The organism is Streptomyces niveiscabiei (assembly GCF_033794345.1).
Classification (GTDB): Bacteria; Actinomycetota; Actinomycetes; order Streptomycetales; family Streptomycetaceae; genus Streptomyces; species Streptomyces niveiscabiei.
Map to the genome: position 1 here is coordinate 167,004 of NZ_JARAYJ010000002.1, position 115,343 is coordinate 282,346.

At 73.2% G+C, this 115,343-nt stretch carries 89 protein-coding genes and 4 pseudogenes (2 of these 93 cut by a window edge); 48 read left to right on the forward strand and 45 right to left on the reverse strand.

What is annotated here, in order from left to right; all coding sequences use genetic code 11:
* Nucleotides 1–809, forward strand: partial view of a phosphatidylinositol-specific phospholipase C/glycerophosphodiester phosphodiesterase family protein gene (locus PV682_RS03015; RefSeq protein WP_319723673.1) — the 3' portion only. The gene continues 58 nt to the left of window position 1, outside the view; 809 of the gene's 867 nt are visible here — the last part of the coding sequence; the start codon falls outside the window, past its left edge; the stop codon is at nt 807–809.
* Between the two features lie 101 nt (nt 810–910).
* A complete protein-coding gene (locus PV682_RS03020) occupies nt 911–1,105 on the forward strand; it encodes a hypothetical protein (RefSeq protein WP_055718429.1) in 195 nt (64 codons plus the stop codon).
* Nucleotides 1,106–1,177: 72 nt separating this feature from the next.
* On the opposite strand, the gene PV682_RS03025 is transcribed toward PV682_RS03020, so the two are convergent.
* The 7 genes from PV682_RS03025 to PV682_RS03055 form a co-directional block, all read right to left on the reverse strand.
* On the reverse strand, nt 1,178–2,356 hold the full coding sequence (locus PV682_RS03025; RefSeq protein ID WP_319723676.1) for a phosphodiester glycosidase family protein: 1,179 nt from the start codon (nt 2,354–2,356) through the stop codon (nt 1,178–1,180).
* 114 nt (nt 2,357–2,470) lie between these two features.
* Entirely contained in the window at nt 2,471–3,448 is a 978-nt protein-coding gene (locus PV682_RS03030) for a bifunctional class I SAM-dependent methyltransferase/NUDIX hydrolase (protein ID WP_319723678.1), read from the reverse strand.
* On the reverse strand, nt 3,445–3,894 hold the full coding sequence (locus PV682_RS03035; protein WP_319723681.1) for a carboxymuconolactone decarboxylase family protein: 450 nt from the start codon (nt 3,892–3,894) through the stop codon (nt 3,445–3,447). The genes PV682_RS03030 and PV682_RS03035 overlap by 4 nt, the downstream gene beginning before the upstream one ends.
* 217 nt (nt 3,895–4,111) lie before the next feature.
* Entirely contained in the window at nt 4,112–5,686 is a 1,575-nt protein-coding gene (locus PV682_RS03040; RefSeq protein ID WP_319723683.1) for a class I adenylate-forming enzyme family protein, read from the reverse strand.
* Nucleotides 5,686–6,558 (reverse strand): arylamine N-acetyltransferase family protein, encoded by an 873-nt coding sequence (locus PV682_RS03045; protein ID WP_319723685.1) that lies wholly within the window; start codon nt 6,556–6,558, stop codon nt 5,686–5,688. The genes PV682_RS03040 and PV682_RS03045 overlap by 1 nt, the downstream gene beginning before the upstream one ends.
* A gap of 56 nt (nt 6,559–6,614) precedes the next feature.
* Nucleotides 6,615–7,649 (reverse strand): IS701 family transposase, encoded by a 1,035-nt coding sequence (locus PV682_RS03050; protein WP_319723687.1) that lies wholly within the window; start codon nt 7,647–7,649, stop codon nt 6,615–6,617.
* A 94-nt stretch (nt 7,650–7,743) separates the two neighbouring features.
* On the reverse strand, nt 7,744–8,967 hold the full coding sequence (locus tag PV682_RS03055) for an MFS transporter (RefSeq protein ID WP_319723689.1): 1,224 nt from the start codon (nt 8,965–8,967) through the stop codon (nt 7,744–7,746).
* Nucleotides 8,968–9,162: 195 nt separating this feature from the next.
* Here PV682_RS03055 and PV682_RS03060 point away from each other — a divergent pair, with 195 nt between their 5' ends.
* The 6 genes from PV682_RS03060 (at nt 9,163) to PV682_RS03085 (ending at nt 15,999) form a co-directional block, all read left to right on the forward strand.
* Nucleotides 9,163–9,816 (forward strand): TetR/AcrR family transcriptional regulator, encoded by a 654-nt coding sequence (locus PV682_RS03060; RefSeq protein WP_319723691.1) that lies wholly within the window; start codon nt 9,163–9,165, stop codon nt 9,814–9,816.
* 225 nt (nt 9,817–10,041) lie between these two features.
* Entirely contained in the window at nt 10,042–11,025 is a 984-nt protein-coding gene (locus tag PV682_RS03065; RefSeq protein ID WP_319723693.1) for a 3-oxoacyl-ACP synthase III family protein, read from the forward strand.
* Nucleotides 11,026–11,033: 8 nt separating this feature from the next.
* Entirely contained in the window at nt 11,034–11,816 is a 783-nt protein-coding gene (locus tag PV682_RS03070; protein ID WP_319723695.1) for an arylamine N-acetyltransferase family protein, read from the forward strand.
* A gap of 17 nt (nt 11,817–11,833) precedes the next feature.
* Complete coding sequence (locus PV682_RS03075) at nt 11,834–13,393, forward strand: FAD-dependent monooxygenase (RefSeq protein WP_319723697.1); 1,560 nt, start codon at nt 11,834–11,836, stop codon at nt 13,391–13,393.
* 64 nt (nt 13,394–13,457) lie between these two features.
* A complete protein-coding gene (locus PV682_RS03080) occupies nt 13,458–14,381 on the forward strand; it encodes an LLM class flavin-dependent oxidoreductase (RefSeq protein ID WP_319723698.1) in 924 nt (307 codons plus the stop codon).
* Between the two features lie 70 nt (nt 14,382–14,451).
* On the forward strand, nt 14,452–15,999 hold the full coding sequence (locus PV682_RS03085; protein ID WP_319723700.1) for a carboxylesterase family protein: 1,548 nt from the start codon (nt 14,452–14,454) through the stop codon (nt 15,997–15,999).
* A gap of 61 nt (nt 16,000–16,060) precedes the next feature.
* Here the strand turns inward: PV682_RS03085 and PV682_RS03090 are convergent, their stop codons facing one another.
* Both PV682_RS03090 and PV682_RS03095 read right to left on the reverse strand, forming a co-directional pair.
* Entirely contained in the window at nt 16,061–17,545 is a 1,485-nt protein-coding gene (locus tag PV682_RS03090) for a class-II fumarase/aspartase family protein (protein ID WP_407705585.1), read from the reverse strand.
* Nucleotides 17,524–19,494, reverse strand: a complete 1,971-nt coding sequence (locus PV682_RS03095; protein WP_319723703.1) for an FAD/NAD(P)-binding protein — start codon at nt 19,492–19,494, stop codon at nt 17,524–17,526. The genes PV682_RS03090 and PV682_RS03095 overlap by 22 nt, the downstream gene beginning before the upstream one ends.
* Nucleotides 19,495–19,706: 212 nt before the next feature.
* Here PV682_RS03095 and PV682_RS03100 point away from each other — a divergent pair, with 212 nt between their 5' ends.
* Genes PV682_RS03100 through PV682_RS03110 form a run of 3 tightly spaced genes read left to right on the forward strand, consistent with a single transcriptional unit; the run spans nt 19,707 to nt 22,460 of the window.
* Entirely contained in the window at nt 19,707–20,669 is a 963-nt protein-coding gene (locus tag PV682_RS03100; protein WP_319723705.1) for an NADPH:quinone reductase, read from the forward strand.
* An 18-nt stretch (nt 20,670–20,687) separates the two neighbouring features.
* Nucleotides 20,688–21,878 (forward strand): FAD-dependent oxidoreductase, encoded by a 1,191-nt coding sequence (locus PV682_RS03105; RefSeq protein ID WP_319723707.1) that lies wholly within the window; start codon nt 20,688–20,690, stop codon nt 21,876–21,878.
* 36 nt (nt 21,879–21,914) lie between these two features.
* Nucleotides 21,915–22,460 (forward strand): SRPBCC family protein, encoded by a 546-nt coding sequence (locus PV682_RS03110; protein ID WP_319723709.1) that lies wholly within the window; start codon nt 21,915–21,917, stop codon nt 22,458–22,460.
* 82 nt (nt 22,461–22,542) lie between these two features.
* On the opposite strand, the gene PV682_RS03115 is transcribed toward PV682_RS03110, so the two are convergent.
* The 6 genes and pseudogenes from PV682_RS03115 to xylB all read right to left on the reverse strand — a co-directional run bounded on the left by PV682_RS03115 (nt 22,543) and on the right by xylB (nt 30,741).
* Nucleotides 22,543–23,553, reverse strand: a complete 1,011-nt coding sequence (locus PV682_RS03115) for a Gfo/Idh/MocA family protein (protein WP_319723711.1) — start codon at nt 23,551–23,553, stop codon at nt 22,543–22,545.
* A 173-nt stretch (nt 23,554–23,726) separates the two neighbouring features.
* Nucleotides 23,727–25,250 carry an acetaldehyde dehydrogenase ExaC gene (gene exaC / locus PV682_RS03120; protein WP_319723714.1) on the reverse strand — a complete coding sequence of 508 codons (1,524 nt, stop codon included), beginning with the start codon at nt 25,248–25,250 and terminating at the stop codon, nt 23,727–23,729.
* A gap of 178 nt (nt 25,251–25,428) precedes the next feature.
* On the reverse strand, nt 25,429–26,694 hold the full coding sequence (locus tag PV682_RS03125) for a GAF domain-containing protein (protein WP_319723716.1): 1,266 nt from the start codon (nt 26,692–26,694) through the stop codon (nt 25,429–25,431).
* Between the two features lie 365 nt (nt 26,695–27,059).
* Nucleotides 27,060–27,661, reverse strand: a pseudogene (locus PV682_RS03130) (N-acetylmuramoyl-L-alanine amidase).
* A gap of 254 nt (nt 27,662–27,915) precedes the next feature.
* Nucleotides 27,916–29,127: an ROK family transcriptional regulator gene (locus PV682_RS03135; RefSeq protein WP_319723718.1), complete on the reverse strand. Its 1,212-nt coding sequence runs from the start codon at nt 29,125–29,127 to the stop codon at nt 27,916–27,918.
* Between the two features lie 180 nt (nt 29,128–29,307).
* Complete coding sequence (xylB, locus tag PV682_RS03140) at nt 29,308–30,741, reverse strand: xylulokinase (RefSeq protein ID WP_319723720.1); 1,434 nt, start codon at nt 30,739–30,741, stop codon at nt 29,308–29,310.
* 115 nt (nt 30,742–30,856) lie between these two features.
* On the opposite strand from xylB, the gene xylA reads away from it, so the two are divergent.
* Both xylA and PV682_RS03150 read left to right on the forward strand, forming a co-directional pair.
* Nucleotides 30,857–32,023 carry a xylose isomerase gene (gene xylA / locus PV682_RS03145; protein WP_319723721.1) on the forward strand — a complete coding sequence of 389 codons (1,167 nt, stop codon included), beginning with the start codon at nt 30,857–30,859 and terminating at the stop codon, nt 32,021–32,023.
* A 293-nt stretch (nt 32,024–32,316) separates the two neighbouring features.
* Complete coding sequence (locus PV682_RS03150) at nt 32,317–32,685, forward strand: hypothetical protein (protein ID WP_319723723.1); 369 nt, start codon at nt 32,317–32,319, stop codon at nt 32,683–32,685.
* Nucleotide 32,686: 1 nt separating this feature from the next.
* On the opposite strand, the gene PV682_RS03155 is transcribed toward PV682_RS03150, so the two are convergent.
* Entirely contained in the window at nt 32,687–33,913 is a 1,227-nt protein-coding gene (locus PV682_RS03155) for an SWF or SNF family helicase (RefSeq protein WP_319723724.1), read from the reverse strand.
* The gene (locus PV682_RS03160) at nt 33,900–36,833 is read right to left on the reverse strand and encodes a DEAD/DEAH box helicase (protein ID WP_319723726.1); all 2,934 of its coding nucleotides are present in this window, start codon (nt 36,831–36,833) and stop codon (nt 33,900–33,902) included. The genes PV682_RS03155 and PV682_RS03160 overlap by 14 nt, the downstream gene beginning before the upstream one ends.
* Before the next feature lie 205 nt (nt 36,834–37,038).
* On the opposite strand from PV682_RS03160, the gene PV682_RS03165 reads away from it, so the two are divergent.
* Nucleotides 37,039–37,221 carry a hypothetical protein gene (locus PV682_RS03165; RefSeq protein ID WP_055724660.1) on the forward strand — a complete coding sequence of 61 codons (183 nt, stop codon included), beginning with the start codon at nt 37,039–37,041 and terminating at the stop codon, nt 37,219–37,221.
* 41 nt (nt 37,222–37,262) lie between these two features.
* Here PV682_RS03165 and PV682_RS03170 read toward each other — a convergent pair whose 3' ends face one another.
* The 3 genes from PV682_RS03170 to PV682_RS03180 form a co-directional block, all read right to left on the reverse strand.
* Entirely contained in the window at nt 37,263–38,072 is an 810-nt protein-coding gene (locus PV682_RS03170) for a hypothetical protein (protein WP_319723728.1), read from the reverse strand.
* A gap of 132 nt (nt 38,073–38,204) precedes the next feature.
* A complete protein-coding gene (locus PV682_RS03175) occupies nt 38,205–38,483 on the reverse strand; it encodes a hypothetical protein (protein WP_407705586.1) in 279 nt (92 codons plus the stop codon).
* Between the two features lie 101 nt (nt 38,484–38,584).
* On the reverse strand, nt 38,585–39,184 hold the full coding sequence (locus PV682_RS03180) for a class I SAM-dependent methyltransferase (RefSeq protein WP_319723730.1): 600 nt from the start codon (nt 39,182–39,184) through the stop codon (nt 38,585–38,587).
* A gap of 152 nt (nt 39,185–39,336) precedes the next feature.
* Between PV682_RS03180 and PV682_RS03185 the strand changes: the two genes are divergently transcribed.
* The 5 genes from PV682_RS03185 (at nt 39,337) to PV682_RS03205 (ending at nt 44,304) form a co-directional block, all read left to right on the forward strand.
* Nucleotides 39,337–40,116: an MHYT domain-containing protein gene (locus PV682_RS03185; RefSeq protein ID WP_319723732.1), complete on the forward strand. Its 780-nt coding sequence runs from the start codon at nt 39,337–39,339 to the stop codon at nt 40,114–40,116.
* A gap of 42 nt (nt 40,117–40,158) precedes the next feature.
* Nucleotides 40,159–42,681 carry a sensor histidine kinase gene (locus PV682_RS03190; RefSeq protein ID WP_319723734.1) on the forward strand — a complete coding sequence of 841 codons (2,523 nt, stop codon included), beginning with the start codon at nt 40,159–40,161 and terminating at the stop codon, nt 42,679–42,681.
* A complete protein-coding gene (locus PV682_RS03195) occupies nt 42,678–43,115 on the forward strand; it encodes a roadblock/LC7 domain-containing protein (RefSeq protein ID WP_055718007.1) in 438 nt (145 codons plus the stop codon). The genes PV682_RS03190 and PV682_RS03195 overlap by 4 nt, the downstream gene beginning before the upstream one ends.
* A gap of 7 nt (nt 43,116–43,122) precedes the next feature.
* Nucleotides 43,123–43,518 (forward strand): DUF742 domain-containing protein, encoded by a 396-nt coding sequence (locus PV682_RS03200; protein WP_319723738.1) that lies wholly within the window; start codon nt 43,123–43,125, stop codon nt 43,516–43,518.
* A gap of 183 nt (nt 43,519–43,701) precedes the next feature.
* Nucleotides 43,702–44,304 (forward strand): GTP-binding protein, encoded by a 603-nt coding sequence (locus PV682_RS03205; RefSeq protein ID WP_055718008.1) that lies wholly within the window; start codon nt 43,702–43,704, stop codon nt 44,302–44,304.
* A 4-nt stretch (nt 44,305–44,308) separates the two neighbouring features.
* Here the strand turns inward: PV682_RS03205 and PV682_RS03210 are convergent, their stop codons facing one another.
* The gene (locus PV682_RS03210; protein WP_055718009.1) at nt 44,309–44,737 is read right to left on the reverse strand and encodes a PPOX class F420-dependent oxidoreductase; all 429 of its coding nucleotides are present in this window, start codon (nt 44,735–44,737) and stop codon (nt 44,309–44,311) included.
* Between the two features lie 104 nt (nt 44,738–44,841).
* Here PV682_RS03210 and PV682_RS03215 point away from each other — a divergent pair, with 104 nt between their 5' ends.
* Both PV682_RS03215 and PV682_RS03220 read left to right on the forward strand, forming a co-directional pair.
* A complete protein-coding gene (locus PV682_RS03215) occupies nt 44,842–45,255 on the forward strand; it encodes a roadblock/LC7 domain-containing protein (RefSeq protein WP_319723741.1) in 414 nt (137 codons plus the stop codon).
* Between the two features lie 128 nt (nt 45,256–45,383).
* Nucleotides 45,384–46,409: a DUF6397 family protein gene (locus PV682_RS03220; RefSeq protein WP_319723743.1), complete on the forward strand. Its 1,026-nt coding sequence runs from the start codon at nt 45,384–45,386 to the stop codon at nt 46,407–46,409.
* 58 nt (nt 46,410–46,467) lie between these two features.
* Here the strand turns inward: PV682_RS03220 and PV682_RS03225 are convergent, their stop codons facing one another.
* Complete coding sequence (locus tag PV682_RS03225) at nt 46,468–47,334, reverse strand: acyl-CoA thioesterase (protein ID WP_109361518.1); 867 nt, start codon at nt 47,332–47,334, stop codon at nt 46,468–46,470.
* A gap of 31 nt (nt 47,335–47,365) precedes the next feature.
* Complete coding sequence (locus PV682_RS03230) at nt 47,366–49,879, reverse strand: DEAD/DEAH box helicase (RefSeq protein WP_319723745.1); 2,514 nt, start codon at nt 49,877–49,879, stop codon at nt 47,366–47,368.
* A gap of 145 nt (nt 49,880–50,024) precedes the next feature.
* Here PV682_RS03230 and PV682_RS03235 point away from each other — a divergent pair, with 145 nt between their 5' ends.
* Complete coding sequence (locus tag PV682_RS03235) at nt 50,025–50,819, forward strand: metal-dependent hydrolase (protein ID WP_319723747.1); 795 nt, start codon at nt 50,025–50,027, stop codon at nt 50,817–50,819.
* 35 nt (nt 50,820–50,854) lie between these two features.
* Here the strand turns inward: PV682_RS03235 and PV682_RS03240 are convergent, their stop codons facing one another.
* The 3 genes from PV682_RS03240 to PV682_RS03250 form a co-directional block, all read right to left on the reverse strand.
* Nucleotides 50,855–51,325: a DUF5709 domain-containing protein gene (locus PV682_RS03240; RefSeq protein WP_319723750.1), complete on the reverse strand. Its 471-nt coding sequence runs from the start codon at nt 51,323–51,325 to the stop codon at nt 50,855–50,857.
* A 357-nt stretch (nt 51,326–51,682) separates the two neighbouring features.
* Entirely contained in the window at nt 51,683–53,464 is a 1,782-nt protein-coding gene (locus PV682_RS03245) for an ABC transporter ATP-binding protein (RefSeq protein WP_319723752.1), read from the reverse strand.
* The gene (locus PV682_RS03250; protein WP_319723754.1) at nt 53,461–55,326 is read right to left on the reverse strand and encodes an ABC transporter ATP-binding protein; all 1,866 of its coding nucleotides are present in this window, start codon (nt 55,324–55,326) and stop codon (nt 53,461–53,463) included. The genes PV682_RS03245 and PV682_RS03250 overlap by 4 nt, the downstream gene beginning before the upstream one ends.
* Before the next feature lie 115 nt (nt 55,327–55,441).
* Between PV682_RS03250 and PV682_RS03255 the strand changes: the two genes are divergently transcribed.
* The 3 genes from PV682_RS03255 to PV682_RS03265 all read left to right on the forward strand — a co-directional run bounded on the left by PV682_RS03255 (nt 55,442) and on the right by PV682_RS03265 (nt 59,446).
* A complete protein-coding gene (locus PV682_RS03255) occupies nt 55,442–56,152 on the forward strand; it encodes a L,D-transpeptidase family protein (RefSeq protein ID WP_319723755.1) in 711 nt (236 codons plus the stop codon).
* A 46-nt stretch (nt 56,153–56,198) separates the two neighbouring features.
* Complete coding sequence (locus PV682_RS03260; protein ID WP_319723757.1) at nt 56,199–57,866, forward strand: peptide-N4-asparagine amidase; 1,668 nt, start codon at nt 56,199–56,201, stop codon at nt 57,864–57,866.
* Between the two features lie 170 nt (nt 57,867–58,036).
* Complete coding sequence (locus tag PV682_RS03265) at nt 58,037–59,446, forward strand: cation:dicarboxylate symporter family transporter (RefSeq protein WP_319723759.1); 1,410 nt, start codon at nt 58,037–58,039, stop codon at nt 59,444–59,446.
* 74 nt (nt 59,447–59,520) lie between these two features.
* Here PV682_RS03265 and PV682_RS03270 read toward each other — a convergent pair whose 3' ends face one another.
* Complete coding sequence (locus tag PV682_RS03270) at nt 59,521–59,967, reverse strand: MarR family winged helix-turn-helix transcriptional regulator (RefSeq protein ID WP_319723761.1); 447 nt, start codon at nt 59,965–59,967, stop codon at nt 59,521–59,523.
* Nucleotides 59,968–60,076: 109 nt separating this feature from the next.
* On the opposite strand from PV682_RS03270, the gene PV682_RS03275 reads away from it, so the two are divergent.
* Together PV682_RS03275 and mltG are read left to right on the forward strand one after the other, a co-directional pair.
* The gene (locus PV682_RS03275; RefSeq protein WP_319723762.1) at nt 60,077–61,915 is read left to right on the forward strand and encodes an ABC transporter ATP-binding protein; all 1,839 of its coding nucleotides are present in this window, start codon (nt 60,077–60,079) and stop codon (nt 61,913–61,915) included.
* Between the two features lie 150 nt (nt 61,916–62,065).
* Nucleotides 62,066–62,911, forward strand: coding sequence for an endolytic transglycosylase MltG (mltG, locus tag PV682_RS03280; RefSeq protein ID WP_319723764.1), 846 nt, complete (start codon nt 62,066–62,068; stop codon nt 62,909–62,911).
* Nucleotides 62,912–63,003: 92 nt separating this feature from the next.
* Here the strand turns inward: mltG and PV682_RS03285 are convergent, their stop codons facing one another.
* The 3 genes from PV682_RS03285 to PV682_RS03295 all read right to left on the reverse strand — a co-directional run bounded on the left by PV682_RS03285 (nt 63,004) and on the right by PV682_RS03295 (nt 65,778).
* Nucleotides 63,004–64,005, reverse strand: coding sequence for an ABC transporter substrate-binding protein (locus PV682_RS03285; RefSeq protein WP_319723767.1), 1,002 nt, complete (start codon nt 64,003–64,005; stop codon nt 63,004–63,006).
* Between the two features lie 199 nt (nt 64,006–64,204).
* Nucleotides 64,205–64,933 carry an ABC transporter ATP-binding protein gene (locus tag PV682_RS03290; protein WP_319723768.1) on the reverse strand — a complete coding sequence of 243 codons (729 nt, stop codon included), beginning with the start codon at nt 64,931–64,933 and terminating at the stop codon, nt 64,205–64,207.
* Nucleotides 64,906–65,778, reverse strand: a complete 873-nt coding sequence (locus PV682_RS03295) for an ABC transporter permease (RefSeq protein WP_319723770.1) — start codon at nt 65,776–65,778, stop codon at nt 64,906–64,908. Before PV682_RS03295 ends, PV682_RS03290 begins: the two co-directional genes overlap by 28 nt.
* A 477-nt stretch (nt 65,779–66,255) precedes the next feature.
* Here PV682_RS03295 and PV682_RS03300 point away from each other — a divergent pair, with 477 nt between their 5' ends.
* Nucleotides 66,256–66,678, forward strand: a complete 423-nt coding sequence (locus PV682_RS03300) for a YjbQ family protein (RefSeq protein WP_319723772.1) — start codon at nt 66,256–66,258, stop codon at nt 66,676–66,678.
* A 372-nt stretch (nt 66,679–67,050) separates the two neighbouring features.
* Here the strand turns inward: PV682_RS03300 and PV682_RS03305 are convergent, their stop codons facing one another.
* The 3 genes from PV682_RS03305 to PV682_RS03315 form a co-directional block, all read right to left on the reverse strand.
* Nucleotides 67,051–67,722, reverse strand: a complete 672-nt coding sequence (locus tag PV682_RS03305) for a response regulator transcription factor (protein ID WP_319723773.1) — start codon at nt 67,720–67,722, stop codon at nt 67,051–67,053.
* Nucleotides 67,723–68,410: 688 nt separating this feature from the next.
* Complete coding sequence (locus PV682_RS03310) at nt 68,411–69,760, reverse strand: sensor histidine kinase (RefSeq protein WP_319723775.1); 1,350 nt, start codon at nt 69,758–69,760, stop codon at nt 68,411–68,413.
* Nucleotides 69,761–69,896: 136 nt separating this feature from the next.
* Nucleotides 69,897–71,990 carry an MMPL family transporter gene (locus PV682_RS03315; RefSeq protein ID WP_319723777.1) on the reverse strand — a complete coding sequence of 698 codons (2,094 nt, stop codon included), beginning with the start codon at nt 71,988–71,990 and terminating at the stop codon, nt 69,897–69,899.
* A 283-nt stretch (nt 71,991–72,273) separates the two neighbouring features.
* On the opposite strand from PV682_RS03315, the gene PV682_RS03320 reads away from it, so the two are divergent.
* On the forward strand, nt 72,274–72,435 hold the full coding sequence (locus tag PV682_RS03320; protein ID WP_319723779.1) for a hypothetical protein: 162 nt from the start codon (nt 72,274–72,276) through the stop codon (nt 72,433–72,435).
* A gap of 59 nt (nt 72,436–72,494) precedes the next feature.
* Here PV682_RS03320 and PV682_RS03325 read toward each other — a convergent pair whose 3' ends face one another.
* Together PV682_RS03325 and PV682_RS03330 are read right to left on the reverse strand one after the other, a co-directional pair.
* Nucleotides 72,495–72,806, reverse strand: coding sequence for a nuclear transport factor 2 family protein (locus tag PV682_RS03325; protein WP_319723781.1), 312 nt, complete (start codon nt 72,804–72,806; stop codon nt 72,495–72,497).
* A gap of 247 nt (nt 72,807–73,053) precedes the next feature.
* On the reverse strand, nt 73,054–76,317 hold the full coding sequence (locus PV682_RS03330; protein WP_319723783.1) for a S8 family serine peptidase: 3,264 nt from the start codon (nt 76,315–76,317) through the stop codon (nt 73,054–73,056).
* Between the two features lie 144 nt (nt 76,318–76,461).
* Between PV682_RS03330 and PV682_RS03335 the strand changes: the two genes are divergently transcribed.
* The 3 genes from PV682_RS03335 (at nt 76,462) to PV682_RS03345 (ending at nt 81,606) form a co-directional block, all read left to right on the forward strand.
* Nucleotides 76,462–78,828, forward strand: coding sequence for an ATP-binding protein (locus tag PV682_RS03335; protein ID WP_319723787.1), 2,367 nt, complete (start codon nt 76,462–76,464; stop codon nt 78,826–78,828).
* A 227-nt stretch (nt 78,829–79,055) separates the two neighbouring features.
* Nucleotides 79,056–80,363 carry a chymotrypsin family serine protease gene (locus tag PV682_RS03340; protein ID WP_319723789.1) on the forward strand — a complete coding sequence of 436 codons (1,308 nt, stop codon included), beginning with the start codon at nt 79,056–79,058 and terminating at the stop codon, nt 80,361–80,363.
* Between the two features lie 124 nt (nt 80,364–80,487).
* Complete coding sequence (locus PV682_RS03345) at nt 80,488–81,606, forward strand: fructose-specific PTS transporter subunit EIIC (RefSeq protein WP_319723791.1); 1,119 nt, start codon at nt 80,488–80,490, stop codon at nt 81,604–81,606.
* 59 nt (nt 81,607–81,665) lie between these two features.
* Here the strand turns inward: PV682_RS03345 and PV682_RS03350 are convergent, their stop codons facing one another.
* Complete coding sequence (locus PV682_RS03350) at nt 81,666–82,391, reverse strand: glycoside hydrolase family 16 protein (RefSeq protein WP_319723793.1); 726 nt, start codon at nt 82,389–82,391, stop codon at nt 81,666–81,668.
* Between the two features lie 209 nt (nt 82,392–82,600).
* Between PV682_RS03350 and PV682_RS03355 the strand changes: the two genes are divergently transcribed.
* Nucleotides 82,601–84,136, forward strand: a complete 1,536-nt coding sequence (locus PV682_RS03355) for a CYTH and CHAD domain-containing protein (RefSeq protein WP_319723795.1) — start codon at nt 82,601–82,603, stop codon at nt 84,134–84,136.
* 62 nt (nt 84,137–84,198) lie between these two features.
* Here PV682_RS03355 and PV682_RS03360 read toward each other — a convergent pair whose 3' ends face one another.
* The gene (locus PV682_RS03360; protein ID WP_319723797.1) at nt 84,199–86,838 is read right to left on the reverse strand and encodes an RICIN domain-containing protein; all 2,640 of its coding nucleotides are present in this window, start codon (nt 86,836–86,838) and stop codon (nt 84,199–84,201) included.
* A 118-nt stretch (nt 86,839–86,956) separates the two neighbouring features.
* Nucleotides 86,957–87,877: pseudogene (locus PV682_RS03365) on the reverse strand (non-reducing end alpha-L-arabinofuranosidase family hydrolase); the annotation flags it as partial.
* Nucleotides 87,878–88,419: 542 nt separating this feature from the next.
* Here PV682_RS03365 and PV682_RS03370 point away from each other — a divergent pair.
* From PV682_RS03370 to PV682_RS03380, 3 genes are all read left to right on the forward strand, one after another.
* Nucleotides 88,420–89,850, forward strand: a complete 1,431-nt coding sequence (locus tag PV682_RS03370; protein WP_319723799.1) for an endo-1,4-beta-xylanase — start codon at nt 88,420–88,422, stop codon at nt 89,848–89,850.
* A 16-nt stretch (nt 89,851–89,866) separates the two neighbouring features.
* On the forward strand, nt 89,867–91,237 hold the full coding sequence (locus PV682_RS03375) for an RICIN domain-containing protein (protein WP_319723802.1): 1,371 nt from the start codon (nt 89,867–89,869) through the stop codon (nt 91,235–91,237).
* 171 nt (nt 91,238–91,408) lie between these two features.
* Nucleotides 91,409–92,941, forward strand: coding sequence for a M4 family metallopeptidase (locus tag PV682_RS03380; protein WP_319723804.1), 1,533 nt, complete (start codon nt 91,409–91,411; stop codon nt 92,939–92,941).
* 40 nt (nt 92,942–92,981) lie between these two features.
* Here PV682_RS03380 and PV682_RS44260 read toward each other — a convergent pair.
* Nucleotides 92,982–93,080, reverse strand: a pseudogene (locus tag PV682_RS44260) (serine protease); the annotation flags it as partial.
* Nucleotides 93,081–93,282: 202 nt separating this feature from the next.
* On the opposite strand from PV682_RS44260, the gene PV682_RS03385 reads away from it, so the two are divergent.
* From PV682_RS03385 to PV682_RS03415, 7 genes and pseudogenes are all read left to right on the forward strand, one after another.
* The gene (locus PV682_RS03385; protein WP_319723806.1) at nt 93,283–93,927 is read left to right on the forward strand and encodes a hypothetical protein; all 645 of its coding nucleotides are present in this window, start codon (nt 93,283–93,285) and stop codon (nt 93,925–93,927) included.
* Between the two features lie 101 nt (nt 93,928–94,028).
* The gene (locus PV682_RS03390; RefSeq protein WP_319723808.1) at nt 94,029–94,898 is read left to right on the forward strand and encodes a glycine betaine ABC transporter substrate-binding protein; all 870 of its coding nucleotides are present in this window, start codon (nt 94,029–94,031) and stop codon (nt 94,896–94,898) included.
* Nucleotides 94,899–94,949: 51 nt separating this feature from the next.
* Nucleotides 94,950–95,312 (forward strand): hypothetical protein, encoded by a 363-nt coding sequence (locus tag PV682_RS03395; RefSeq protein ID WP_319723810.1) that lies wholly within the window; start codon nt 94,950–94,952, stop codon nt 95,310–95,312.
* Between the two features lie 135 nt (nt 95,313–95,447).
* On the forward strand, nt 95,448–99,155 hold the full coding sequence (locus tag PV682_RS03400; RefSeq protein WP_319723811.1) for an nSTAND1 domain-containing NTPase: 3,708 nt from the start codon (nt 95,448–95,450) through the stop codon (nt 99,153–99,155).
* A 95-nt stretch (nt 99,156–99,250) separates the two neighbouring features.
* Entirely contained in the window at nt 99,251–100,486 is a 1,236-nt protein-coding gene (locus PV682_RS03405; protein WP_319723813.1) for a DUF418 domain-containing protein, read from the forward strand.
* Nucleotides 100,487–100,756: 270 nt separating this feature from the next.
* Nucleotides 100,757–103,825 (forward strand): S8 family serine peptidase, encoded by a 3,069-nt coding sequence (locus tag PV682_RS03410; protein WP_319723815.1) that lies wholly within the window; start codon nt 100,757–100,759, stop codon nt 103,823–103,825.
* A 95-nt stretch (nt 103,826–103,920) separates the two neighbouring features.
* Nucleotides 103,921–104,965 (forward strand): annotated as a pseudogene (locus tag PV682_RS03415) (LLM class flavin-dependent oxidoreductase).
* 11 nt (nt 104,966–104,976) lie between these two features.
* Here PV682_RS03415 and PV682_RS03420 read toward each other — a convergent pair.
* Both PV682_RS03420 and PV682_RS03425 read right to left on the reverse strand, forming a co-directional pair.
* On the reverse strand, nt 104,977–106,230 hold the full coding sequence (locus PV682_RS03420; RefSeq protein WP_319723817.1) for an SLC13 family permease: 1,254 nt from the start codon (nt 106,228–106,230) through the stop codon (nt 104,977–104,979).
* Between the two features lie 66 nt (nt 106,231–106,296).
* Nucleotides 106,297–107,391, reverse strand: a complete 1,095-nt coding sequence (locus PV682_RS03425; protein WP_319723818.1) for a PrpF domain-containing protein — start codon at nt 107,389–107,391, stop codon at nt 106,297–106,299.
* A 126-nt stretch (nt 107,392–107,517) separates the two neighbouring features.
* Between PV682_RS03425 and PV682_RS03430 the strand changes: the two genes are divergently transcribed.
* Nucleotides 107,518–108,471, forward strand: a complete 954-nt coding sequence (locus PV682_RS03430; RefSeq protein WP_319723820.1) for a LysR family transcriptional regulator — start codon at nt 107,518–107,520, stop codon at nt 108,469–108,471.
* A gap of 7 nt (nt 108,472–108,478) precedes the next feature.
* Here the strand turns inward: PV682_RS03430 and PV682_RS03435 are convergent, their stop codons facing one another.
* From PV682_RS03435 to PV682_RS03445, 3 genes are all read right to left on the reverse strand, one after another.
* Nucleotides 108,479–109,345 carry a S1 family peptidase gene (locus tag PV682_RS03435; protein ID WP_319723821.1) on the reverse strand — a complete coding sequence of 289 codons (867 nt, stop codon included), beginning with the start codon at nt 109,343–109,345 and terminating at the stop codon, nt 108,479–108,481.
* Nucleotides 109,346–109,483: 138 nt separating this feature from the next.
* Nucleotides 109,484–110,227: an SDR family oxidoreductase gene (locus PV682_RS03440; RefSeq protein ID WP_319723823.1), complete on the reverse strand. Its 744-nt coding sequence runs from the start codon at nt 110,225–110,227 to the stop codon at nt 109,484–109,486.
* Nucleotides 110,228–110,374: 147 nt separating this feature from the next.
* Entirely contained in the window at nt 110,375–110,824 is a 450-nt protein-coding gene (locus tag PV682_RS03445) for a hypothetical protein (RefSeq protein WP_319723825.1), read from the reverse strand.
* 438 nt (nt 110,825–111,262) lie between these two features.
* Between PV682_RS03445 and PV682_RS03450 the strand changes: the two genes are divergently transcribed.
* The 3 genes from PV682_RS03450 to PV682_RS03460 all read left to right on the forward strand — a co-directional run bounded on the left by PV682_RS03450 (nt 111,263) and on the right by PV682_RS03460 (nt 113,466).
* On the forward strand, nt 111,263–111,436 hold the full coding sequence (locus PV682_RS03450) for a hypothetical protein (RefSeq protein WP_319723827.1): 174 nt from the start codon (nt 111,263–111,265) through the stop codon (nt 111,434–111,436).
* A 146-nt stretch (nt 111,437–111,582) separates the two neighbouring features.
* Nucleotides 111,583–112,161, forward strand: a complete 579-nt coding sequence (locus tag PV682_RS03455; protein ID WP_319723829.1) for a TetR/AcrR family transcriptional regulator — start codon at nt 111,583–111,585, stop codon at nt 112,159–112,161.
* A gap of 147 nt (nt 112,162–112,308) precedes the next feature.
* Nucleotides 112,309–113,466, forward strand: coding sequence for a GDSL-type esterase/lipase family protein (locus PV682_RS03460; protein ID WP_319723830.1), 1,158 nt, complete (start codon nt 112,309–112,311; stop codon nt 113,464–113,466).
* Here PV682_RS03460 and PV682_RS03465 read toward each other — a convergent pair.
* Nucleotides 113,456–114,799 carry an amidase gene (locus PV682_RS03465; RefSeq protein WP_319723831.1) on the reverse strand — a complete coding sequence of 448 codons (1,344 nt, stop codon included), beginning with the start codon at nt 114,797–114,799 and terminating at the stop codon, nt 113,456–113,458. The two genes, PV682_RS03460 and PV682_RS03465, sit on opposite strands and share 11 nt — an antisense overlap.
* A 227-nt stretch (nt 114,800–115,026) precedes the next feature.
* Here PV682_RS03465 and PV682_RS03470 point away from each other — a divergent pair, with 227 nt between their 5' ends.
* Nucleotides 115,027–115,343: the 5' portion of a beta-N-acetylhexosaminidase gene (locus tag PV682_RS03470; protein ID WP_319723833.1), read on the forward strand. It continues 1,519 nt past the right edge of the window; only the first 317 of its 1,836 coding nucleotides appear in the window; it begins with the start codon at nt 115,027–115,029; its stop codon lies beyond the right edge, outside the window.

The following is a 115,343-nucleotide window of genomic DNA, read 5'->3' on the forward strand; positions in this document are numbered from 1 at the left end:
CCGTCGCCCTGCCCGGCGTCAGCGCGCTCGCCGCCGAGCGGCACCCCGGCCGCCGGGAGCCGCTGTGGCGCGCGCACGCCCACAACGACTACGAGCACACCCGGCCCCTCTTCGACGCGCTCGACCACCGGTTCGGCAGCGTCGAGGCGGACATCTTCCTCGTCGGCGACCAGTTGCTCATCGGCCACGAGGTGGGCGACCTCGACCCCGCCCGGACGCTCGAATCCCTCTACCTGGAGCCCCTCGCGGCCCGCGTGCGCGCCAACCACGGTTCCGTGTACCGGGGTTGGCGGGGGCCGGTCCAGCTCCTCATCGACATCAAGACCGAGGGGTCCTCGACGTACCTGGAGCTGGACCGCCATCTGCGGCGCTACCCCGGGCTGTTCACCACGTACGCCCACGGCCGGGTCCGCAAGGGCGCCGTCACCGCCGTCGTCTCCGGTGACCGCGCCGCACGCGGGCCCCTGGAGGCGCAGACCTTCCGGCGCGCCTTCTACGACGGCCGCCTCGCCGACCTCGGCAGCGCGGCGCCCGCCTCCCTCATCCCCCTCATCAGCGACAACTGGACCCTCAACTTCACCTGGCTCGGCGTCGGTTCCTTCCCCGAGGCCGAGCGGCAGCGGCTGCGCGGGATCGTCTCCGCCGCGCACGAGCGGGGGCAGAAGGTCCGCTTCTGGGCCACGCCCGATGTCGCCGGGCCCGCGCGGGACGCCCTCTGGGCCGAGCTGCTCGCCGCCGGCGTCGACTACCTCAACACCGACGACCTCGCCGGGCTCGAAGCCTTCCTCGACACCCACCAGGCCGCGTAACCACCCGTTCGAGGGACAGGTCACTCCGCCGGGGCGCCTCTCCGCTACGTCACACTTGCGGCCGAACGCCGCGAAAGCGGACGTAGTGGAGGAGGTTGGCGTTGGCCGTGTCCATTTCCCTGGTCGTGCTGCTGCTGATTCTGGTGGTGGTGTTCGTCCGCAACGGGGGGTTGAAGGTGTCGCACGTGGTCACGTGCCTGCTGCTGGGGTTCTTCCTGGCGGGGACGCGGATCGCGCCGACGATTCACAGTGGACTGACGGCGACGGCGGATCTGGTGGCGGGGATTCGGCCTTGAGTTTCGGGTGCGGGTGGCTTGTGGCTGGTCGCGCCCCGCAGCGGAGCTGCAAACAGATACAGCCCCGCGCCCCTATCGGCGTTCGAAGACACCCACGCCGTTGGGTACTGGACGTTCCGTCCCGCCTGACGGGTGGTTGAGGACCGCTGTTCCGTTCTGCCCGGCTTGCCTCAGAACCAGCGTCGTCGACCCGCCCCCGTCCAGGCTGAAGCCCTCCGTCGCCCCCAACTTCCGCAGTGCCTGCGCCAGTTCCGCCACCGTCAGGCCTGTGCGGTACGCCGCCCCGCCGTCAAGGGCGAAGAGGTGGACGTGCCGGCCGTCCCCGGAGATGCCGATCGCCGTGCGGACGGCGGACGTCCGGTCGTCGAGGCCGGGGAGCGGGCGGCCGGCGGTGAGGACCGGGTAGCCGCCCACCGCGAAGCGGAACGCGGGGTGCTGGACCTCGTAGGGGTAACGCACCGACAGGTACTGGCCCTTGACGAGTGCGCGGAGTTGTCGCGCGCCCTTCTCCCGGCCCAGCAGGACAGTGGTCCCGGGGGAGATGGACCCGGCGCCGGGGGCCGGGGAGCCCGAGACGACCCGGTCGCCGCGCACCGTCACCTCGTACGTGTCGCTCGCGCAGGGCGCGCCCCGGTCCAGGTCCGTGCCGCACGTCGCCCGGGTGCGCGGGGTGTCGCCCCACCGGGAGGTGTACGCGCCGACGGAGTTCTGCGCCAGCGCGTACTGGTTGAGGCCCGAGACGGGCAGGCCCGTGTTCGTCGTCGCCGTGAAGGGGAGCGTGCCGAGGCGGGCGCGGCCCTCGCGGTCGACGCCGACGACGTCACGCGTGGTCGTGGCCGCCGGGGGCGTGGGGCCGAAGCGCTGGCCGTCGGGGACCGCGCCTTTCAGGAACTCCCCGTCCGCCACCGCGGGGCCCACGCTCGCGCCGGTCGCCGGGACGCCCGGGTGCTGGGTCTCGGTGATGTTGAAGAAGTCCCCGTTGACCCCGGCCAGCGCGCCCTGGGCGTCGGCCAGCCGGGAGACCGGCGCCCGGCCCGCCACGACCCCCGGGTACAGCAGGCCCAGCCGGACGTGCGCGTCGGTGAGGTCGACGCTCAGGACGTGCGCGTGCGCCGTCCCCGCCGCGCCCCGGATGTCGTACTGGCGGTACGTCACCCCCTGGGCCACCGCCGCGTCGGCCGGTGGCGCGCCCGCGAACGCCGCGCCCGCCACCGTCGCGCACACCGTCAGGAACGTGGTCAGCCGTCTCATCCGTCGCCCCCTCGCTCGTCCGTTGCCGGAATGCTCGTACGGCGAGGGGGCGCGGACCGGGGAATACGAGGTCAACCCACGAGAACGGGTGAGAGGAGGACAGGTGTGCGAGGGCTATTCGGCGTAGGGCGTGAAGTGGGCCGGGGCGTGGTCGATCGGCAGCCCGGGACGCCAGGCCGTCAGGGACTGCGCGCTGCACACGAACAGCGACGGCGGCAGCCGGTCCAGGGGGTACCAGCGCCAGTCCCCGACCCGCTCGCCGGGCTGGTCGGCGGCCTCACCCCGCCAGGCGCCCACCACGGCCCCGACGGTCATCCGGACCACCCCGTCCACGTCGTCCAGCAGCGTCCCGAGCAGCCGTACGTCGTCCGGGTCCGCCTCGATGCCGGTCTCCTCCCGCAACTCCCGTACCACCGTGGCCGTCAGTGACTCGCCGGGCTCCGCCGTGCCGCCGGGCAGCTCCCAGGTCCCGCGCCGGTGCCGGCCCAGGAGGAGGCCCCGGGGGCCGTACAGGATCGCGCCGACGCCGATCGCCGCGTGCGGGACGGGCGGGAGGTTCGTCCGGGGGCGGGAGCCGGTCCGCAGGGGGCGGTGGGCGCGGACGACGCGGTGCGGGCCGGCCGTCCCCACGTGGTCCACGACCAGGCCGTGATCGCTCAACAGCCGCTCCCACAAGGCCGGTTCGAGGAGCTGGTCCCCGCCCGCGCCGGCCGGTCCGGTGCCGTCCGGGCCGGTGTCGTCCGTGTCGGTGTGCGGCACCGAGAAGGACAGGACCGCGCCGGAGGCGAGCGCGGTCGCCAGCGCGGGCCACAGCCGCGCCGGATCGGCCGACGGCAGCGAGCCCGCCGCGTACACGACGTCGTACGCCGCCGGCTCGCGCCGCAGGTGCTCGACGGGGTCGGCCTCGATCAGCCGCAGCCCCGGCAGGTGCCCGTACCGCGCGCGGGCCTGTTCGATCAGGGACGCCGAGGCGTCGACCGCGTCGACCTCCACGCCGTACGTCTCGACCAGGTGCGCGGCGTCGTCGGCCGTGCCGCAGCCGAGGTCCAGGACGCGGCGGCCGGTGAGGTCGCCGAGCGAGCTCCAGTTCACCGGACGGGGTGCTTGCTCATGATCGACACCCGGTTGAAGGCGTTGATCGTCACGGCCACCCAGATCACCGCCGAGAGCTGCTCGTCGGTGAACACCTCGCGCGCCTCGGCGTACGCGGCCTCCTGGGCGTCCGTGTCGGCGGTCAGGGTCGTCACCTCGGCGAGGGCCAGGGCCGCGCGCTCCTCGGGGGTGAAGAGCGCGGTGTCCCGCCAGGCCGCGAGGACGCCGAGGCGGCGCGGGGTGTCGCCCTCGCGCAGGGCCGCCTTCGTGTGGACGTCCAGGCAGAAGGCGCAGCCGTTGAGCTGGGACACCCTGAGGTTGACCAGCTCGACGAGCGTGCGGGGCAGACCGGCGTCGGCGGCCGTCGCCCGTACGGCCTCCGAGGTCTGGACGAGGGCGTGGTACGCCTTCGGGCTCTGTTTGTCGATGTAGATCCGTCGCGTCACGGGACGATCCAACCACGGGCCGGTCGCGACCACCCCTCCCCGTGGCCTATGATTGATCTTGCGGCCAGCGCCCCAACTCGGGGAAACGGCCGATGCGTTGGTGGTCCAAGGAAAGACGCCCCGCTTCCTGCGGGGAAATGCAGGTGCAAGGCCTGCCCAGCGCTCCGAGACGAAGCCCGTCCCACAACTGTGGGGCGGGCTTCGCGTGTTGAGAGATCTACGCCGGTTCGAGGCGCTCCCGCAGCCGCCGCGCCAGCTCCAGCCGCTGCACCTTCATCGTCGCCGTCCGGGGCAGTTCGGCGAGCGGGATCTGCACGGGCGTGGAGAGCTGCGGGAAGTCCCGCACCGCGCGCCGCCAACGGGCGTGGTCCAGCGGCACGTTGTTCTTCGTGCACACCACCGGCACGGGATCGCCCGCGGGCCCGGCGACGAGCACCAGCTCGATCAGCTCGTCGAGCCGCCCCAGGACCGCGTCCTCGACCTCCAGCGTCGAGTCGACGTTCTCGATGACGTCGACGGCCCGGTCCAGGACGTGCACCCGCCCCCACCGGTCCCGGTAGCCGACGTCGCCGGTACGCCACCAACGCCCGTTGCACTCCTGCCGATAGCGCTCGTCCTCGGCGTAGTACGTGATCGCCCGGCCGTCGCTCATCACCTCGATGAACCCCGGCGTCTTCTTCGACGGCCGCTGCCCGTCACGCGGCACGACCCGCACATGGGTCATGCCCGGCAGCGGGTAGCCGAGGCAACGGCCGTTCGCCGTCAGGGCGTTCTTGCGGGTGTACCAGCGCGCGACGAGCGGGCCGCACTCGCTCTGCCCGTAGAACTGGAAGAAGATCGGGCCTCGGCGCAGGGACGCGGAGAGCAGCTTGTGGATCGTGGGCGGGTGGATCGCGTCGAACGTGCCGCTGTAGTACTTGACGTTGGACAGCGGGCGCAGCGGGTGTTCGACCAACTCCTCCCACTCCACGAAGGTGTTGGGGTGCGTCTCGACGATCCCCGGCTTCGTGCGGGCCAGCAGCGGCGCGACCCGCTCCGGCTCGCTGTCGTCGATGACGACGATCGGCATGCCGTGCTCCAGCATCACCGCCAGCGCCATGTACATGCGCGAGTGCACGAACGACACGTGCACGGCGTACGTCTCCCGGTTGCGGATCAGCGCGACCAGTTGCTCCTGGGGGCGGTAGCGCCCGCGCAGGGACAGGGCCGTGTGCACGACCAGCTTCGGTACGCCGGTCGTGCCGGACGTGTGCGTCATCAGCGCGGGCTGGTCCCCGTCGAGCCGGACCGGCGTACGGCGCGGGGCGCCGGCCAGCGACTCCAGCGAGACGGTGCCGGGGCGGTCGCCGCGCGGGACGATCACCCGGGACGCGGACTCGGCGAGCGGCAGGTCCGCCAGCTCGTCGCTCAGCTTGGCCTCGTCCGTGAGGAGGCCCGGGCGCTCCAGGCGGTCGAGCAGGGCCCGCACCGTCGTGCCGTCCAGCGCCGGGGACAGCAGGACCGGCACCGCGCCGAGCCGGGACGCCGCGCACGCCAGCAGGTAGATGTCGAAGTTGTGCGTCTTGTACAGGGCGAGGTGCTCGCCCGCCCGGACGCCCGCGGCCCACAGCCGCGCGGCCAGGTCGTCGACGAGGTCGGCGAGCGAGGCGAACGTCAGCTCGCGGCCCGCCTCCGGGACCGTGTCGATGTCGTGGTCCAGGGTGACCGGCACGCCCGGGTTGCGGGCCGCGGCCTCCTCCGGGATCAGCCCGAGCCTCAGCGGCTTCTTGCTGGCGGGCAGGTGGAGCGCCATCATCCCTCCTGGGGGCTTGCGAAGGTGGTGGACAGCCGCTGCGTCAGCAGCCGTGCGTCGGGGTCGGTCAGCCGGATCGCGAAGGTCTCGCGCAGGGCGCGGATCACCTCGTCGCCGGTCAACTCGCGTTCTTCGGTGCGGCCGTCGGCGTACCGGGTCGTCAGCCGGCTGTTCATCAGGGTCTGCTGGCTGTGCGCGTCGCCGCGCATCGCGACGAGCCTGCCCGTGAACGTGGAGCGCGGGTGGGTGGCCGTGTAGTGGTTGGAGACGTCGAAGTCGACCGCGTGGTGGTGTTCCAGGCGGAACGCGTACAGGTCGAACCAGCCGTCGGCGTGCAGGGACTGGAGCACCCAGTCCGCTTCGCCCTCGCGGACCAGGCGCCAGGCGAAGCCGCCCTCGGCGTGGGTCGCGCCGTCGGCGAAGGGGAGCGGGGCGAGGAGGCCCTCGGCGCCGAAGCCGACGTCCGCGAGGTGTCGCTCGCCGTCGATGTCCACGAGGAGCGTCGTGTGGGCGCGGTAGCGGATCAGCTTCCTGCCCTGGCGGACCCGGGCCAGGAGGCGGGTCACCGGGACGCCGGTCGCCTCCAGGGCCGCGGCGTACAGGAGGTTGTGCTCGAAGCAGTAGCCGCCCCGGCCGGATGTCACCAGCTTCCGCTGGATGTCCGGGAGTTCGAGGGAGATGCCGCGCTCCAGGGCGACGTCCACGTTCTCGAACGCGATCGTCGCCCGGTGCGCGCGGTGCAGGGACTCCGGTGTCGTGGGGGTGGCCGGGTGGCCGATCCGGCGCAGATAGGCGGCGAGATCCAGCAGGTGCCCGCCCCATTGCGGGTCCCTCGGCGGTGACGGGGTGAGTACGGTGCGGTCCGTGGCCATGCGCCGGATCCTCCGAGGGGGGTCCGGTGCCGGGCAACGCGGCCGAAAGCAGTTCGTCAGGTCCCCGGCGGGGGGAACGCGGCGACCGCGCAGGCCACCGAGGCGAGGGTCAGATGACGGTGCCAGCCCGTCAGCGAGCGGCCCGCGAAGTCCCGCAGTCCCGTCTGCCGGGCCCTGGTCACGGCCGTGCGGGTGACCCGGTCCGTGTGCTTCGTCAGGCGCAGGAGGACCGGGGCGGGGAGGCGCATGTTCGTCACCCAGAAGTTCGCTGGGGGTTTGCGGGGATCCGGCCATTCGCCCAGCAGAAGTGCCGGTCTGCGGGCGGGAGTCGTCACCGGGACCGCCGCGGCGAGGGAGACGGACGGGGCCGGCGCGCCGTCGTGCCATTCCACCGGGCGGCGCAGGGAGGTCACCGCCGCGAGCGTCTCCCGCGCCGTGCGGGTGCCCGCGCCGTAGCCCGGCAGCGCCGGGTCCGCCATCCGTACCGGAGTCGCGGGCCGGGTGCGGGCGATCGTCGGGAGCTCCGCGAGAGGGAGGTGCGTGAGGGCGGTCGGGGTGTCGATGCCTCCCACGTCCAGGACCACGGGGCGCTTCGGGGTGGGGGCGGATCCCGTCGCTTCCAGGACCGCCGCCGTCACCGCGTCCTCGTACGTCTCCTCGGGCACGGTGTCGTCGTCCGGGAGGTACAGGCGCCACGCCACCGGGGTGACCGCCCTCGGGGCCACGAACCAGACGCCGAACGACTGCCGGCACCGGGGGGTGCCGCAGGGGCGTTCACCGTTCCTCGGCAACGGCATCGGCTGGACCACCCAGGCGGACAGGGGGTTCGTCGCCGCGAGCCACTCCACGAGGGCGGTCCGTACGGGGCGCCAGTCCCAGGTGGAACCGGTCACCAGGTGGTGCAGGCGCTGCTCCGCCGCCGAGTCGCCCCCGGTGTGCTGGGCGATGCTGCGGAACGACTTCCTGCCGGGGGTCCTGAGGAGGCCCTGTACGTATTCCTCGGCCCGTCGGCGCTGGTCGCGGCGGGGGAGGGAGGCGAACACGGTGGCGTACATGTCCCGGGCCACGTCTTCGTGAAGGAGCGTGCGCATGGGGTCTCCTGGGGGAGCCTGAGGGGGTGGGGGGAGGTGGGATGCGGGGGTGGGTGCGGGGCGCCTTCGCGCGGCGGCGCCCCGAACGCTCCCTCTACGCCAGCAGCAGCGCCACGATCGCCGGGCCGAAGCCCGCGCCCAGCTGGTAGCACAGGGTGAACAGGCCCAGTGCCGTCGTGCGGAGTCGGTCCGGGGCTCCGGCCACCGCCACCACCGACAGGGTCGCCTGGCCGGACGCCGCCACGAAGACCGCGACGCCGCCCGCCGCCAGCATCGGCAGCGCGGGGACCCCGGCCGCCACCGTGACGGGGGCCGCGACTCCCAGCGTCAGCAGCACCGTCAGGACCGTCCTGCGGTTGAGGCGGCCCGCGGAGGCGGCCATGCCCCACGACAGGATGGAGCCGGTCAGGAGGGCGACCAGGACGCCTACGCCCACCGACGACGTCGTCCAGCCCTCGTTGTCCTCCAGCAGGCGGGGGACCGCGTAGAGGAGGGCGAAGTACGTCGTCGAGAGGGCGCAGACGACCAGGCAGGCGGTGAGGTAGAGCGGGGAACGCAGCAGAGGGGCCGGGACGAAGCCCTCGGGGCGGCGGCGTATCCACGCGGTCAGCGCGGCGATCAGGGCGAGCGCGCAGAGGACCGCCGGGAGGGGGAAGCGGCCGAGGAGGACCAGCGCGGCGATCAGGCCGCCGGTGAGGAGCGCGCCGGTGACGTCGAAGGGGGTGTGGCCCTCGGCCGGGCGCGGCTTCGGGGCGCGCAGATAGACGTACGGCGCCGCGAGCAGGGCGACCGCCGACAGGGAGAGCGCCGCGTGCCACGAGACGTGGTCGCTGAGGAGGGAACCGGAGAGCGGGCCGAGCGCGCCGAGCATGCCGCTGCCCGCCGTGATGACGCCCATGCGGGCGGGCGTACCGGCGAGGGTGATCGCGGTGGTGATGAACCCGCCCCCGCCGAAGGCCTGCGCGGCCCGGCCGACGAGGAGGCCGGGGAGGGAGCCGGAGAGCAGGACGGTCAGCGTCCCGGCGACGATCAGCGCGGAGCTGACGAGGACGGCGGCCCGTACGCCCCGGTGCCGCAGGAGGGCCGCGACCATCGGCGTGCCGATGGCCATCGCGAGCCCGAAGACGGTGGCTGTCCAGGTCGCCGTGGAGACGGATATGCCGACGCCGTCGGCTATGTCGGGCAGCGTCGTCGTCGCCGCGTTGGCGCTGAGCGCGGTCGGGGTGGCCATGAGGCCCAGGGCGAGGGCCGCGACCGGACGCCGTTCGGGTGCCGGCGTGGGGGCCTGCACGGAGGTGCTCGGTGAGGAACGGGTCATGGATCGGTGGCCTCTCTGGGGGGACGTGACACAGCAGCGATGGCCCGCTGGCAGAGGGGGAACCACTGCGGCTAGAGTATGGATTACACCGATGACTGTAAACAATGCGACGATGGATGTAGGTCCAACGGTGTAGACCGGAGCCGCTCCGGTGCCGGGTACGCTGCGGTCCTGCTGACGATCGGAGGGATTGCCATGACGGTGGGGACGGCGACGACGGACACCCGTCGCGGCATGCCGGAGAAGCGGCGGGCGATCATGCGCGCGGCCCGCGCCGTGTTCGGTCGCGAGGGCTACACCCGCGCGGGCGTGGACACCATCGCCCTGGAGGCCGGCGTCTCCAACCGCACCATCTACAACCACTTCACCGACAAGGAACAGCTCTTCCAGACGGTCGCCCTGGAGGGTGCCGAGCAGGTCACCGCCGCCATCGCGGAGATCCTCGAACGCCACCTCCGCAAGATCGTCGACGTCCGCGAGGACCTGATCGCCTTCGGCCTGGAGCGCGTCGCGGCCGTCACGGAGTTCCCCGACCACTTCGCCCTGGTCCGCACGATCGAGGCGGAGGCGTCCCGCATCCCCACCGACGTCCTGGAGGCCTGGCGCGACGTCGGCCCCCTCTCCGCGCACAAGCGCCTCGCCCCCTACCTGCGCCGGATCGGCGAACGCGGGCTGCTCGTCCTCGACGACCCCGAGCGCGCCGCCAACCACTTCAACCTGCTGACCATCACGGACGTCAACCAGCGCACCTTCTACGGCGCCCTGCCGTTGCCCGACACGGAGGTCAACACGATCGTGGTGGACGGCGTGGACACGTTCCTGCGGCTGTACGGGGTCGGAAAAGGCTGACACCCGGTATTCGCCACCGGAGGCGGAAGCACGCGTAATTCACGGCGTTTGGAAAAAGCGCCTAGCCGATTTCTTTCCTGCCATATTCCCAGCTCAGAGGCCACTTCCGGGTGGCCTTTTTGGCGTTCCCGCATTTACGGAACGGTGACTTGACGGACTCTCCCCGACGCCCTTTCCGCCCTCCCGCGACCAGCCGATGCTGACGGGGCAGGAAAGGAGTCACAGATGAACCTCGCCCCTGTGGGAATCCTCGGGACGGGCTCGTACCTGCCGTCCCGCGTGGTGACCAACGAGGACCTGGAAGCCCCGACCGGCGTCACCGACGAGTGGATCGTCCGCAAGACCGGCATCAGGGCCCGCCGCTTCGGCAAGCACGACGAGGCCACCTCGGACCTCGCCGCAGCCGCGGCCCGCGCCGCCCTGGAGGACTCCGGGACCAGAGTCGCCGACCTGACGCTGATCGTCGTCGCGACCTCCACCCCGGACTCCCCGCAGCCCCCCACCGCGGCCCTGGTCGCGCACCTCCTCGGCGCCCCCAGCACGGCCGCCGCCTTCGACCTGAACGCCGTGTGCAGCGGCTTCGTCTACGCGCTCGCCGCCGCCCAGCGGATGCTGGCCGCGACCGGCGGCACCGCGCTGGTGATCGGCGCCGACATGTACAGCCGGATCACCGACCCCGCCGACCGCCGCACCCGCGTCCTGTTCGGCGACGGCGCCGGAGCCGTCGTCCTCGGCGCCGCCGACCGGCGGCGGATCCTCGCGAGCCGGCTGCTCACCTACGCCGAGGGGCGGGAGCTGGTCGGGGTGCCGGCGGGCGGCACCCGGCTCGGGGTGAACGCCGGGACCGTGGACGAGGGACGCCACCACTTCGTGATGAACGGGCGCGGCGTCAAGGAGATCGTGTACGACAAGCTGCCCGGCACCCTCTTCGCGTTCCTCGACGAGGCCGGCGTCACCAAGGAGGACATCGCGCACATCGTCCCCCACCAGGGCAACGGCGTCATGCTCGGCGACCTGGAGCGCGAACTCGCCTTCCCGCTGGCCCGGTTGCACACGACGGTCGGAGAGTACGGCAACACCGGCGCCGCCTCCATCCCCGTCACGCTCGACGCGGCGGCCCGCGCGGGGGAGCTGCGGACCGGGGACAAGGTGCTGCTGACCGCGTTCGGCGGCGGCTTCTCCTTCGGGCACGCGCTGGTCGAGTGGTGAACGTCGAGATGAGGAGGACAGCAGTGGACGCCTACCTGCGGCGCATCGGCGCCGACCGGCCCGAGCGGGCCGACCTGGAGAACCTCGCCCGGCTCCAGGACCGCCACCTGAGGACCGTGCCGTTCGAGACGGTCGACTTCAACCTCGGCATCCCCATCCGGATGGGCGAGGACGTCATCGAGAAGATCGTCGACCGGCGCCGGGGCGGCGGCTGCTACGAGCTGAACACCGCCTTCGCCGTCCTGCTGCGCGGCCTCGGCTACCAGGTCGACCTGCTCCCCGGCCGCACCCTGCACAACGGCAAGCAGGCCCTGCTCGGCGCGCACGGCGGCCACATGATGCTCAGGGTCACGATCGACGGCGAGCCCTGGCTCGTGGACGTCGGCTTCCGCTGGGCCAGCCGCCGCCCCCTGCGCCTGCGTGAACGCGGCCCGCAGAAGGACGAGAACGGCGAGTACCACATCGTGGACGGCGAGTACGGCGACGTCGTCATCGTCCACGACGGCGTGCCCCGCGTCCGCCTGGAGACCCGCCCCCGCGACACCTACGACTTCGAGCCCACCCTGTGGTGGTTCTCCAGCGCGCCCGAGTCGCCCGTCACCGGCGGCTCGGTGTGGGCGTCGATCGTCACCGACGCGGGCCGCGTCTCCCTCCTGGACCGCACGCTCACCCGGACCGAGGGCGGCGAGCAGGTCCGCGAGGTCCTCGACGACGAGGCGTTCCTGGCCGCCTGCCGCCGCTGGTTCGGCATCGAGCTGGACCGCCTGCCCCAACTCCCCCCGATGACCTGATGAGAAAGCGGAGCACCGTGCCTACAGAGAAGACCTTCGACGTCCTGGTCGCGGGTGCCGGACCCTCGGGCCTGCTCCTGGCCTGCGAACTGCTCAGCCGCGGAGTCCGTGTCCGCATCGTGGACGCCGCCCCCGAGCCGATGCACGTCCCCCGGGCCCTGTCCATCTACCCCCGCGCGATGGACATCCTGGCCGACCAGGGCCTGCGCGACGCGGTGTACGACGTGTCCGGCACGATCCGCACGCTCAGCTACTTCTCCGACCGCAACCACCTCGCCTCGTTCCACATACCGGAACAGCACGCGGCCCGCGTCCTGCCCCAGTACGAGACGGAACGCATCCTCACCGAACGCCTGGAGGCCCTCGGCGGCAAGGTCGAGCGCGGGGTGCGCCTGCTGTGCCTGGAGGGCGTCGACTTCAGCGGCCGGATCGAGGGCACGTCCCGCGTCACCGCCGTCCTCGAAGGCCCCGACGGCACCGTCGAGCGGGCCACCGCCTCGTACGTCGCCGGCGCGGACGGCGCGGGCAGCGCGGTGCGCGGACAGCTCGGGATCGGCTTCCAAGGGTCCACGTACGGACTGGAGTTCGCGCTCGTCGACGCCAAGGTCGAGGGGGACCTCGACCCGGAGGAGATCCTCTACTACCAGGACCCGTCCGGCACCCTCGCCGTCGTCCCGCACCCCGGCGGCGTCTACCGGTTCCTGTCCGTCCTGCCGCGGGGGGCGGGCTCGGCCGGCGTCGAGATGATGCAGGAGATCGTCGCCGAGCGCGGGCCGCGCGGCGTACGGATCACCGAGCCCGTCTGGACGACCGTCTTCCGCGTGCACGCCCGCCTCGCCACCGACTTCCAGCTGGGCAGGGTCTTCCTGATCGGGGACGCCGCGCACGTCCACAGCCCGGCCGGCGGACAGGGCATGAACAACGGCCTCCAGGACGCGCACAACCTGGGCTGGAAGCTGGCCGCCGTCCTGCGCGGCACGTCGCCGGTCTCACTTCTCGACACCTACGGCCCGGAGCGGTTCGCGGCGACCCGGCGCAGTGTCCGCGATACGGACCTGCACACCAAGGCGTGGATGGCCAAGGGGCGGGCCCGCGTCCTGATGCGGGACGCCGGGTTCAAGCTCGCCGAGCGTACGGGGGCCGCGTCCCGGCTGTACGCCCCCGTCCTCGCCGGACGCCGCCAGACCTACCCCGTCGCGCGCGACACCCAGCTCCCCTCCGGCGTCTCGCCCTGCCAGGCGCGCGCGAAACTCCCCGGCGGGAGCGGCGTCGGCGGGCTCTTCCCGCGCGAGCAGATCCTCGCGCACGGCATGAAGGGGTGGACGCTCGCGGTCACGGGGACGACCCTCGGCGCCGGGGACTGGCACCGGGAGGTCGGCCATATCGCCGCCCGCTGGCCCCAGTTGAGCGTGGTGACCGTCCCCGCGCGGACCCTCGCCGACGCCACCGGCTGCCGACGGCTCGGCTACCACCTCGTACGGCCCGACGGGCATGTCGCCGCGCACGGGCACGAGGGGGATCTGAACCGGCTGGAGAAGGAACTCGGCGCTGTGCTGGTGCGCGGGAAGAAGGGCTGACGATGACTGTCCGTCTCAAGAGCGGTCTCAAGTACGGTCTCAAGCGCGGGAAGCGGGGCCGGCGATGACCCTTCACGTGGGCGCCCAACTGCCCGTCAACGGCCTCCCCGGCTACCGCGACGACCTCGACCTCGCCGCCGTCGCCCGGCACGCCGAGGACCTCGGCCTCGACTCCGTCTGGGCCGGGGACCGCCTCGCCGCCCCCTACCCGACCCTCGACCCGTCCCTGGTCCTCGCGACGGCCGCCGCCGCGACGACCCGCATCCAGGTCGGGTACGGCGTCATGCTGCTCGCGCTGCGCTCCGCCGCGTGGGCCGCCAAGCAGATCGGCACGCTCCAGCGGCTGTCCGGGGGCCGTACGGTCCTCGGGGTCGGCGTCGGAACCGGCGACCCCGGCGAGTGGGCCGCCGCCGGGGTCGCCCCCCGGGGCCGGGGACGGCGCACCGAACGGCTCCTGGACCTCCTGCCCGGCCTGCTCGCCGGGGAGCGCACCGCCCTGACCGACCTGCCCGGCAGCCCGTCCGTCGCGCTGAACCCGGCGGTGCCCGTGCCGGAGATCTGGATCGGCGGGGGCTCCGAACAGGCGCTGCGGCGGGTCGTCTCGCACGGGCAGGGGTGGCTGGCGGCGATGAAGCCGCCCAAGGAGGTGGCCCGTTGCGCCGGGCGCCTCGGTGAACTCGCCGCGGAACACGGGGTGGCGGCGCCCCGGGTCAGCATGCATCTCCACGTCCGCCTGCTGTCGCACGCCGACCCCGCCGCCTCGTCCCGCGTCGCCGACCGCCTCACCGCCCAGTACGGGATGCCGCGCGCCCTCTCCGGCGACGTCGGGGTCGCCGGGACACCGGCTCAGATCGCGGAGCGGCTGCGGGAGTACGGGGACGCGGGGGCCGAGCGGTTCGTGCTCGTGCCGTTCGGGGAGGACGGGGACGATCCGTTCCGGCAGTACGAACTGTTCGCGCGGGTACGGGAGTTGCTGGCGCGCGACTGAGTCCGTGCGCAGGGCCCCGGTGACGGTGCCGGGGCCCGCTGTCATTCTTCATCGAGGAGTTGTACGAACTGTGACCTCCGGACTCACGACCACCTCCGTCGTCCGCACCCACGGCGGTGACCTGCGCGGCACCCTGGAGATGTACCGGCAGCGTCCGCTGCACGTGTTCCGGGGCATCCCGTACGCCGTCGCCGAACGGTTCGCCTCGCCCCGAACCGCCGTGCCCTGGACGGGAGTCCGCGACGCGACCGCCTTCTCCCCGGCCTTCCTCCAGCCCGGCGTCCCCGACAGCCGCGAGGACGCCCTGTACGCCAACGTCTGGACGCCCGACCCCGGTGCCCGGCTGCCGGTGCTGGTGTACGTCCACGGGGGTGGCTGGCAGGTCGGGTCCGGGAGCGCGCCCACCTTCGACGGGGCCAAGCCCGCCGCGCTCGGGAACATGGTCGTCGTCAACTTCAACTACCGGCTCGGGGCGTTCGGCTGGGGCCTGCACGAGGCGTTCACCGACCCCGGTACGGGGAGGTTCGCGAACTGGGGGTTGCAGGACCAGGCCGCGTTGCTGCGGTGGGTCCGGGACAACGTCGAGGCGTTCGGCGGCGACCCCGGGGACATCACGCTGTGCGGGACCTCCGCCGGGGCCGTCACCGCGCGGCTGCTGACCGACGCCGACGGGACCCGGGGGATCGCGCGGCGGCTCATCGCCATCAGCGCGAGCCGGCCCTGGGCACCCGCGCTGGGGCTCACACCGCAGGACGCGACCGAGGCGTACGAGCGGCTCGCCCGCGAACTCGGGGTGTCGGTACCGGGGTTGCGTACGGTGCCGGCGCGGGCGTTGTTCGCCGCCTGGAACGCGTTGTTCCAAGGGGCGCCCGCCGAGCGCGTGTTGGGGAGCGGGCGGGAGTATCGGGGGCCTGTGCTGGACGCGTTGACCGGGGTGGGCCGCGAACCGGTCGTCCCCGCGATACCGGTGATGTCCGTCCACAACCGCACCGAGGGGTCCTTCTTCACCGACCCGCACAGCGTGTCGTTCCCCCCGGCGCCGCCCGCGCCCACGGACCCGCGTCAACTGCGGGACGCCGTACGGGAGGTGATGCTCAAGTGCACGGACGCCGTGGAGGACGGGCTCGCCGAGGCGTGCGTCGAGGCGTACCGGGAGGCCGCGCTCGACGAGGGGCGGCCCGCCGATCCGCTCTCGCTGTGGACCGAGGTGTGGGGGGACGCGGTTTTCCGGTACCAGATCGTCCGGCTCGCCCAGCGGCACGCGCTGCGGGGGGTTTCGCCGCAGTACGTCATGGAGTTCGCGCATCCGGTGCGGGCGCCGCACTTCGGGACGCCGCACGACGCCACGTCGAAGTTCCTGTTCGGGTCCCACGCGCATCCGCTGTTCGTGGGGCAGTTCGGGGACGGGCCGGTGGAGCGGCGGGTGTCGGACACGTTCGTGGACCTGGTGGCGTCGTTCGTGCGGGGGGAGGCACCTGTCGAGGGGTGGCCCGTGTACGAGCCGGGGGTGCCCAGCGCGTTGGTGCTGGGGGGAGCCGAGGGGGCCCGGGTGGAACATCCCTCGAAGTTGCGGCAGTTGGAGTTCTGGGACGGGGTGGAGTGGCTGCCGGGGGCTTGAGGGACCCGAGAGCCGTGAGGGCCGGGCGATTTCCCGCCCGGCCCTTTTCAGGTTTGGTGCCCTACCTGTTCAGCGCACGGTCCACCAAGGCGGGGGCCGCTCCCAAGTACCCCGTGGGATCACACAGTTCGGTGATCTCCCCGGCGGGGACCCCGGGCACCAGCTCCGCCAGCACCGCGGCCAGCGGCCGGCCGGTGGCGTCCGCCTCGACGGACGCCCGGCTGAGGAGTTCCTTCGCGCGGGCCCGGCCCAGGCGGGGCGTGAGGCGGGCCGCGATCCGCTCCGACACGATCTGACTGCCCGTCAGGTCCAGGTTGGCGCGCATCCGTTCGGGACGCACCTGGAGTCCCGACGTCAGCTCCACGGCCGTGTGCGCGGCGCCGCCCACCAGGCGCAGGCACTCCCGCAGCAACAGCCACTCCGCGTGCCAGGCCCCGGCGGACCGCTCGTCCTCGGTCACCATGCACTGCGTCAACGCCCCGCTGAGCGCGGGCACTTGCAGCGCAGCCGACCGGATCATCGTGCTGAGCACGGGGTTCCTCTTGTGCGGCATCGCCGACGACGCGCCCCGCCCGGACACGGCGGGCTCGGCCACCTCCCCGACCTCCGTGCGGGCCAGCGCCTGCACATCGACCGCGATCCGCCCCAACGCGCCCGCCGCGAAGGCGAGTACGGCGGCGAGGTCGGCGAACGGGGTGCGCAGGGAGTGCCAGGGCAGGACGGGGACGGCGAGACCGGTCTCGGCGGCGAAGGCTTCGACGAGGCGGGTGGTGTAGGCGGCCGGGTCGGCGAGGCGCGGGATGCCGTGGCCTGCGGGCGGGGCCGGGGTGCCATGCCCTGTGGGCCGGGGCGCGGTGCCGTGGCCGCCGGGTCCGGCCGGGGTGCCCGCCCCGTCCACCGCCGCGTACTCCAGATACCCCGCCAGCGTCCCCGCCGCGCCCCCGAGCGACACCGGCAGGCCCTCGTCGGCCACGTGGGCGACGCGGCGCCGGGCGTCGAGGAGCAGCTCCCGCCAGCCGGCCGCCTTCAGGCCGAACGTCGTCGGCACGGCGTGCAGTGCCAGCGTCCGGCCCGCCATCGGCGTGTCCCGGTGGGCCCGCGCCGAACTCCCCAGCGCCTGGGCCGACGTGGCGAGGTCGTCGGCGATCAGCCGCAGCGCCCGCCGGGAGACCAGCATCGCGGCCGTGTCGAAGACGTCCTGACTGGTCGACCCCCGGTGCACGAACTCGGCGGCGCCCGGGTCGACTTCGGCCACGCGTAGGGTGAGCGCCTGGACGAGCCCCACGACAGGGTTCGCGGTCTCCCGGGAGGCCAGCGCCAACTCCCGTACGTCCAGGGTCGCTTCGGCGGCGACGGCGCCGATGACGCGGGCCGCCCCGGCCGGCACCGTACCCAGCCCGGCCTGCGCCCGCACGAGCGCCGCCTCGGCGTCGAGCATCGCCCGCACCCACGCCTCGTCGCCGACGACCGCTTCGACGGGGGTGCCGGCCCGTACGGGGGACAGGAGCCCGGAGTCGACGCCGGTCACACCACCACCCCCGTCCACTCGCTGTCGTCCTGCGCCGGGCGGACCTCCTGGGGGACCCGGGCGAGGGGCGGGAGGGCGAGGGCGGCGCGGGCTATCGCGTCGGAGTCGCCGAGGGTGACCGAGTCGACGCCCGGGCGGATGCCGGCGGCCGTCACCCAGTGGACCGCCTCCGTGGGGACGCCGAAGGCGAAGCGGCGCGGATGGGGGCGGCCCTGGCTGTCGAGCAGGTGGTAGGGGCGTTCGCCGACGGCGAGGCCGCCGGTCTCGTACATCGTCCCGCAGCTGCCGTCGATGCGGTACGGGCCCGCCTGCTCGGTCGCCAACAGGTGCCGCAGCAGCGGGTCTTCGGCGCGGCGGACGTCCGGTTCGGGGAGCCGCGCCTCGATCAGCGCCCGCGCCCGGACCGGCGTTCCCGGCACGACGGTCGAGTGGGCGACGAACGACGGGTTCGCGGTGTCGAAGCGGATCTGCGTGCCGGGGCCGGTGAGGACCAGGAGCCCGGCGTCCAGGAGCGCGATCATCTCCTCGATGCGGGAGGCGGGCGGCCCGATCGACAGGAACGCGTTGAGCGGCGTGTACCAGCCCTCGACGTCGTCGCGGTAGGAGTTCCCGTCGATGCCGCCGTGGTCGACGGCGAGCCGGATCTCGTTGCGCAGGTCGCGCAGCACGTCGAGCGCGGCCTTGAGGGGCCCGTCGACGTTCCCGGCCCGCGCCTCGCGGACGTCCCGCTCCAAGTAGCCCCGCAGCCACGCCCCGAACTCCTCGCGGCTCGCGAACTCCCGCCCCGCGAGCGGGGAGACGATCCGCTCCCAGTCCCAGCGGACGTCCGCCTCGATTCCGTACCGCTCCAGCAGCCCGGTCGCGTCCCCGCCGGGCCCCAGCGCGAGGAACTCCCCGGCGAACGCGTCGGCTCGGCCGCCCCGGGCGGCGAGCAGCGTCGTGTAGTACACGTTCTCGACCTCCCACCGGATCACCGGCCAGAGGTTCTCGCCGAAGTAGGGCCGCTCCTCGTCCGCGCGCAGCCGCTCGACGTACTCGGCGGTCAGCAGCCGGGGGAAGCAACGCCCGTGCGCGCCCTTCTGGTTGGCGCCGCGCGAGTGGTACGGCACACCGCGCCGCGAACTCGCGTACAGCACCGGCTCCTGCCCGCTGGGCCGGTACACGAGCCCGCCCCCGGGGACCCGTTCGAAGACGCCGCCCCGGCCGAGCGTGAGCAGCGCCATGTAGTCGAAGAAGTTCAGCCCGAGCCCGCGCAGCAGCACCGGCTCACCCGGGCGGACCCCGCTGAGGTCGGCGTCGGCCGGGTTGGCGGGCGTCAGGTACGTCAGGTAGTGGATGCGGGCCAGCGCGGCGGTGCGCTCCTGGCGGGGCGTCAGCCGGGCGGGGACGTGGCCCTGCGCGAGGACGACCGCGTCGAGGTCGTTGAGGCGGGTGCCGTCGGCGAGCCGGACGCCCTGCCGGCCGCCGCGCGCGCCGTGCACGTCGGACATCGCGACCGCCTGCGAGCGGTGCACCCGCACCTCGACGTGCTCGGGCGCGCGGGCGAGGATCTGCCGGAAGCAGTCGTTCAGGTAGTGGCCGTAGAAGGCGCGGCTCGGGTACGAGTCCGGCTCCAGGCGGCGCGCCTCCGCGAGGGTCTCCTCGTCGTACAGATGTCCCTCCACGCCGAGCAGCGCGAGCTGGCGCGCCCAGTCGTACAGGGACGGGCCCGGCTCGATCGGGCCGTCGATGCGGACACTGTCGTCGGTGAACACGGTCACCTGCGAGGCGACGGTGTTCATCAGCAGGTGCCGGGACTGCTCCGGGCGCCAGACCCGGCCCGCGCCCGGAGTGTTCGGGTCGACGAGGTGGACGACCAGGGAGGCGTCCGAGGGGGCGAGGCGTTCATTGGCGCACAGCCGCTCCAGCACCGACAGGCCCCTCGGGCCCGCGCCGACGACACAGATCTCTTTACGCCTTCTGCTCATCCGGAATCTCCTCGGTGCGCTTTCGCTCGCTGAATGGTGCAGGGTGCAAGAAATGCGGATCAGGCCGGGAATGTGAATTCACCGGGCAGCTTCGAGGCGCGCTCGGGGCGCGTCAACGGGGAATTCGGCGATAAATCAGGTGCTCACCAGGACCTGACGAATTCGGGAGCGTCCCGTGTCCCTCCCCGGGCCCCGGCGACAGTCTGGACTCCATGCGTGCCGCCTACATCACCGAACTCGGGCCGTCCCACGAGATCCGCCACGGCGAACTGCCCGAGCCGACCCCCGGACCGACCGACGTGCTGGTCGAGGTCGAGTGCACCACCGTCAACCCGGTCGACACCCTCGTGCGCTCCGGCCGCTTCCGCACCCCCGTCCCGCTGCCCCTGATCGTCAGCCGCGACCTCGTCGGTACGGTCGTGCGCGCCGGCTCCGGCTTCGCGGCCGGGGAGCGGGTGTGGACCAACAGCCTCGGCCACGGCGGCCGGCAGGGCGCCGCCGCCGAACGCGCCGTCGTCCCCGCCGACCGCCTCTACCGCCTGCCGCCCGGCGTCGACCCCGAGCGGGCCGTCACCGTGTTCCACCCCGGCGGCACGGCCTACCTGGCGCTGTTCACCCACGCGCGGGTGCGGCCGGGCGAGACGGTGTTCGTGGCGGGCGCGGCCGGGAACGTCGGAAGCGCCGTCGTGACGCTGGCCGTCGAGGCGGGCGCCCGGGTGGTGGCCACCGCCTCCGCCCAGGACGCCGACTACGTACGGGAGTTGGGCGCCGACGTCGTACTCGACTACCGGGAACCGGAGTTGGCGGCCCTCCGGGGCGCGATCGACGTCCACATCGACACCTTCGGCACCAACGACCTTGATGATGCGGTCGAGTTGATCGCACCCCGGGGGCGGATCGTGCTGCTCGCCGGGGTCGCCGCGCGGCCCGTGCTGCCGGTCGGGCCGTTCTACCAGAAGGACGCCTCGATCCTCGGGTTCGTCATCTCGCACGCGACGACCGACCAGCTCGCCGAGGCGGCGGTCACCGTCAACCGGCTCACGGCGTCGGGCCGGCTGCGGTCCCGGCGTACCGAGCGGGTGCCGCTGAGCGCGATGGCCGACGCCCATCTGCGCATGGAGAAGGGCGAGTTGCACGGCAGGCGGCTCGTCGTCCGGCCCGACCTCTCGTCGTGAGTTCTTAGGAGACGTGCAGTGGTACACCTTGTCGTGGTCGGCGGCGGGATCGGCGGTCTCGCCTCCGCGCTGGCCTTCGCCCGGCACGGCCATCGGGTCACCGTCCTGGAACGGCGCGAGGAGTTCACCGAACTCGGCGCCGGCATCCAGCTCGCCCCCAACGCCTACCACGCCCTCGACCGCATCGGCGTCGGCGCCGAGGTCCGGGCCCGGTCCGTGTTCGTCGACGAGCTGCGGCTCTACGACGGCACGACCGACGAACTCATCAACTCCATGCCGCTGACCGGGGGTTACCGGCGCCGGTTCGGCAACCCGTACGCCGTCGTGCACCGGACCGACCTGTACCGGCCGCTGCTCGACGCGTGCCGTGCGCGGTCCGGCGTGGAACTCGTCACCGGGGCTCCGGTGAGCGGGTACGGGCAGTCCCCGGACGGTGCCTGGGCGGTGCTCGGCGACGGTTCCCGCGTCGCCGGGGACGCCGTGATCGGCGCCGACGGCATCCGGTCCGCCGTACGCGGGCAGCTCCTCGGCGACGGGGAGCCGCGCGTGTCCGGGCACACCATCTACCGGTCCGTCATCCCCATGGACGGCGTGCCCGAGGAACTGCGCGCCAACGCCGTGTGCCTGTGGGCCGGGCCGCAGTGGCACTTCGTGCACTACCCCATCAGCGAGGGGCGAGAGCTGAACCTCGCCGCGACCCGCGACGACGGCGCCCTGACGGCCGTCGCCGGGGAAGCCGTCGAACGCGGCGTCGTCCTCGGGGAGTTCCCCGAACTCGGCGAGATCGCCGGGCGGCTGCTGCGGCTCGGGAACGGGTGGCGGCGCTGGGTGCTGTGCGACCGGGACCCCGTCGACACCTGGGTGGACGGCCGCGTCGCGCTCCTCGGCGACGCCGCGCACCCCATGCTCCAGTACGCCGCGCAGGGCGCCTGCCAGACCCTCGAAGACGCCGTGCTGCTCGGCGAGTTGCTCGGCCCGCAGATCTCCGCCGCCGCGCTGCCCGCCCGGCTCGGCGCGTACGCCGCACTGCGCCGCAGCCGCGCCGCCCGCGCCCAGCTGATCGCGCGCGAGATGGGACGGCAGGTCTACCACCCCGCCGGGGTCGCCGCGAAGGCGCGCAACGCCGAACTGTCCGCGCTCAGCGCCGACGAACTCCACGGAAAAGTCGAATGGCTGCACGGGGACCGGGAATTCCAGCGGACCGCGTGAATATCACTCCGTACAGAAACGGATCGGGAGAACGACATGGCAACTGATTACGAACGCCCGGGAGTCACCACATTCCAGGTGCGCGCCGAGATTTTCGTCGCCGCTTCCGCCGACAAGGTGTACGAGGTCGTCAGCGATCTCGGACGCAGCGGGGAGTGGAGCCCGGAGTGCCAGGGCGGCACCTGGATCAAGGGCGAACCCTCCACGGTCGGCGCGGTCTTCGAGGGCAAGAACCTGCGCGGCGCCGAGGCCGTGCCGTGGGCGCCGGTCATCCGGGGCGAGTGGTCGACGCTGTCCGAGGTCGTCGAGGCCGTGCCGGGCTCGGTGTTCCGGTGGATGATCCTCACGAGCGACGGCCGGCCGCAGGAGAGCACCTGGTCCTTCGAGATCTCGCCCGCCGAGGGGGGCGTAGTCCTGGTCCACCACTACCGGCTGGGCCGCCTCACCGAGGGCCTCTCGAAGATCTTCGCGTCCCTCGACGAGGCGGGGCGGGAACGGTTCGTGAAGGAGTGGAACGCGAAGCTGGCGGTGGATGTGGAGCGGACGGTGGCGGGGATCAAGAGGGTGATCGAAGGGGCGTGAGCGGTACCCCCGTACCCAGAAGGCCCGGCGTGCCGCCGGGCCTTCTGGTCGTACCAGCCGCTCGTGTGACGTCCGTACCTCTCTAGAGCCGCACGGGTACGGCCTTGGCCCCCGACTCGAACAGCGCCTCCACGGCCCGCGCCTGCCCCACCGCGTCCGCACGGCCGTACGGAGCGGGCCGGCCCTCCGCTATCGCGCGGGACACGTCGTCGAAGAGGATCCGGGAGACGGCGTACGACTCACCGCAGCGGTACGCCCCCTCCGCGTCCACCGGCAGGTACTCGCTCACCGGGTCGGCGTGCGGCGGCGGGCCCTGGCGCTGGAGTTCGACGCGGGTGATGTCCCGGCAGAACCAGGGGTCCTCCAGGACCAGCCGCCCCGTCGTCCCGACCAGCTCCAGCGCGTCGCCCCGGCACACCTCCTGGCCCACCTCGAACTGCGCCAGCACATCGCCGGGCAGCCGCAGGGTCGCCGCGAAGCTGTGGTCGAGCGCGCCGGGACGCCGTACCTCCTCCGCGTACACCCGCTCCGGCTCGCCCGCGAACATCCGGACGGCGGCCAGCGTGAACGACCCCAGATCGAGCATCCCTCCGCCCCCGCGCTCCGGGAACCGCCGGAAGTAGTCGCCGGGCAGGTTCGCGGTACAAGCCGCGTAGATGTACCGCAGCTCCCCGATCACCCCGTCGTCGACGAGCTTCTTCGCCAGCCGATGCTGCGGATGATGCCGCGAGAACACCCCCTCCACACACACCCGCCCGGCCTCCTCGGCCGCGTCGAACACCCGCTGCGTATCGGCCACCGACAACGCGAGCGGCTTCTCGACGACCACATGCTTCCCGGCCCGCAACGCCCTGACCGCCCACTCGGCGTGCTCGACGGGGTCCAGCGCCACGAACACGGCCTCGACACCGTCGTCCGCCAGCAACTCCTCCCGGCTGCGGTGGGCCCTGGCGATGTCCCACGTCCGCGCGTACTCCCGCGCGTCGTCGGCCGCCACCGCCACGAACTCCGCCGTCCGCGAGAACGCCTTCGCCTTCATGGCCACATCGGCGTACCCCCCGGTCACCAGCAGCCCCCAACGCACCTTCCGCATCCCCACCGTCCCTCCCGGGCCGGGCGGCCCTCACCCTCCACCCTGTGCGGGCGGCGGGCGAGGGCGGAAGCGGGACCTCCACACTCCGTCAGGTAAGGGGCGAGGTACCGGACACCGGCGTCACCGGCGTCATCTGGCAGGTCAGGAGTCCCCGAGCGTCTCGTGCGGGCCCGTCAGAAGTAGCCCAGCTTCTTCGGCGAGTACGACACGAGGAGGTTCTTGGTCTGCTGGTAGTGCTCCAGCATCATCTTGTGCGTCTCCCGGCCGATCCCCGACTGCTTGTAGCCGCCGAACGCCGCGTGCGCGGGGTACGCGTGGTAGCAGTTGGTCCAGACGCGGCCGGCCTGGATCGCGCGGCCCGCGCGGTACGCCGTGTTGACGTCGCGGGTCCAGACGCCCGCGCCGAGGCCGTACGCCGTGTCGTTGGCGATCTTGATGGCGTCGTCGAAGTCGTCGAACCCGGCGACGGAGACGACCGGCCCGAAGATCTCCTCCTGGAAGACGCGCATCCGGTTGTCGCCCTCGAAGATGGTCGGGCGGACGTAGTAGCCGCCCTTCAACTCGCCGTCGTACTCGGCGCGTTCCCCACCCGTGAGGACCTTCGCGCCCTCCTTCTGGCCGATCTCGATGTACGAGAGGATCTTCGCGAGCTGCTCGCTGGACGCCTGCGCGCCGATCATCGTCTCCGTGTCGAGCGGGTGCCCCGGCTTGATCAGCTCGGTGCGGGCGACGGCCGCGGCGAGGAAGTCGGGGTAGTTGCCGCGCTGGATGAGGCCCCGGGAGGGGCACGTGCATACCTCGCCCTGGTTCAGCGCGAACATCGTGAACCCTTCGAGGGCCTTGTCGCGCAGGTCGTCGTCCTTGTCCCAGACGTCGTCGAAGAAGATGTTCGGCGACTTCCCGCCCAGCTCCAGCGTCACCGGCTTCAGGTTCTGTGCCGCGTACTGCATGATCAGCCGCCCGGTCGCGGTCTCCCCGGTGAACGCGACCTTCGCCACGCGCGGGCTCGACGCGAGCGGCTTGCCCGCCTCCAGGCCGAAGCCGTTGACGATGTTCACGACACCCGGCGGCAGCAGGTCCGCTATCAGCGACATCCAGTAGTGGATCGACACGGGCGTCTGCTCGGCCGGCTTGATCACGACCGTGTTGCCCGCCGCCAGCGCCGGCGCGAGCTTCCACGTCGCCATCAGGATCGGGAAGTTCCACGGGATGATCTGCGCGACCACCCCGAGCGGCTCGTGGAAGTGGTACGCCACGGTGTCCTCGTCGACCTCGCTGAGCGAACCCTCCTGCGCGCGCACCGCCCCCGCGAAGTACCGGAAGTGGTCGATGGCGAGGGGGATGTCCGCAGCCAGTGTCTCGCGCACCGGCTTGCCGTTCTCCCAGCTCTCCGCGACCGCCAGCGCCTCCAGGTTCGCCTCCATCCGGTCGGCGATCCGCAGCAGGACGTCCGAACGCTCCGTCGCCGACCGCCGCCCCCACGCGGGCGCCGCCGCGTGCGCCGCGTCCAGCGCCTTCTCCACGTCCTCCGCCGTGCCCCGCGCGACCTCGGTGAACGGCTGCCCGTTCACCGGACTCGGGTTCTCGAAGTACTGCCCCCGCACCGGCGGCACGTACTCCCCGCCGATGAAGTGGTCGTAACGCCCCTGGTAGGAGACGAGCGCCCCCTCCGACCCGGGCGCGGCGTAACGAGTCATCCCATGCCTCCTTCACCGGCGCTGCCCGCCGTTGGACAGCTCCGACGGACGCTACGCACCCGGACGTTGCACCCACGTTGCACGACCGCCCGCAGCGGGCCGGTCTGTAGGAGGCCGGCCCGTACGAGGCCGGCGCCACCCGGCGACCTCCGTGCGACGCCGGTGTCGCGCGCCGCCCTCATGCCCCCCACCCTCCCCCCGCCGCCAACTCCGCCTCCAGCGCCGCCAGTCGCGCCCGCACGGGTGCTGTCGGCCGCACCGCCGCCAGCGCCCGCCACACCTCCAGGTCGTCCTCGCCCCACGGCGCGTGCGCCCAGTCGGACAGCAGGTCGGGGTCCTGGCAGGCGATCAGCGCCGCCCGCAACTCGTCCGCGAGCTGCCGCCTGAGCCGCGTCACCGCGGGCGCCCGCGACCCCGGCAGCAGCGGACCGCCGTACGCCGAGAGCGCTCCCGTCACCGCCCCGGCGGCGATCCTGCGCTCCACGACCGCCACGTCCGACTCCACCGGTACGGTCAGCCGGTACGGCCGCGACGCGAGCAACTCCGGGCCCAGCACCCCGCGCAGGCGGGCCAGTTCGGCGCGCAGCGTCACCGGCGGCACCGACTCGTCCTCGTACAGCGCGCACAGCAGCTCGTCCCCGGTCAGCCCCTCCGGGTGGCGGGCCAGCAGCACCACGATCTCGCTGTGCCGCCGGCTCAGCCGCACCGGCCTGCCGCCCACCGTCAGCCGCGCCTCGTCCCGCCCCAGCGCGGCCAGCTCGGGCGCCTCGACGGCGGGCCGCTCCCGCGCGAGCAGCGCCAACTGCCCCTCCGCCGCCCGCGCCACCGCCTGCACGAACCCCAGGCTGTGCGGATGCGCCAGCGCGTCCCCGCCCGTCACGTCGACGGCGCCCAGCACCCGCCCGGTGCGCGGGTCGTGCACCGGAGCCGCCGCGCAGGTCCACGGCTGGGCCTGCCGCGTGAAGTGCTCCGCCGCGAACACCTGCACCGGACGGTCCACCGCGACCGCCGTCCCCGGCGCGTTCGTCCCCACCGCGCTCTCCGCCCACCGCGCGCCGGGCACGAAGTTCATCCGCCCCGCACGCCGCCGGGTCGCCGCGTGCCCCTCGACCCACAGGAGACGGCCGTACGCGTCGCACACCGCGAGCAGATGCGCGCCGTCCGCCGCGAACGGCGCCATCAGCTCCCGCAGCAGCGGCATCACCGGCGCGAGCGGGTGCTCCGCGCGGTAGGCGCCGAGCGCGCCGTCCGACAGCTCCACGTCCGCCGTGCGGTCCGGCCCCACGCCGGCTCGCGCGGAACGCCGCCACGAGTCCGCGACGACCCGGCGGACCGGCTGGGCGACCGTCCCGGCCGCCGTGAACGCCTCGTGCGCCCGCCGCAGCGTACGGACTCGCTCGGCGGGGTCGGCCCCCGGTTCGAGGGCCACCCAGGGATCGGTCAACTCGGGCTCCTGGAGGGTGGGTCAAGCGGGACGGGAGGGGCTGGGGTGTTGGGTACTTGGTGGGCTTGGTGGGCTTGGTGGGCTTGGTGGTGGCGGAGTGGCGGAGTGGCGGAGTGGCGGAGTGGCGGGGGTGGTGTGGGCGGTGTGGCTGGGCGGTTGGTTGGAGGGGGCGGGGGCGAAGAAGTGAGAGGTCTGCGGACTGCGGTTCGCGCGCGGGAAGCGGGTGTTGGTGAGGGCCCCGCGCCGGGTGGGGGAGCGCGGCGCGTACGGTCTCGGGCGGTGGTCCTCGGTCATCGTCACTCCGGGCCCGGGCGCCGACAACCGTCGCGGCGGCACTCGCCGGAATCCGGTGTGCGCGGATCGGGTCAGACCTGGGCGACGAGTCTCATGTACCGCGCCCAGTCCCAGTTCCGGCCCGGGTCCGTGTGGTCGGTGCCCGGCACTTCGTAGTGGCCGATGATGTGCGCCCGGTCCCTGGGGATGCCGTACCGGTCGCAGACCGTCGCCGTGAGCCGCGCCGACCGCTCGTACATCGCGTCCGTGAAGTAGGCGGGCGGTCCACCCAGCCTTCGTGCTCGATGCCGACGCTGCGGGTGTTGTACTCCCAGTTCCCCGCGTGCCACGCGATGTCGGTCTCCCGCACGCACTGCGCGACCCGGCCGTCGGAGGAGCGGACCACGTAGTGCGCGGACACGTGTTTCTTCGGGTTCTGGAAGATCGTCAGCGCCTTGTCGAACGTCGTCTGCGTGACGTGGATGACGACGAGGTCGACGGGGTGCCGCTGCGAAGGGCGGTCGGAGGCGGTGTAGTTGGCGGTGTCCGCGGGGGCCCACAGCGCCGAGGGGTAGTCGGCCGCCTGGGTCTGTGCCCCGGCCCTCGGCTCGGGCAGCACCACGGAGGCCGCCGCCGCGAGCGCGGCTCCTTTGAGGAGGTGCCGCCGGTTGGGGAGGGGACTGGCTCGGTTCATGCAAGGCCCTTCTGTCGGTGGGGAGTTCGACGCTTCGCCGCTGCGGTGCGTGTGATCACACCGTACGGGGAGCGGGAAGTCCGCAAGAGGGCACTTCGGGAATCTGTGGACACGCTTGGACCTGTGGACAAGTCGATCACTCGAACGAGGTAATCGCGGGGCTGGGGGCGGGAGTTGTCCACAGGACGGATCGTTTCGCCTCGATGCGGAGGCGGCGCCGGCCCGGCGTTAAGTCCGACAACCCCACCCCCACCTCACCCCGCCCCGACACCGACCCCCACCGGATCGTCCAGCACCCCCCGCACCACCGAATGCGCGGCCCCCAGCAACGGCCCCTCCGACCCCAGCCGCGACACGGACACCGGACACACCGGCCCCGCCGTCCGCCGGGCCAGCTCCGCCTCCAGCGACGGCAGCAGCCACGGCGCGAGCCCGGCGAGCGCCCCGCCGAGGACGACCCCTTCCGGGTCCAGCAGGTTGACCGCCCCGGTGAGGGCGATCCCGAACGCGGTCCCCGCCTCCCGCAGGGCCCGCCGCGCCGCCTCGTCACCGTCCGCCGCGCGCCCCGCGAGCAGCCCGACCCGGTCGTTGCCGTCCGCGAGGCCGGCCGCCCGCAGCACGGCCTCCTCCCCGGCGTACTGCTCCAGGCACCCGTGCCCGCCGCACACGCACTCCGGCCCGTCGGGATGGACCGGCACATGCCCCAGTTCGCCCGCGAACCCCCGGGTGCCGCGCAGCAGCCCGCCGTCCACGACGACCGCCGCGCCGATCCCGATCTCGGCGGAGACGTGCAGGAAGTCCCGGGGCGTGTCGTCACCGAGCCAGAGTTCGGCGAGCGCACCGAGGTTGGCCTCGTTGTCCACGACGAACGCGGGCTGACCGGGCAGGAGTTCACCGAGGTCGACACCGTGCCAGTCGAGGTTCGGCGCGCGCACGACCGTACGCCCGTCCCGCGCCACGAGCCCCGGCACGGCGACGGAGAGCCCCGCCGCCCACAGCTCCTGCGTGCGTGCCTCGGCGACGACGTCCCGGACCAGGCCGTTCAGCTCCGCGACGACGGGCACGGGGGAGCGGCCCCGGTTGCTGCCCTGCCGCTCGGCACGCGCGCGTACCTCACCGCGCAGGTCGACCGCGCAGACGGCGAGATGGTCCACGCCGATCTCCGCGCCGATCCCGGCGGGGCCGCGCCGGGAGACGGCGAGCGCGGACCCCGGCCGGCCCACCCGCCCCGGCCGCTCGGGCCCCAGTTCCTCCAGCAGCCCCGCCCGTATCAGCTCGTCCACCAGCGTCGACACGGCCGTCCGCGTCAGCCCGATCCGCGAGGCCACCGCCGCGCGCGAGAGCGAACCCTCCGCGCTGACGGCGTGCATGACCCGCGCGAGGTTGCGCCGCCGCATGCCCTGCTGGGTGTCGGAGGACACCCGTCCGGTGGCGGCGGGGCGGGGGTCGTGCAGCGGGGCGGTCATACGGGGGTGTCCTTCGGTCGGCGGTGCTGGCGATGACGGCCGGGCCCTGCGGGGACGCGGAACCCACGGCCGACGGATGATGAGTCCGCCGGTGGGGCCTCCCGCGCGCGGGAGGACCGGTTCCGCCGGGTGGAACGGCGTGTCGCGCTCCCCGGAACCTCCGCGGAACCCCGGCGGTGCCTAGCTGTCGCCGAGCAGCCCCCCGGCATCCGCCAGCACCCCCGAGATCCGCTCCAGCGCCGCCTCGTCCCGCGTCACCGCCTCCAGCACCGGCCCGCGCGCGGTGTCCCACCGGCGCGCGACGGCCGACGGGTCCTCCCCGGTCAGCAGGCCGGCGGCCTGCGCGGCGGCGCCGAGGGCGACGAGTTCCTTGGCCTCGGGGACCTGGACGGGACGCCCGGACAGGCGCCGTACGGTCTCCTGCCAGGCACGCCCGCGCGCGCCGCCGCCGATGAGCAGCAGCGGCGCAGAGCGGTCCGCGTCCGCGTCGAGGACGAGGTCCAGCGCACCCAGCAGGGAGTGCACGGCGCCGTCGTAGGCGGCCTGGAGGAGCTGGCCGGCGGTCGTGTCGTGGCGCAGGCCGTGCAGGACGCCGGAGGCGTTCGGAAGGTTGGGGGTGCGCTCGCCGTCCAGGAAGGGCAGGAGGGTGACGCCCGTGGACGGCTCGACGGCCTCGCGGTCGAGGTTCAGCAGGGCGGCGACCTTGTCGACGGCCAGCGTGCAGTTGAGGGTGCAGGCGAGGGGGAGCCAGTCGCCGTGCGCGGCGGCGAAACCGGCCACTGTCCCGGTCGGGTCGGTGGGACGCCGCTTCGACACCGCGTAGACCGTCCCGGAGGTGCCCAGGCTCAGGACGGGCGCCCCGGGGCGCAGGCCGAGCCCCAGGGCCGCCGCCGCGTTGTCGCCGGTGCCGGCCGCGACCAGGGTGCCCTTGGCGAACGGCAGGCCGTGACCGTCCCGGACGGTGCCCGCGACCTCGCCGGGGCGCACCACGCGCGGGAGGAGCGCCGGGTCGAGGCCCACGTGCGCGAGGATCTCCTCGTCGTACGCTTCCGCCCCCGAGGCCCACCAGCCCGTCCCCGAGGCGTCCCCGCGGTCCGTGGTGCCCTCGCCGGTCAGCCGCCCGGTCAGGTAGTCGTGCGGCAGCCGTACGGCCTTCACGGCGCGCAGGGCCTCCGGTTCGTTCTCCGCGAGCCACGCCCACTTGGTGACCGTGAAGGAGGCCGCCGGGACGGAACCGGTGCGCTCGGCCCAGAACTTCGCGCCGCCCAGCTCCTCCGTCAGCCGGCGCGCCTGCGGGGCCGAGCGGACGTCGTTCCACAGCAGGGCGGGGCGGACCGGCTCGCCGGCGCCGTCCAGCGTCACCAGGCCGTGCTGCTGACCGCCGATCGACACCGCCGCGGCCTCGCGCGCGGGCTCACCGCACTGCCTGAGCGCCTCACCGAGGGCCTCCCACCACTGACGCGGGTCGCTCTCCCGCCCGGCCCCCGTGGAGACCGTGTGCGGGGCCTGGCCGCTCGCGACGACCTCGCCGGTCGCCACGTCGACGACGAGCGCCTTGGTCGACTGCGTGGACGAGTCCACGCCGACGACGAGCGGACCTTCGGCTGCTGACATCGGGCTCTCCCTCGAATTTCACGGCTCGGCGAGATCGGTCTTCCCTCGGCTGCTTCCGCATACTAATTTGTAAACGGCCATGACGAAATAGTCGTACGCAGCAAGGAGCCGCGGTATGAGCTACCAGCCCACCCCCGAGGACAGGTTCACCTTCGGCCTGTGGACCGTCGGCTGGCAGGGACGGGACCCCTTCGGCGACGCCACGCGCGGGGCCCTCGACCCGGTCGAGACCGTGCAGCGCCTGTCGGAACTCGGCGCCCACGGAGTCACCTTCCACGACGACGACCTGATCCCCTTCGGGTCTTCGGACAGCGAGCGCGAAGGCCACATCAAGCGCTTCCGCGAGGCCCTCGACGCGACCGGCATGAAGGTGCCGATGGCCACCACCAACCTCTTCACCCACCCCGTCTTCAAGGACGGCGCGTTCACCGCGAACGACCGCGACGTGCGCCGCTACGCGCTGCGCAAGACCATCCGCAACATCGACCTGGCCGTCGAGCTGGGCGCCGAGACGTACGTCGCCTGGGGCGGCCGTGAGGGCGCCGAGTCCGGCGCCGCCAAGGACGTGCGCGTGGCCCTCGACCGGATGAAGGAGGCGTTCGACCTCCTCGGCGAGTACGTCACCGCGCAGGGCTACGACCTGAAGTTCGCGATCGAGCCCAAGCCGAACGAGCCGCGCGGCGACATCCTCCTGCCGACCGTCGGCCACGCGCTGGCGTTCATCGAGCGCCTGGAGCGGCCCGAGCTGTACGGCGTGAACCCCGAGGTGGGCCACGAGCAGATGGCCGGCCTGAACTTCCCGCACGGCATCGCGCAGGCGCTGTGGGCGGGCAAGCTCTTCCACATCGACCTCAACGGCCAGAACGGCATCAAGTACGACCAGGACCTGCGCTTCGGCGCCGGTGACCTGCGCTCCGCGTTCTGGCTGGTCGACCTGCTGGAGAGCGCCGGGTACGCCGGTCCGAAGCACTTCGACTTCAAGCCCCCGCGCACCGAGGACTTCGACGGCGTGTGGGCGTCGGCGGCCGGCTGCATGCGCAACTACCTGATCCTCAAGGAGCGCGCGCTCGCCTTCCGCGCCGACCCGGAGGTCCAGGAGGCGCTGCGCGCGTCCCGTCTCGACGAGCTGGCCCAGCAGACCGCCGCCGACGGCCTCGACGCGCTCCTCGCCGACCGCGCCGCCTTCGAGGACTTCGACGTCGAGGCCGCCGCCGCGCGCGGGATGGCCTTCGAGCGCCTCGACCAGCTCGCCATGGACCACCTCCTGGGCGCCCGCGGCTGATCACGACTCCACGCGCGCGTGCCGGTTGGCGTACAGGGCGGCCGGGACGGGTGACCGTCCCGGCCGAACGGGCACGCGCGCGTGGGCGGCCGGCGGTCACACGCGCGGGGCTGGAGTCGTTCCCCGGCCCGGCCCGCCCGCTGCACCGGCGGTCACGCGCGCGGGGCTGGAGTCTCCTGCGTGCGTGCCCGGTGGGTCGAATACGCCGGAATCATGTCCTCCCTGACCTGAGCCGGTACCAACTCGCGCGCGGGACATGCCGCCCGCGCCCGGACGGGCCCAAAGTGGACACCATGGCCACTCCGCCCGTACCTCCGCATCCGCCCTCCGGCGGCTTCGGCGCGCCTCCGCCGTACGACGACGGCCGGCGCCCCTCACGGCCCCGCAGGCGCCGTACGTCCCTGTTCGCCGCCCTGGCCGCGCTGGTGGGCGTGGCGGTCGTCGTGATCGTCGTCCTGACGGCCTCCGGGGGCTCGGAGGGCGACGGCAAGCAGGGCGAAGAGCCCTCGACCGCCGCCAGCTCCTCCGCCACCCGCGGGCTGCCGAGCGGACTCGCCAGCCTCCTGCCGACGCGGCTCCCCACGGCCCTGCCGACCTCGGTCCCGAGCGACCTGATCCCGAGCGGACTGATCCCCAGCGATCTGGCCTCCCTGCTGCCGTGACTCACCACGGGTCCTCCCCACTGAGAACGGCCGCCGCCAGGGCTGTCGCCGGGTCGGGGGACGGGCCCCCGGCAGGCGCCCAACAGCCGTCCTGCCCGCGGTAGGGCCACCAGCGGCCGTCGCGGTCCAGGCGTATCTGCGCGGGCTCCCCGACGACGGTCCAGCGGTTGGCGTGCGCCCGCAGGGCGGGACGTTCGTCCGCGTCCCAGGCCGCCTCCAGCACCGCACGCGCGCGGGCCGACGCCTCGCCGTCGGGGGTCCACTCCTCGTCGAGGACGGCCAGCGCGCTCGCACCGCCCTCGCGCCACGCGCGTACGGCGAGGCCGAGGTCCGCGCGCCCTTCGGCGAGCCGCGCGCGGACGCCGGGGTCCGACGGGTCCGAGGCGGCGAGGCGGACCGCGTCCTGAGCGGGCGTCAACCCGGCGGCCGGGGGCGCCCCGCGGAGGGCCTCCCGCAGGAGCCGGTGCGCCTCCCGGGCCGTCTGCGCGGCCAGGAACTCCAGGGCGGCCGGGACGACGCCGTCCGGCGGCGCGGTCCCGGTGTCCAGGGAGGGCGGCACGCCGGGGGCGTCGGGAAGGTCCGGCGGGACAGGGAGCGGGGCGGGGACGGACGCGTACGCGTCGGCGGCGTCCACGCCCTCCCGGTGCCCCGGCGCGGCGGTGCGGGCCCGGAGGTCGTCCAGCAGGGTCCGCTCGGGGCGCCCGCGCAGCAGCAGGAGGACGAAGGGGTCCTCGTCCAGCACGCGGGCCACCAGATAGCACAGGGCCGTCGTGTGCGCGCAGTGGTCCCAGGCGCCGCAGTCGCAGGACGCCTCCAGCTCGCCCAGCCCCGGCAGGAGGTCCACGCCCGCGGTCGCCGCGTCCTCCACCAGATGCGGCGGCATCTCGCGGTCGAGCAGCGCGGCCATGTACCCGGCACGCTCCCCGGCCAGCGCCAGCAGCCGGTCCCACTGGGCCCCGGACAGCTCCGGGAGCAGCACGTCCGCGCGGTGCGCCGTGCCGTCCCGGTCCCGGACGACCGCCGTCGCACGGCCCGGCCGCACCGACACGGCGCCGACCGCGCCCCCGCGCGCGAGGCGGCGCCCGGCGCGGATCTGGGCACTGTCCAGGACCCCGTCCTCCAGCGCGGCCACCCAGCCCCGCCCCCACCAGGTGCGCGCGAACGCCTGCCCGCGCGCGGGAGCCGCCACCTCGAACGCCGGCTCCCCGTACCCGTCACGCCCGCTCATCGCGTCCCCCTCGCAGCTCCACCAGCTCGGCCAGCTCGGCGTCCGTCAGCTCCGTGAACGCCCGCTCCCCGCAGCCGAGCACCGCGTCGGCGAGTTCCCGCTTGCGCTCCAGCATCCGCGCGATGCGGTCCTCGACCGTCCCCTCGGCGATCAGCCGGTGCACCTGCACCGGCCGCGTCTGCCCGATCCGGTACGCCCGGTCGGTGGCCTGCGCCTCGACGGCGGGGTTCCACCAGCGGTCGTAGTGGACGACGTGCTCGGCCCGGGTGAGGTTCAGCCCCGTCCCGGCCGCCTTCAGCGACAGCAGGAACACCGGCACCTCCCCGTCCTGGAAACGGCCGACCATCGCCTCGCGTTCCCCGACCGGCGTTCCGCCGTGCAGGAACTGCGAAGGCACGCCCCGCGCGCGCAGGTGCTCCTCGACGATCCGGGCCATCGCCACGTACTGCGTGAACACCAGGACGGCCGCCCCTTCGGCGAGGGCGCCGTCGAGCAGCTCGTCGAGCAGCTCCAGCTTCCCGGACCGCCCGGCGATCCGTGGCCGCTCCTCCTTGAGGTACTGGGCGGGGTGGTTGCAGATCTGCTTGAGGCCGGTCAGCAGCTTGACGACGAGGCCGCGCCGCGCCATGTCGTCCGCGTCCGCGATCCGGGCGAGCGTCTCGCGCACCAACGCCTCGTACAGGCCCGCCTGTTCCGGCGTGAGCGACACCGGGCGGTCGCTCTCGGTCTTGGGCGGCAGCTCCGGGGCGATGCCCGGGTCGGACTTGCGGCGGCGCAGCAGGAACGGACCCACCAGCCGGGCGAGCCGCTCGGCGGCGGCCGGGTCGGCGCCCGTCTCGACGGCCCGCGCGTAGCGTGCGCGGAAGGCGGTGAGGCGGCCCAGCAGACCGGGCGTCGTCCAGTCCAGGATCGCCCACAGCTCGGAGAGGTTGTTCTCCACCGGGGTGCCGGTGAGCGCCACTCGCGCGCGGGCGCCGACGGTCCGCAGCGCGCGGGCGGTCGCCGCGTACGGGTTCTTCACGTGCTGCGCCTCGTCGGCGACGAGCAGCCCCCAGGGCACCTCGGCGAGCCGGGCCGCGTCCAGCCGCAGCGTGCCGTACGTGGTGAGGACGACCTCGCCGTCCGCGAGGGACTCCAGGTCCCGGCGCGGTCCGTGGAAGCGGCGTACGCGCGTGCCGGGCGCGAACCGCTCGATCTCCCGCTGCCAGTTGCCCATCAGGGACGTCGGGCAGACCACGAGCGTGGGCCCCGCCGACGCCGGGTCGGCCCGGCGGTGCAGGTGCAGCGCGATCAGCGTGACCGTCTTGCCGAGGCCCATGTCGTCGGCCAGACAGCAGCCGAGGCCCAGCGACGTCATTCGGGCGAGCCAGTCGAGACCGCGCCGCTGGTAGTCCCGCAGGGTCGCGGCGAGCGCGGCGGGCTGTGCCACCGGCTCCTGCCCGCCGGACGGCGCGAGGCGCTCCCGCAGGCCCTCCAGCCACCGCGTGGACTGCACGTCGACGAGTCGGCCGTCGATCTCCGCCGAGCCCGTCAGAGCGGCGCCCAGGGCCTCCATCGGGTCGAGCTTGCGGTCCTGCCGGGAGCGGGCGAGGCGGACCTCCTGAGGGTCGATCAGAACCCACTGCCCGCGCAGCCGTACGAGCGGACGGTTCGCCTCCGCGAGCCGGTCCAGCTCCTCGCGGGTGAGCTGCTGACCGCCCAGCGCGAACCACCAGCCGACGCCCACCATCGCGTCGGCGGGCAGGAAGGAGGGCGCCTCGCCCGGCCCGTCCGGCGGGCCCACCAGCGCGCGCGTGGTGAGCGTTCGGGCCAGCTCCCTCGGCCAGTGCACCTCGACCCCGGCGGCGGCAAGCGCCCGCGCGCCGCTGCCGAGGAGGTCCTCGACGTCGTCGTCCAGGAGGTTCACGGCGTCCGGGACGGCGGCCGACAGCAGGGGCGTGAGCACGGGCCAGGCGCGCGCCGCGCGACGCAGTGCCAGCAGGACGTCCATGCGCGCGCCGGGGCCGAAGGACCGCACCGCGTCCTCGCGCGGGTGCCCCGGGAGCGGCTGGGCACCGTGTCCCCGGCCGGCCTCGACCTCGCGCGCCTGCCCCGCCGCCGCGCCGGGTTCCGTGCCGTCGCCCGTCGCGGCCCACACCTCCGCCGTGTCCGCGATCACCCCGGGATCGGCGGCGGAACGGACCTGCGGTACCACGCGGAACCTCGGCGTCTCCTCGGGCCCGTCGAGCCCCGACACCTCGACGCGCAGCGAGATCCGCACCCCGGCGTCCTGACCCGCCGCGATGTCGGCGGCCCACGCGCGGGCCTGCGGCAGGCGCCGGGGGAGCGGCGACGCGTAAGCGGGACCTCCCGTCACGAGCGGTGCGGCGGGCGAGCGCGGCAGGGCGTCGGCGACCGCGTCCAGGAAGGCCCGCAGCAGCCGCTCGGGGACGGGCAGACGCGGTTCGGGGCCGTCGTCGACGGGCACGGCGTGCGCCTCGGGCGGCATCGCGCCGGCGAGCCGCCGGATCCGCTCGACGTCGTCCTGGCCGAGAGGGCCGACCCGCCACGCGTCGTGGTCGCCGGGGGAGAGGCCGGGCAGCAGGAGCCCGCGCGCCACGAACTGGAGTGCCAGGAGCGCGGCGGCGCCCCAGAAGGCGGCCGACGGATGCGCGTCCGGCGCGACCCGCGCACGCGTGAGCAGCGGCAGCGCCTCGCGCGCGGGCACGAAGGCGGCGGGGACCTCGACGGTCTCGACGCCCGCGCCCGCAGGACGCACGACGCGCAGGCTTCCCGCGGAGCCGACCGGGGGCAGTGCACCGCCGTCCGGGCGCCAGAGGGCGACGCGGCCGGTGCGGGCCGGGTCGCCGGGCACGAACACGGCGTGGCAGCGGGACGGTTCGGGGACGTCGGGGGGTGCTTCGGCGGGAACCCTCTGCACGGAGATGACCGCACTCCTCAAGTTTGACTAGCTAAGCCGGGGTCGCCGAGGGTACAGCATGGGAAGGGGCCGGCGGCAACGGTCCCTCAGGGACGTGTCGGGGTCCGGTCTCAGGGACGTCTCAGGGTCGGCGGTCGGAACCGCGGGCCGCGTGGAGCCGTTCTCAGAGCAGAGAGCGGCAGTGGCCGCGAAGGAGGCGACGTACATGTCGAAGAACGCGAAGATCGCCGCAGGAGGGGTGGCGGCCGGGATCCTCCTGCTGATCTGGCTGCCCTGGTGGGCGGCGCTGTTGATCGTGATAGGGGTCCCGACGGCCGCGTACCTCACGCTGGACCCGTCCCAGCGGCGCAGGCTGCGCCGCATCAGCCGCAAGGAGCTCGGCCGCTGAGCGCGAGGCCGGGTGCCCGCCCGCGCGGGCGGGCACCCGGCTCAGCTCGGCCGCACGGCCATCCGGTCCAGCGCCTCGAGCAGCCCCGGAAGCTCCGGCCCCCGGCCGACGGGCAGTACCTCACCGGGCTTGTCGTCGAGGAGCACGAAGGCGATGTCGTCCGTGCGGGCCACCAGCGACCAGCCGGGCCCGTCCGCCCGGAGCATGCGCGCCTCGCCCGGCGCGAAGGAGGACCGCACCCGGCCCAGCGGAGGAGGCGTGTCGACGTAGGCGCGGGCCTCCGCGAGGACCCGCCGGACGTCGCTGGGGCGTTCGCCGGCGTCCGGCTCGCGACGGGGCTCGAACTTCGAGTCGTCGATCTGCTCGCGCCACGTCGTCCACTGGAGCGCTATCTCGTCGGCGCCCAGCCGCCGCTGCGCCGAGCCCCACCCGGTCGTGTCCGGCGGGACCAGCGCGGGCCCGTCGGCGGCCTCGGGGGCCGGGTCGTGCGGCGCGGGCACGCCGGGCGCCGCGACGGCCACCGGGAGCGGCCAGCCCGGCAGACCGGCGACGACCGTCCGGTCGTCCGGCGACAGGTCGTACTCCATCCCGCAGTCCCAGGAGGCGATCGCGACCGCCACCAGCGACACGTCGTCGACGACCACGGTCCACCGCGCGCCCACGCCGTCCTGGCCGAGCACCAGCCCGTACCCGTCCGCGAGGGGCGCGAGGCCGAGCGCGGCGCACGCCTCCGGGTAGTCGTCGCCCAGCGCGCTCGGGAACTGGGCAGGCGTCAGCAGCACCGCCGTGAGCACATACAGCGCGTCATCGGCGGCAACGAGGTCCTCGCCGCCCTCGTCCGTCCCGGCCATCCCAGCCTCCCCGTGGGTTCGTCCAACGGCGCGCACCCTAGTGCGCCCGCGACACGCTTGTCACGACTCCCAGACGGACCCGGAGCTGCTGTTCTCGTGAAGACCGCGAAGACGGGGACGAATCGTCCCGTGTCAGGCGGCCGGGAGCCCGAGGAGTGCGCGGGCGACGGCCTGCGGGGACTCGTCGCGCTCGCGCGCGAGGGCCACCACCGCGCGGCAGGCCAGCTCGCGGACCCCGAACGAGAGCGCCTCCGGCGACACCCAGGCGGTCGCCTCGTCGATCCGGTCCCGGTCGTCCTCGGCGCACGCCGCGACGTACACGGCCGCCGCCTCGAACAGGTTCGGCACCCGCTCGCGCCGTTCCCGCGCACCGGTCACCTTCTCCCAGACCCTGCGGAACCCGCGTGTCACACGGACCACCCTCCTCCTGCTCGACGGCACGGCCGGGCGCTCGCCCCCTGTTTTCCCAACGTAAGGTCGGAACCACCCCCGCAGAAGAGGCCGGCACGGCCTCAGCGCGCGCGTACCGCCAGCGCGAGGAAACGGTCGTCCTCGTCGGTGTACGACGTCATCCGCCAGCCCGAACCGGCCAGCAGCGGCCGGAGGTTGGGCTCGGCACGCAGATCGTCCGCCGTGAGGGGGCGCCCGTGACGGGCCGCCAGGGCCGCGCGGCCGACGGGGTGGAAGAGCGCCAGCGTCCCGCCGGGCCGGACCACGCGCGCCAACTCCCGCAGACCGCGGGCGGCGTCACCGAGGTGCGCGATCAGCCCCGCAGCGAACACGGCGTCCAGCGCAGCGTCCCGCAACGGCAGCGCGGAGACGTCGGTGAGCAGCAACTGCCCGTGACGGTCCTGCCCGGCCTCCACGGCGGCCCGGAGCATCGCCGGGGTCACATCGGCCCCCAGGACCGCCCCTGAGGCCCCCACGGCGGCCCTGAGGGGCGGCAGGGCCCGTCCGGTGCCGCAGCCGGCGTCCAGCACCCGGTCGCCCGGCCGCAGCCCCAGGGCGGCCACCGCCGCCGCGTACGCGGGCCCGTCGCCCGCGAACTTGGCATCCCACGTCGCCGCGCGGGACGTGAAGAACTCCTGGACGTGTGTGCGGTCGTCGCTCATGGACGCATGATGACGCACCGACACGGAGACACCCGCAGTGCGCATGTTCGGACGCCACGTGATCGGTAAGCGCCTGCATCTGCGCCAGATTGCGGCACTTTTCGAAACCTGCCCCCTTCGTGTCCCCCCGCCCGCACTAGCGTCTCTGAGCCATGGGACACCTGGACCACGCAGCCTTCGGATGGCTGACCCCCGTGCTGTCGTACGTGATGGCCTGCACCGGCGCCGCCCTCGGGCTGCGCTGCACCGTGCGCGCGCTCGCCGCCACCGGGCGCTCGCGCCGCAACTGGCTGATCACCGCCGCCTCCGCCATCGGCACCGGCATCTGGACCATGCACTTCGTCGCGATGCTCGGCTTCGCCGTCAGCGGCACCGACATCCGCTACGACGTGCCGCTGACCGTCCTCAGCCTCGTCGTCGCCATGGTCGTCGTCTGCGCGGGCGTGTTCGCCGTCGGCTACGGACGCGACCGTACGCGCGCGCTGCTGACCGGCGGACTCACCACCGGGATCGGCGTCGCGAGCATGCACTACCTGGGCATGGCAGCCGTCCGGCTGCACGGCGACGTGCACTACGACCCGATGGCGGTCGCCCTCTCCGTGGTCATCGCCGTCGTCGCCGCGACCGCCGCGCTGTGGGCCGCGCTCAACATCGAGTCGCCCGTCGCGGTCACCGTCGCCTCCCTCGTCATGGGAGTGGCCGTCAGCAGCATGCACTACACGGGGATGTTCGCGGTGAGCGTGCGCGTCGAGCCCTCCGGGGCGCCCCTGCCCGGGGCCACGGCGATGCAGTTCATCTTCCCCCTCGCCGTCGGCCTCGGGTCCTACCTCTTCCTGACCTCGGCCTTCGTCGCCCTGTCGCCCACCACCAGGGAACGCGAGGCGTCCGCCTCCGCCCAACGGGCCGTGGAACCCGTCGGCAACCGCGCCTGACCCGGACCGAGCCCCTTCGACCCACCGCCCAGCGAGGAGTCCATGCGTACCCCCAGGAAGGCCACCGCAGCCGGCACCGAACCGTCGCCCCCGGTGCGCGGCCGGCGCGCCCACGCCGGGCCGCCCGCCGACGAGGACCGGCAGGGCCCCGAGGCCACGGCGGACGACGCGCCCCCGCGCGCGGAACGCTGGCGAATACGTCCCCGTACCGTCCGTGCCAAGATCGTCTGCCTCCTGATGGTGCCCGTCGTCTCCCTGCTCGCCCTGTGGGCGTACGCCACCGTCACCACCGCCCAGGACGTCTCCCGGCTGCGTCAGATCCAGCGCGTCGACTCCCAGGTCCGCGCACCCGTCGCCGACGCCGTCGCCGCCCTCCAGGCCGAACGCCTGGCCGCCGTCCGGTACGCGGCCCAGCCGCGCGCGGGCCAGGACGACACCCTGCGCCGCCTCGCGTCGGCCACCGACCGCGCGGTCGCCCGGCTGCGGCTCGGCGACGACAGCACCGTCGCCGACGCCCAGGAACTGCCCGCCGGGGTCGCCCAGCGCCTCGACGCCTTCGTCACCGGCGCCGAACGGCTGCGGTCACTGCGCGGCGCGGTGCTCGGCGGGACCGCCGACTGGTCGCAGGCGTACGACCGCTACACCCGGACGATCTCCTCCGCGTTCGCCGTGGGCGGCGCCCTGACCGGCATCCAGGACGCCGAACTCGGCTCCGACGCGCGCGTACTGCTCGAATTCTCCCGGGCCGCCGAAGCCCTCGCGCAGGAGGACGCCGTCCTCGCGGGCGCGCGCCCGGCGGGCCGCCTCGACACCCGGCGCCTCACCCTGTTCACCGGCGCCGCCGACAACCGCCGCACCCTCACCGAGGCCGCCGTCACCGACCTGCGCGGCCCCGAACGGGCCGCCTGGCGCGCGCTCGCCGCGGACGACGCCTACGCCGCCCTCACCGCCGCCGAGAACCGCGTGCGCGCGAACGGCCCCGGCGAACGGGCCCTCGCCGCCGCCCCGGAGGCCGCCTGGAACGCCGCCCACGCGCGCGTGCAGAGCGGGATGCGCACCATCGAGGCGGACGCCGGACGCGAGGTCGTCCGCCGCGCCGACCCCTTCACGCGCGGGCTGCTCACCCCGGCCGGCGCCGCCGTCCTGCTCGGCCTCGCCGCCGTCGTCGCCTCACTCGTCATCTCCGTGCGCATCGGCCGCGGCCTCGTCGTCGAACTCGTCAGCCTGCGCAACGGCGCCCTGGAGATCGCCCGCCGCAAACTCCCCGAGGCCATGCGGAAACTGCGCGCGGGCGAGGAGATCGACGTCCGCGCGGAGGCCCCGCCCGGACCCCGCGCCGAGGACGAGACCGGACAGGTCGCCGAGGCCCTCACCACCGTCCACCGCGCCGCCCTGCGGGCCGCCGTGGAGCGCGCCGAACTCGCCAGCGGCATCTCCGGCGTGTTCGTCAACCTCGCGCGCCGCAGCCAGGTCCTGGTGCACCGTCAGCTGAGCCTCCTCGACAGCATGGAGCGCCGCTCCGACGACCCGAACGAGCTGAGCGACCTCTTCCGCCTCGACCACCTCACCACCCGCATGCGGCGCCACGCGGAGAGCCTGATCATCCTCTCCGGGGCCGCCCCCGGCCGGGCCTGGCGGATGCCCGTCCCGCTCACCGACGTGGTGCGCGCCGCCGTCTCCGAGGTCGAGGACTACGCGCGCGTGGAGGTACGCCAGCTCCCCGAGGCCGCCGTCGCCGGGGCCGCCGTCGCCGACCTCACCCACCTCCTCGCCGAACTCGTCGAGAACGCCGCCCAGTTCTCGCCCCCGCACACGCGCGTACGGGTCACCGGAGAACCTGTCGGCAACGGGTACGCCGTCGAGGTCGAGGACCGGGGCCTCGGCATGGGCGGCGAGGCCCTCACGCGGGCCAACCGGCGCATCACCCAGTCGGAGGCGCTCGACCTGTTCGACAGCGACCGCCTCGGCCTGTTCGTCGTCAGCCGGCTCGCCGCCCGCCACGGCATCAAGGTCCACCTGCGCACCTCCCCCTACGGCGGCACCACAGCCGTCGTCCTGCTGCCCACCGCCCTCCTGGACACCGGCAAGCCGGAACGTTCCGCCCAGGAGGCCGCACGGGCCACCGCACCGCAGCACAGCGTGGAACCCGCGTACGCGCGCGTGCCGGACGACCGGGAACACGAAGCCGTCCCCGCGCCGGCCGACCGACCCGCACTCGTCGCGCCCGCGCCCGCGCAGGTGCCCGCCCAGGCCCACGCCTCCGAGCCGCCGCCCCCCGGCGTCACCCCCCTGCGCCTGCACCGCCCTCCGGACGACGCCGAACCCCCGGCGGCACCCGACGACGACCTCCCGCGCCGCGTGCGCCAGGCGAGCCTCGTCCCCCAACTGCGCGGCCCGCGCGCGGAGGAACCGCAGCGACCGCACGGCACCCGCGACGACGGACGCACCCCCGAGGTCGTCCGCGACCGCATGGCCGCCTACCGCGCGGGCTGGGCCCGCGGCGGCGGCAGACAGCCCGGCCGCGCGGCCGGGCCGCGAACCGGCAGCGAAGGAGACCCCGCATGATCCAGGACCCCGGCACGAGGCCGTCCCAGCGGTCGGGGGAACTCGACTGGCTGCTGGACGACCTGGTGATGCGCGTCGGCGAGGTACGGCACGCGGTCGTGCTGTCCAACGACGGCCTCGCCGTGGGCGCCTCCACGGACCTCGGCCGCGAGGACGCCGAACACCTCGCCGCCGTCTCCTCCGGCTTCCACAGCCTCGCCAAGGGCGCGGGACGGCACTTCGGCGCCGGAGGAGTGCGCCAGACCATGGTCGAGATGGACGACGGCTTCCTGTTCGTCGCCGCCGCCGGGGACGGCTCCTGCCTCGCCGTCCTGACCGCCGCCACCGCCGACATCGGCCTCGTCGCCTACGAGATGGCCCGCCTCGTCAAACGCGTCGGCGAACACCTCCACACCCCGCCCCGCGTCACCGCGCGCCCGCCCGCCGCCGGATGAGGCACCGATGAGCGACCAGCCGCCCAGCGCCCAGTGGTACGACAACGACGCCGGACCCCTCGTACGGCCGTACGCCATGACCGGCGGACGCACCAAGCCGGGGCCCACCGGGGTCCGCTTCGACCTCATCGCCCTCGTCACCCTCGACCCGGGCGCGCCCGGCGCCGACGACGACCACGCGCTCGGCCCCGAACACCGCGCCCTGATCGACCTGTGCCGCGTCGAGACGCAGTCCGTCGCGGAGCTGTCCGCCGGGACCGACCTGCCCGTCGGGGTGGTCCGGGTCCTCCTCGGGGACCTGCTGGAGACGGGCCGCGTCACCGTCAGCCGCCCGGTGCCGCCCGCGCACCTGCCCGACGAACGGATCCTGCGGGAGGTCATCGAAGGGCTGCGGGCCCTGTAGATGAACACCTGTCACCAGGCGCGCGTATACGTACGCATCTCGCGCCCCTCAGGACCTCGAAACGAACAAGAACGGTCACGAAAGACGGATGGCGATCGAACCTCCCGCCGAAGGACCGCGGTCGCCATCCTGCTGCCCCCGGACGACACCTCCGCACGCCGGAATCCCCGAGAGAAGTGATCCATGGCCTCCGAGCACCCCGACGCCACCGGCGAGACGGCACCGCTGGCGCTGAAGATTCTGGTCGCCGGCGGGTTCGGCGTGGGCAAGACGACCCTGGTGGGCGCGGTCAGCGAGATCAAGCCGCTGCGCACCGAGGAACTGCTCAGCGAAGCCGGACAGGCCGTCGACGACACCGACGGCGTCGACCAGAAGGTCACCACGACCGTCGCCATGGACTTCGGCCGGATCACCATCCGCTCCGGACTGTCCCTCTACCTGTTCGGCACCCCCGGCCAGGACCGCTTCTGGTTCCTGTGGGACGAACTCTCCCAAGGCGCCCTCGGCGCCGTCGTCCTCGCCGACACCCGGCGCCTGGAGGACTGCTTCCCGGCCGTCGACTACTTCGAGCACCGGCACATCCCGTTCGTCGTCGCCGTGAACTGCTTCACCGGCGCACGCGCGTACGCCGCCCCCGACGTGTCCCGGGCCCTCGACCTCGACCAGGGCACTCCCGTCGTCCTGTGCGACGCGCGCGACCGCGACTCCGGCAAGGAGGTCCTCATCCGCCTCGTCGAGTACGCGGGCCGCATGCACACGGCCCGCCTCCTCGACTCGGTGGGCTGAGTGGCTAGTCGGCCACCGCTTTCTGCGCCAGCACCTTCTCCACGGCGACCCGCACCAGCAGCTCGCCCGGTACGCCGTTGCGGGCGCCGAACTCCTCGGCGCGGTCCTCGCCCATGTAACGGGCGCCGATCCTGGCCGCCCAGTGCCGGACCTCGGCGAGATCCTCCGAGATCGTCGCGCGGCCCTGGAGGATCACGTAGTCGAACGGGGGACGGTCGTCGTCGACGCACAGCGCGACACGGCCGTCCCGCGCCAGGTTGCGGCCCTTCACGGTCTCCTTGCCGGTGTTGAACACCAGATCGTCCCCGTCCAGCACGAACCAGATCGGGGCCACGTGCGGACTCCCGTCGGCCCGGACCGTGGACAGCTTCGCGGTGCGGGTGCCGTCCGAGACGAACGCCCGCCATTCCTCGTCGGTCATCTTCTTCGCCATGCCGCCATCCTCCTTGCTCGGGCCCCCGAAACTGCGGAAGGGTGGCGGACAAGTCCTCGCACGGGCGGGACCCAACGGGGAGATGCACGCGGGGAGAGCGAAGCATGGGGCAGAACCAGGGACTCGACTGGCTGCTGGACGACCTGACCGGACGCGTCGAACACGTACGGCACGCACTCGTCCTCACGACCGACGGACTGGTGGCCGGCGCCAGCACCGGACTGCGCCGCGAGGACGCCGAACACCTCGCCGCCGTCTCCTCCGGCCTGCACAGCCTCGCCAAGGGCTCAGGACGCCACTTCGGCGCAGGCCAGGTCCGGCAGACCATGGTCGAGTTCGACGACGCCCTCCTCTTCGTCACCGCCGCCGGAACCGGCAGCTGCCTGTGCGTCCTCACCGCCGCCGAGGCCGACATGGGCCAGGTCGCCTACGAGATGACCCTCCTCGTCAGCCGCGTCGGCGAACACCTCACGATGGACGTGCGCCAACCCGAACGAACCCCCCTCACAGAGCGCTGACCTGCACATTCTCGGGCGTACAGGAAGTTATCCACAGGCTTGTCGGCAGATCCGGCAAAACGGCTACGGTTTTTCCCGAGGGCACCGCGAACGGCGCGGAGCCCGACAGACCACGGGGGAGACCAAGCATGTCTCAGCACACCACCGCCCGACCACGCCCGCTCACCTGCACACCGAGCCGCGCGGCGAAAGAACTGGGCGTCAAGCGCGGCGAGTTCGACTTCGCCGTCCACCTCGGCCGGGTCCGGACCGTACCGGACGAGGGAGGCGGCGGCCGTCGGATCCCGTACACGGAGATCGAACGGCTGCGCGCCCAGCCGGACTTCCCGGAGTCCTTCCTCGAAGAGGTGCGCACCGTCGGCACCGCCGAGGCGGCCGGCATCCTGAAGATCTCACCCGCCCGCTTCTCCCGCCTCGCGCGGCTCGGGCTCGTCGTGCCGGTGCGTTTCTACCTCAACCGGTACCGGGCCGTCGTCTGGCTCTACCTCGCCGAAGAACTCCGGCAGTTCGCCGACGACCCGGCCAACGCGCCCATGCTCAACGGCCGGACACCCGAAAAACTGCGCGCCCGGCTCGCCGACGGCCTCGACCGCAGGGCCCGCAACTGGCGGGGCCGTCACCTCGGCTTCCTGCTCCGCGAGGCCGAGACGCCCTGGCAGCGGGCCGGCGCCGTGGCCGCCTTCCTCGACCCCGCCCATATCACCGACCTCGTCCCCGACCCGTACGAGCGGGCCTACCTCAACCGCTCCCGCCCCGCCCTCCCGACGCACGGAGCCCCTGGCTCCCCCTCCGCCCGGCTCGCCGCGACCCTCATGACCGCGAACTTCCTGGACGAGATCATCTGGCTGCGCACGGACCTCGCCGACGCACTCCAGGAAGCCCGCGCGAGCCTCACGGTCCCCACGCCGGCACCCGGCTCCGAACCACAGCCCCGGGCCGAACCCGCACCGGCCCCTGAACCCGAGCCTGCTCCCGAACCCGCACCGGCCCCCGAACCCGAACCGGCCCTCGAACCCGAGCCTGCTCCCGACCCCGAACCCCTGCCCGAACGCACACTCCGGACCGAGCCCGTACCCCGCCCTCACACCCCCCGCTCACGCCGTCACCTCTCCAAGTGGCTGCGCCGCAAGGGCAGGACACGGCAGCGCACCTGAGGGAACGGCAGTGCCGCGCCGCCCGGCGAAACGCCCCGGCGCGGCACCCCGCACACCGCTACAGCGCCCGGAACAACCCCTCCTGGACGACCGACACCAGCAGCCGCCCGTGCAGGTCGTAGATACGGCCCCGGGCCAGTCCCCGCCCACCCGTGGTGATCGGCGACTCCTGGTCGTACAGGAACCACTCGTCCGCCCGGAACGGCCGGTGGAACCACATCGCGTGGTCCAGGGAGGCCATGTCGAAGTTCCGCCGGCCCCACAGGGGCTCGACGGGGATGCGGACGGCGTCCAGGAGGGTCATGTCGCTGGCGTAGGTGAGCGCGCAGGTGTGGACGAGGGGATCGTCGCCCAGCGGCCCGACCGCGCGCATCCACACCGCGCTGCGGGGTTCGGCCTCCTTCAGCTCCTCGGGGGTCCAGCGCAGCCGGTCGACGTACCGGATGTCGAACGGCTGACGCCGGGCCATCCGCTCGAACTGCTCGGGCAGCGTCCCGAGATGCTCCCGGACCTCGTCCGCGACGGTCGGCAGCGAATCCGGGTCCGGGACCACCCGGGCCGGCGGCAGCTGCTGCTCGAAGGGACCTTCCTCAGGCTTGTGAAAGGAGGCGGTGAGATTGAAGATCGTGCGGCCCTGCTGCACGGCGGTGACCCGCCGGGTCGTGAACGACCGGCCGTCCCGCACCCGTTCGACCTGGTACACGATCGGCACACCGGGCCGGCCGGGGCGCAGGAAGTACGCGTGCAGCGAGTGCACCGGCCGGTCCCCCTCCGTGGTCCGGCCCGCGGCGACCAGCGCCTGCCCGGCCACCTGCCCGCCGAAGACCCGCTGGAGGGACTCCTGGGGGCTGAGGCCGCGGAAGATGTTGACCTCGATCTGCTCCAGGTCGAGCAGGTCGACGAGTCTCTCGGCGGGGTTCGTCATGAGCGCGCTTCTCCTGTGCTGGTGGCTCTGGTCAGAGCTGTCCGACGGAGGTGACCCGCACGACCGCGCGGCCCTCGGCGTCGGACGCTTCGAGGTCGACCTCCGCGCTGATCCCCCAGTCGTGGTCCCCGTTCGGGTCGTCGAAGATCTGCCGCACCCGCCACAGCCGGTTCGCCGGCTCCTCCTGGATGACGAGCAGCTTCGGCCCGCGCGCGTTCGGACCGGTGCCCAGGTCCTCGTGCTCGTCCCAGTACTTGTCCATCGCCTCGCCCCACGCGTCCGCGTCCCAGCCGGACTCGCCGTCCAGCTCGCCGAGTTCGGCGACGTGGTCGAGCGCGGCCAGCTCCACCCGGCGGAACATCGCGTTGCGCACCAGGACCCGGAAGGCGCGCGCGTTCAGGGTGACCGGCTTGACCTCGTCGGCCTTCTCCTGCGCCTGCTCGGCGGTCATCTCCTCCGGGTTGGCGAGCTGCTCCCACTCGTCCAGCAGGCTGGAGTCGACCTGGCGGACCATCTCGCCCAGCCACTCGATGAGGTCCTGGAGGTCCTCGGACTTCAGGTCGTCGGGGACGGTGTGGTCGAGGGCCTTGTACGCGCTCGCCAGGTAGCGCAGGACGATGCCCTCGGTGCGCGCCAGCTCGTAGTGCGACACCAGCTCGGTGAACGACATGGCCCGTTCGAACATGTCCCGGATCACGGACTTCGGCGACAGCGGGTGGTCGCCGACCCACGGGTGGCTCTTGCGGTACGTGTCGTACGCGTGGAAGAGCAGCTCCTCCAGCGGCTTCGGGTACGTGATGTCCTGGAGGCGCTCCATGCGCTCCTCGTACTCGACGCCGTCCGCCTTCATCAGCGCGACCGCCTCGCCGCGCGCCTTGTTCTGCTGGGCGGCGAGGATCTGGCGCGGGTCGTCGAGCGTGGACTCCACGACGGAGACCATGTCCAGCGCGTACGACGGGGACTCGGGGTCGAGGAGCTCGAACGCGGCGAGCGCGAACGTGGACAGCGGCTGGTTGAGCGCGAAGTCCTGCTGGAGGTCGACGGTCAGGCGCACGATGCGGCCGGTGGAGTCCGGCTCGTCGAGCTTCTCGACGATGCCGCCGTCCAGCAGCGAGCGGTAGATCGCGATCGCCCGGCGGATGTGCCGCAACTGCTGCTTGCGCGGCTCGTGGTTGTCCTCCAGGAGGTGGCGCATCGCCTCGAACGCGTTGCCGGGGCGGGCGATCACCGACAGCAGCATCGTGTGCGTCACCCGGAAGCGCGACGCCAGCGGCTCAGGCTCCGACTCGATCAGCTTGTCGAAGGTGTTCTCCGTCCACGCCACGAAGCCTTCCGGCGCCTTCTTGCGGACCACCTTGCGCCGCTTCTTCGGATCGTCACCGGCCTTCGCGAGCGCCTTCTCGTTCTCGATGACGTGCTCGGGCGCCTGCGCGACGACGAACCCGGCCGTGTCGAACCCGGCGCGGCCCGCCCGGCCCGCGATCTGGTGGAACTCCCGCGCGCGCAGCGTCCGCACCCGGTTGCCGTCGTACTTGGTGAGAGCCGTGAACAGCACCGTACGGATCGGGACGTTGACCCCGACGCCCAGCGTGTCCGTCCCGCAGATCACCTTCAGCAGGCCCGCCTGCGCGAGCTTCTCCACCAGGCGGCGGTACTTGGGCAGCATGCCCGCGTGGTGCACGCCGATGCCGTGCCGGACGTACCGGGAGAGGTTGCGGCCGAACTTGGTGGTGAAGCGGAAGTTGCCGATCAGGGCGGCGATCTGCTCCTTCTCCTCCTTCGAGCACATGTTGATGCTCATCAGGGCCTGCGCCCGCTCCACCGCCTGCGCCTGTGTGAAGTGCACGATGTAGACGGGCGCCTGCCGGGTCTCCAGCAGGTCGGTGAGGGTCTCCGTGAGCGGCGTGTAGCGGTACTCGTAGGACAGCGGCACCGGGCGGGTCGCCGAGCGGACCACCGAGGTGGACCGGCCGGTGCGGCGGGCGAGGTCCTTCTCGAAGAAGGAGACGTCCCCCAGCGTCGCCGACATCAGCACGAACTGCGCCTGCGGAAGCTCCAGGATCGGGATCTGCCAGGCCCAGCCCCGGTCGCCCTCGGCGTAGAAGTGGAACTCGTCCATGACGACCTGCCCGACGTCCGCGTCCTTCCCGTCGCGCAGCGCGATCGACGCGAGGACCTCGGCGGTGCAGCAGATCACCGGGGCGTCGGAGTTGACGGAGGCGTCGCCGGTCAGCATGCCGACGTTCTCCGTGCCGAAGATCTTGCACAGCTCGAAGAACTTCTCCGACACCAGCGCCTTGATGGGAGCCGTGTAGAACGTGACCTCGTCGCGGGCCAGCGCCGCGAAGTGGGCGCCCGCCGCGATCATGCTCTTGCCGGACCCGGTCGGCGTCGACACGATCACGTTCGCCCCGGAGACCACCTCGATCAGCGCCTCCTCCTGGTGCGGATAGAGCGTGAGACCGCGCTCCTGCGCCCAGGACTCGAAAGCCTCGTACAGGGCGTCGGGGTCGGCGGTCGGCGGCAGCAGATCGATGAGGGTCACACCCCCATCTTGCCTGCCTCGGCCCCTTCGAGGGGAATCGGCTGCCGGTGCGATGATCACGACCGCTACGCTGTGTCGCCGACGGAGTGTCAGGGCACCCGGTCAACTGGACAGCGGCACAAGAGGAACGGGGCGGGCGAGCGCCATGATGGGACCAGCACACTCACTGTCGGGCGCCGCCGCCTGGCTCGGCGTCGGAGCCGCAGCGGCGGCGGCGGGGGAGCCGATGCCCTGGCCGGTCGTCCTGGCCGGCGCGCTGATCTGCGCGGGCGCCGCCCTCGCCCCCGACCTCGACCACAAGGCCGCCACGATCTCGCGCGCCTTCGGGCCCCTCTCGCGCTGGCTCTGCGAGATCGTCGACAAGCTGTCGTACGCCGTCTACAAGGCGACCCGGGGGCCCGGCGACCCGCGCCGCTCGGGAGGGCACCGCACGCTGACGCACACCTGGCTGTGGGCGGTGATGATCGGCGCGGGCGCCTCGGCGCTGGCGATCATGGGGGGCCGCTGGGCGGTGCTCGCGATCCTCTTCGTGCACATGGTGCTGGCGATCGAAGGACTGCTGTGGCGGGCCGCCCGCGGCTCCAGCAGCGACGTCCTGGTGTGGCTCCTGGCGGCGGCGAGCGCGTGGATCATCGCCGGGGTGCTGGACAAGCCGGGCCACGGCGCGGGCTGGCTGTTCAACGACCCCGGCCAGGAGTACCTGTGGCTCGGGCTGCCGATCGTCCTGGGCGCGCTGGTGCACGACCTCGGGGACGCGCTGACCGTCTCCGGCTGCCCGGTCCTGTGGCCCATCCCGATCGGCCGCAAGCGCTGGTACCCGATCGGCCCGCCGAAGGCGATGCGGTTCCGCGCCGGCAGCTGGGTCGAACTGCGGGTCCTCATGCCGGTGTTCATGCTGCTGGGCGGCGTCGGCGGTGCGGCGGCCCTCAACTTCATCTGACGCCGGGCCCGGCCGGGAAGGGCGAGCGGGGGCCGTCACCCCGACAGCGCGTCCTCGTCGACGATGTGCATCGCCGCCTCCTCGGCGGAGGACGCCGCCCCGTCGATCCCGACGTCGGTGGCGATCAGGCCGCTCTCCTCGTCCTCGTGCGCGCCCTCGTCGGGGGCGACGAGCCGGCCGGAGCGGACGGCGCCGACCTCGTTGTCGAGGAGCTCGCCGTCACCGCCGTCGTAGTCGCCGAGGCCGTCGCCGTCGTACGCGGAGACGTCCGGGACCTCCTCGGCGAGCCGCTCGTCCAGGGTCTCCCCGCGCCGGGCCTCCGCCGCCGTCACACCGGTGTGCTCCACCGCCCACGGCCGCTCCGGCGGGGACCAGCCGCGGTCCAGGGGGTCGCCGACGCCGTCGTGGTCGAGGGTGTCCTCGGCGTCCAGCAGCCCCGCGTCGTCCTGCACCTCGGACCCGTCGGGCTGGTAGACGTCGTCTCCCCATCCGTCACCGCTGGTCACGCACACCTCCAGAGGGCTCGTCCACCGTCGCCCGACACGAACCGGCACACACCGCGCGCGGGTACTGCTTTTCAACGTTCCACCCGCCCCCGCGCCCGCGCAACGGCAACGGCCGTGACGTGGGGCGCCGGGTACGGGTACGGGTGCGGGGCGCCGCGGGCCCGAGGCGGGGACGCGCGCGGCGGGGCGCCGCCCGGCCCGTCCGGCACGAGGCCGCTCGCGGGCGTGCCGGGCACCGCCTGTCCACCGGCCGACCGGCCCGGCCGCTCCGATCCCGGTGCCCCCGCGCGCGGCGGCCGGGCCACCGCACCGACGACGCGGCGGCCTTCCGCGCCGACCGGCCAGGGCGCCCCCGTCTCACCCGTGCCACGACCTCCACAGCGCCGCGTACGCCCCGCCCGCCGCGACCAGCTCCGTGTGGCTCCCCAGCTCGCTGATCCGGCCGTCCTCCACGACGGCGATGACGTCCGCGTCGTGCGCGGTGTGCAGCCGGTGGGCGATGGCGATGACCGTACGGCCGTCCAGGACCCGGGACAGGGACCGCTCCAGGTGGCGGGCCGCGCGCGGGTCGAGGAGGGAGGTCGCCTCGTCGAGGACGAGGGTGTGCGGGTCGGCCAGCACGAGGCGGGCCAGCGCGATCTGCTGGGCCTGCGCGGGGGTGAGGGCGAGCCCGCCGGAGCCGACCTCGGTGTCGAGCCCGCCGTCCAGGGCCCGCGCCCAGGCGGACGCGTCGACCGCGCCCAGCGCCGCCCACAGCTCGGCGTCGTCCGCGCCGGTCCGCGCGAGCAGGAGGTTGTCGCGCAGGGAGCCGACGAAGACGTGGTGCTCCTGGTTGACGAGGGCGACGTGCGAGCGGACCTGCTCGGCGGTCATCCGCGACAGCTCGGCGCCGCCGAGGGCGACCTGGCCGGTGCGGGGCGCGTAGATCCCCGCGAGCAGCCGCCCCAGCGTCGACTTCCCGGCCCCCGAGGGACCGACCAGCGCCAGCCGCGTACCCGGCGCCACCGCCAGCGACACCTCGCGCAGGACGTCGACACCCTCCCGGTACCCGAAGCGCACCGAGTCCGCGGCCAGCTCCCGGCCCTCGGGCGCGAGATCCGCCCGACCGGCGTCCGGCTCGATCTCCCGCACCCCCACCAGCCGGGCCAGCGACACCTGCGCGACCTGCAACTCGTCGTACCAGCGCAGGATCAGGTTCACCGGATCGACCAGCATCTGCGCGAGCAGCGCCCCGGTGGTGAGCTGCCCGACACCGATCCACCCCTGGAGGACGAACACACCGCCGAGCATCAGCACGGACGCGAGGACCGTGATGTGTACGGCGTTGATGACGGGGAACAGCACCGACCGCAGCCAGAGCGTGTACCGCTCCCAACTGGTCCACTGCCGGATCCGCAGCTCGGACAGCGCGACCCGGCGCTCCCCGAGCCGGTGCGCCTCGATGGTCCGGCCGGCGTCCACGGTCTCCGCGAGCGCGGCGGCGACGGCCGCGTACCCGGCGGCCTCCGAGCGGTACCCGGCGGGCGCCCGCTTGAAGTACCAGCGCCAGCCGACGACCAGCAGCGGCACGGCGAGCAGGACGGCGGCGGCGAGCGGCGGCGCCGTCACGACGAGGCCGGCGAGCAGCAGCGCCGACCACAGCACGCCGATGATCAGCTGCGGCACGGCCTCACGCATGGCGTTCGCGAGCCGGTCGATGTCGGTGGTGATGCGCGACAGCAGATCCCCGGTCCCGGCCCGCTCCAGCACGCCCGGTGGCAGCCGCACCGACCTGACGAGGAAGTCCTCGCGCAGGTCGGCCAGCATCCGCTCGCCGAGCATCGCGCCGCGCAGCCGCATCTGGTGCACGAACACGGCCTGCACGCCGAGCGAGAGCGTGAACAGGGTGACGGTCAGCCCGAGCCTCAGCTCCCGTTCACCGTTCGACACCCGCTCGACGAGGTCGCCCAGCAGCCACGGTCCCACCATCGCGGCGACGGTCGCGACGGTGTTGACGACCACCAGGACCAGGAAGGCGCGCCGGTGCCGGCGCACCAGCTCACCGACGTACGCGCGGACAGTGGCGGACGCGCCGACGGGCAGCGTGCTCGCCGTCGTGGGCGCGGCCGGGTCGTACTGCGGTGGCTCCACGCCGATCATGCCGACTCCTCGATCTTGTCCAACTCAGGCCTGACGGCGCAAGGTTCGGCGGGGGCCGGTACGCCGGTCCCGGGTACGGCGCCGCCCGGCCCGCCTTCGTCCGGCGCCTCCGGCTCCCGTGTCACCACGGCCCGGTACCGGGGCTCGTCCCGCAGCAGCTCGCGGTGCGTGCCCACGGCGGCCACCTCACCGTCGTCCACCAGGACCACCCGGTCCGCGACGTCCAGCAGGAGCGGCGACGAGGTGAACACCACCGTCGTACGCCCCTTGCGCAACCCCCGTACGCCCTCCGAGATCCGGGCCTCCGTGTGGGAGTCGACGGCGGACGTCGGCTCGTCGAGGACCAGGACCTCAGGGTCGGTGACCAGCGAGCGGGCGAGTGCGAGGCGCTGGCGCTGGCCGCCGGAGAGGGAGCGCCCGCGTTCGGTGATGTGGGCGTCCATGGGGTCGCCCGGCGTGCCCTGGGTGAGCGCGTCGAGGACGTCCTCGCAGCGCGCGGCGGCGAGCGCGGCGTCCGCCTCGACCACGCCGGACGACGGCACGTCGAGCAGCTCGCGCAGGGTGCCGGACAGCAGCACGGGGTCCTTGTCCTGGACGAGTACGGCGGCCCGCGCGACGTCCAGCGGCAGCGCGTCCAGCGTCACCCCGCCCAGCTCCACGGACGGCCCCTCCTCGACGGAGTGCCCCCCGAGCCGCTCGGCGAGCCGCCCGGCCGCGTCGGGATCGCCGCAGACCACGGCGGTGAGGACCCCGGCGGGGGCGAGCAGCCCGGAGCCGGGGTCGTACAGGTCCCCGGAGGCGAAGTTCTCCGAGCCGGCGGCGAGGTCTCCCGGGCCGCAGGACAGGTGCTCCGCCCCGGAATCCGCCCCGCGCTCCAACGACAGCACCCGAGCCGCCCGCTGAGCCGACGGCCGCGAGAAGGAATAGGCCATCGCGATCTCCTCGAAATGCCGCAGAGGATAAGAAAGCACCGCGACGGAGCTGTAGACCGTGACGAGTTCCCCCACCGAAACCCGCCCCTCCTGCGCCAGATGAACCCCGTACCAGACCACCCCCACGAGCAGCAGCCCCGGCAGCAACCCCTGAAGCGCGCTGATCAGCGCCCACATCCCGGCACTGCGGACGGCGGCGTGCCGGACGTCCTGGGAGGCGGCGCGGTAGCGGTCGAGGAAGAGTTCCTCCCCACCGATCCCGCGCAGCACCCGCAGCCCCGCGACGGTGTCGGACGCCAACTCGGTCGCGCGCCCCGCCTTCTCGCGCTGCACGTCGGCCCGCCGGGTCGCCCGGGGCAGCAGCGGCAGCGCCGCGACCGCCACGACGGGCAGCCCGACGGCGACGACGACACCGAGCGCGGGCTGGTAGAAGAGCAGCCCGGCACAGACGAGGACGACGGTGACCGCGGCGGCCGTGAACCGGGAGACCGCCTCGACGAACCAGCCGATCTTCTCCACGTCGCCCGTCGAAACCGCCACCACTTCACCGGCCGCGACCCGCCGCGTGAGCCCCGCCCCGAGCACCGACGCCTTGCGCGCCAGCAACTGCTGGACACGGGCCGCCGCGGTGATCCAGTTGGTGACGGCGGCTCGGTGCAGGAACGTGTCACCGGCGGCGCCGGCGATCCCGCACACCAGCATCAGCGCGCCCGCCAGCGCGAGCCGGGCGCCCGAGCGGTCGACGACGGCCTGGACGGCGTACCCCACGATGAAGGGCTGCGCGGACACGGCCGGGAAGTGCAGCAGGCCCCAGGCCAGGGACTTGAGCTGGCCTCCCGCCTGGCTGCGGCCGAGCCACCACAGGAAGCGGGGCCCGGAGCGCGCGTCCGGCACACCAGGGTCTCGGTACGGAAGATCTTGGATCTGCATGACGTCCCAGCAGCTCGTGTCAGAAGGAGGCGCAAACCGTGCCAGCGTCGCCGCGCCGGACCACCGATCTCAACCGGTTTTCCCCTGGGCCGTGGGGATTGCGACTATGGAACGCATGCGAGGAACTGTGACGCGATCCCTGGCCGCGGCCGGAGCGCTGCTCGTCGCCCTGACCGGCTGCGCGGGCACGCAGGCGCGCGACGGCGCGGACGCCGGGGCGAAGAAGCCCGCCGCCGCGCGGGCCCTGACGGCCGTTCCGGACCTCGGCCCGGACTTCCGCAAGCGCATCCCGGCCGCCTCGCGGCAGGTCGTCGCGGTTTATGGCGACGGCAGGAACTCTCCGGACGCGACGGCCGTTCTCTACATCAAGCAGGGCAGAACCTGGCAGAAGGAGAGCAGTTGGCCGGCCCACAACGCGCGCAAGGGCTGGACGACGGATCACCACGAGAACGACGGCCGCAGCCCCGTGGGCGTGTTCACGCTCACCGACGCGGGCGGCGTCCTGAAGAACCCCGGCACGAAACTGCCGTACACCCGCTCCAGCGCCTTCGAGACGCCGAGCTGGTGGCAGAAGCCGTACCGCCACGACTTCGACTACGTCATCGCCATCGACTACAACCGGATCAAGGGCACCTCACCGAGCGACCCGACCCGCCCGGAGGGGGAGAAGAAGGGAGGGAGCATCTGGCTCCACATGGACCACGGCAGCGGCACCTCGGCCTGCGTCAGCCTGTCGAAGGCGGGCATGGAACACCTGCTGCGGACACTGGACCCGGCCGCGCACCCGGTCGTGGTGATGGGGGACCGGGCCGCACTGAAGGCCTGAACCGCACGGTTGCGGGACGGGGGAGACTCCCCTTAGAACACCGGCCATGACCAGACGGCTCATCATGTCCATGCTCGCCGCGCTGACGGCGGCGGCCCTCCCGCTGGCAGCGACCACGACGGCCACGGCGACCCCGGAAGCCTCCCGAGCGGTGCCCCGATCCGCCGCCGCACCGCCCGAGTTCGGCTCCGACTGGCACGACCCCCTGACCGCCGCCCCACCCATCCCCACACCCGGCACCGAGTCCTGCGAAGTCACCGTCGCCCAGGCCCAGTTCCGCGACTTCACCCCCTACCGGGGCACCTACACCCCGCCCCCGGCCTGCGGTGACAACTGGAGCAAGGTCGTCCTGCGCATGGACGGCAAGGTCAAGGGCCGCCAGTACGACCGCCTCGGCTACCTCCACATCGGCGGCGTCGAGATCTTCCGCACCTCGACCCCGCAGCCCTCCCCGGACGGCATCGAGTGGTCGGTCGAGAAGGACGTCACCCGCTACACCGACACGCTCCGGCGCGCACAGGACGTCGAGATGCTGATCGGGAACGTGGTCGACGACACGTACACGGGCGTGCTGGACGTCAAGGTCACGCTGACGTTCTCCAAGGCGCCCGAGCCGAAGCGGGCCGGAACGAAGGCGTACCCCGCCAACTCCCTTGGAAACACCGCGAACACCGACCCCGGCACTGTTCCCGACAAGGTCCTCACCCTCACCCCCGACCACACCCTCACCACCCCCCGCAACAGCGAACGCATCCTCGCCGAGGTCTACGCCACCGGCTCGGGAGGCGGCTGCGAGGAGTACTGGTACCTCTCCGTCCCGGCCCCGGCGCCGTACTCCTGCCAGACGCCCGACGGCCCCTACCGCGAGGTCCAGATCAAGGTGGACGGGCAACTCGCCGGGATAGCCACCCCGTTCCCGACCGTGTGGACCGGCGGCTGGTCCAACCCCTTCCTCTGGTACGTCGTCCCCGGCCCCCGCGCCTTCGACATCAAGCCGATCGAGTACGACCTGACCCCGTTCGCCGGCGTCCTCAACGACGGCCGCCCGCACCGCGTCGAGGTCGCGGTCGTCGGCGTCCCCGAGGGCCAGACGGGCTGGAGCGCGCCGGTCAACGTCCTGGTCTGGCAGGACGCGGGAAAGAAGCAGGTCACCGGCAAGGTGACCGCCCACAGGGCGGGCGCCCCGGCCAACTCCTCGACGTACACGCCGGGTTCGCGGCACCGCGTCGACACGAAGGCCGCGCACCGCCTCACGGTCACCGGGTACGCCGACACCTCGCACGGCCGTGTCACCACCACGGTCACCCGGGCCCTGGCCCACACCTCCACGCACCGCTGGACCGAGGGCGAGAAGCTGGACGCCCTCGACGGGGTGTGGACGGACGACGAGACGGTCACCGTGAACCGGCACACCACGCGCGCGCACCGGACGTACACGATGGACGGCACGACGACGATCGGCGCGGACGACCGGCTGCGCACGGTCATGGCGCTCGCCGACCGGGCCGCCGTCAGTGACACACGCGGGCGCTGGTCGCGGCTCGACGACACGTACACGGGCGACGCGACGTACACGACCGGCGTGCCGCGCGACCAGCGGCACGGCGTCGCCACGACGACCGAGCGCTACCGGCTGACGGGCTCCCTGGGCTGCCACGACCGCACTGTGACCGCGGTCCAGGGCATGCTGACCGAGGACAGTAGCGCCTGCTGAAACGTTCTGATGTGTGATCCATCACTCATGACGTGATTTACAAATCGGCAACACGGAGGTCTTCCCTACGAGCCACGGGCACTCCAAAGTGATCGGCACGGAAGACGCTTTCCGTATCGCAGAAGTCCTGTCGGGTTTCTGTGAGTCCGCCGTCCCTACCAGGAGTGCCCGTGCCGCAGTCCGTACCATCCCTGCCGCGACGCGTCGCACGAACGCTGCGTACCTCGTTGTTCACCCAGGTCGCGATAGCGCTCGTGCTCGGGATCGCCGTAGGCAAGCTCTGGCCGGGCTTCGCCTCCGACCTTCAGCCGCTCGGCGACGGGTTCATCCGGCTGATCAAGACGATCATCTCGCCGCTCGTGTTCTGCGTGGTCGTCGTCGGGATCGCCAAAGCCGGTGACCTCAAGGCGTTCGGCCGCATCGGCCTCAAGGCGCTGATCTGGTTCGAGGTCGCGAGCACGTTCGCGCTGATCGTCGGGCTGCTCGCCGCGAACCTCGTCCAGCCGGGCTCCGGGATGCACGTCGACCCCGCCACGCTGAACACGGCGGCGGTCGACGCGAAGACGAACGGCGGCTCGCTGCCGTCCACGACCGAGTTCGTGCTCCACTCCCTGCCGACCTCGTTCGTCGGCGCGTTCGCCGAGAACTCCCTGCTCCAGGTGCTGATCCTGGCCTGCCTCGTCGGCGCGGCGCTGCTGCACCTCGGGCACACGAAGGTCCCGCAGGTGCTGCCCGCGATCGAGCAGGCGCAGGAGATCATCTTCGCGATCGTCGGCTTCGTGATGCGCCTCGCTCCGATCGCCGTGTTCGGCGCGATGGCCGTCCTGATCGGCAACTACGGCCTCGGTGTGATCGAGACGTACGGCAAGCTGATCGCCCTGTGCTACGCCGCCGCGGCCGTGTTCATCGCGCTGCTCGCCGTCGCCCTGCGGATCGTGACCGGGCTCAGCCTCTGGAAGTTCCTGCGCTACATCCGCGAGGAGATGCTGCTCGCGCTCGGCACCGCGTCCACCGAGTCGGTCATGCCGCGCGTCATGCAGAAGCTGCGCAAGGCGGGCGCCCGGGACGACGCGGTCGGCCTCGTCCTGCCGACCGGCTACTCCTTCAACCTCGACGGCGCGTCCCTCTACCTCTCCATCGGCACCCTGTTCATCGCGCAGGCCGTCGGCGTCGACCTCAGCCTCAGCCAGCAGATCACCGTCGTCCTGGTGCTGATGCTGACCAGCAAGGGCATGGCGGGCATCCCCGGCTCCGCGTTCCTCGCGCTCTCCGCGACGGCGTCGTCCCTCGGCGCGATCCCCGCCGGGGCGGTCGCCCTGCTCCTCGGCGTCGACCGGATCATGGACTCGATGCGCGTCGTCACGAACCTGCTCGGCAACTGCGTCGCCGTGTTCGCGGTGTCGCGGTGGGAGGGGGCGCTGGATCTCGAACGGGCGCGGAAGGTCCTGGACGGGGAGATCGACGTGACGGACGACGACGGGAAGAGCGACGCGGGGAAGAGCGACGCCGGCAAGGGTGAGGAGCAGGCGGCTGTGCCCGCGCAGCTCACCAAGAAGGAGCCCGCACCCGAAGCGGGCTGACCCAGAACGCGCAGCGATCGCCGCACCCGGAACCTCGGGTGCGGCGGTCGCTGTCGTGCGCCGCACATGCCGCCTCAGCCGTGCACCGGCATCCCGCTCAGCAGCGTCCCCAGCAGATCCCCCAGCTCCTCCCGCTCGTCCGGCGACAGCGGTGCGAGGATCTCCGACGCCGCCGAGCGCCGCGCCCCCCGCAGCTCGCTCAGCGCCGTACGCCCGTCCTCCGTCAGCTCGACGCGGATCACGCGCCGGTTCGTCGGATCGGGGACCCGGCGCACCTTTCCGTTCGCCTCCAGGCCGTCCACCAGCGTCGTCACCGCGCGCGGGACCACTTCGAGGCGCTCGGCGAGGTCGGCCATCCGCGGTGGGGAGGGGTATTGCGCGAGCGTGCGCAGCAGGCGGGACTGGGCCGGGGTGACACCCAGGCCGCACTCCTCGATGTGCCGCTTCTGGATGCGGTGCACGCGGCGGGTGAACCGCAGCAACTGCTCGGCGAGCAGGCTGTCGGAATCTGGTGTGGCCATGCGGGAACAATAACAGGATGCCGTTCATTGTGAGTATAGGTAACAATGAGCGTGGTCCTGGTTCACAGGATCTCCGAAGCATCTCCCGAAGCATCTCCCGAAGGAGCCCATGCACCCCGACCGAGAGAAACAGCCCGCCTGGAACCCGCCGGCCGACCCCGAGCAGCCCCAACCGCGCCAGGTCCGCCGCATCCTCAAGCTGTTCCGCCCCTACCGCGCCCGCCTCGCCCTCGTGGGCCTGCTGGTCGCCGCCTCCTCGCTGGTCGGCGTCGCGACGCCGTTCCTGCTGAAGGAGACGCTGGACGTCGCGATCCCCCAGGGGCGTACGGGCCTGCTGAGCCTGCTCGCCCTCGGCATGATCCTCAGCGCCGTCCTCTCCGGCGTCTTCGGCGTCCTCCAGACGCTGATCTCGACGACGGTCGGCCAGCGCGTCATGCACGACCTGCGAACGGCCGTCTACGGCCGCCTCCAGCGGATGTCCCTCGCGTTCTTCACGCGCACGCGCACCGGCGAGGTCCAGTCCCGCATAGCCAACGACATCGGCGGCATGCAGGCGACCGTCACCTCCACCGCGACCTCCCTGGTGTCCAACTTCACCAGCGTCGTCGCCACGATCGTCGCGATGCTCGCCCTCGACTGGCGGCTGACCGCCGTCTCGCTGCTGCTCCTGCCGGTCTTCGTCTGGATCAGCCGCCGGGTCGGCTCGGAGCGCAAGAGGATCACCACCGAGCGGCAGAAGCAGATGGCCGCGATGTCCGCGACGGTCACCGAGTCGCTCTCCGTCAGCGGCATCCTGCTCGGCCGCACGATGGGCCGCGCCGACTCCCTGACCAGGACCTTCGCCGACGAGTCCGAGCGCCTCGTCGACCTGGAGGTCCGCTCCAACATGGCGGGCCGCTGGCGGATGGCCGTCATCGGGATCGTCATGTCCGCGATGCCGGCGTTCATCTACTGGGCCGCGGGCGTCGCCCTCCAGATCGGCGGCCCCGCCATCTCGCTGGGCACGATCGTCGCCTTCGTCTCCCTCCAGCAGGGCCTCTTCCGCCCCGCCGTCAGCCTCCTGGCGACCGGCGTCCAGATCCAGACCTCCCTCGCGCTCTTCCAGCGCATCTTCGAGTACCTCGACCTGCCGATCGACATCACCGAACGCGACAACGCCGTCCACCTGGACCGCGTCAAGGGGGAGATCCGCTTCGAGGACGTGTCGTTCCGGTACGGCGGTGAGGGCGAGGGCCGGTACGCGGGCGAAGGCGCCGGCCGGGCGATCCTCGACGGCGTCGACATCACCGTTCCCGCAGGTCACAGCCTCGCCGTCGTCGGCCCGACCGGCGCGGGCAAGTCCACGCTGGGCCACCTCGTGCCGCGCCTGTACGACGTGACGGGCGGCCGGGTCACCCTCGACGGGGTCGACGTCCGCGACCTCGACTTCGACACCCTCGCGCGCGCGATCGGCGTCGTCTCCCAGGAGACGTACCTCTTCCACGCGACGGTCGCGGAGAACCTGCGGTTCGCGAAGCCCGACGCGAGCGACGAGGAACTGCACGAGGCGGCGCGCGCCGCGCAGATCCACGACCACATCGTGTCGCTGCCCGACGGGTACGACACGGTCGTCGGCGAGCGGGGGCACCGCTTCTCCGGCGGCGAGAAACAGCGCCTCGCCATCGCGCGGACCATCCTGCGGGACCCGCCGGTCCTGATCCTCGACGAGGCGACCAGCGCGTTGGACACGCGGACGGAGTACGCCGTGCAGCGGGCGATCGACGCGCTGTCGGCGAACCGGACGACCCTGACGATCGCCCACCGGCTGTCGACGATCCGGGACGCGGACCAGATCGTCGTCCTCGAAGGCGGGCGGGTCGTGGAGCGGGGGACGCATGAGGAGTTGGTGGCGCGGGAGGGGAGGTATGCGGGGCTGGTGAGGAAGGGCGAGCGGGTGACGGCGGCGTAGAGGCCGGGGGGCGGGGTGGGTGTTCCGGCGGTCTCGGGCTGTGGCGCCCAGAGGGGCTGATGTCCCGGGGGTCCCGGCTTTCGGAGGGTGATCATCCGACAAAGCGACAATATGCCCGGTTTTTGATGGTATGCGGGTTAACGTGCCCGCATGCAGATGAACACTCCGCCCCGGAGCGCGATCCGTCTGACGCGCCGTGGCCGAACCGTCCTCGTCGTCACCGGGGCCGTCGTGGCCGCTGCCGCGGTGGCGGTGCCGCTGCTGAACTTGGAGCGGGCGGCTCCCGAGGCCGCCAAGCCCAAGGTCCTGACCATCCCCGAGGGCTGGCGCTCGGGCCAGGTCTACGAGGCGGTCGACAAGGCGCTCGCCCTGCCGGTCGGCACGACCCGCAAGACCTTCCCGAAGACCGGCCTCAAACTCCCGGCCGACGCCGAGGGCAACCCGGAGGGGTACCTGTTCCCCGCGACGTACCCCCTCACCGAGAAGTCGACCCCCCAGTCCCTCCTCGCGTACATGGTCGACACCGCGAACAAGAAGTTCAACGGCGCCCCCATGGCCGCCGGCGCCCAGCGCAACGCGATGAACGTCTACCAGGCCGTCACCATCGCCAGCATCATCCAGGCCGAGGCCGCCACGAAGGCCGACATGGGCAAGGTCGCCCGCGTCGTCTTCAACCGCCTGGAACGCGGCATGCCCCTCCAGATGGACTCCACGATCAACTACGCCCTCAACCGCTCCACCCTCAACACGGCGGACGCCGACACGAAGATCGACAGCCCCTACAACTCGTACCAGCGCATGGGCCTCCCCCCGACCCCCATCGACAACCCCGGCGAGGAAGCGATGCGGGCCGCCATCACCCCCACCCCCGGCGACTGGCTCTACTTCGTCACCGTCAGACCCGGCGACACCCGCTTCACCGCGAACTACGCCGAACACCAGCGGAACGTGGCGGAGTTCAACAAGAACCAGGCCCGGAAACCGAAGGCGACCTGACCGAGCGCGGACCGGGGAGCGTACGGAAGGCCCGACGGGACGGAGTCAGAGGACTCCGTCCCGTCCCCGCGCCCGCCGGCCCTCGGTACTCCTCAGCGCGACGGCGTCGTGGAGGCCGGCAGCTTCCCGTTGAAGCGGCCGTCCGTGAAGGCCGAGAAGTCGACCTTCCCCGGGATCAGCTTCAGCTCCGTGAACGTGTCGGCGATCTTCTGCTCGGAGTCGATCGCCGCCCGGTCGACGGCGACCGGTACGCGGGTCGAGTGCGTACGTCTCACCGACGCGAGCGCGACCTCGTACGGCAGCCCCGTGTCCTTCGCCCACACCGTCGCCCAGTCGGCCTGGTGGCCGTACACCCAGTCCTGCGCGCGCCGCAGCCGCGCGAGGTAGTCGGCGATGGCGGCCTCCTTCTTCGGGTCCTTCAGCGCGGCGGGTGCGGCGACCTGGAAGCTGAGCCCGTTGACGACCCCCTGCCCGGTCGTCAGCACGCGCCCCTTCTTCGCTTCGAGGACCTGCGAGGTGTACGGGTCCCAGACGGCCCACGCGTCGACCTTCCCGGAGGTGAACGCGGCGAGCGCGTCGGCGGGCTGGAGATATTTGACCTGTACGTCGGAGAGGGTGAGCCCGGCGGCCTCGAGGGACGCGATCAGCTGGTAGTGCGCGGAGGAACCCTGCGCGACGGCGACCGAACGGCCCTTCAGGTCGGCGGTCCTGGTCAGTTCCGAACCGTTCGGCACGAGGATCGCCTCGCCCTCGGAGGACCCGTGCCACGCGGCCACCACCGTGATCTTCGAGCCCGCGCCCGCCGCGAAGACGGGTGGCGTGTTGCCGACGGCGCCGATGTCGACGGCCCCGGCGTTGACGGCTTCCAGGAGCGGCGGGCCGGAGGTGAACGTGGACCACTTGATCCGGTAGTCGAGGCCCTTGAGTTCGCCCGCGGCACGCAGGACCGCTTCCGAACCGCCTTTCTGGTCACCGATGTCGAGGGTGAGGGAGCCGGTGCCGTCGGTGCCGGTGCTCGCGGAGGAGGCGCCGCCGCAGGCGGTGAGGAGGAGGGCGAGGGGGAGGAGGACGGCGGGGAGGAGGCGGCGTCGCATGGGGGTCCGTTCAGGTCGAAGTGGGGGGATGACGGCGGGAGTTGGGGGACCCGAGGGGAAATGGGGGTCCTCCGACGGGAGTTCATGGCGGCGGGGGCTGGCGGAGATCTGGGGTTCACGGTGATCGGGAGTCCCCGGCGACCGGGGGCCGCGGCCACCGGAGGTCCCCGGCGACCGGGGGTCCGTGGCGGCCTGGTGTTCAGGCCGCCGCCCCCACCCCGAGCCGCCCCAGCAACTCCGTACGCAGTTCCGCGAACCGCGGATCGGACAGCTCGCGCGGCCTCTCCAGGCCGATCCGCTGCTCGTGCGCGATGACCCCGCCGTCCATCACCAGGACCCGGTCCGCGAGCAGGACGGCCTCCTCGACGTCGTGCGTGACGAGCAGTACCGCGCACCCGCGCCGCCGCCACAACTCGCCCACCAGGCGCTGGGCGTTGATCCGGGTCAGCGCGTCCAGCGCGCCGAACGGCTCGTCCAGCAGCAGGAGATCGGGCTCGCGCACCAACGCCCGCGCCAGCGAGGCGCGTTGGGCCTCACCGCCGGAGAGCGTCCTGGGCCACGCGTCCGCCCGGTGGCCGAGCCCGACCTCCTCAAGTGCCTGGTCGGCGACGTCTCTTGAGGGATTGCCCGGCAGCCCGAGCAGCACGTTGCGCCACACCCTCTTCCATGGCATCAGCCGCGGCGCCTGGAACGCGACCGCTTTACGGCGCGGCACCAGCACCGTCCCCTCGATCTCCCGGTCGAGCCCCGCGAGGATCCTCAGCAGCGTCGACTTCCCGCACCCGCTGCGCCCGAGCAGCGCGACGAACTCGCCCGGCCTGATGTCGAGTCGGAGGTCGTCGATGACGGCACGTCCGTCGAAGGACCGCGTCAGCCCCTCGACCCGCACCGCCTGTCCGGTCACCGGCCGGTGAACGTCGGTCGCCATTGCAGCAGCACCCTCTCCAGAGAACGGACCACGAAGTCGGCGAACAGGCCGAGGAACGCGTACACGATCAGGCAGACCACGATCACGTCCGTACGCAGGAAGTCCCGTGCCTGCACCATCAGGAACCCGATCCCCGAGTCCGCGTTGACCTGTTCGGCGAAGACCAGCGCGAGCCAGGCGATGCCGAGCGAGTACCGCAGCCCCGTCAGCGCGCCGGGCAGCGCGCCCGGCAGCACGACATGCCGGACCAGTCCCCATCGCGTGAGCCCCAACGACTCGCCCGCCTCGACGAGTTGGGCGTCGACGCCGCGGATCCCGGCGTACACGTTCAGGTACAGCGGGAACGTCACCCCGAGCGTGATGATCGCGACCTTCGGCGTCTCGCCGATCCCGAACCAGATGATGAACAGCGGGATCAGACCCACGAACGGCACGGTCCGCAGCATCTGCACCGGGGCGTCCACGAGATCCTCGCCGACCCTGAACAGCCCTGAGAACAGGGCGAGTCCGGTACCGATGAGAGTGCCGAACAGCAGCCCGAGGGCCACGCGCTGGAGCGACGTACCCATCGCCGACGTGAGCGAACCGTCGGCGACCAACTCCTTGCCGACCTCCGCGATCCGGCCGGGAGAGGCGAGCACGTCCGGCGTCAATACGCCGGTGCTGGAGAGGAGTTGCCACAGGGCGAGGAGGAGTGCGGGGCCGGTCGTCCGGCGCAGCCAGCGCGGGACGCGGGTCCGGCGGGAGGTGCGGGGGAGGAGCGGCCGGAGTTCGAGATCGCGGCTGTCCGGAATGTCGGACTCGGCCGCGTCGGGTGGGGGCGGCGGGGCATGGCTGATGCTCATGGGGGCTCCACAAAGCGGTGGGGGAACACGCCCCGGCAGCACCGGATCAGGCAGAGCCCAGAGCTCTGCCCCGGAACGGGCTACCGAGAGGTGAAGGGCGTCAGCAGCCGCGACGACACGCGGCGGAGGCCACCCGCAGCAGGTCGATGTGACCGCGCGTGGTGAGCAGGGCTGAACGCAACATGCCGCTGAACGTAGCCAGTTGCGGAGGGGTGGTCAACGGGTGTCTTGAGAAGTGGACTTCGGAGGGTGGGGGGATCGGCGGGGCGCGTTGAGGACCGGATCGGCCGGTGAGGGCCGCGCCGGGAGGACCGGGCCGGTCGATGGGGCTGTGCCGGGAGTGCTGGATCTGGCGATGGGGCCGTGTCGGGGAGGGGCCGGGCCGGTCGGAGCGCCTCGGGCACGTCGGCCGCGACGCCGACGCGTCGTACACGGCCAACGCCGTTCCGCATCCGCGGCAACGGCGACAATGGCCCCATGTCCGATGCCTTCACCACCCGCGTCCTGCACATCGCCTCCGGCTCCAGCGAACGCGTGATCGACCTCACCCGCGACTGCGAATCCTTCCTCCGCGAGACCGCCGGCAACCGCGACGGCCTCCTCAACATCTTCGTCCCCCACGCCACCGCGGGCATCGCCGTCATCGAAACCGGCGCCGGCAGCGACGACGACCTCCTCGCCGCCCTCCACACCCTCCTCCCCGCCGACGACCGCTGGACCCACCGCCACGGCTCCCCGGGCCACGGCCGAGACCACGTCCTCCCCGCCTTCGTCCCACCCCACGCGACCCTCCCGGTCCTCGCGGGCCACCTGGAACTGGGCACCTGGCAGTCGGTGTGCCTGGTGGACACGAACAAAGACAACCCTGACCGTCAGGTCCGGCTCAGCTTCCTGGGCTGAGCCTCCGGCCCGGCCAGGACCGTCCCAGGGGTGGCCGCGAAATCTCGGTTTCTTGAGCGCCCGATGCGGAGAAGGCAGCCGTGGTGCACCGGGTGTCGGTTGTCGCGGACGAGCGCGCTGAGGGACTCGGTGAACCAGCCCAGGGCGGAGGCGAGCGCGAACAGATCGGCGGGGGACTGCGGTGGCCGTCCAGCCTTCACCCGGGGTGACGGACAGCGCTGCGGTCAAGGTGAGCGACGAGACCTTCCCTGGACCGGTGTCGACCACTGGGCGACCTTCGCCGGGAAGAGCGGCCGGACCTCGATCCTCGGCAACGTCCGCAGCAGGGGCATCGGGGGCATCCTCCGGAGGGACTTCGGCGTGCGTGGGTGTTCAGGCGGTCCCAGGTGTCACGAGTCCCGACTCGTACGCCACGATCACCAGCTGTGCCCGGTCCCGTGCGCCCAACTTGCCCATGATCCGGCTGACATGGGCCTTGGAGGTCAGTGGGCTGAGTTCCAGGACGTCGGCGATCTCGGAGTTGTTGAGGCCGCGCGCGACCAGTGTGAGCACCTGCCGCTCGCGGTCGGACAGTCCGCTCGGCCCGCCCGCCGCGGAGGGCGGTGGGGTGTTCGGGGTGCGCAGGAAGCGGGCGATCAGCCGTGAGGTGGGGCCGGGGGAGAGGAGGGAGTCGCCGGCGGCGACTGTCCGGATGGCGTCGAGGAGTTCGGCCGGTCTGATGTCCTTGACGAGGAAGCCGGACGCCCCGGCCCGCAGCGCCTCGACGACGTGCTCGTCGGTTTCGTACGTCGTCAGGACGAGTACCTTGACCCCCGCGAGGTCCTCGTCGGCGGCGATGAGCCGGGTCGCCTCGATGCCGTCGAGGTCGGGCATACGGATGTCCATCACGACGAGATCGGCCCGCGCGGAACGGGCCAGCGCCACGGCCTCCCGACCGGTGCCCGCCTCGGCGACGACCTCCATGTCCCCGGCCGACGAGACGAGCATCGCGAAGGAGGACCGTACGAGGTTCTGGTCGTCGGCCAGCAGTACGCGGATGGTCACTGGGCCACCACCCTTTCTGCGGGGGTCGGTTGGGCGCTTGTGGGCAGATGCCGGTGCGTGTTGGGGTGGCGGGCTGGTTCGAGGGCCCCGATGAGACTGCCGCTCCGGCTCTTCCCGAGCTGTCGGCCGGCGACAGAGGGACGCGTCCGGGGATCGGCCGAGCATGCGGTCTGCGTACTCGACGAGGCCGGGGCGGAAGCGAGTTCGCCGTCGCTCACACCGTGGCCGGACTCGCCGGGTTCGGTGACGTCGAGGTGCTGTCCGGCGCGAAGTCCGACCCCGGCGATGGCAGGGGCACTGCCGGGTACGCGCGGCTGCGCCACCACAAACTGAGCGAGCCCGGCCCCTGCCGCGGGCGCCGGACCGGGGCTGCTCCGGTCGGGCGCCTGTGCTCGGCCCCGGCGGGCGTCGTGGACGAACACCGGGCCGAGGCCGGACGCGACTCCGTCATCGCCCCGGTCACCAAAGCCTTCGGCCGCATGCGCGGAGTGCCCTACCGACGGACTTGGGCACGACGGGATAGGGGCCATCCGTACGCGGTCCCGGTCCCGGCCCGCGCATCGATCCGTGTGATCCACGGATGCCGACTCAACCACGAGTCCTACGAGCCCGACCAGCACGGCGGACCGCGACGTCTCACAACCCCACCGCCAGTCTTCCCAGCGGTCCGAGGCCGACACAGGGGATGTCATCGGACCTCGCCCTCCCGCGACAGCGGCAGTGTCGCGGTCACCTCGAAGCCCTCGACCGGTCCTGGACCGGCGTCCAGTGTGCCGCCCACGCTACGGGCCCGCTCCCGCATCCCGACGAGCCCGAACCCCGGTGTGCCGTCGCCCACCCCGCCGCCCGAGCCGTCGTCCCTGACGCTCACCCGCAGCGCGCCGTCCGCGGTCCACAGACCCACCCGCACGGTGAGGTCGTCGCGGCCACCGTGACGTACGGCGTTGGTGAGTGCCTCCTGCACGATCCGGTACGCGGCGGCGCCCACGGAGGGTGGGATGCCGTCCGCGCGGACGGACAGTTCGACCTTGGCCCCCGCCACCCGGCCGGTCTCCACGAGACCGGCCAGCCCGTCGATCCCGGGCAGCGGCCCCCGCATGTCCCCGGCCCCGGAAACAGAACCGGACAGGGAACCGGCCCTCGCTCCCACATCCGCCCTCGCCCCTACATCCGCGCCCGCTCCCAGACCCGCGCCCGCTCCCAGACCCGCGCCCGCTCCCGGATCCGCCCCCGATCTCAAACTCACCCCCGCCCCCACGCCCGTGTCCGTGCCCGTGTCCCCCTCCCGCAGCACCTCCAACGTCGTACGCAGCTCCCCCCGCGCAGTCCGGCAGGTCCCCGCGATCTCCTCCAGTGCCTGGGCGACGGCCTCGCGGTCGAGGCGTTCGGGGTCGGCGGTGAGGATGTGGGCCGCCACGGACGTCCGCACGCCGATGAGCGTGATGCTGTGGGCGAGCAGGTCGTGCAGGTCGCGGGCGATCCGCAGCCGTTCCTCGGCGACGCGGTACCGGGCCTCCTCCTCCCGGGTGCGTTCGGCCCGTTCGGCGCGCTCGACGAGGGAGGCGACGTACAGGCGGTAGTAGCGGACGGCGATACCGATGAACAGGACCGCGATGATCCAGCCGGAGATCTCCAGGAACTCCAGCTCCCCCTGCGAGTTGGTGAGGCCGTTGCTGATCAGGGTCGGGCCGAGGACGGCGACACCGGTGAGCAGGGTGCGGCGTACGGTGCCGGTCGCCGCGACGGTGTAGAGCGCCAGGACGGTCGCGGGGATCGGCAGGGCGGGGTCGTAGTCGAGGGCGTAGTACGGAGCCATGCAGGCCACCACCCCGAGCAGGGCCGCCACCGGACGGTGCCGCCGCCCTACGAGGGGCAGGTACCCGGCGAGCAGCAGCGTCCAGCCGAGTCGGTCGGGCGGTGTCCCTTCACCGCCCGTCAGGGCGACGGCTACGGCGAGCACGGCGGCGCCCAGCGCGAGGACCGCGTCGTTGCGGGTGCGGTGCGGTGCGGCCAGGGGTTCGCGGTGGACGGCGGACATGACGCGCTCGACGCGCCGGGACCACCCGCCGCCCCCGGCAGCCGTCGGCGGCGCAGACGCAGACCGGTCGCGTACCCCTGTGGTCGTTCCCCGTTCTTCCACGGCTCCATCTTCCGGTACGCGCCCGGGCGCTGGATCAAGGTGCGCCGACGGTCTCCGGCTGCCGTGGCGGCTCGGTCGGCTCGGGCTCCCGGGAGAGCACACCCGGCCACCACACCTTCCGCCCCAGGGCGACGCTGGCGCTGGTCACCAGGTACGTCCGTACGAGGAAGGTGTCGAGCAGGACGCCGACGGCGATCACGAAGCCGAGCTGGACCAGCTGCACCAGGCCCATGTTCGTCAGCACGGCGAAGGTCGCGGCGAGGACCAGTCCGGCCGAGGCGATGACGCCGCCGGTGGTGCGCAGCGCGGTCAGTGCCGCCGTGGCCGGTTCCGCTCCCGCCAGGGACTCCTCCCCCATCCGGTGCATGAGGAAGATGCCGTAGTCGACGCCGAGAGCGACCAGGAACACGAAGGACAGCAGGCCGAGCCCCGGATCGGTGCCCTTGAGGCCGAGGACCGGTTCGAAGAGCAGCCCGCCGATCCCGAGGGAGGCACCCCACACCGCGACGACCGCGACCACCAGGAGCAGCGGTGCGACCAGACTCCGCAGCAGCACGATCAGGATGAGCAGGACGGAGACGAGGACGAGCGGCACGACGATCTTCGTGTCCCGGGCGTTGGTGTCCTCCAGGTCGATCTGCTGGGCGCTGTCCCCGCCGACGTAGGAGCCCTTCAGTCTGTCCCGCAGGGACGTGATGGTGGCGGTCTCGCCCGCCGACTGGGGTGCGCTCTTCGCGAAGACGGAGATCTCGGTCCAGCCGTCCCCCGTACGTCCCCTCTCCGCGCCGGCGACTCCCGGAGTGGAGCGGGCGGCCGTGAGGGTCTCGTCGGCGCGGTCCTGCGGGGTGATCACGTCGATGGGCCGACTGCCCTGCCCGGGAAAGGACTTGGCGACGGTCTCCATCGCGGCGACGGACTCCGGCTTGGTGACGAAGGAGTCCTCCTGTTTGAGCGGCCCCGGCAGGTTGAACGAGCCCAGGGCGAGGGCGCCGAGCAGGACGGCACCGCTCGCGAGCACGGTCAGCGGCCTGCGTCCGGCGGAGCCGCCCATCGCCGAGAACAGGCTGCGCCGCTGCTTGGGCGTGCTCCCGAAGGCGGGCACGAGCGGCCAGAACACCCGCCGTCCGACCAGTACGAGGATCGCGGGGAGCAGGGTCGTCATCGCGATCAGCGCGCACAGCACACCGACGGTGCCGAGCGGCCCCATGCCCCGGCTGCTGTTGAGGTCGGCGGCCAGCAGGCACAGCAGTCCGGCGGCGACGGTGCCGGAGGAGGCGAGCACGGCGGGGCCACAGCCGCGCAGGGCGGCGACCATGGCCTCGTACGGCCGCTCGAAGCGCCGCAGCTCCTCCCGGTAGCGCGAGACGATCAGCAGCGCGTAGTCCGTACCCGCCCCGAACACGAGGATCGTCATCACCCCCGAACTCTGGCCCGAGACGGTCGTGCCGAAGACCTGGTTGAGGCCGTAGGCGGCACCCATCGACAGGTAGTCGGCGATCCCGGCGACGACGAGGGGGACGAGCCACAGCACGGGGCTGCGGTAGATCAGGATCAGCAGGACGGCGACGACGGCGACGGTGGTGTAGAGCAGCGGTCCGCCGAGCGAGTCGTAGACCGCGCCGGAGTCGGTGGCCAGCGCGCCGGTGCCGCCCACGTCGACGCTCAACCCGCCTTCGCCCCGGGCGATGTCGCGGACGTCGGTGACGAGCTTGTCCCGCTCCTCCTCGTTCGCCCCGGGCTCGTTGCTGGCGACCGGGTACATCAGGGTCGTGCCGTCCTCGGACCCGATCCCCTCGGGAGCACCGCCGGTCAGCTTGTGCTGCCGGCTGATCTGAGCGACCTGTCCGGCCGCGGTCTTCCGGTCGGCGGCGCTGAGCCCGCCGTCCCGGTGGTAGACGAGCACCAGCTCCGTGGTCTCGCCACCGGGCAACTTCTCCTCGATCTTCGCCGCCCGCGTCGAGTCCGCGCTCGCCGGCAGGTAGTCGGTGACCTTGTCGTGCTGCACGTCGGCGAGCTTCGACGCGAGCGGTCCGACGAGCACGAGCGCGGCGATCCACAGCCCGAACACCGCCCAGGGAACGGCCCGCCCCCGTCCCGCCCTCGGCGTGGTTGTCTCTCCGGCCCTCATCGACCGATCTCCCTCCGGGTGACGTCTGCTTCGGTCCCCAGACTTCCGGTGAGAACCACGGCTTTCGTCGGGCGGGAGAGCGAGGCGACACGTACTCCCGGGGGCGACAGCGGGCGCGGATTAGTCCCTGGGGAGTAACCCGACCGCACGCCTCACATCCGGCAGGCCGTTCCGAACGCTCCCCGGACCGGCGGGTTCGGTCGAGTTTTCTGGGCATGTGGCGGATATCTGGGAACAGGAGTGTGAGGGTCGAGGTGACGGCAGCGGATGCCCGTACGGGGCTGTGCTGACCATCGACGTGGGGGTACCGGAGTACCGGTGCGACGAGTGCCGGCACCACTGGGACCTGGACGCGACGGAGCCGGAGCGCCGGGCGGACGAGGACGTCGGGGAGACCAGGCCGCTGGGTGATCCGGGGGAGGCCGGGCGGGGGACTGCGGCGTAGGGCGCGGCGCATGGCCTCGATGCCGGCTTCTTCCTGCCCGGGCGGTTCTTGTGGAAGGGCTACTGGCCGTCCTGGACCACGTCCCAGTGTTCGAGGATCTTTCCGTTGGTGACGCGGAAGATGTCCGCGACGGAGTAGTCGGAGCTGAAGACCCGTACCAGGTCGCCGTCGGAGAGTTTGCGGCAGGCGGTGACCGCGAGGGTTCGGTTTGTTTCCTCCTGTGTTTCCGCCGGCCGTCTTCGCCGGTACGGTCTGTCGCCGTCGGCCCCGCCGGGCACGGACGTCTCGTGCTGGATGTAGCCGGCGGCGACGAGCTGCTTCACCACGTCCGTGTCGTTCTTGCCGAAGCCCTCCGTGTACAGCCGCAGCACGAGCGCCTTGTTGCGTTCCTCGGAGGGCGAGGACGGGCGGGCGGCGGTGGAGGCGGATGCCGTCGCAGGGTCGTGCGGTGGATCACGGGGGTCTCCTCCGTACGGTCGGCGGTTGGGGGTGCGGGGTGATCGCCTCGCCCGACTCGCTCATCCCATCGCGGTCGCACGAGGCGGTCACTCCGCCGACCGGCGGGGCCGCCCCCGCCGGTCAGCCGGTCCCGGCCATCCGGAAGTGGTACCCGTGACGTCAGGGCGCGAGCAGGTACGCGTTGGTGATCGTCTCGCGGACCGTGTTGCCGGCCTTGTCCCGCAGGTCGATCCGGAAGGAGGCGGCCTTGGCACTGGCCGGGTGCTTGACGGTCACCGAGCGGGCGCCCTTGGGGTCGGTGGTGACGGTGAGGGGCTTCCAGGTGCGGCCCGCGTCGAAGGAGACGGACACCGTGAGGGCGGCGACCTGTCCGGCCCCGGCGGCCGGGCCGGCGAGTCTGAGCGGGACCGCGAGGGTGCCGCCCGCCGGAGCCGTACCGCGCAGGCTGAGCTGCGGGGTGAGCCGTACCGCCGACAGCGGCAGCCGTACCGTACGGCCCGGGGCCGGCCGGGCCGAGGTGAACGTCCACACCCCCGCCACCTTGGTGCTGGTGGCGGTGTCGGAGGCGGCGCGGGCCGCTTCGACGGTCAGGCGGTACGCGGCGGAGGCGGCCGGCACCTCGGCGCTCACCCAGTTCGCGGGCTCTTCGGCGAGGATCCGCCCGCCCGACTCCAGCCGGGCGAAGCCCTTGGTGACGACCGGCGACCCGGGATTGCCGCCGCCGTCGACGAACAGCTCGACCCGCGCGCCGAGCTGGTCGCCGGTCCGGTCGAGCGTCGCGGCACCGGGGCCGACGACACCGGTGTTGAACAGCAGCGTCTGACGGGAGCCGGGCTTGTACGTCACCGGCCCCTTCGTGTGCACGGTGCGCACCTCGCCGCGGCTGTCGAGCTGCGTGGCCGTCCAGGACCAGCGCACCCCGTCGGTGTTGAGGTAGTGCGTGGTGGACAGGGGCAGCTTCAGCTCCGCCGGTTCGGTGATGCCGACGCTGTCGCCCTGCTCGTCCACCGGCTTGATGTGGACCTGCCCCTTCGTGCCGGTGACGGAGGCGCCGAAGCCGAGCTTCACCTCGGCGACCTCGGCCCGGGTCACGGTGCGGTTCAGGCCGGTGAAGAAGCTGCCCTTGCGGTGGAAGGCGAACCGGTGGTCGGCGTTCAGTCCGGGCTTCTTCCACACGCCGTTGAACTGGGCCTTCATGGTCGGGGAGGCCGGGCCGAGCGCCAGGGTGCGGACCGGCGGCGCCCCGCCGGAGGACCACGAGTTGCCCACGCCGGCGCCCGAGTCGAAGTAGCCGACGACGGAGGTGACGGGCTTCGCGGCCGGGTCCGGGGCCTTGACGGCGAACGGCTTCGCCTTGCGGGAGTCGAGGGTGACCGTGACGTTCTTGTCCACCGTCAGCACCGGCTGCACGAAGAAGCCCGGCTCGTTGTCCGCGGCGAAGACGATGCTGTCGAGCTGGTAGCTCCCCTTGCGCAGCCGCTGCACGACCGTGCCGTTCGCCCGGTACGGCAGGACGAACCCGGCGCCCTCGGCGCGGGGGGTGATCGTCGTCGTGTACGCGGGCGGCTTCGCCCCGTCGGCGTCGATGTGGCGCACCGTCACGTCGTAGGACTCCACCTCGCGCTCGACCACGAGCCCCGTACGCACCTGCTGTCCGTCGCCCGACGCCAGGACCGTGCCGCCGAAGACGCCGTCGCGGGTGCCCTTGCGGGTGTCGGCGACGACGGTGGTGCTCGCGGTGCCGCCCGCCGGGACGGTGAGCTGGGCGTCCTTGACGGTGAACATGCCGGCCGGGGCGGCCCCGGAGGTGCTCAGCCGCAGGGTGACCGGACGGGTGCCGAGGTTGCGGTAGGTGAGGGCCTTGGAGAGCGGCTTGTCGTCGGCGTGCGGCCACGCCTGCATGCCGAAACCGAGCGAGCCCGGCTCGGAGACGACCCGCGCGGTGGCCGCGCGCCCCAGATCCACCCGGCCCGCGCCCTGCTGATGGGCGTTCAGCTGGGGGTTCGGCTCCGCCGAGCCCGTCAGCAGCGACTTCAGCCGGGCCCCGGTCAACTCCGGGCGCTGCTGGAGCAGCAGGGCCGCGGCGCCCGCGACGTGCGGGGCGGCCATCGACGTCCCGCTGTGCACGGCGTACCCGTCGCCGGCCGGCGTGTCGCCCTGCGTGGTCTGGGCGGCGGTGATGTCGACGCCGGGGCCGGTGATGTCCGGTTTGGGCGTGCCGTCGAGGTTCGGGCCGCGGCTGGAGTCGTCGGCGATCCGGTCCCGCTTGTCCACGGAACCCACGGTGAGCGCGGCGGGGGCGCTGCCGGGCGTACCGATCGTGCCGGGTTTGTCGCCGTCGTTGCCGGCGGATATCACGAACAGGGCCTTCCCGGACAGCCGGGCCACGGCCGCCTCCATCGGGTCGACACCGGGGGAGTCCAGGGAGCCCAGGCTCATGTTGACCACCCGCGCGCCCTGGTCGACGGCCCACTGCATGCCGGCCACGATGCCCGAGGCGTCGCCCCACCCGTCGTCGGCCAGGACCTTGCCGTCCAGCAGCCGCACCCCGGGCGCCACGCCCTTGTACCGGCCGCCGGACCGCGCGCCGCTCCCGGCGAGGATGGACGCCACATGGGTGCCGTGCCCGTAGTGGTCCTTCACGTCCGGGGCGCCGCTGAAGTTCTTCTGCGCGACCTCGACGCCCTTGAGGTCCGGGTGGGTCTGGTCCACGCCCGAGTCCAGGACCGCCACCGTGACGCCCTTGCCGGTGAAGCCGGACTTCCACAGGGCCGGCGCGCCGATGTGCGGGACGCTCTCGGCGAGAGAGGCCCGGACCTTGGCGTCCAGCCAGACGTGGGCCACGGGCCGTACGGCGCCGGTCGCGCCGTCCGCCGTACGGGCCCCGGTGCGGCCGGTGACGGCCGACCACAGCGCCGGGGTCCCGGCCGCGGGCACCGCGAAGGCCTCGCCGTTCACGGCGGGCAGCGCGCGCCGCTCCCGCACGGGCACCCCGGCGAACGGGTCGCGGGCGCCGGAGCGGGCCGTCGTACGGGCGTCCTCGCGGTAGCCGACGATCAGCGGCAGCGCGTCGCCGTAGCCGTCCCCGGCCAGCCGTGTGACGTCGAAGAGGCGCCGGTCGAGGACGCCGTCGGCGATCAGGCGCAGGGCGTCCTGCGGGACCACCCAGGTGTGGCCGCGCTCGCGCCGCACCGAGAAGCCGACCTTCTCGCGGCCTCGTGCGCGGACGAGCGAGGCGACCCGGCCGTCGGCGCCGACGGCCACGCGGTCCCCGGTGATCAGGGTGACGGTCGAGGCCGTGGTGCCGGTGCCGGAGGCCGCGGCTCGTGCCGGCTCGCCGTCCGCCGTCGTCGCTCCCGTGACCAGGACCCCGGCCACCACGGCGGCCAGTGCCGCCGTTCTCGCGCGTGCTGAAGTTCCCACTCGCGTCCCCCCGCTCGTGTGTGCGTACCCTTGCGTTCTCCGCTATCACGCACGTCACGCGCGTTCGGTTCTCGACCAGGCGCGGCGCGGGGCCGGCCGGCAGCGGATACGCTCGGGGGACGTCCGTGACGCACGAGGTGAGGCGTGACCGGTCCGACCCCCATCGCAGGCAACCTGCCGGCCCCGCTGACCAGCTTCGTGGGCAGGCGGCGCGACGTCTCCGAGCTCCGGCTGCTGCGCACCGCCCGCCTGGTGACCCTGACCGGCCCGGGCGGAGTCGGCAAGACCCGGCTGGCCCTGCACCTGGCCGGCCTCTCCCGCACCGCCTACCCGGACGGCGTCTGGCTGGTCGACCTCGCCCCGGTGCGCGACCCCGCCACGGTGCCCGCCACGGCCCTGGCGGCGCTGCGCCTGCCCGACCTCGGCACCCGGCCCGCCCTGGAGACGCTCACCCACCAGCTGGCCCGGCACCGGGCCCTCGTCGTCCTCGACAACTGCGAGCACCTCCAGGACGCGAGCGCGGCCCTGGCCACGGCGCTGCTGGCGGCCTGCCCCGGAGTCGGCCTGCTGGCCACCGGCCGCCGGGCCCTGGCCGTCCCCGGCGAACACGTCCACGCCCTCGCGCCCCTGCCCGCCGACGGCGAGGCCGTCGACCTCCTCCAGGACCGGGCCGCAGCCGTCCGGCCGGGCTTCCGCGTCACCGACGCCAACCGGGCCCAGGCCGTCCGGCTGTGCACGGAGCTGGACGGGCTCCCGCTCGCCATCGAACTGGCGGCGGCCCGGCTGCGCAGCCTCACCCTCGACGTGGCCGTGGAACGGCTGACGGACCGCTTCGCGCTGCTGACCGGCGGCTGCCGCACCGCGCCCCCGCGCCAGCACAGCCTGCGGGGCATGGTCGAGTGGAGCTACGAACTGTGCACCCCCGCCGAGCGGCTGCTGTGGAACCGGCTGGCCGTCTTCCGCGACGGCTTCACCCCGGACGCCGCCGCCGACGTCTGCTCCGGCGACGGCATCACCGCCGCAGAGGTGCCCGGCCTCCTCGCCCGGCTGGTCGCCCAGTCCGTCGTGGCCGCCCGCGACGGCCGCTACCACCTCCCGGAGATCCTGCGCGAGTACGCGTATGCCCGGCTCACCGAACCGGAGCGGCGGGACCTGGCGCGCCGCCACCGCGACTTCTACCGCACCCTCGCCGAGGGCCTCGCCCTGCGCTGGTACGGCCCCGGCCAGCCGGAGGCCCTGGCCCGGCTGCGCGCCGAACACGCCAACCTGCGCCTGGCCCTTGAGTACCGCGCGGGCTTGGCGGCTCCCGACGCGCGGGCCGGACTCGCCGATTCGCGTCCGGCCCTGGAGGGCCCTGCGCGCTTCGAGGCGCAGGCCGGATTCGCCGACCGGCCCCCGGCTCCGGAGCACTGCGAGGGCCCCGCATGCTCCGACGCGCAGGCCGAACTCGCCCTGGCCGCCGCGCTGCGCTTCCACTGGAGCGCGAACGGCCTGCTCGGTGAAGGACGCCGCCGCCTCGACCGGGCGCTCGACGCGGCACCCGAACCCACCCTGACCCGGGCCCGCGCCCTGTCCGCCGCCGCCTACCTGGCCCTCCTCCAGGGCGACCCGGAAGCCGCCCGGCACCGGCTGGCGGAGGCCGAGCGACTGGGCCACCGGCTGGCGAACCCGTCCGTCCTCGCCTCCGTGCGGGGACTGCGCGGCACCTCGGCGCTCCTGCTGGATCGGCCCGCCCAGGCCCTCGCCCACTTCGAGGAGGCCCTCGCCACCCACCACGGGGCCGGCGAGAGCGCGCAGCCCCTGTTCTGGCTCTTCCAGATGACCCTCGCCCGCAGCCGGCTGGCCGACCCGCGCGCCCTCGACACCGGCCGCCGCGCGGTGGCCCTCGCCGAGACGCACGGCGAACGGCACTGCCGCTCCTACGCCCTGCTCGCGCTGGGCTACGAACTGCGGGCCCGCGGCGACCACGACCAGGCCCTGGCGCACATCCGGGCGGCCCTGGAGATCCTGCGCGACTTCGACGACTTCGTGGCGACCGCGCGAGCCCTGGACCTGCTCGCCTGGATCGCCGCCGCCGAGCCGTCGGCCCGCGCCCACGAGCGCGCCGCGCTGCTCCTCGGCGCCGTGAGCGCGCTGGCGAGCGGCGTCAGCATCCCCATGGGCGCCGAGTTCGGCGCCCACCACGTGCGCTGCACGCGCACGGTCGCCTCGGCGCTGGGCCAGGACGCCTACCGGAAGGCCCTCGCGGAGGGCAGCCGGTACGACACCCCGGGCCAGGCCATCGCCCTCGCCCTGCGCGAGGACACCGCGCCCGCCGCCCCGTCGCTGACCCGGCGTGAGCGGGAGGTGGCCGCACTGGTGGCCCGGGGGCTGACCAACCGGCTGATCGCGGCGGAGCTCTGCCTCTCCCCGAGGACCGCCGACCGGCACGTCGAGAACATCCTGACCAAGCTGGGTCTGCGCCGCCGCACCCAGATCGCCGCGTGGTGGGCGCAGCGGCCCGCCGGGTGAACGCCCCCGCTCCCGACGGAACGCTCTTCGCGGAAATGGGTAGAACCGCGCATGCCTCCGCCGAACCCCGCAAGCATCATCGTGCTCTGCGCGAAGGGTCCGTCCCCGCGCCGACCGGGCCGACCCGCTCGGCACCGGCTCGAACAGCTTCGGCTCCCCGGGCGGACCGCGGTGGCTCCGTGCCTCGTGCGGGCCCCGGCCGCCCGCTTCGAGAATGAGAGCAAGACGTGAGAATCAGAACGGAAGCGGCGCGCGTGCGGAAGGCCGTCGCGGTGGCCGCCGTCGCCGCGGCCCTGTTCGCGGCGCCCGCGACAGCGGCCCACGCCGACGGGGGCGATCCGCCCGCCGCGCCGGCCGCCTCCGCGCCGCCGTCGGCCGACGCGCCCAAGGAGACCGTCCCGGAGTCCACGGCCGGCTCCGCGGCCCCGCCCGCGCCGACCTCCGAGGAGCAGGCCGCGCAGCAGCTCGACAAGGTCGCCAAGGACCACGCGGCCCTCGGTGTCTTCGGCGACCCCGGCGCCCCGATCCTCGTCCTGCCGGCCGGCACCTCCGCCGACGAACAGGCCCAGGCCACCGCCCAGGTCCCGGCCGACGCGCACGCCACCGTCAAGACCAGCCAGTTCACCCAGGCCGACCTGGACAGCCTCGGCAAGACGGTCACGGACCGCCAGTGGGCGCCCGACGCGGGCACCTACGCCGTCTCCACGGAGTACGACGCTCTCAGCGACAAGCTCCGGGTCCGCAGCGACGCCTCCGACTCGGCCCTGCGACAGCTGAACGACGCCCACCCGGGCCAGCTGGAGACGTCCCAGTCCCGCATGGAACCCCAGAACACCCGCTTCGCCGACTGGTCGCCCTTCTGGGGCGGGAACGCGCTGATCGGCGCGACCGGCGGAAACCAGTGCACCGGCGGGGTCGCGGTCAAGGACTATCCCGGCGGCGACAAGCTGCTGACCTCCGCGCACTGCTACGGCTGGTGGGTCAACGTCTACAACCGCAACTACAGCGGGGGTGCCAACAGCAACAGCTACGTGGGCAAGGTCTACAAGCGGAACACGGACGTCGACGCCGAGGAGCTCAGCGGCACCGACTACGCCCCGATCATCTACACCGGGGGCAGCCAGATCAGCGGCAGCCACATCAGGGTCTTCGGCAAGCAGCCGGTCTACTTCGGCCTTCAGGTGTGCGTGAGCGGCGCGGTCAGCTTCAACCACTGCGGCCACCCGATCTCCAACGGCCAGTTCAACATCTGCTGGTCGGGCACGGACGTCTGCATCAAGAACAACTCCGGGTTCGTCTTCGAGAAGGGCGGCACCAACTTCCCGAACTACAACAACGGTCTTGAGACCAAGCCCGGAGACTCCGGAGCCCCCATCTACATCACCGACCGCAGCGGCATCGCGGCCTACATCGTGGGCGTGAACGCGGGCGCCATCTGGGACAACTGCTGCGGCAAGCGCACGATCCACATGGTCGGCGTGAAGCTGGACGACATCCTCGCGAAGTTCGGCTCCGAGCTGATCACGACGAGCTGATCACGACGTACTGACCGTCCGCGCGGGCCACGGCCGGCGCCGTGGCCCGCAGGCGCCGGACACGCCCGTGTCCCGTGGATGCCCGCCGCCTCGCACCTCCCCACCCTTCCCCAGGAGCCTTCCCATGCCCCGTCGCACCCCGTCCGGCCACCGGCTCGCCAGCCGGCTGACCGGCTACGCCCCCCAGCTCGGACCGCTCGTCGCGATACCCGGCGTCATGGTCGTCCTCGCGCTCGCCGTCGGCGGCCCGCACCTGTCGGACAGCGCCTCCCAGCTCCTGTTCACCGGCGACTGGAGCCGGCTGGACACCTGGGCGGCGCTGCTGCTCAAGACCGGCCTCACCGCGCTGGTCTTCCTCCCCGTGGCAGTCGCCGGGCTCGTCGCCCACAGCCTGGCCGGACGGCCCGCGGTGGTGCCGGCGGCCGTGGGCGGACTGACCGCCGCCGGTGTGCAGGCAGGGGTCCTCGCCGGGCTGGCCGCAGGAGTGTGCGCCGGTTTCGTCACCCTCGCGTTCGGACGCGTCCCGGTTCCCGCCCGCTGGCGCGGCGCCGCCTCGGCCTGGCTGTTCCCCCTGGCGACCACCGTGGTCACCGCGTTCCTGGTCCTCGGGGTCGTCGGGGAACTGCTCAACTCCCTGAGCGGCCGGCTGCACGGCGAACTGGCCTACCTCCAGTTCGAGAACACCGTCGCCACCGGCCTCGTCCTCGGCGCGATGGCCTGCGCCGACCTCGGCGGGATGATCACCCGGACGGCCATCGGCTACGGCGCGGTGGAGCTGAGCGGCGGCGACCCGACGCGGTTCAGCACCCTCAACATGACGATGATGGCCGCCGTCATCGCGGCAGGCATGGTCCCCGCCCTCGCGCTGCCGCTGGCCACGCTGGTGCGGCGCGGCCTGTTCGGCGACGAGGAGCGCGGCTACGCGAAGGCGGGCTGGCTGCTCGGGGCGGCCTTCCTGCCCGAGGGCGCCGTGCCCTTCGCCCTCGCCGACCCGCTGCGCGTGATCCCGGCGTCCATGGCGGGCGGCGCGGTGACCGGCGCCCTCGTCATGATCCTCGGCCCGACCAGCAGGAGCCCGTACGGCGGTGCCTTCGGCCTCGGTGACACCGGCCGGCCGCTCCTCTTCCTGCTCGCGCTCGCCGGCGGCGTCGTGATCACCGTCCTGCTGACGGTGGCCCTCAAGAGCCTGCGCCTGCCCGCGCAGGCCCCGGTCACGGGCAAGGCCGTCGCGACCGGCGCCTGACCCGCTCGGCCGCGTCGCCCCCGCCCGGCCGTCCGCGCCGGGCGGGGGCGACGGGGCGATCAGGGCGTGTACGGGGTGTACGTGATCGAGGAGACCCGCAGGTACCGCGCGCCGTCCGCCGTGGCCCAGGTCGACTCGTCGGGGTTGCCCGGCCAGTCGCCGCCCACCGCGGTGTTGACGATGAAGCGCATCCCCACGCCCCGCGGGGTGGTGTACCACTTGGTGCCGGTGATGGTGCCGTCCACGGCGAAGTCGATGTGGTCGGGCCACCAGGTGAACGAGTACCGGTGGAACGCGTTGGTCCAGCCCGAGGAGTTCGTCTTCGAGAACTGGGTCTGGGCGTTGTTCACGTCGTGGGACGTCTGGTAGACGGTGTTCGGGTTCTGGCCGACGATCTCGGCGGCGTCGAACTCCGGCAGCCACGGGTTCAGGTAGGCCGCCCAGACCGCCGGCAGGAGGCCCCGGCCGCTGGGCAGGTTCGCGGTGAAGCTGTAGGTGCCGTAGCCGTAGAGCGCCTTCGACTCCACCCGGCCCGAGTAGTAGGTGCCGCCCGACCGGTAGGTCTTGATGACGAGGGTGCCGCCCTCGTACCAGACGCAGGCGGGGGTGTAGGTCTCCAGCTCGTTGTTGGCGGTCCACCGGGCGTCGACGGTGTTCCAGGAGTTGACGGTCTGGGGGGCTCCCCAGGACGCGGCCTCGGCGCGGGGATGTCCCAGGAGAAGGAGGGAGAGCGTCGCCAGGGCGACCGCTATCAGGCGTCCGGGTCTGACGAGTACCGACGACATCGTGGCTCCATTGCTCGATGACATGGGGGGAAGGGAAACGATTCCTCGTTCCCTCGGCATGGCCGGAATCTAGGACTCCGTTCAACCTTTGACAAGACATCCGGCAAGGATCTTGTCCCGGCTTTGGGAGTTGAACGCCCCCGCCGTCCCCGCGCAGGGAATCCCGGACGGCCGGGTTTGTCCGCCGCTCAGGCGTGTACGCGCAGTACATGACCGAGTCGAAACAGGACACAGAACGGACGTACGACGCCCCCTCCGCCGACGGCACGGCATGGCTGCCCGACCTCACCCGCGTGGACGGGATCGCGGCGGTCGTGGACGGGGGCACGCGGGAACGAGACGCCGTGTACTACGACACGGACGACCTGCGGCTGGCCGGCGCCTCGGCCGCGCTGTGGCGCGGGGCGGGCGAGGCCGACGCCGGCTGGCACCTCGGACTGCCGCTGCCCGGGAACGGCCGGGAGGAGATCCACGCCCCGCTCTCCGACACCGTGCCGGACGCCCTGCGCGACCTGGCCCGCTCCCGCACCCGGGGCGCGCCGCTGCGGCCGGTCGTACGGGTCCGGGCCGCCCGGCGCGTACACCGGCTCGTCGGCCCCGGCGGCAGGGACCTCGCCGAGCTGAGCGTCGACGCCGTCGGCGCCGAGTCCCTGCACGGCACCGGGACGAAGGCGCGGTGGGCCGAACTGGCGGTCACCCTCGCGGACGGCGCCGGTCCGGGGCTCCTGGACGCGGTGGACAAGGCCCTGCGCGACAGCGGCATCGAGCGCGCCAACTCCGCGTCGCCCCTCGCCAGGGCCCTCACTGAGACGGGGGCGGGAACACCCCGGCCGCCGTCGGGCGGGCGCGCCGCGGTGCCCGGTTCCGCGGGGGAGGCGGTGCTGCGGCAGGTGGCCGAGCAGGTCGGCGCCCTCGTGGAGCTGGACCCCGCGGTCCGGCGCGACGTGCCCGACGCGGTGCACCGGATGCGCGTCGCCTGCCGCCGGCTGCGCGCCGTGCTGCGGTCCTACCGGACGGTCGTCGACCGGAAGGCCGCCGACCCGGTCCGCGCGGAGCTCAAGTGGCTGGGCGGCGAACTCGCCGCCGAGCGCGACCACGAGGTCCTGCTGGAACGCCTGGACACGAGGCTCGCCGCACTGCCCCCGGAACTGCGCTTCGGCCCCGTCGCCGCCCGCCTCCAGGTCTGGGACGCGGCCACCGGCGCCGACGCCCGCCGGCGCACCCTCGACGCCCTGGACTCACCCCGCTACCTGGCCCTCCTGAACTCCCTCGCCGCCCTCACGCACCACCCCCCGCTGCGCGCCAAGGCCTCCCGGAAGCCCCAGTCCGTGATGGCCGACGCGGTCCTCAAGGAGTACGCCCGCCTCGCCGCCCGCGTGACGCACGCGCTCGGACTCCCGCCCGGCGCGGACCGCGACAGGGCGCTCCACGAGGCCCGCAAGGCGGCCAAGCGGACCCGGTACGCCACGGAGCCCGCCCGCCCCTCCCTCGGCAAACCGGCCAAGCGCCTCGGCAAGCGGATCAAGGCCGTCCAGAAGGTCCTGGGCGACCACCAGGACAGCGTCGTGGCCCGCGCCACCCTGCGCGACCTCGCGGTGGCCGCCCACACGGCCGGCGAGACCGGGTTCGTGTGGGGGCTGCTGTACGGGCAGGAACAGGCCACCGCCGAGGCCCGCGAACGCGACCTCCCGGCAGCATGGCGGGCCGCGTCACGCCGCCGCCTGCGCAAGGCGCTCAACCGCTGAACCCCGCAGGAGCCCCGCCGGTCCGGGCGAGGGCGCAGTGCCGCCCCCGCCCGGACGCGGGATCAGGACGGGTCGCCGTACTGGAGGCCGCGGCCGTTGGTGCCGATGTAGACCCGGCCGAAGACGTCGGGGTCGCCGGTGACGACGCCGACGCCGCCGATGGCGCCCCACTGGTGGGCGTCGTCGTTGACGCGCAGCCAGGTGGCGCCCCGGTCGGTGGAGCGGAAGACGCCGGTGACGTCCTTCACCGTGCCGATCAGGTACAGGGCCTGGTAGGAGGCGCCGGGCGCGGCCTTGCCGAAGCCGAGCGCGGAGGCGGCCTTCACCGAGCCGACGGCGGCGAACGTACGGCCCCCGTCGGTCGAGTGCAGCAGCCCCCGGTCCTGGCCGGAGATCCACAGGTCCCCGGCGGCACCGGGCACGGCGGCGAGCCGGCCTGCGGGCAGCCCCGTGGCACGGGCGGTGAACGTCGCGCCGCCGTCGGTGCTGGCGTACAGCGTGCCGCCCGACAGGGAGTAGAACGTCCGCGCCGCGCCCCGGTCGGCGACGACCACGGCGTCCGTACCGAGACCGGTGACCCGTGTCCAGCTCGCCCCCAGGTCGGCCGAGCGGTACGGGGCCTGGCCGGTCTCGGTCCACACGATGCTGGAGCCGTCCGCCGCGAGCGCGACATGGCCGTCCTGCGCACTGGCCACCGGCTCCGACGCGAAGCCCTTCCAGCTGGCGCCGCCGTCGGTGGAGTAGGCGCCGTCCTGCGCGCCGCCCCGGCCGACGCGGACCATCAGCGACGGCTTGGACTGGGCGAAGTCGATGCCGGTGCTGTTGGTCATCATCGGGTTGCTCAGCCGCCCGGCGGGCACCTTGGTCAGGTCGTCGTGCCGGAAGCCGCCCTGGTCGCCCATGGCGGTGACGACGGCAGCGCCACCGGGCGGGGCGACCGCGTCGATCAGCGCGGTCTCCTCAAGACCGCGGGCCCCGCTGCTCCAGTGGCTGGTGCCGCCCCTGTCGGAGGCGTCGGCGTCCTCGCTGCGCAGGATGCCGTTGCCGGTGCCGTACAGCACGTGCCCGGAGTCGAACGGGTCGATGGCCAGGGCGGTCATCCAGTGCCCGGTGTGCGTGCCGACGTACGGGGCGGCGGAGGCGCTGCGCTTCGACCGGTCGGCCAGGGCCTTCCAGGTCGTGCCGCCGTCGGTGGAGCGGTAGATCTCGTCCTCGGGCCACCAGCGGCCGAGGGTGGTGACCATCACCGTGGAGGGCTTGCGCGGGTCGACGGCCAGACCGGAGAACCCGTAGGAGCCCTGGGACGGGGAGACGTTCCTCCACGTCCCGCCGGCCGGCGTGTACTTCCACACCGAGCCCCCCGTCACGCCGTTGGGCCCGAGGTGGTCGGTGTACGTCAGGTACAGCGAGCCGTCACCGGAGAGCACGCCGTGCTGCGGCAGTTGGCCGGCCGGCTGCCCGGCGACGGCCTGCCAGGTGGTGCCGCCGTCGGTGGAGCGGTACAGGGAGGTGGAGCGGTCGCCGACCCCGACGTAGACCGTCCCGCTGCCGGCCGGGCCGTACGTCACGAAGGCGATGCCTCCGCCGCTGCTCGCCCCGTCCTTGACGGGGAACGAGGAGACCTGACGCCAGGTCACCCCGTGGTCGGTGCTGCGCCACAGGCCGTTCTTGCGGGTGCCCAGCAGCAGGGTGCCGTTGTTCGCCGGGTCGACCACGAGCCGTTCGCCGGCGCCGCGGCCGTCCTCGTTGCCGCCCACCTTGAAGGGCAGGTCGGTGCGCTGGAAGGTGCGGCCCCGGTCGGTCGAGCGCAGGATCGCGCCGTTGCCCGCCCAGCCGTTGGTGTAGGTGCCCGTCGAGAGGTAGAGCCGCGCGGGGTCGACGGGGTCGGTGGCTATGGCGTCGATGCCGAGCAGGTTCCAGTCCTTCTCGCCGAGCCAGTCGGTCAGCGGGATCCACTGCTTCGCGCCCGTGTCCCAGCGGTAGGCGCCGCCCATGTCGGTGCGCGCGTACAGCAGCCCCTTCTCCCGGGGGTTGAAGACCAGCCCGGTGACGTAGCCGCCGCCCACGACCTGGGCGTTCTTCCACACGTACGGCCCGGTCCCGGCCGTCTGGGCCTGGGGTGCCTTCACCAGCTTCCACTGCTGGTTGGCGGTGCCCCGGTCGGCGTACCGGATGACCGCGGCGCCGTCGGCCTTCGAGGCCCCGGTGACGTCCAGGACCTGGCCGTTCGCGCGGGAGACGAAGGTGACGGCGCCGCCCGCCTCCTTGATCCGCCACTCCTGGGCGGCGGAGGAGCTGTCGGTCTGCTGCTCGGCCGCGGCGGACCGGGCCGCCGTGCCGAGGACCTTGCCGCTGGCCCGGTTCACCAGCTCGTAGTAGCCCTTGCCGGTGGGCCGCAGCCGCCACTGCTGGTTCGCGGTGTTCTGGTCGGTCCACTGCTGGATGCGGGTGCCGTCGGCGGTGGAGGAGCCGTTGACGTCCAGCACCTTGCCGCTGCGCACGGAGACCAGCTTGTAGTACGCGTTGGCGTCGATCGTCGCCGCCTGCGAGTCCTCCTGCGTGAACAGCAGGTAGGGCACGACGGCCAGCGGCGTGCCGACCAGGACGGCGGTGGCGGTCCAGCGACGGCGGTGACGCCCGCGGCGCCCACTGTTCGTGGGGGTGGTCCGCCGGCGGCGTCCGCCGTTCGTGGGGTTGTTCATGGGGGAGGTGCGCTCCTTGCGTGCTGTGCGGCAGGGTCTCGGATCCGCCGGCCGGGCCGGCGGATCCGTCTCCTTGTGGTCACAGCCCACGCGAAGAGTTGCCAAGATCCAGAAACTTTTAGCGCTGGAGCGTCAGCAGCCCCGGACGGTAGGGCAGGAGACCGTAGTCGACGCCGTCCGAGCTGGGGCTGCGCCCCTGGTAGAGCAGCTGGAGGTTGCAGGGATCGACGGTCATCGTCTGGTCGGCGTTGGTGCGCAGCAGCTCGCCGTGGCTGATGTCGTTGGTCCAGCCGGCCCCGCTGTTGGCCTTGCCGGCGAAGGGGTTGTTCTCGGTCGCCGCCTGCGGTGTCCACGAGCCGTTGAGGCTGGTGGCCGTGAACGAGCGGAAGAAGCGCCGCTCACTGGCGCCCCGGGCCTCGACGATCATGAGGTAGCGGTTCTGGTCCTTCAGCTTGTAGACCTGCGGGGCCTCGAACAGGTTCTTCACCGTGTCGCTCATGATCGTCGTGTACGACGAACCGAAGTTGCCCGGGAAGTTCCCGATCGGCATGCTGGCCCGGTAGATCTTGCCGTTGTCACCGGCGAAGAACAGGTACATGTTCTGGCTGTCGCCGATGAGCGCCTGGTCGATGGGGCCTGTTCCGGAGCCGGAGATGCTTCCGGTGAACAGCGTCTGCTGGGCCGACCAGCCGTTCGGGTTGGTCGGGTTGCTCGACGTCCGGTAGGAGAAGGCGGTACCGCCCCACTGGTAGGTGAGCACCCAGATGTTCTTCGGCGCGAAGTAGAACAGCGAGGGCGCGACGGCCGAGTTCGTCATCGCGTTCTGGCTCGCCGAGGCCATCTGCGACCAGTTGCCGAACAGGCCGAAGTTCATCGAACCCCAGCGGGTGCCGTAGTCGTGCGTCGTCGCGTAGACGAGCTGCTGCCCGTTGTACGGGGCGACCGTGAAGTCTTTGAGTGAGACCCAGCCCGACTTGGGCTGGGCCAGCGCGCCGGTCGACGTCCAGCGGTACGACGACGGGAGGTCGCATGCGCTGGGGGCGGCGCTCGCGGTGCTGTTGGCGCCGAGGGCGGCGCCCAGGAGCAGTAAGGGTGCCAGGGCGGCGGTCAAGCGCTTCGGACGGATCCGGAACGAGGGGCGAAACCGCATCAGAGGGCCTCCTAGGAAGTGGGGGAGGTGACGCCGGTGAACTGCGGAACGGCCATACGCAGGAACGAGGAACCAGGAACGAGGAACCAGCAAACTTCGAAACATTCGAAGAATTTCCCGAACCTTTGACGCCACAAGCTAGAAACAGGAAGCTCATCGGTCAAGGTGTCGCGCTGATCTGTCTACAAAACCTCGCGCGCCGCACGGTTCGACGGATCGAATGTTTCGAAGGAGAATCTGAAAGTTTCTCTGTCGTGAGTGTTGACGGCGCGCCGTCAATCCTTCAATCATCCTGAGCACAGAGCCGCACAGCAGAACCGCGCACACAAGCTCCTGCGCCACCCCCGTTCCCGGTGAGGTCCGCACCCGCGTGTTCCGGCGCCTCGCGCACCCTCCGGTCATCACGTGACGTCCCCCCAGGAGGCACAGCCATGCGCTCGTCCGCCCCACCCGTATCCGTCGTCCGACGGAAGCTCCGCGGCCCGCTGGTCGCGCTGGCCGTCGGCGCCCTCGGCGTGCTGCCCGCCCTGACGGCGGCGCCGGCCGCGCACGCCGCCGAGTCCACGCTCGGCGCCGCGGCGAAGCAGAGCGGCCGGTACTTCGGCACCGCCATCGCCTCCGGCAGGCTGGGCGACTCGGCGTACACCACGATCGCGAACCGCGAGTTCAACATGGTCACGGCCGAGAACGAGATGAAGATCGACGCCACCGAACCGCAGCGCGGCCAGTTCAACTTCACCGCCGGCGACCGCGTCTACAACTGGGCCGTGCAGAACGGCAAACAGGTCCGCGGCCACACCCTGGCCTGGCACTCCCAGCAGCCCGGCTGGATGCAGAGCCTCAGCGGCAGCACCCTGCGCCAGGCGATGATCAACCACATCAACGGCGTCATGGGCCACTACAAGGGCAAGATCGCCCAGTGGGACGTCGTCAACGAGGCGTTCGCCGACGGCAACTCGGGAGGCCGGCGCGACTCCAACCTCCAGCGCACCGGCAACGACTGGATCGAGGTCGCCTTCCGCACCGCGCGCGCCGCCGACCCGGCCGCCAAGCTCTGCTACAACGACTACAACACCGACAACTGGACCTGGGCCAAGACGCAGGGCGTCTACAACATGGTCAAGGACTTCAAGGCGCGCGGCGTCCCGATCGACTGCGTCGGCTTCCAGTCCCACTTCAACAACGACAGCCCGTACAACAGCAACTACCGCACCACCCTGTCGAGTTTCGCCGCCCTCGGCGTCGACGTGGCCATCACCGAACTCGACATCCAGGGCGCCTCGGCCTCGACCTACGCCAACGTCACCAACGACTGCCTGGCCGTCCCGCGCTGCCTCGGCATCACCGTCTGGGGCGTGCGCGACACCGACTCCTGGCGAGCGGAGCAGACACCGCTGCTGTTCAGCGGCAACGGCAGCAAGAAGCCCGCCTACACCTCCGTCCTCAACGCCCTCAACGGCGGCACCACCAACCCTCCGACGGACGGCGGACCGCTCAAGGGCGTCGGCTCGGGCCGCTGTGTGGACGTGCCCAACTCCAGCACCACCGACGGCACCCAGGTCCAGCTGTACGACTGCCACGGCGGCACCAACCAGCAGTGGCAGTCCACCTCCGCCGGTGAACTCAGGGTCTACGGCAACAAGTGCCTGGACGCCGGGGGCTCCGGCGTCGGCGCCCGGATCCAGATCTACAGCTGCTGGGGCGGCGCCAACCAGCAGTGGCGCCTCAACTCCGACGGCACCGTCACCGGCGTCCAGTCCGGCCTCTGCCTCGACACCGTCTCCGGCGGCACCGCCAACGGCACCCTGATGCAGCTCAGCTCCTGCTCGGGCAGCGGCAGCCAGCGCTGGGCCCGGGCCTGACCGAGGGGTGGAACCGATGACGACGACAGCGCACGGCAACGCCTTACCCGCACGATCACGCTGGTGGTCACGGATCGCCGGCCTCGCGGCGGCCACCCTCGCGGCCGGCCTGATCACCGTGGCGAACCCCGCGCCCGCCGAGGCGGCGACCGTCGACCCCAACGCCTGGTACGCCCTGGTCAACCGGGGCAGCGGCAAGGCCCTGGACGTCTCCGGCTCCTCCACCGCCGACGGCGCCCGGGTCTACCAGTGGACGCGCAGCGACGCGGCCAACCAGCAGTGGCAGTTCGTGGACTCCGGCGGCGGCTTCTACCGCCTCAAGGCCCGCCACTCGGCCAAGGTCCTCGACGTGTCCGGCGCCTCGACCGCCGACGGCGCCCCGATCCAGCAGTGGGCAGACCACGGCGGGACCAACCAGCAGTTCCGGCTGGCCGACTCCGACGGCGGCAACGTCCGGCTGATCGGCCGCGGCAGCGGCAAGGCCGTCGAGGTACAGGGCTCGTCCACCGCCGACGGCGGCAACGTCGTCCAGTACACCGACCACGGCGGCGCCAACCAGCAGTGGCAGCTGGTCAAGCTGTCGTCCGACGGCGGCGGAACCGGCGCCTGCGGCAGCGCACCGACCCTGACCAGCGGCACGTACACGATCCAGAGCGGCGGCAAGAACCGCAGCTTCATCCTGCGGGTGCCCGCCAACTACGACAACAACCACCGCTACCGGCTGATCTTCGGCTTCCACTGGCGGGGCGGCACCGCGAACGACGTCGCCTCGGGCGGCAGCAGCGGCAGCACCTGGGCCTACTACGGGCAGCAGGAGCAGTCGAACAACTCCGCGATCCTGGTCGCACCCCAGGGCCTCGGCAACGGCTGGGCCAACTCCGGCGGTGAGGACGTCACCTTCGTCGACGACATGATCCGCCGCATCGAGGGCGGCCTCTGTGTCGACCCGGCCCAGCGGTTCTCCACCGGATTCAGCTGGGGCGGCGGCATGAGCTACGCGCTCGCCTGCGCCCGGCCCACCATGTTCCGGGCCGTCGCGGTCATCTCCGGCGGCGAGATCAGCGGATGCAGCGGGGGCAGCCAGCCCGTCGCCTACCTCGGCATCCACGGCGTCAGCGACAACGTCCTGAACATCTCCCAAGGGCGCTCCCTGCGCGACCGGTTCGTCCGCAACAACGGCTGCGCCGCCCAGAACCCGCGCGAACCCGCGCCGGGCAGCCGTACCCACGTCACCACCGCCTACTCCGGCTGCCGTGCCGGATACCCGGTCCAGTGGGCCGCGTTCGACGGCGGCCACGCACCCGCCCCCGTCGACGGCACCGGCGGCGACAACGGCGCCACCACCTGGACGAAGGCGGAGATCTGGAGGTTCTTCTCACAGTTCTGACGGTGCGGTTCTGATGGCGCACCTCGTCCGGAGTGGAGCCGGGACCGTACCGGCTCCACTCCGGCGCGTGCAACGTCCCCTCTCCATAAGGGACTTGGCCGATTCGGGCCGCTATTCGGGTGTGGACATGACAGCCTGATGATCCCTTCTCACGGGAGACAGCAGACACTCATGAACCGCACAGGGCCCTACGCCCGACATGCCCGTCTCGCCACCGCAGGCGTCGCCGCCGTACTGCTGGCCGCAGGGCTCTCCCCGGCCGCCGACCACGCCGCGGCCCTCGGACTCGCCACCGCGCAGGACACCTCCGTACGTGACGTCGTCGTCGACAAGGACGGCTCCCGGCACGTCCGCTACGACCGCACCTACCGCGGACTCCCCGTCCTCGGCGGAGACTTCGTCGTCCACCTGGCCCCGGACGGCACCTATCGCGGCGCGGACCGGGCGACGCGGGCGGCGATCTCGCTGCCCGGCATCACCCCGAAGACGTCGGCCCCCGAGGCGGCCGGTATCGCCGCCGACGACCTGCGCGCGGCCCACCCCGGCGGCACGCTGCGGCAGGTGAAGGCCGAGCCGCACCTCGTCGTCGACGCCCTGCACGGCGCCCCGCGCCTGGCCTGGCGCACCGAGGCCGCCGCCCTGGACCCGCTCGGCAACCCGGTCGCCCGCACGGTGCTGACCGACGCCCGCACCGGCGCCCGGATCGACGGGTGGGACACCCTGGAGGCGGTCACCGGGGACGGCCGGTCCCTGTACAGCGGCACGGTCGCGCTGGAGACGACCCCCGCCGGGGCGGCGTACCAGCTCACGGACCCCACGCGCGGCAACACCCACACCGGCGACGCGGCCGGCGCGTCCCCGCTCACGGACGACGACAACCACTGGGGCACCGGCACCGCCGACGACCGTGCGAGCGCCGCTGTCGACGCCCAGTACGGCAGCGCCATGACCTGGGACTACTTCAAGGACGTCCACGGCCGCAACGGCATCGGCGACGACGGCAAGGGCTCCTACAACCGCGTCCACTTCGGCACCAGGCTCGCCAACGCCTACTGGAGCGACGCCTGCTTCTGCATGACCTACGGCGACGGCGACGGCACCTTCTTCGGCCCGATGGTCGGACTGGACGTGGCGGCGCACGAAATGACGCACGGCATCACGTCGAGAACCGCCGGACTCCTCTACACCGGCGAGTCCGGCGGCCTCAACGAGGCGACCTCCGACATATTCGGCACCCTCGTCGAGTTCCACGCCGGGAACCCGCAGGACACCGGCGACTACCTGATCGGCGAGAAGGTCGTCCGCCCCGGTCTCAAGCGGGACGCCCTGCGCTACATGGACCGGCCGAGCCGGGACGGCGGCTCCGCCGACTTCTGGAGCGGCTCGCTTTCCCGGCTCAGCGTCCACTACTCCTCCGGCGTCGCCAACCACTTCGCCTACCTCCTCGCCGAGGGCAGCGGGCCCAGGACGGTCAACGGGGTCGCCTACGACTCCCCGACGGCCGACGGCTCCACCATCACCGGCATCGGCCGCGCCGCGCTCGGCGCGATCTGGTACCGCGCCCTGACCGTCTACATGACGTCCACGACGAACTACGCCGGAGCGCGGACGGCCACCCTGAACGCGGCCCGGGACCTCTACGGCGCGGGCAGCACGGAGCACACCACGGTGGCGGCGGCCTGGAGCGCCGTCAACGTGAAGTGAGCACCGGCCCCCGCCCCCGGACCGCGTGCCCGCCGGACCGCTACGGCCTGGGCAGCACGCATCCGGGGGCGGCCAGGTCCAGCCGGCAGCCGGTCGTGAAGCAGGCCGGGAGCCGGTAGGTCTGCTGGCCGTAGTCGATCTTCCCGCCACGCTCCCCGCACCCCGCCGCGCATTGATTTCCCTGATCGGAGGGGGGTGCTGATCAATTCGGCGCTGGTGAGAGTGGTGCTCGCCCGGCCCGTTCCACAAGAAGCGGACGGGCGACCGGGGCTCCGGCGGTGTCTCCCCCATCGCCGCCGGGGCCTCCGCACGCCACCCACCCTTTCCCAGGAGCTGTATTCATGGACCGCTCACAGAGCGCCCCCACGACCCGCAAGCGTCTCGGCAGAGCCGCCGGAGCCGTCGCGGCGCTCGCCTTCGGCGCCTCGCTGCTCGGCGCCCCGAACGCCATGGCCGAGGACACGCCCAGCACCCGCCAGCTGCTCGACGCGTGCAGCTGGGCCGACCTCTGCGAGTTCCACCCGCAGAGCTACTGGACGTACGCGGGCCCCGCCCACCAGGTCGGCAGCACCGCCTTCAACTGCGGCAGCCAGACCAACCAGCACCGCATCGACTGGTCCGACACGACCGGCACCACCAACTCGGTCGGCGTCCAGGTCAGCGGCGGGGTGAAGTTCTTCGAGGTCTTCGAGGCCGAGATCGCCGCCACCTACGGCCACTCCTGGCAGGCGTCCCACACCGAGAGCCAGGGCGAGACCGTCAACATCCCGCCGGGCTCCAAGGGCTGGGTCGAGCGCGGCACGCCCAAGCAGGAGGCCACCGGCTGGTACGAGATCCACTTCCGGTCCCGCTACTACGGCCACTACATCTGGTACGTCCACGACTACAAGTCGTCCGGCTACTACGGCGGCGACGCCCGGCTCGGCTACGTCAACCACAAGGACGCCCGCATGAGCCAGACCGAGCGCAACCAGCACTGCCGCTGACCCGGCCCCCGATCCGGCACGCGGCCCCGTGTGCGCCATGGCACGCGGGGCCGCGTGCCCCCCACCCCGAACTCTCCGACGGAACAGAAGTGGCCCGACCGATGACCCGACGCCCGCCGCGCACGGCAGCCCTCGCCCTCTGCTCGCTCCTGCTGACCGGCTGCGGCGGCACGGCGGCGACCGGCACCACGGCGTCGTCGGCCGACCACCAGGGCCCGCTGGTGATCGGCAGCGACAACTCGACGGAGAGCCGGATCGTGGCCGCCCTGTACGAGCAGCTCCTGACCGCGGCCGGGGAGCAGGTGAGCACCGCGCTCACCCCCTTCGCCGGCCCCGCCGACAGCGCGCGGGCCGTCGTGAGGGGCGAGATCGGGCTCGCCCCCGCCTACGAGAGCGCCCTGCTGCGGGCCATGCCCGGCGGCGCCACCCGGCCCGGCGACATGGCGTCGACGCTCAGCATGGCCCTGCCGCCCGGCGTCGTCGCGCTGCCCCCGGCCCGCGCCGAACGCGGCGTGGTCCTGGCCGTCACCCGGGACCTGGCCCACCGCCACGCCCTGCGCGGCCTGCCCGACCTGCGGCGCGCGGGCACCCGCCTCACCCTGGGCGGCCCCGCGGCCGGCGACCCGGACGCCCCCTCGCCCGCGGCCCTGGCCAAGGCGTACGGCGTCACCTTCACCAAGGCGCCGAAGGGCACCACCCCCGACGTCCTGGTCCTGCGCGGCACGGACCCCGTGATCGCCCGCCGCGACCTGGCGGTGCTGGCCGACCCCGCCGCCGTCCTCCCGCCCGAGCACGTCGTCCCGCTCGCCGACGCGGCGGGCGCGGACCGGACTGCCAGGGAGACGCTCGCCCGGCTCGGCGCCCGGCTGACCACCACCGAACTGGCCGCACTCACGGCCCGCGTCGAGGCGGGCCAGGCACCCGCCGAGGCGGCCGGGGCGTGGCTGCGGTCCCACGGACTCACCAGCTGAGTCCACCCTCCCCGACATCAGCTCCGACACCAGCAGAAAGCGACCCCCTCCATGCGTACCCTCCTCAACAAGGTCACCGTTCCGGCGCTCGCGCTGGGCGCCCTGTGCGTCGGACTGGCCCTGCCCGGCACCGCCAGTGCCGACCAGGTCGACAGCGCGCAGCTCCAGGTCTGCAACAACAACCCGCGCCCGTTGAGATTCTTCCTCGTCGGCTACAACCAGTTCCACGACTGGACCGGCTCCCGCTTCTGGGACGTCCCGGCGAACAACTGCGCCACGGCCTGGGACTACTGGTGGCAGACGGACCGCTCGGTCGAGTTCCACTACGAGCGCTCCAACATCGGCTGGCACACGAAGTTCGTGTACATCCCCCGCCAGCGCGACGGCGGCACCACGACCTACTCGATCAACTGACGGCCGGGCCGCCTTTACCGGCGATTTGCCGCGCATTCACCCACCGGACATCCCCGGCCCGCACTGTCTGCGAGGAGGTCACGCGCCACCCGGCCCACCACCTCCTCCCGTACGACTCGGACGCAGGCAGGGCAAGTGGCAGGCCGACCCGAACTCCCCGTGGACCCCGAGGCCGGTCCCGTCCAGCGGCTCGCGCACGAACTGCGCGAGCTGCGGCGGGCCGCCGGCGGACCGGCCTACCGGGCCATGGCGAAACAGGCCGGCTGCGCCGCGAGCACCCTCTCCCAGGCGGCCTCCGGCGAACGCCTCCCCTCCTGGCCGGTCGTCGAGGGCTACGCCCGCGCCTGCGGAGGCGACCCCGCACTCCTGGAACCCCTCTGGAAGACCGCCCGGGAACAGCTCAGCCAGGCCGTGCGCGAACCCGACGGGGACGCGCCCGCCCCCTACCGGGGACTGACCCGCTACGAGACCGGCGACCAGCACCTCTTCTTCGGCCGCGACCGGGCCGTGGGCGAACTCAGACGGCTCGTGTGCGAACACCGCCTCGCCGTCCTGTTCGGCGCCTCCGGCAGCGGCAAGTCCTCCCTGCTGCGCGCCGGCCTCATCCCCCACCTGCGCGACGAGGCCGCCACCCACGGCCGCCCCGCCGTCCTCAGGGTCCTCACACCGGGACCCCGGCCGGCCACCACCTACGCCCACCTCCTCACCCCCGCCGCCGGCGAACCCGACAGCTGGGTCGTCGTCGACCAGTTCGAAGAGGTCTTCACCCTCTGCAAGGATCCTGCCGAACGCACCCGGTTCATCGACCTCCTGCTGACCGCCCGGGACCCGGACAGCCGGCTGCGCGTCCTGCTCGCCGTACGCGCCGACTTCTACGCCCGCTGCGGCGAACACCGGCGCCTGGCCGACGAACTGTGCGGCGCCGGGCTCATGCTCGGCCCCCTGACCGCCGACGAACTGCGCGAGGTGATCGTCAGACCCGCGCAGCAGGCCGGGCTGCTCGTCGAACGCGAACTCACCGCACGCCTTGTCGAGGAGGTCAGCGGCCGGCCCGAAGCGCTGCCCATGCTCTCCCACGCCCTCCTGGAGACCTGGCGCCGCTGCCGGGGCCGGGCCCTGACCCTCGCCGCCTACGAGGCGGCCGGCGGAGTGCGCGGCGCCGTCGCCGCGACCGCCGAGGAGCTGTACCGGCAGCTCACCCCGGCCCAGGCCCGCATCGCCCGGCACCTCCTGCTGCGCATGGTGGAACCCGGACTCGGCACCCCCGACACCCGCCGCCCCCTGTCCTGCACCGAACTCGCCGAACACACCAACCCGGACCTCCCGCTCGTCCTGGACCGGCTCACCCGCGCCCGCCTGCTCACCGCCGACCAGGACGGCGTCCAGCTCGCCCACGAGGCCCTCATCACCCGCTGGCCCCGCCTGTCCGGCTGGGTCGAGGAGGACCGCGAACGGCTGCGCCACCGCTCCCGGCTCGCCGAGGTCGCCCGCGCCTGGCACGACCACGGCCGCGACCCCGGCGCCCTCTACCGGGGCGCCGCACTGGCCCGCGCCGAGGAGCTCTTCCCCGACCACGACCTGCTCACCCGCACGGAACAGACGTTCCTCACCGCCGCCCTGCACGCCCGCGACACCGAGCAGCGCGCCGCCGCCCGCGCCGCCCGCCGCCACCGACGGCTCCTCACCGCCCTGTCCGCCGTCCTCGCCACCTCCCTGGCCGTGGCGGCCGTCGCCTGGACCCAGCACCGCTACGACCAGCGGCAGCGCACCGCCATCACCGCCCGCCGCGTCGCCGACGTCGCCGACGCGCTGCGCACCACCGACCCGCGCACCGCGCTCCTCCTGGGCGTCGCCGCCTGGCGGATCTCCCCGCTGCCCGAGAGCCGCCGCGCCCTGCTCGGCTCACTCGCCCAGACCGAGGACGACGCCTTCACCGACCCCGCCCCCGGCACCACCCCGCGCCGCTTCCTCCTCGACTCCGGCCGCACCCTGCTCAGCGTCGCGGACGGCCACTGGACGGCCTGGGACGTCGCCACCCGCACCAGGACAGGAGACGGCGCGCTGCCCGAGGGCGACGCGCAGGACGCCGGCGACGGCCGCGTCATCGCCCTCTCCCGCCCCGAAGGCGTCCGGCTGTGGGACACCCGCACGAGCCGCTGGACGGGCGACCCGAAACCCATGCCGGAGTGGACCTACGTCCGGCTCGGCCGCGCCCTCGCGCTGGTCAGGGACACCGACGACGGCCGGGCCCGGCTGCGCTCCGCCACCGACGGACGCGTCCTGCTCCAGATCCCCTCACCCGGCCCCGTCGACCCGGCCCTCAGCACCGACGACGCCACCGCCGCGATCTGCCCTTCCCACGGCACCCCCCAGGTCTGGGACACCGCCGCCCGCCGCAGACTCCCCGGCGGCTGGGACCACGCCACCGGCCTGTGCGACCCCGCCCCCCTGGGAGACACGCCCACCACCCTGCGCCTGGACCACGGCCGCCTCCTCGTCCTGACCGCCGACACCGTCCGCGTCTGGGACGTCCGCACCGGCCGCGCCCTCGCCACGCTGGCCGACAACGGCGTCTCGTACGCGTCCCTCAGCGCCGACGGCGCCTTCGCCGTGACCGTCGATTCCGCCGAACTGCGCGTGTGGCGGCTCTCCGACCCCGCCACCCCGGTGCTGCGGCACGGCCTCGACAACCAGCACCTCTACGACGGCCCCGTCTGGGACCCCGGCCGCCCCGCCCTGCGCTACCTGGAGGGCGGCACCGTCCACACCCTGAACGTCACGGCGGCCGTCACCCCCGCCTGGCGGGCCCACCCGCTCGACCGGGTCCTGCTGAGCCCCGACGGCACCACCGTCGCCACCGCCGAACACACCGGCAGCCACTACACCTTCCGCCTCGCCTCAACGCGCGGCGGCGGCGCCCGCACCCTCCCCACCCCGCCGCTCCCCGTCCCCGCCGACCCCACCGACACCATGCCCCTGATGGCGTTCGACGCGCACGGCACGACCCTCGCCTACGGGATCGCCGCACACGGCCTGGACACCAGCGGCCAGCGCCTGACCCTGTGGGACACCCGGCAGGGCCGCGTCCGCCGCACCCTCGACCTCGCGCCCACCCCCGCCGAGCCCGTCGTCGCCCTCGCCCTGGGCCCCGAGGGGCGCACCGTCCACGCCGTGCGCATCGCGTTCTCCGGCGACCTCCAGGCCGAGACCTGGGACACGGCGACCGCCCGCCGCACCCGCGTCCTGCCCGGCCTCCCCGGCCCCGCCCTGGCCGTCAGCCCCGACGGCCGGCTCCTCGTCGGCGACAACCGGGCCACCCTCCTGCCGGCCGACCCCCCGACCGACCGCGACCTCGTCCTCGGCGAGGAGATCACCACCCTCGCCTTCGGCCCCGACGGCAGCCGGCTCGCCGCGGGCGCCGGCACCGGCCGCGTCGCCCTGTGGGACGGGCGGCTGTGGCAGCGCGCCGGCATCCTGCGCAACGCCTTCCCGCCGCCCCTCGACAGCACCCCGGAATCCGTCAGCGCCCTCGCCTTCAGCCCCGACGGCACCACCCTCGCCGTCGGCGGCAGCGCGGGCACCCTCCAGCTCTGGGACACCCGCACCCAGCAGCCCCTCGGCGCCCCCCTCACCACCCCCGGCGAGGCCGTGCAGACCCTCGCCTTCAGCGGCGACGGCACCACCCTGTACGCGGGCGGCGCCCACGTCCCCGTCCAGCGCTACACCGTCGACCCGCGCACAGCCGTCCGCACGGTCTGCGCACGCGCCGGCGGAACCGGCCTGACGCCGGAGCGCTGGCAGACGTACATCCCCGACGCCCCCTACCGCAGGCTCTGCGGCTGAGCCCCCTTGATTCGCCGCCTGCGGGGGCCTGCCCCACCGAGGACCCTCGGGTGTACCGGCTCGTACCGCGCCCGCGCCGTTCCTAGCGTTCTCGCATGACGGAAAAGCGCATGGAAAAGAGCACGGAAGAGCGCACGGAAAAGCGCACCCCACCCCGGTTACTGGACGTCGACGCGCTGCGCGGGTTCGCGCTGGGCGGCATCTTCGTCGTGAACCTCGTCTTCTTCGCCTCCGGCTACCCGTTCCACCTCGTCGCCGACCCGGCGCACGGCTCCTGGGCGGACCACGTCGCCGAGTTCGTGACCCGGCTGCTGTTCGAGATGAAGTTCTACCTGCTGTTCTCCTTCCTGTTCGGCTACAGCTTCACCCTGCAACTGGCCTCCGCGAGCCGGGCCGGCGCGAACTTCACCGCCCGGTTCCTGCGCCGGCTCGGCGGCCTCTTCGTCCTCGGCGGCCTGCACGCGGTGCTGCTCTTCCACGGCGACATCCTCACCACCTACGCCCTGCTCGGCCTCGTCCTGCTCGCCGTGCACCGCATCCGCCCGAGGACCGCGCTCATCACCGCCGGGGCCATCTTTACGCTCATGGCGGCCGGGCTGGCCGTGGCCGCGCTGGCCGGCTTCGACCTGGTCCCCGACGAAGCCGCCGCGCTCGCCGACGGCCGCGCCTCGACCGACGCCCTCGGCGGCGGCCCCGGCTCGGTGATCGGCGAGCACCTGCGCTCGCTGCCCGTGATGGCCGCGAGCCTCGCGGTGCAGGGCCCGCTCTCGCTGGCCGCGTTCCTCGTCGGACTGGCCGCCGGGCGACGGGAGTTCCTCGCCCACGGGGCCCGCGAGCACGCGGCCCGGCTGCGCCGCCTGGAGCTGTTCGGCTACCCGGTCGGACTCGCCGGCGCGCTGGTCTTCGCGCTCGGCGGCGGCACCGTGAACCCGGCCGGGGTGGCGGTGTGCATCGTGACCGCGCCGCTCCTGGCCGGCGCCTACGCGGCCACCCTGCTGCGGCTGTTCACCACCCCGCGCGGCGGCCGGCTGGCACGGCTCCTCGCCCCGGCCGGCCGGATGGCCCTGTCGAACTACCTCGCCCAGTCCCTGCTGGGCGTGCTGATCTTCACCGGCATCGGCCTCGGACTGACCGGGGACACCCCGCCGGCGGCCGTACCGCTCGTCGCCGCCGCGATCTTCGCGGTGCAACTGGAGCTGAGCCGGCGCTGGCTCACGCGCTACCGCTACGGCCCGGTCGAATGGGCCCTGCGGGCCGTCACCAACGCGGAGCGCCCCCGGATGCGCCGCGCCGCACCGGAGCCGGTTCGGCTGGAGGGGAGAGACCGGTGAAGCACGGGGGCGGCCGTCCGAAGCACCGGACGCCCGCCCCTGCCGTGCCGTACGAAGTCGACGGCGCCGGTCTCGAAGGCCGGGGTGTACGGGTTCTTCGCCGGGGAGCAGTCGACCTCCGGGGAAACACCGTGAAGAAGCGGTGAATCTATCCAGGCTTCAAGCTGTCCGCTCTTCTCGCGACGGCCGCAGGAGGAACAGGATCCTGCCGACCGAATGATCATCATGCGCCCGCGCCCGACCACGCGCGCGCAGCGGGAAGGCACCGACTTGTCCCAGCATCCCCCCACCCGCCGCAGAGCGGCTGCCCTGCTGGCCCCGGCCGTCGCCGGCGCACTGCTCCTCGCCCTCGGCCCGGCCGTCCAGGCCGCGCCGGCGCGGGCCCCCCAGCAGGCGTACCCGGCCGATACCTACCTCGTCCAACTCGCCGGCCTGCCCGTGGCCACGTACTCCAGGACCGCGCCCGACCGGGGCGAACGGCTCGACACGGGGACGCGGGCGGCACGCGACTACGTCGGCCGGCTGGACCGGGAACGCGACACGGTCCTCGACGCGGTGCCGGGAGTCGAGCCCCTGCACACCTACCAGTACGTGCTGAACGGATTCGCCGCCCACCTGACGGCCCGCCAGGCGTCCCGGCTGGCCCGCACACCCGGTGTGGTGTCGCTGACCCGCAACGAGATACGGCAGATGTCCGACGCCAACGGCGAGGCCGAGGCCCTCTCCGCGCCCGGGACCGCGACCGTGCCGAAGGCCGTCACCGGGGAGCGCGCCCGACCCCGCACCGCCACCCTCCCCGTCCCCGACACCGCGAAGTTCCTGGGCCTCAAGGACCCCGGCGGGCTCTACTCACGGTTCCCCGGCGGGCAGCGCGACGCGGGCGAGGGCACGATCATCGGCGTCCTCGACAGCGGCATCGACACCGACAACCTGTCCCTGCGCGCCCTCCCCGAGCCCCGTCCCGACGCCGGGATCATCGCCAAGAAGTGGAAGGGGAGCTGCGACCGAGGAGCCGACCCCCAGCACCTGGTCACCTGCAACAACAAGGTGATCGGCGCCCAGTACTTCAGGGAAGGCGTCGCGAGCCCGACGGCGGCCGACTGGAAGTCCCCGAGGGACTCCGACTCGCACGGCACGCACACCGCGACCACCGCCGCCGGCGACCTGGACGTGCCCGCCCACGTGCCCGACACCGCCATCTCCGGCCCCCTCTCCGGGATCGCGCCGGCCGCGCGGATCGCGGCGTACAAGGTCTGCTGGAGCAACGGCTGTCCGACCGTCGACATCGTCGCCGCCTTCGACAAGGCCGTGTCCGACGGGGTGGACGTCATCAACTACTCCATCGGCAGCAACAACCTCGCCGCCACCCCGGAGTACACGGCGATGTACAACGCCGCCAAGGCGGGCGTCTTCGTCGCCGCCTCCGCCGACAACTCCGGTCCGGGCACCGTCCGCAACGTCGTCCCCTGGGTGACCACGGTGGCCGCGTCCACCCACGACACCGGGTACCGCGTCACCGTCACCCTCGGCAACGGCACGGCGTACGAGGGGTCCGGCATCAGCGACCGCGCCGTACCGTCCGCGCCGCTGGTCGACGCGGTGAACGCCGCCAAGGCCGGTGCCGACCCCGCCCAGGCCGAGCTGTGCCAGCCGGGCACCCTCGACCCGGCCAAGGTCAAGGGCGCCGTCGTGCTGTGCAGGCGCGGCCAGTCCGTCAACACGGACACCAGCGTCGAGGTCGAGTCGGCGGGCGGCGTCGGCATCGTGCTGTACAACCCGAGGGCGGTCCAGGACCGGCTGACGTACAGCTACCCCCTCCCGCGCGTGCACCTCGACAACGTCGCCGGTGCCGCCGTGAAGGCGTACGCCGACGGGCCAGGCGCCACCGTCCGGCTGAGCGCGGCGCGCGCCGTCGAGCAGCGGGCCCCGCAGATCACGGCGTTCTCCGGCGGCGGCCCGAGCCCCGTCACCGGCGACCTGCTCAAGCCCGACATCGCGGCCCCCGGCCTGGACATCGTCGCCGGTACCACTCCGGGCGGGGACAACGGCAGCTTCAAGGGCGAGCAGGGCTTCCAGTCGGGTACCTCGATGGCCGCCCCGCACATCGCCGGCCTCGCCCTCCTGCTGCGCTCGCTGCACCCCGGCTGGTCCCCCATGGAGGTCAAGTCGGCGCTGATGACCACGGCGACCACCCAGGACAGGACCGGCGAGCCGATCACCCGCACCGGCACGAACGCCCCCGCGACGCCCTTCGACTACGGCGCCGGACAGGCCGTGCCGAACCGCGCCGACGACCCCGGCCTCGTCTACGACTCCACCTCGGCCGACTGGACGGCGTACAGCTGCGCCGTCACCGGCGGCCCGGTGGCCGACGGCGACTCCTGCGCCCGCACGACCGACCCCAGCGACCTGAACTGTCCGACGATCGCGGTCGGCGCCCTCGCGGGGAAGCAGACCGTCACGCGGACCGTCACCAACGTCAGCACCGAGACCGGCGTCTACACGGCCGGCCTGGCCGCGCCGCGCGGCTACCGGGCCGAGGTCTCCCCGAGGGAACTCGTCGTGAAGCCCGGCGAGTCGGCCACCTACCGGGTCACCTTCACCCGCACCGACGCCGCCTACGGCGCCTGGGCGTTCGGCTCGGTCACCTGGCGCGACCAGCACCACCACCAGGTCCGCAGCGCCGTCGCCCTGCGCGCCACCCCGCTCGCCGCGCCGGCCACCGCCACCGGGTCGGGCGCCACCGGCTCCACCACCCTCACCCCGCGGCCCGGCTGGGACGGCACCCTCACCACCACGGTGAACGGCCTCTACGGCAGCACCACCAAGACCGGCACGCTCACCGGCACCAACCCGGACTTCGCGCCGGGCCAGTCGCCCCTGCCGGCCGCCACGATCAAGACCGAGGTCACCGTGCCCGAAGGCACCCAGGTGGCCCGCATCGCGATCCAGTCCGCCGACCACCTCGCGGGCAGCGACCTGGACCTGTGGGTCCTCGACAAGAACGGCGACAACCTCGTCAACCTCGTCACCGGCAACGACGAGCACGTGGACCTTACCGAGCCGGGCACCTACGTCGTGTACCTCAACCAGTACGCCCTCCCGGCGGGCGCGACCGGCCAGCCGTACACCCTGCGCACCTGGCTGATCGGCAAGGACACGAAGCCCGGCCACCCCGCCACGGCCACCCCGGCCCAGCAGCCGGCGACCCTGGGCACCCCCGCCCACGTCACCGTCTCCTGGCAGGCCCTCCCACCCGGCCGCACCTACCTCGGCCTGGTCGACTACGGCAACGGCACCGCTCCCGTCGGCCGGACCCTGCTGACCGTCACTTCCTGAACGAGGCCGGCGCCGGCACCCCGACCGCGGGCCCCGCTTTCCCCGAGCTGACAGGATGGGTGTGTCCGGCTCGGTTCCCGTGTCCTGGAGGTCCGGTGCGTGCAGGTGTGGTGGTCGCGGCTCAGCCCGGTGTGGAGGAACTCGCGCTGCGGGCGGAGGAGTTGGGGCTGGACAGTTTCTGGGTGAACGACACTCCGATGGTGCACGGGGATCCTTTCGTCGCCCTGGCACTGTGTGCGAAGGCCACCCGGCGGATCCGGCTCGGTGTCGGGGTGACCTCGCCGGCCCTGCGGTCGGCGCCGGCCGCGGCGAGCGCCTTCGCCAGTCTCAACGCGCTCGCGCCGGGGCGGATCGTCTGCGGGGTCGGCACGGGGAACACGGCCCGGCGGACGCTGGGGATGCCGCCCACGACGGCGGCGGCGCTGGAGGAGTTCACCGCCGCGTTGCAGGAGTTGTGCGCGGGGCGCCCGGCCGTGTACCGGGAGGGGGACCGGGTCCGTGAGGTCCGGTTCCTGCATGCCGGGCGGCAGGTGAACGCCGTCGATCCGGTCGAGTTCGCCGTCGCCGCGCTGCACGGCCCGAAGGCCGCCGCCGTCGCGGGGCGCCGGGGCGCGGGGCTGATCTCCTTCGGGCTGCTCGACCCCGCCGGCTGGCGCGCGCTGCACGGGGCCCGCCGCCAGGCGGCGCGCCCCACGCCGGACGCCCCCCCGCGCGTACGCCGTCACCGCGCTGCACGTCCTGCGCGACGGCGAGGCCCCCGACAGCGACGCGGCACGGGACGCGACCGGTCACCTCGTCCTGTCGCTGCTGGACTTCGCCGCCGACACACCCGGCGTCGCGGACCAGCTCGGCCCCGGCGTACGCGAGGCCGTACACACACTCCTCGACCGCCGGGGCACCACCGCCACCGCCCCGGACCGGTACACCAAGCTGTACCCCAACTACCTGGGCCGCATCGCCCCGCAGGACCGCGACCTGGTCCTCCCGGAGCTGATGAACACGCTGGCCCTCGTCGGCACCCGCGACGACCTGCGTACCCGTATCACCGTGCTGGAACGGGCGGGCGTCACCGACCTCCTGGTCCAGCCGGTGATCGACCCGCCCGCCGAGATGGCCCGGCTCGCGGAACTCCTGGCCTGAGCGCCTGTGGACTACGACCAGGGCAGCACCAGCGCACCCCAGGCCACGACGGGCCCGACGGCGACGATCGCCCCGGTGTACCCGATGACCTGCCGGTAGAAGCGCCGCGGGTCCACGCCGCGCGCGTTGCTCAGCACCAGCGCCCCGTTGGTGGAGAAGGGCGACGTGTCGACGATCGTCGTGGAGACGGCGAGCGCGGCGATGAGGCCGGCGGGGCTGAGGTGGCTGGAGAGCAGGAGCGGCACGGCGATGGGGATGATCGCGGTGAGGATCGCGGTGGAGGAGGCGAACGCGGAGGTGATGGCGACGGTGAAGCAGAGCAGCAGGGCGACGAGGAGCGGCGCGCCGAGCCCGGCCGCGTGCTCGGAGATGTTGTCGATGACGCCGGCCTTCTCCAGCATCGCGATGTACGTCATCATGCCCGCGACCAGCAGCAGGGTGGACCAGCTGACACCGTCCACGGCCTTCTCCTGCCGCTTCATGTCCACGAGGGCGAGCAGCGTGCCGGCGGCCAGCGCGAGGAAGCCGATCTCCAGGTGGAAGCCGAGCGCGCCGATGACGAGCCCCGCCAGCGAGGCGAGGGTGAGCCACTGCCGCCAGTCGGGTCTGGCGGAGACGTCGAGGTCCTCGTCGCCGGCGTGCTCCGCGTCCCCTTCCAGCAGCGGCGCCGGGCGCCTCGCGAGCAGCACGTAGGTGAGGACGGCGAGCACCAGGTTGATCGCGAAGCTCGCGCCGAACAACGTCACGGCGGACACGTGCAGTTCGGTCTTGTCGACGAGGCCGAGGACCAGCGCGCCGGAGACGGCCAGCGGGGAGAACGCGCCCGCGTGCCCGCCGCTGATCACCATCATCCCGACGACGAGCGGGTTGAGCCGGTAGCGGTGGGCGAAGTTCATGCCGATCGGCGCGAGGATGGCGACCGCGGCCGGGGTGAACGTCCCGAACGCCGTCAGCAGCGCCGCCACCAGGAACAGCACCCAGGGGATCAGCTGCACCTTGCCGCGCACCAGCCGGACACCGGCCGCGACGAGCCAGTCGATGGTGCCGTTGCGGCGGGCGACGGAGAACAGGTAGGTGACACCGACGATGGTGACGAACAGCTTCGCCGGGAACCCGTCGAAGATCTCGTCCTCGGTGAGGCCGAGCGAGGCCGTCCCGACCGTGAAGGTGGCGACGAAGGCGAGGATGCCCAGGTTGATCGGCAGCACGGTGCCGACCACGAACATCACCAGCAGGGCTCCTACGGAGATCACTTCAGCAGACATCTTTGTCCTTGATGCGGTGGGGAGCGGTGGGGAACGGGATAAGGGGGGTGCCGCGGCAGGCACGGCTCAGGCGGCCCGGGAGGGTACGTAGATCCGCGCGTCGGCGAGCAGCCGGGCCGCCCGCTGCACGGTGATCCGGCGCGGCACACCGCCTTGTACGTCGGCGCAGCGCACCGCGACGACCCCGGCGGGCGTACCGATCCGCAGCCACTCGGCGACCGGCCCCCCGGTGACCTCGGAGACCACGGACCCGGCGAGCAGCCCGGCCGCGGCGACGGCGACGGCGGAGGTCAGCCCGATCGCGGGGTGCGGCGCGTTCATGCTGAGCATCCGCACCGACACGTCGTACTCCCCGGCACCGACCGCGTCCCCGAGGGTCGTCGTGTACGGCACCGGCGGTCCGGCCAGCCCCGCCTTGGGCACCGCGTCACCGGGCTCCGCACCCGGCGCGAGCAGCCCCATCAGCGGCGCGGCGGCATGCCGGACGGCCCGCAGCCAGGGCACGTCCGCGCTCACCCGCCCGAGCGGCTCGGCACCGGTACGCCCGGCCCGTACGGCGTCGACGAGGACGACCGGCGCGCCCGCCGTCACCATGCTCACGCGCACCGGCTCGCCGCCGACCCGCAGGTCCTGCACGGCCTGCCCGGTGGGCAGCGGCGAGACCGCCGGATCGCGGAAGGTGAGGCCGACCGCGACCCCGCCGGCCCGGGTGCCGGGCACCGTCTGGCGGCCGAAGTGGTGCACGACGCCCCCGGTGGTGTCGACGAGCCCTTCGAGCACCGCGCCCGTGTTGGTGTTGCGCATCACCACGCGCGTCCGGTCGCCGGTGACCGGAACCAGCCCCTTGCTCACCGCGTACAGGGCGACGCCGGTCGCGCAGTTGCCGCAGTTGCTCGTCCACTCCACCGTGCCCGTCCCGATGCCGACCTGCGCGAACAGGTAGTCGACGTCGACGCCGGGCTCGGGGGAGGCGCCGACCACGGCGGCCTTCGAGGTGGTGGGGGTCGCCCCGCCCACCCCGTCCAGCTCGACGGGGTCGGTGGCGCCGTACGCGGAGACCAGCAGCCGTTCGAGGTCGGCGCGGCCGGCGGGGACGTCGACCTGGTTGAACAGCCAGCACTTGCTCGTGCCGCCACGCACCAGGGTCGCGGGAATGTGCACGTCGGAGACTCTTTCTGAAGCAACGGGAGGGAACCGCTCAGTGATTGCGCAGACCTTCGCAGAGGCGTGACTTCCGAACAATCGCAGTTCGCTTCACCAGGGTTTAGCCGAGCTAAAGTCGGCGGCATGCTCAACGTGCGCCGCCTGCTGCTCCTCGCCGAGGCCGCCGAGCGCGGTTCGCTCACCGCCGCCGCCGAGGCCCTCGGCATGACGACGTCCGCCGCCTCCCAGCAGATGTCGCTGCTGGAGCAGGAGGCCGGGCAGCCCCTCGTCGAGCGGCTGCCGCGCGGGATCCGGCCCACCCCGGCGGGCGCGGCCCTCGCCGAGCGCGGCCGGGCCATCCGCCGCGAACTGCGCGCCGCCCAGGCCGACCTGGACTCCTTCACCGCCCTCGACCAGGGCACCCTGCGGCTCGGCTCGTTCCCCACGGCGAGCGCGTCCCTGCTGCCGCTGGCCCTCACCCGCTTCCGGCGCCGCCACGCCGGTATCCGCATCGAGGTGCGGGCCGGGGTCCTCGCGGAACTCCGGGAGATGCTGCACACCGGCGAGGTCGAACAGGGCCTGCTGTGGGACTACGAGTGGAACCGCCTCGACGACCCGGCGCTCGCCCTCACCCACCTGCTGGACGACCCCACGGTGCTGGTCGTCCCCGCCGACTCGGCCCTGCGCGGCCACGCCTCCGTACGCCTCGCCGACCTCGCCGACCAGGAGTGGATCATCCGCGCCGACAACCACCCCGTCGCCGACGTCCTGCGCCGCAGCTGCCGCCGCGCCGGGTTCGAGCCGCGCATCGCCTACTCCTCGCACGACTACCAGGAGGCCCAGGCGATGGTCGCCGCCGGCCTCGGCATCGCCCTCGCCCCCCGGCTCGCGCTCACCAGCCGCCGCAGCGACGTACGGCTCCTGCCGCTCGCGGCCGACGTCCCGGCGCCGACCCGCCGCATCCTCCTCGCCCGCGCCAGGGCCCGCCCGGCCACACCGCCCGCCCAGGCCATGGCCCGGGTCCTGCGCGCGGTCGCGCAACGGTTCACGGCACCCGACCTGCACAGGGCCCAGCTGGGGGCGGTCCGCAGAGGCTGACGGCCCGTCAGTACACCGACACCCCGTACGCGTTCAGCGCCTCCTGGACCGGCTGGTAGTACGTCGTCCCTCCCGACGCGCAGTTCCCCGAGCCCCCGGAGATGACGCCGAGGACCTTGTCGCCGGCGTACAGCGGGCCGCCGCTGTCGCCGGGCTCGGCGCAGATGTTCGTCTGGATCAGGCCGGACACGACGTCGCCGCCGCCGTAGTTGACGCTCGCGTTCAGCCCGGTGACCCGGCCGCAGCGCACGCCGCCGACGGCTCCCCGGTGGCAGACGCTCTGGCCGGGGAAGGCGGTCGCGGCGCCGGTGACGTCGACGGCCCCGACGGTGCCGGGGCGGGGGACGGCCGGGTTCGTGTAGCGGACGATGCCGAAGTCGTCGACGGGGAACCGGGTCCCGGCGGTGGCGCCGGCCACCGTGGTCCCGGCGGCGTCGGCGTACCAGGTGGACGTGCCGCCGGTGCAGTGGCCCGCGGTGACGAAGTAGTACGCCGACCCCGCCTGCACGTTGACACCCACCGAGCAGCGCCAACCGGCCGTGTGGACGCCGTCGCCGCCGGACAGGAGCGTCCGCAGCGGGCCGCCGAGCCGCTCGACGCTCGCGGACCGCCCGGCGGCCCGCTGTATCCGGGCCAGGTCCGGTCCGCTGACCGTGGAGTCGGTGAGGACCCGGAGCCGCCCGGTACGGCCGTCGGCGCCCCAGGCGGTACCGGCCACATCGAGGGCCTCGACGGCGGAGGCGGCTCCAAGGAGGGGAGCGGCGGCGGTGGCCGCACCGGCACCCGACACCCCGAGCCCGGTCACCGCGCACAGGCTCAGCGCGGAGGCGAGCAGCCACGTACGTCGGACGGCGAAGCGCTGCGCTCGGATCACGGGGGCTCCCTGAGGACGGGCGTGCCACGGCGCCCTCAGTGTGCCGGGCCGGGGCGGGGGAGGGTAGACGGGCTTCGGCCGAAGACCCCGGCGCGAACGTGGGCCGGCGCCGCCGGAGTTGCCCGCGCCTCGCGCCGGTCAGGGTGTCCGCGCTCTCCGTACCCGCGTCCCCCCGTCCACCACCAGATCCGCCCCCGTGACCCACTCCGCCTCCTCCGACACCAGCCACATCACCGCCTTCGCGACGTCCTCGGGCTCGCCGAAGCGGCCGAGCGGGAGGGTGTGCGCGGTCTCCTTCTCCCAGGCGAACCGGGCCATCTCGGTGCGGGTCAGGCCGGGGGAGACGGAGTTGACCCGTACCCCCGGCCCCAGTTCGCCTGCCAGTTGCTGGGTCAGCCGCAGGAGTGCCGCCTTGCTGACGCTGTACGCCCCGACGCCGGCCCCCACGTGGGTCGCGCCCTCCGTGCAGATGTTGACGACCGTGCCGCCGTGCTCGCGCATCCACCCCCGCCAGGCGCACTGCGTGAGCCGCAGGGGTGCCTCGACGTTGACGGCGAAGGCGCGGGCCCACTGCGCGGGGTCGGCGTTCATGAGGGGGCCGAGGGGCTGGTTGGTGGCGGCGTTGTTGACCAGGACGTCGAGGCGGCCGTACTCGTGCAGGGCCAGGGAGACCAGGCGCGTGGGGAGGCTGGGGTCGGCGAGGTCGCCGGGGAGGCCGATCCCGTCGAGGGCATCGGCGGTGCGGCGGACCTCGGCGGGGTCGCGGGCGGTGACACAGACTCTCGTGCCGGACGCGGCGAGCGCACGGGCGACGGCGAGGCCGATGCCTCGGGTGGCGCCGGTGACGAGCGCTGCCCGGCCGGGGGAGGGGGAGGAGGCCATCGCCGTACCGTCTCATGACGCACTGTCAGCCGACAGTGCCTGAAGGAGAGTTGGAGAGGTCGCGGGAACATTCCGGACCCGCGTCGGCGCGGCACCCTCAAGTCACCGCTCTCGACGGCGAGTTGTGCCCGGCGCCGGACCGTGCCCTCAATCCACCGCCCCCAGCGGTGAGTTGCGTCCCGCGACGAGGTGCAGCACCGTCCGCCAGTCCTCCAGCACCCCCGCGTCGAACCAGGCGGAACGCGCCTCCTCGGCGGCGTGCGAGAGGCGCGCGAGGTCGTCGTCGGCGGGGTGCCCGGTCCAGGGGTGGTGGCGCAGGAGCGCGGCGACGCGCGGGCCGAGCAGGGGGCGTACGGCGTCGGCGGTGCGGGCGGCGCGGTGCGCGGGGTCGGTGGGGCACAGGAGGCGGCCGACCGGCTGGACGAGCCCCGTGAGCTGGAGCTCCTTGTCGGCGGGGCGGCTGCGGCGCAGCAGCGCGGCGGTCCGCAGGGCGTGGTCGTGCAGGTCGACGCCGGTGTTCCGGGAGCCTCTGACCTCCCGCACCCCTTTGCAGGCGTACAGCAGATCCATGAGCTCCTCCACGCCGCGCAGCTCCATCCGTCGGTCCTCCCGCGAGACAGCCGGTGCGCGAGCCAGCACACCATGGCGACCTTGCGCCCGAGCCAACGGCACCTGAACTGCGCGGCGACACCTGCGGGGTACGCCGAACGGGTGAACCGCGAGGGGCCTCCCGGCGTCGACCGACAAGGGATGACATCGGAGTGACGTCCCATCGTTACGTCAAATTTTCAGCGCTATCGAGCGGACCCCCGCTCATTTGGTTACCCTTGGGCTCGGCGGGCAGCAGTACAGGGATCCCACCCGAGCCCATCGCCCGCCGTGGAACGGGCCGGTCCATCACGGCCCGCTCTCCCAGGAGTTGCCGGCGCCACCGCGTCCGAGCTGCATTCGAGCAAGACCCGAGGGTGCGTCAGACGCCGGAGCGCAGAATGGCAGGCACGACCCGAGGGTGACCCGACACATAAGGAGTGCGCGGTGACACCGGAGAAGACGAATCGCGAGCAGCGCCCGAAGGAACGCGCGGAGCGCTCGGGCCGCCGGCCCGGAGAACTCGGCAGCCTCGACGTGTGGGCGCGCTCCGCCCCCATCCGCCTCGCGGGGTACGAGGACGACCTGGCCGAGCCGCACATCCTCCCCAGCGTCGACTGACGCGACCGCACGTACGGCATGGGCGTGCCACCTCACGCCCATGACCCCTCCCGCAGTACGAGGGTCCCCTTCGCTATTTGCCTAAAGGCTTTAGGCAAGCCCATAATCCCTTCAGGCATGGTGGCGGCCGACGAAGGGGTACGACGATGGCGCGCGCGGGACTCACCCCCGACCGGCTGATCCTCGCGGGCGCGGACCTCGCCGACGAGGCCGGCTTCGAGAACGTCACCCTCTCCGCGCTCGCCCGCCGCTTCGACGTACGGGTCGCGAGCCTGTACGCGCACGTCAGGAACTCCCAGGACCTGAAGACCGGCATCGCGCTGCTCGCCCTGGAGGAACTCGCCGACCGCGCCGCCGACGCCCTCGCGGGCCGCTCAGGCAAGGATGCGCTCGTCGCGTTCGCGAACGTGTACCGCGACTACGCCCGCGCCCACCCCGGCCGCTACACCGCCGCCCGCTTCCGCCTCGACCCGGAGACGGCCGCCGCGAGCGCCGGCGTACGGCACTCCCGGATGACCCGCGCGATCCTGCGCGGCTACGCCCTCACGGAACCCGACGAGACCCACGCCGTGCGCCTCATCGGCAGCGTCGTGCACGGGTACGTCAGCCTGGAGGAGGCCGGCGGATTCGCCCACAGCCGGCCGGACGGGCAGACGAGCTGGCTCCGCATCCTCGACGGCCTGGACGCGCTGCTGCGCAACTGGCCGAGCGGCGAGGGCGGTTGAGCGCGGTCGCCGCACCGACCCGGCCGACGACCAGCCGCCCGGTGAAGGTGATCGGCGGCATCGCGAGACCGGCGCCGACCGGCAGCGGCTGTCGACCTCGCCGCCGCCATGCCACCCCAACTCACCCACCAGCGAAGAAGGTTGACCGTGCCGCAGTACGAAACCCCCGTCACCGCCGACCTGATACGCGGCGCCCTCGACCTCGAAGCCACCCCCGACGGCGGCCTGATCCCGCACCGCCTCCCGCCCCGCGCCCGCGCGCAGAACACCGACCCGCAGCTCGCGGCCGTGGAGGTCCAGCCCTCCGGCGTACGCGTCGCGTTCCGCACGAGCGCGACCGACGCCGAACTGGTGGTCGTCCCCACGAACCGGAGGTACGCCGCCGCGCCGCCCCGCCCGCCCGCGCTCTACGACCTGCTGGTGGACGGCGAGTTGACGGCACAGGCGGCGGCGACCGGCGGCCACACGCTCACGGTCGACATGGTCACCGGCGCCACGGAGTTCACCGAGGGCCCACCCGGAACCGTCCGCTTCACCGGCCTCCCCGACCGTCCCAAGGACATCGAGATCTGGCTCCCGTACGCCCAGAAGACCGAACTGCGCACCCTCCGCACGAACGCGCCCGTCACCCCGCAGGCCCCCTCCCCGCGCCCGCTCTGGCTCCACCACGGCAGCTCCATCAGCCACGGCACGGACGCGGCGAGCCCCACGGCGATCTGGCCGGCCGTGGCCGCCCGCCTCGGCGGCGTCGACCTCCTCAACCTCGGCTTCGGCGGCAGCGCGATGCTGGACCAGTTCACCGCCCGGGCGATCAGAGACACCCCCGCCGGCCTCATCACCCTGAAGATCGGCATCAACATCGCCAACGCGGACGCGATGCGCATGCGCGCCTTCGGCCCCGCCGTCCACGGCTTCCTGGACACGATCAGAGACGGCCACCCCGACACGCCGATCGTGATGATCTCCCCCATCTACTGCCCCATCCACGAAACAACCCCGGGCCCGGGCGCCCTGGACACCGAGGCGTACGCCCGGGGCAGGCTGAAATTCCTGGCGACGGGAGACCCGCAGGAGGCGGCGCGGGGCCGCCTGACGCTGGTGACGATGAGGGAGGCACTGGAGCGGATCGTGGGCGAACGGGCAAGGGAGGACGACAAGTTGACGTACCTGGACGGCCGGGAACTGTACGGCCCGGAAGACGAGGACCTGCCGCTGCCGGACGACCTGCACCCGGACACGAAGACACACCAAAGGATGGGCGAACGCTTCGCGGAACGGGTCTTGAAGACCGTGCTCATTCCATAGGCGCCGTCCGAGGCCACGGCCTCAGCTCCTCCAACTGCTCGGCCAGCCTGAGCAACTGCCCCTCACTCCCCGGCTTGCCGACCAGTTGGACAGCGGTCGGCACCCCGGAGGGATGCGTGCCGAGCGGCACGGCCATCGCGGGCCACCCCGTCAGATTCCAGGGCGGCGTGAACGGCGAGTAGGCGGAGTTGACGAGGAGATTCCGCGCCCACCCCCGCTCATGCCAGGGCGCCGACTTGGGCGCGCGCCGGGCCAGCGCGGGCGTGACCAGCACGTCGTACTCGGCGAAGAACGGCTCGAACCGCCCCCGCAGCCTCTCCCGGGCCACCCCCTTGCGGACGGACCCGAGGAACCGCCGCCCCACAGCCGCGTGCACCCGGGTCCGCCGGACCAGCAGCCGGGGGTCGAGCGGCTGCGCGTCGACAGCGGTCCCGGCGGTCCAGTACGCCAGAGAGGTCGTCGAAAGGGACAGGGGATACTGCGGATCGGCCCGCCGCACCCGATGCCCCGCCCCGGTCAGCACCCGAGCCGCCTCGCGCGCGGCGACCACGTACGGCTCGCTGACCGGCGTACCGGCGACAGGGCTCCGCACGGACACGGCGACCCGCAGGAACCCGGGAGACGCGGGCCGCGCGACCTCCGTGCCGGCGAGGACGGACAGCATGAGCCGGGCGTCGCCGACGGTGGTCGCGAGGGGCCCGTTCTCGGAGAGCCCGAACCAGTCCCCGTCCCCGATCCCGGCCGGCACGAGCCCGTGACCGGGCTTGATGGTGACGAGCCCGCAGTTCGCGGCCGGAATCCGCAGGGACCCCATGCCGTCGTTGCCGAGGGCGATCGGCACCATCCCGGCGGCGACGGCGGCGGCGCTCCCCCCGGAGGACCCGCCGGCCGTGCGGGCGAGGTCCCAGGGGTTGCGGGAGGTCCCGTGCACCCCCTCGGTCGTCCCGAAGACGCACAGCTCGGGCACGTTGGTGAGCCCCACGACGATCGCCCCGGCGGCCCGCAGCCGGGCGACGGTGACATGGTCCTCGGCGGACGGCGTGTCGGGCGTGGCGGCGGACCCGGCCCGCAGGGACTCGCCCCGCACCGCGAGGTTGTCCTTGACCGCCAAGGGCACCCCGGCGAGCGGCAGTTCGGCCAGATCCCCGCGCGCGGCCAGCTCATGGGCCTCGGCCAGCGCGGCGTCCTTGCGGACGGTCCGGAACGCCCCCACCGCCCCGTCGAGCCGCTCGACGCGGGCCAGGTGCTCGGCGACGACCTCGCGCGGGGTGGCCCGCTTCTCGCGGACGGCGGCGGCGATCTCTGCGGCGGTCCGGCCGACCCAACTGGTCACGGGCGCTCCTCGGGGTGGGGGAGGGGTACGGGGTGTGGGAGAACTCTGCCTCCCGTGGTGCGCGCACGTCGAGATCTTCCCGGGACCGGCTCGGCACCGCCTCCGGAGAAGCCCCCGTCCCATCCGATCAATCGGTCACCTCCTGCCCCATTGACAGCCAACTCCCGCGGACCGACCATTCGATACATCCGATGACCTGGGGGCCTTGTATGCGGGGTGTGCGGGGTATGCGGGCTTGTCGTCAGATCCTTGGTGCCGCGACCGCGGCCCTCCTCCTCTTCGCGGCGCCGCCCCCGGCGACGGCGTCGACCGCCGCACAGCCGCCGGTCACCGTGCCGGCCCTCACCGACTGGACGCCGGAGCCCGGGAGTTACACCTACGGCACCGGCACCCGCCTGATCGCCGGCACCCCGGCCGAACACCGCGTCGCCACCGTCCTCGCCGACGACCTGCGCGACACCGGACACGGCACGGTCCCGGTCACCGACGCCACCCCGCACGCCGGGGACGTCGTCATCGACGTCGACCCGGCCCGTACGGCTCT

Bases quoted from the DNA above. Each gene is read 5' to 3' on its own strand.
- PV682_RS03025 (WP_319723676.1), bottom strand. From the start codon at position 2,356: ATGAGACGGCTGACCACGTTCCTGACGGTGTGCGCGACGGTGGCGGGC.
- PV682_RS03040 (WP_319723683.1), bottom strand. From the start codon at position 5,686: ATGGCGCTCCACCTGCCCGCCAGCAAGAAGCCGCTGAGGCTCGGGCTG.
- PV682_RS03045 (WP_319723685.1), bottom strand. From the start codon at position 6,558: ATGGCCACGGACCGCACCGTACTCACCCCGTCACCGCCGAGGGACCCG.
- PV682_RS03050 (WP_319723687.1), bottom strand. From the start codon at position 7,649: ATGCGCACGCTCCTTCACGAAGACGTGGCCCGGGACATGTACGCCACC.
- PV682_RS03055 (WP_319723689.1), bottom strand. From the start codon at position 8,967: ATGACCCGTTCCTCACCGAGCACCTCCGTGCAGGCCCCCACGCCGGCA.
- PV682_RS03060 (WP_319723691.1), top strand. From the start codon at position 9,163: ATGACGGTGGGGACGGCGACGACGGACACCCGTCGCGGCATGCCGGAG.
- PV682_RS03065 (WP_319723693.1), top strand. From the start codon at position 10,042: ATGAACCTCGCCCCTGTGGGAATCCTCGGGACGGGCTCGTACCTGCCG.
- PV682_RS03070 (WP_319723695.1), top strand. From the start codon at position 11,034: ATGAGGAGGACAGCAGTGGACGCCTACCTGCGGCGCATCGGCGCCGAC.
- PV682_RS03080 (WP_319723698.1), top strand. From the start codon at position 13,458: ATGACCCTTCACGTGGGCGCCCAACTGCCCGTCAACGGCCTCCCCGGC.
- PV682_RS03095 (WP_319723703.1), bottom strand. From the start codon at position 19,494: ATGAGCAGAAGGCGTAAAGAGATCTGTGTCGTCGGCGCGGGCCCGAGG.
- PV682_RS03100 (WP_319723705.1), top strand. From the start codon at position 19,707: ATGCGTGCCGCCTACATCACCGAACTCGGGCCGTCCCACGAGATCCGC.
- PV682_RS03110 (WP_319723709.1), top strand. From the start codon at position 21,915: ATGGCAACTGATTACGAACGCCCGGGAGTCACCACATTCCAGGTGCGC.
- PV682_RS03115 (WP_319723711.1), bottom strand. From the start codon at position 23,553: ATGCGGAAGGTGCGTTGGGGGCTGCTGGTGACCGGGGGGTACGCCGAT.
- exaC (WP_319723714.1), bottom strand. From the start codon at position 25,250: ATGACTCGTTACGCCGCGCCCGGGTCGGAGGGGGCGCTCGTCTCCTAC.
- PV682_RS03135 (WP_319723718.1), bottom strand. From the start codon at position 29,127: ATGACCGCCCCGCTGCACGACCCCCGCCCCGCCGCCACCGGACGGGTG.
- xylB (WP_319723720.1), bottom strand. From the start codon at position 30,741: ATGTCAGCAGCCGAAGGTCCGCTCGTCGTCGGCGTGGACTCGTCCACG.
- xylA (WP_319723721.1), top strand. From the start codon at position 30,857: ATGAGCTACCAGCCCACCCCCGAGGACAGGTTCACCTTCGGCCTGTGG.
- PV682_RS03150 (WP_319723723.1), top strand. From the start codon at position 32,317: ATGGCCACTCCGCCCGTACCTCCGCATCCGCCCTCCGGCGGCTTCGGC.
- PV682_RS03155 (WP_319723724.1), bottom strand. From the start codon at position 33,913: ATGAGCGGGCGTGACGGGTACGGGGAGCCGGCGTTCGAGGTGGCGGCT.
- PV682_RS03165 (WP_055724660.1), top strand. From the start codon at position 37,039: ATGTCGAAGAACGCGAAGATCGCCGCAGGAGGGGTGGCGGCCGGGATC.
- PV682_RS03170 (WP_319723728.1), bottom strand. From the start codon at position 38,072: ATGGCCGGGACGGACGAGGGCGGCGAGGACCTCGTTGCCGCCGATGAC.
- PV682_RS03180 (WP_319723730.1), bottom strand. From the start codon at position 39,184: ATGAGCGACGACCGCACACACGTCCAGGAGTTCTTCACGTCCCGCGCG.
- PV682_RS03185 (WP_319723732.1), top strand. From the start codon at position 39,337: ATGGGACACCTGGACCACGCAGCCTTCGGATGGCTGACCCCCGTGCTG.
- PV682_RS03190 (WP_319723734.1), top strand. From the start codon at position 40,159: ATGCGTACCCCCAGGAAGGCCACCGCAGCCGGCACCGAACCGTCGCCC.
- PV682_RS03195 (WP_055718007.1), top strand. From the start codon at position 42,678: ATGATCCAGGACCCCGGCACGAGGCCGTCCCAGCGGTCGGGGGAACTC.
- PV682_RS03200 (WP_319723738.1), top strand. From the start codon at position 43,123: ATGAGCGACCAGCCGCCCAGCGCCCAGTGGTACGACAACGACGCCGGA.
- PV682_RS03205 (WP_055718008.1), top strand. From the start codon at position 43,702: ATGGCCTCCGAGCACCCCGACGCCACCGGCGAGACGGCACCGCTGGCG.
- PV682_RS03210 (WP_055718009.1), bottom strand. From the start codon at position 44,737: ATGGCGAAGAAGATGACCGACGAGGAATGGCGGGCGTTCGTCTCGGAC.
- PV682_RS03215 (WP_319723741.1), top strand. From the start codon at position 44,842: ATGGGGCAGAACCAGGGACTCGACTGGCTGCTGGACGACCTGACCGGA.
- PV682_RS03220 (WP_319723743.1), top strand. From the start codon at position 45,384: ATGTCTCAGCACACCACCGCCCGACCACGCCCGCTCACCTGCACACCG.
- PV682_RS03225 (WP_109361518.1), bottom strand. From the start codon at position 47,334: ATGACGAACCCCGCCGAGAGACTCGTCGACCTGCTCGACCTGGAGCAG.
- PV682_RS03235 (WP_319723747.1), top strand. From the start codon at position 50,025: ATGATGGGACCAGCACACTCACTGTCGGGCGCCGCCGCCTGGCTCGGC.
- PV682_RS03245 (WP_319723752.1), bottom strand. From the start codon at position 53,464: ATGATCGGCGTGGAGCCACCGCAGTACGACCCGGCCGCGCCCACGACG.
- PV682_RS03250 (WP_319723754.1), bottom strand. From the start codon at position 55,326: ATGCAGATCCAAGATCTTCCGTACCGAGACCCTGGTGTGCCGGACGCG.
- PV682_RS03255 (WP_319723755.1), top strand. From the start codon at position 55,442: ATGCGAGGAACTGTGACGCGATCCCTGGCCGCGGCCGGAGCGCTGCTC.
- PV682_RS03260 (WP_319723757.1), top strand. From the start codon at position 56,199: ATGACCAGACGGCTCATCATGTCCATGCTCGCCGCGCTGACGGCGGCG.
- PV682_RS03270 (WP_319723761.1), bottom strand. From the start codon at position 59,967: ATGGCCACACCAGATTCCGACAGCCTGCTCGCCGAGCAGTTGCTGCGG.
- PV682_RS03275 (WP_319723762.1), top strand. From the start codon at position 60,077: ATGCACCCCGACCGAGAGAAACAGCCCGCCTGGAACCCGCCGGCCGAC.
- mltG (WP_319723764.1), top strand. From the start codon at position 62,066: ATGCAGATGAACACTCCGCCCCGGAGCGCGATCCGTCTGACGCGCCGT.
- PV682_RS03285 (WP_319723767.1), bottom strand. From the start codon at position 64,005: ATGCGACGCCGCCTCCTCCCCGCCGTCCTCCTCCCCCTCGCCCTCCTC.
- PV682_RS03290 (WP_319723768.1), bottom strand. From the start codon at position 64,933: ATGGCGACCGACGTTCACCGGCCGGTGACCGGACAGGCGGTGCGGGTC.
- PV682_RS03295 (WP_319723770.1), bottom strand. From the start codon at position 65,778: ATGAGCATCAGCCATGCCCCGCCGCCCCCACCCGACGCGGCCGAGTCC.
- PV682_RS03300 (WP_319723772.1), top strand. From the start codon at position 66,256: ATGTCCGATGCCTTCACCACCCGCGTCCTGCACATCGCCTCCGGCTCC.
- PV682_RS03310 (WP_319723775.1), bottom strand. From the start codon at position 69,760: ATGTCCGCCGTCCACCGCGAACCCCTGGCCGCACCGCACCGCACCCGC.
- PV682_RS03315 (WP_319723777.1), bottom strand. From the start codon at position 71,990: ATGAGGGCCGGAGAGACAACCACGCCGAGGGCGGGACGGGGGCGGGCC.
- PV682_RS03345 (WP_319723791.1), top strand. From the start codon at position 80,488: ATGCCCCGTCGCACCCCGTCCGGCCACCGGCTCGCCAGCCGGCTGACC.
- PV682_RS03350 (WP_319723793.1), bottom strand. From the start codon at position 82,391: ATGTCGTCGGTACTCGTCAGACCCGGACGCCTGATAGCGGTCGCCCTG.
- PV682_RS03355 (WP_319723795.1), top strand. From the start codon at position 82,601: ATGACCGAGTCGAAACAGGACACAGAACGGACGTACGACGCCCCCTCC.
- PV682_RS03360 (WP_319723797.1), bottom strand. From the start codon at position 86,838: ATGAACAACCCCACGAACGGCGGACGCCGCCGGCGGACCACCCCCACG.
- PV682_RS03370 (WP_319723799.1), top strand. From the start codon at position 88,420: ATGCGCTCGTCCGCCCCACCCGTATCCGTCGTCCGACGGAAGCTCCGC.
- PV682_RS03375 (WP_319723802.1), top strand. From the start codon at position 89,867: ATGACGACGACAGCGCACGGCAACGCCTTACCCGCACGATCACGCTGG.
- PV682_RS03380 (WP_319723804.1), top strand. From the start codon at position 91,409: ATGAACCGCACAGGGCCCTACGCCCGACATGCCCGTCTCGCCACCGCA.
- PV682_RS03385 (WP_319723806.1), top strand. From the start codon at position 93,283: ATGGACCGCTCACAGAGCGCCCCCACGACCCGCAAGCGTCTCGGCAGA.
- PV682_RS03390 (WP_319723808.1), top strand. From the start codon at position 94,029: ATGACCCGACGCCCGCCGCGCACGGCAGCCCTCGCCCTCTGCTCGCTC.
- PV682_RS03395 (WP_319723810.1), top strand. From the start codon at position 94,950: ATGCGTACCCTCCTCAACAAGGTCACCGTTCCGGCGCTCGCGCTGGGC.
- PV682_RS03405 (WP_319723813.1), top strand. From the start codon at position 99,251: ATGACGGAAAAGCGCATGGAAAAGAGCACGGAAGAGCGCACGGAAAAG.
- PV682_RS03420 (WP_319723817.1), bottom strand. From the start codon at position 106,230: ATGTCTGCTGAAGTGATCTCCGTAGGAGCCCTGCTGGTGATGTTCGTG.
- PV682_RS03430 (WP_319723820.1), top strand. From the start codon at position 107,518: ATGCTCAACGTGCGCCGCCTGCTGCTCCTCGCCGAGGCCGCCGAGCGC.
- PV682_RS03440 (WP_319723823.1), bottom strand. From the start codon at position 110,227: ATGGCCTCCTCCCCCTCCCCCGGCCGGGCAGCGCTCGTCACCGGCGCC.
- PV682_RS03445 (WP_319723825.1), bottom strand. From the start codon at position 110,824: ATGGAGCTGCGCGGCGTGGAGGAGCTCATGGATCTGCTGTACGCCTGC.
- PV682_RS03455 (WP_319723829.1), top strand. From the start codon at position 111,583: ATGGCGCGCGCGGGACTCACCCCCGACCGGCTGATCCTCGCGGGCGCG.